We start from the raw sequence: 113,281 nt of genomic DNA on the forward strand, positions 1-113,281 counted from the left end.
GTCGGCGGCGACTGGTTCGACGTCATCCCGCTCTCCGGGGCCAGGGTCGCGCTGGTCGTCGGCGACGTCGTCGGCCACGGCATCCACGCCTCGGCGACCATGGGCCGGCTGCGCACCGCCGTCCGTACCCTCGCCGACATCGATCTGCCCCCCGACGAACTCCTCACCCACCTCGACGACCTGGTGGCCCGGCTGGCCACCGAGGCGGAGGCCGCGGAAGGGTCCGCGGGGACGGGCGACCGCGGCCGGGGCCGGATCAACGGCGACGCCGCGGCGGACGTGACCCCGGGGGTCGTCGGAGCGACGTGCCTGTACGGCGTGTACGACCCCGTCTCGCGGCGGTGCACGCTCGCGCGCGCCGGGCATCCGCCGCCGGTCGTGGTGGGCCCGGACGGCGCCGCCGCCCTGCTGGACATCCCGGCGGGGCCCCCGCTGGGCCTGGGCGGTCTGCCCTTCGAGTCGCTGGAGACGGAGCTGCCCGAGGGCAGCCTGCTCGCCCTCTACACCGACGGCCTGATCGGGTTCCGCGGCGGTGACGACGATGGCGCCCGCACCGACATCGACGACGGCATCACCCGCCTGTGCCAGGCCCTCGACACCCCCGCCGCCGGCTCCCTGGACGCGCTGTGCGACCGGGTCCTGGGCTCCGTACTGCCGGAGCGGCCCACCGACGACGTGGCCCTGCTCCTCGTGCGCCCCCGCGCCCTCGACCCCGGCCGGGTCGCCACCTGGGACGTGGCCGCCGACCCCTCGGCCGTCGCCGAGGCCCGCAAGAACGCGCTCGGCCGACTGGAGGCCTGGGGCCTGAACGACGCGGCCTTCGTCACCGAGCTGGTCGTCAGCGAACTGGTCACCAACGCCATCCGGCACGCCGAGCCGCCCGTCCGGCTGCGGCTCATCCACGACGAGAGCCTCATCTGCGAGGTCTCGGACGGCAGCAGCACGGCACCGCACATGCGCCGCGCCCGCAGCTTCGACGAGGGCGGCCGGGGTCTGCTCCTGGTCGCCCAGCTCACCCAGCGCTGGGGCACCCGCCCCACCCCGACGGGCAAGACGATCTGGACGGAACAGACCGTTCCTAAAAACTGAGCGGGAGTGAGTCCTGTCGCCAGGTCTCATGCTCGGCCGAACGCCCCGGACGGTGTTGGGCGTTCTGGTTGCCCGCGTTCGCTCCGCACCCGGGCGGCACGGATCGTGTCCGTGGTCCGGGGATACGGGGGCGGGGTCCCTCACGCCCGGCAACGCCTGGTCCGGCCTGGACGGTCCGATGCCCCACCGCATCGCTCCGGTGCTGTGGGGGCGGTGCCGTCCGTCGCCGGACCGGGTGCTGCTGGGCGCGCCTTCCGATCGCCACGGCGGCAGCCTCATGGCGAGTGGTCTTTCGGGTGGTGCTGGTGAGAGGCTTCTGCCAGTGCTGGGCGCCCCAGCGGCTGGTGTAGGCCGGGTCGACGGCGATGACCGTGATCCCCGTGGCGTCGCACATCGAGGCCAGCCGGGCGCGGAGTCTGCCGGTGGGCATGCCGGAGATCAGCTGCCGGAAGCGAGTGCGGCGGCCGTGTTCTCCCGGGTCTTCTCGGCGGCGAAGTCCAGGTCCTCCACCGCGATCGCCGTCACCCCGCAGGTGCGGGCCCAGTGCAGGAGTCGGGTCAGAGCGTGGCGGACCTGAGCGTCCCGGTGTTCGGCGGTGCCGGTCAGGTCGTAGGAGAAGCGGCGTGGGCTGCCGGTGGGGTTGCCGTGGACATCCAGGTGCCAGGCGGAGAGGTGGTCGGCGTTCATATCCACGCCGATCACTCCGTGCGCGAGTGCGGCCTCGATGGGGAGGGTGGGGGTGGGCGGGATCTGCCAGGACGCGGTCACATACCAGCGGTCCCGGCCCGTATCCAGGTGGATGCGGTAGGCGATCGCCCGGTTCGTTCCGACGCGGTCCGCCCATTCGGTGCCCCGGTGTGCGAACGCGACCCGGCCGGTGAGGACGTAGCGTCCGTGCGGGGCGTTCGCCAGATGCGCGAGCGGGGCGGGGAGCTTGATGCTGACCTGGCCGTCGGGGCTGATGCGGATGGTCTCGTTGCCGTGGCGCTTGCCGGACTCGCCGTCGGCCTGGCAGAACCAGCGCTCCGCCTCCCACCGCCCACGCCACGCGGACCCCGTCAGCCCGGCCGCCTCCAGATGGTGGCGGGTGCGGGCCAGAGGCTTGCCGCCGCGCACCACGTGCACGATCCCGGCCTCCCGGTCGGCCCGTGCGGCGGCCAGCCGGTCCTGCAGCACCCGCAGCCGCCGCGCCTTCGCATGCCACTCCTGCCGCGACCGATAGCCTCCCGGCGCGTTCTTCGTTCCCTTCTGCCCGACCGGCAGGGACAGCCGCTCCTCGATCGTCCGGATACCCGCTTCCAGGCTCTGGATGTGCGCCGACTGGCAGCGGCGGGCGAGCGCCCACTGGTCGTGCGTGGCCTTGGTGATACTGCCCGCCCAGCGTGACGACGAGGCGGGTGTCAGCTCCCGCTTGCGGACCGCCCACGCCTGCCCGGAGTGCGCCAGACCGTCCCGGCAGGTGTCAGCTCCCGCTTGCGGACCGCCCACGCCTGCCCGGAGTGCGCCCGACCGTCCCGGCAGCGTGCTCTGAGGTCCTTCGAAGCCAGCGACCCCAGATGCGCGCCCACCAGACGCAGCACCTTCTCATCGTCCGGCGTCAGCTGCTTCAGACGCGTCCGCACGGCCACACCAGACGGCCCGGACGCGACGAACGGCGCCGCGATGCTCCGCAGCTCACCCACCCCGCCACCCCCCCGCCCGGCCCGACTCGAATACCCCGTCGCCCTGGGCGACGAGCACCGCCCATGAAGGTCACGCATTCGATGGGAGAACGCCAGTGCCCCACCAAAAACGGCATCACAAGCCAGGAGCGCGGCACGACACACAGGCCATCCACACTCACCCCCACTCACCCGAACGCTCTTGAACGCACTCCAACGCCAGCAGTTCCAAACCCTCGGATGACGTGCGCGGCCGGCTACCGCCTGCCTTGCTTGGGGCCGGCGAGGGTGTCCGCGGCGTGCCGGGGGCCGGGCCCGGACGAGAACTGACCGACGAGTTCACGGAAACACACCAGCGCGGTGATGGGCGGAATTCCGACGATCGCCATGGCCAGCAGGGAACCCGGTGACTGGCCGATGCACAACGCGACCGCCGTGCCGGACGCGAGCAGCATCACCGCCCAGGACCGCCGGGCGGTGCGCTGTTGCACGGACGCCCGGAGAATCGACAGACCCGCCAGCAGCCACGGCCCGTAGACGGTCAGCGGCCACCAGCGCGCGAGATGCTCCGACACCACCAGCAGCGCGATGTCGCGCAGCTGAATGTATGAATAGGAGACGGACCAAAAAAGCATGGTCAGTGCGCACACGGCGATAGTCGTAATTAAGAGCGCGACGGGGACGATCCGGGGGTTCCTGGCGAAGAAGTGGGCCCCCGGTCGGGGCCGCCGCCGGCTGACCGGGCGACGCGGGAGGTCACGGACCTCCGCCAGCGTCGGTTCGGGCGCCAGGGCGTGCGTCGCGTACGCCATCTGGATCAGCTCGGCGTCCGGGTCCCATACGTCCGAAGCGGCGCGCGGGCCCGGCAGCCAGATGGGCTGGGTGTCGATCTGCTGAACCCCGTCAGGGTTTTGACCCACCGAATCATAATCGGTTCTCATTTTGAATCATGCTCCATGAGGGATCCGCTTTTCCGACCGGCACGAGGAACGCCGAGCCTGATTTTTGGCATTCGGGAGAATAGCGATCGGCGCTGATTTCCGCGAGGCGCGAACCGCGGTGAATGGCTGTTGAAACAGTGAAGTACCGATCGCATCCGAACGAGTGGACTCGCGGAACGTTGTACGGGGCAGAGGCAATGCCCAGGGCTCGGACGGTGACGCTTGCCCCTTCGAGACCCCGCTCCGGGAAAGGCGCCCCGACATGCGACGCACCCCCCTTGGCCGTCCGTTCGCCGCCGCGCTGCTGGTGGCGTCCGTGCTGGCCCCGATGGTGACGGCACCCGCGACCGCCGTGCACGCGGCGGCGGGCCGGTATGACGAAGACCGGTACGACAAAGGCCGATACGACAAGGGCCGGTACGACAAGAACGACTGTCCGCGCGGTGGTCTCGGCCCCGCACTGACCGCCCGTCTGGACCAAGCCGTCGAGGGTGTCCGCCGCGAGGCCGGCATCCCCGGGGTCACCGTCGGCCTGTGGATGCCGGGCCGGGGCTGCTACGTCCGGTCGACCGGCGTCGCCGACGTCGTCACCCGCCGGCCGATGACCCCCGACCTGTTCATGCGGATCGGCAGCGAGACCAAGACCTTCACGGCCACCGCGCTGCTGCGGCTCGTCGACGACCGCCGGGTGCGCCTGGACGACCCGATCTCCCGCTACGTCCGGGGCGTCCCGAACGGCCGCCGGATCACCCTGCGCCACCTCGCGCAGATGCGCAGCGGCCTCTTCCCGTACAGCGCCGACCCGGGCTTCGTGCAGGCCCTGCTGAGCGACCCGAGCCGCTCGTTCACGCCCCGGGAGCTGCTCGCGTACGCCTTCCGGAACCCGAACACCTTCGCGCCGGGTGAACGGTTCCAGTACTCCAACACCAACTTCGTCCTGCTCGGCCTGGTGGTGGAGAAGGTCAGTGGCACGCGCTTCGCCGACTACCTGCGCCGGCACGTGATCGGCCCGGCCGGGCTGCGCCGCACGCTGTTCGCCGAGGGCCCCGGGTTCCCCGAGCCGCACGCGCGCGGCTACACCAACCAGACGCTCAGCGGTGCGATCGAGGACGCCACGGACTGGAACCCCAGCTGGGCCTGGGCGGCCGGCGCGATGATCTCGAAGCTGCGCGATCTGCGCCGCTGGGCCGAGGTCGTCGCCACCGGGACCCTGCTCAGCCCGGGGACCCAGGCCGAACGGCTCCGGATGCTGCCGACCGGCCACCCGGGCACCGACTACGGCCTCGGCATCTTCGAGAGCGGCGGCTGGATCGGGCACAACGGCTCCATCCCGGGCTATCAGAGCGTCACCGTGCACCTGCCGGAGCGCAGGGCCACCCTGGTGCTGCTGCTCAACACCGACGTGACGTACCAGGGCCAGGAGCCGTCCTCGCTGGTTGCCCGAGCGATCACGCAGGTCGTCACCCCGGACAACGTCTACGACCGCCCGGCGCCCCCGCGCTGAACGATTTGCCGTGAATGCGCATGTATGAGCCGTGCCCGCTCGGTTACCCGCACGGGCATGATGCGAACGCTGAATTGGCACAGAGGGCAGGGACGGCACGGCGGGCACTCGGGCTACGGCGGCCACACCGACCAGGCCGAGCGCACCGACCAGGCCGAGCGCACCGACCAGGTCGGGCGCGAGGATCAGGTCGGGCGTGACGACCGGTTCGAGCGCGCCGAGGAGGCCGGGCGCACCGAGGAGGCCCGGCCGGACACGCAGGCCCGGCGCGACGAGGAGGACGGGACCGCGCGGGCGCCGACGGCCGGGCCGGACGAGGAGGTGGAGCGGCGGGCCCCGGACAGCCCCGGTGAGCTGCCCAAACGCTCGTGGTGGGCGGTGCTGAAGGGCACCCTGAAGGAGTTCAAGAAGGACGAGCTGACCGACCGGGCGGCGGCGCTGACCTACTACGGCATCCTCGCCCTGTTCCCGGCGCTGCTGGCGCTCGTCTCCCTGCTGGGGATCGTCGGGCGCTCGGCGACGCAAGCGGTGCTGGACAACATCCAGCAGCTCGCCCCCGGCGCCGCGCGGGACATCCTCACCAACGCCGTCCGGCAGATGCAGGGCAACGCCGGACTGGGCTCGATCATGGCGATCGTGGGCCTGGTGCTCGCGGTGTGGTCGGCCTCCGGCTATGTCGCGGCGTTCATCAGGAGCGCGAACGCGGTGTACGACGTCCCCGAGGGCCGACCGGTGTGGAAGGTGCTGCCGGTCCGGGTCGGGGTCACGGTGGTGCTGATGGTGATGGCCGTGATCAGCGCCCTGATCGTGGTGTTCACCGGCGCGCTCGCCAAGGAGGTGGGCACCGCTCTGGGGGTCGGCGACACGGCGCTGACCGTGTGGTCGTTCGCGAAGTGGCCGGTGCTGGTCCTGCTCGTCACGATCATGATCGCGGTCCTGTACTGGGCCACCCCGAACGCGAAGGTCCGCGGCTTCAAGTGGATCACCCCGGGCAGTCTGCTCGCCCTGCTGATCTGGATGGTGGCCTCGGCCGGCTTCGCGTTCTACGTGGCCAACTTCGGCTCGTACAACCGGACCTACGGCGCGATCGCCGGTGTGATCATCTTCCTGGTGTGGCTGTGGATCACCAATCTGGCGATCCTCCTCGGCCTGGAGTTCGACGCCGAACTGGCGCGCCAGCGGGCCCTGGCGGGCGGCCACCCGCCCCACGAGGAGCCGTACGTCGAACCGCGCGACACCCGCGCCTGGGACGAGGAGGACCGACGGCGCATGGGCGCCGACGGCCGCTGACGCGCGGCGCGGTGACACGCCGTCGGATGGACCATCGGACCGGTTTGCGTGGCCCATGGTCATATGTTGCGGAATATGACGAAATGGCATATTGGCTATCTGGCGTGCGTCGCGGCGGTCATCGGGGTGGGGCTCGGGGCCGCCCCGCAGGCCGTCGCGCACCATCCGACCCATGTGGTCTTCCCGGGGGAGTCCATCCAGCAGGCGGTCGACGCGGCGGCGCCCGGGGACACGGTGCTCGTGGCCTCCGGCACCTACCGCGAGAGCGTCCGGATCGGCACCCACGGCATCACCCTGCGCGGCATGGGCCCCCGTACCGTCGTCGAACCGGCCGCGACGAAGGCCGCCGACGGGTGCGGTGACGCGGGCAACGGCATCTGTGTGACGGGGACGAAGGACCACAAGGTCCAGGACGTCACCGTCGCCAACCTCACCGTGACCGGCTTCACCGGCTCCGGCGTGTTCGCTCAGGACACCGACCGGCTGACCGTGCGACACGTGACCGCCGTGAAGAACGGCGTGTGGGGCATCGCCCAGGAGCGCTCGGTGCGCGGCGTGTTCCGCAAGAACACCGCCCGGGACAACGGCGACGCCGGACTGTTCCTCGCGAACACCGTCAAGGCCGAGCAGGGCGCCACGGACAGCGGCGGCACCGTCGTCGCTCACAACCGCCTTGAGGGCAACCGGATCGGCCTCACCGTCCGGCGCCTGCGCAACCTCACCGTCGCGGACAACCACCTCACCGGCAACTGCGCGGGCGTCTTCGTCGTCGGCGACGAGAACATGCCGAGGGCCGGCGCCCTGACCGTGCGCGACAACCTCATCGACCGCAACAACAAGTCCTGCCCGAAGACCGCGCGGCTGGACGCTCTCCAGGGCACCGGCATCGTGCTGACCGGCGCCGAGGACACCCTGGTGACCCGCAACCGGATCACCGGGAACGCCGGCGCCTCCCCGTTGTCGGGCGGCATCGTCGTCTGGAAGAGCTTCGTGGGCACCACCAGCGAGCGGAACCGGATCACCGGGAACGTCCTGGAGAACAACTCCCCGGCGGACATCGTCAACACCGACACCGCCGGCAAGGGCAACACCTTCTCGGGCAACACCTGCGGGGCGTCCAGGCCCGCGGGGCTGTGCTGACCGGCCGAGGCCGTCCATGAACGCGAAGAAGGAGGCCGTCGCATGACGACCGCTCAGACCAGACCGGCGGGGGAGCCCTCACCCACCGCCCGCACCGCACGGACCCAGGCCGTCCACAGCTCCGCCCAGGGGGCCCCGGCCGCCCCGCCGCCACCCATGCGGTTCAGGGAACTCGTCTTCGGCGCGGCGGTCGCCGCCTCCCTGCGCGCCGCCGCCCGGCTCGGTGTCGCCGACGCCCTCGGCGACACCCCGCTGCCGGTGGAGGACCTAGCGGCGGCGGTGAAGGCCGAACCGAAGCCGCTGCGACGGCTGTTGCGGGCCCTGTCCTGCCACGGCGTCTTCACCGAACGGCCGGACGGGACGTTCGCGCACACCGACATGTCCCGGCTGCTGCGCGAGGACGACCCGCACAGCCTGCGCGCCATCGCCCTGTGGTGCACCGAACCGTGGACCTGGGACGCCTGGCCGAAGCTCGACGAGGCCGTGCGCACCGGCCACAACGTCGTCGAGAACCTTTACGGCAAGGAGTTCTTCGTCTACCTCAACGAGGACGCCCCTCAGTCGGCCGACGTCTTCAACCGGGCCATGACGACGTCCAGCGTCCAGTCGGCGCGGGACGTGGCCGACTTCCTCGACCTGTCGGGGAGTTCCTCCGTCGCCGACATCGGCGGCGGGCAGGGCCATGTGGTCGCCAGCCTGCTGGAGAAGTACCCCGAGCTGCACGGCACCCTGCTCGACCTGCCGCGCGTGGTGGAGAACGCCGACCCCCGGCTGCGGCCGGGCGGCGCGCTCGCGGACCGCACCCGCGTCGTCCCCGGCGACTGCCGCGAGGCCGTCCCGGTCCGGGCCGACGTGTACGTCATCAAGAACATCCTGGAGTGGGACGACGACAGCACCGCCCGGCTGCTGCGCAACGTCACCGGGGCGGGCGGCCCCGGCACCCGCGTCGTCGTCATCGAGAACCTCGTCGACGACTCGCCGTCGATGCGGTTCAGCACCGCCATGGACCTGCTGCTGCTCCTCAACGTCGGCGGGGCCAAGCACACCACCGAGAGCATGACCTCCCGGCTGACGGCCGCGGGGCTGGTCATCGACGACGTACGGCCGGTCAACGCCTATCTGCACGCGTTCGACTGTCACGTGCCCGGCTGACCCGGGGACGGTGACCCGGACAGGCCGGCGGGCCCGCGCGACGCGCGGGCCCGCCGGCCTGTCGGCCTGTCGTTCCGTCGGTGCGGTCAGGAGGGGTTGCCCCGGTCCCACCGGTAGAAGCAGTTCGCCATCGCGTCCTTCGGCGAACGCCAGGTCGCCGGGTCGTACGCGGAGACGTACGCCGACAGCCGTTCGCTGACGGCCCGGAACTCGGGGTGTCCGGCCATCTTCATGATGACGGGCGTGGGGTCCCGCTCGGCCTCGACGAGGTGCATGTACACGTCGTCGAACTGGAAGAGGCTGCGCCGGGAGACCCCGATGAGGTGCGGCAGCTCCCCCCGGTCGGACTCCTCGAAGATCTTGGCGATGTCCGGCGCGGCGCCCGGGGCCATCCGGGCGACGATCAGGGACTGGTGCATGGGGTGTTCTCCGTCCGGCTCGGTCGGTCGGCGCTCGATGGCTCGGCGCTCAGTCGGTCAGGCCCGGCGCGGCGCCCTGTTCGGCGGCGGCCTTCTCGATGCGGTCCCGGATCAGGGCCATCTGGACCTTGGAGTTCCGGTTGATGTTGTCGGTCATCCACTCGTCGTCGACCGGCGCGTCCGGCTTCATGGAGAAGTCCTGCGTCCACGTCATACGGGTGCCGCCGGGGACCTTCTCGTACTCCCAGAGGATGTTCATGTAGGCGAAGGGCCCCGTCTCGACGCGGCGGGCCTCCACGCTGAGCGTCTCGCGGTCCGCCTCCCGTTCCGAGACCCAGCTCCACACCTTGCCGTTCTCGTCAGGGTGCATGGTCAGCCGGAACGTCACCCGGTCGCCCTCCTGGGAGAGGATCTCGGCGCTCGCGTACTCGCTGAACAGGCGGGGCCAGTTCGCGACGTCGTTGGTCATGTCCCAGACCAGGTCGACGGGCGCGGCGATGGTGATCTCGTTCTGCGTGTGTCCGGCCATCTCAGGCTCCCGCCATCAGCGCGCTGTTGACCTGGTCGAGGAACTGCTTCGGGGTCCTGCACTTCTCCGCGTCCGGCGGCATCGGCGTGCCGTACCGGTTCTCCAGCTCGCCGACGATGCCGAGCAGGCCGAGCGAGTCGATGCCGAGGACGTCGAAGCCGGACTCGTGGTGCTGCTTGAGCTCCTCCGGGGTGACGGTGACCCCGGCGGCCTTCTTCATCAGCTCGGACAGTTCTTCCACGGTGATGCGGTCACTCATGCGGTTCTCCTTGGTGCAGAGGTGGTGCGGGGTGGTGCGGGGTGGTGCGCAGGTGGTGCGTCGGGGAGGGGTGGTCAGGAGGTGTCGCCGGGGCCCAGTCGCAGCACCAGCGCCGAGTTCGACCCCATGAGCCCCCGGCTGAGGACCAGTGCCGTGCGCGCCTCGGCGGCGCGGGCACCGGAGGTGACGAGGTCGAGGTCGTGGCAGACGTCGAAGACGTTGGGGGTGGGCGGGATGACGCGGTGCTCCATCGCGAGCACCGCCGCCGCCACGTCCAGGACGGCCGCCGCGCAGTTGCCCCGGCCCACAGCGGTCTTCGGCGCCGTGACCGGGACCCGGGAGCCGTGCGCGCCGAGGGCGTCCGTGATCGCCAGGGCCTCGGCACGGTCCGCCTCGGGGGTGCCGAGGGCGTCGGCGAAGACCACGTCGATCTCCTCGGGGGCGCAGCCGGCCTCCGCCAGGGCGCCCCGGATCGCCTCGGCGAGCCCCGCCCGGGACTCCGCCCAGCGGGAGGCACCGGTGAACGTGGCCGCGTGGCCCGCGAGATGGGCCCGTACCGGCGCGCCGCGTTCCCGGGCGGTGTCCTCGGCCTCCACGACGAGCATCGCGCCGCCCTCGGCGGGCACGAAACCGCAGGCGGCGGCCGTGAAGGGACGGTAGGCGCGGTCCGGGTCGGCCACCGTGCTCAGCTCCGGGTAGCCGAGCTGGCAGACCATCGAGTAGGGGGCGAGCGGCGCCTCGGTCGCGCCGGTCACCATCACGTCGGTGCCGCGCCGCACGGCCCGTGCCGCGTGCGCCACGGCGTCGAGCCCGCCGGCCTCGTCGGAGGCGATCACCCCGCAGGGGCCCTTGAAGCCCCGGCGGATGGAGATCTGGCCGGTGCTCGCGGCGTAGAACCAGGCGATGGACTGGTACGGGCCGACGAACCGGCTGCCCTTGGACCACAGCTGTTGCAGCTCCCGCTGCCCGAACTCGCCGCCGCCGGACCCGGCCGCCGTGACCACGCCCACCGAGAACGGGGCCGCGTCGGTCTCGGGCCGGTCCAGTCGGGCGTCGTCGAGCGCCTGGTCGGCGGCGGCCATCGCGAAGTGCGTGAACCGGTCGGTCTGGACGAGATAGCGCTCCTCGACCGCCGACGGCGGATCGAAGTTCCGGACCTCGCCCGCCACCTTGAGCGGCAGGTGCTCGCAGCCCTCGCGGGTGACCCGGTCCAGGACACTGATGCCCTCCCGGGTGGACTTCCAGAAGGTCTCGGTGCTCGTTCCGTTGGGCGCGACCACGCCGATTCCGGTGACGGCCGCGCGCCGAGGACGCCGCGTGCTCCGTTCGCTCATCGTGTCTTCTCCCTCGGCAGACTCATGACCACCGCGGACTGGAAGCCGCCGAACCCGCTGCCCACGGAGAGCACGTTGGTCAGCTTCCGTTCGCGGGCGACGCGCGGGACGTAGTCCAGGTCGCACTCGGGGTCCGGGGTCTCGTAGTTCGCGGTGGGCGGGACGACCTGGTGGGCCAGGGCCAGCGCGCAGGCGACGACCTCGATGGCGCCGATCGCGCCGAGCGAGTGGCCCACCATGGACTTGATGGAGCTCATGGGCGTGTCGTAGGCGTGCGCGCCGAGCGTGCGTTTGACGGCCGCCGTCTCGTGCCGGTCGTTCTGCTTGGTGCCCGAGCCGTGCGCGTTGACGTAGTCGACGGCCGTGCGGTCCAGGCGGGCGTGGTCGAGGGCGTCCTCGATGGCCCGCGCCATCTCCAGGCCCTCCGTGGTCAGACCGGTCATGTGGTAGGCGTTGCCGAAGGTGGCGTAGCCCCCGATCTCGCAGTACACGTGTGCGCCCCGGGCCCGGGCGTGTTCCAGCTCCTCCAGGACGAGGACGGCTCCCCCCTCGCCCATGACGAACCCGTTGCGGTCGGCGTCGAAGGGACGGGAGGCGTGGGCCGGGTCGTCGTTGTTGGGGGAGGTGGCCTTGATCGCGTCGAAGCAGGCCATGGTGATCGGGGAGATCGGCGAGTCCGACGCCCCGGCTATGCAGATGTCGGCCCGGCCCTCCTCGATGGTGTGGAAGGCGTACCCGACGGCGTCGAGACCCGAGGTGCAGCCGGTGGAGACCGTCTGCACCGGTCCGCGCGCCTCGAAGCGTTCGGCGACCGTGGAGGCGAGGGTGCTGGGCGCGAACGCCCGGTGCAGATGCGGACCGGCCTCCCGGTGGTCCACGTCCCAGCGCCGGCCGCTGTGGCTGACCAGCACGTAGTCGTGCTCCAGCCGGGTGGTGCCGCCGACGGCGGTGCCCAGGGACACCCCGACCCGCCAGGGGTTCTCCGTGGCGAGGTCGAGGCCGGAGTCCGCGATCGCCTCCTCGCCGGCGACCAGGGCGAACTGGATGTACCGGTCGCAGCGGGCGATCAGGTCCGCGTCCAGTCCGTGGGCCGCCGGGTCGAAGTCGCACTCGGCGGCGATCCGCGAACGCAGCCCGGACGGGTCGAAGAAGGTGATGCCGCGCGTCGCCGTACGGCCGCCCGCCAGGAGGTCCCAGAACGCCGGGACGCCGATGCCGCCGGGGGCGACGATGCCTATGCCGGTGACCGCCACGCGCCTGGTCATGAGCGGACCTGGGCGTTCTCGGCCGGCCGTGCGGCGTGCGCCGCCTCCACCGGGATCGGTACGCCGTTCGCGTCCTCGGTGTCGACGTGGCCGAGCGGCGGGCTCGGGGCCAGCGGGCCGAGGTGGAAGACCATCCGGGCCTCCACGTTGCCGACGTTGCGGAAGCGGTGCCGCATGTGGGCGGGGATCAGCAGCCCCTGCTCGGGCCGGAGTTCCTGGGCCTCGCCGTCGAGGTCCACCTCCAGCTGCCCGCAGATGACGTAGATGAACTCCTCGGAGTACGGGTGGTAGTGCTCGGCGATGCGGTCGCCGGGCGCCACGATGGCCACGCCCATGAAACCGCTGGTGGAGCCGACGGTGCTGGGGGTCAGCATGGCGCGCAGATCGCCGCCGCGCCGGGTGTTGGGCTCGACCTCGCTGACATCCACGACTCTGGGAAGGCGATTGATCACGACGTTCCTCCGAACATGAGCTGCATCGGACTGGTGAGGGGTGGTCAGGCGTCGGGCGCCCGGCGGTCGGTGACGAGGTCCATGCGGGCGACCGTGAGCAGCCGGGCGGGGGCGTCGTCCCGCGGCGAGCCGTCCATGCCGAGGGCGGCGCCGTCGAGGAGCGCCGTCAGCTCGGCCGCGCGGGCCCGGTCGGTGAGCCCGAGCACCGGGCCCGGGTCGGCGTCGAGGCCGCCCCGCACGTCGACCAGCCGCACCACGATGTCGTCGCGCTGGAAGATCGTGCTGCGCAGCACCGGGCCCTGCGGGTCGTCCGCCGCCGCCTCGTCCTGCCGGGCGAGCAGCTCGGCCAGCCGCAGCCCCTGGCCCTCGCGGGCCGGGTAGTACAGGGCGTGCCGTACGGCGTCCGGGCTCTCCTGGCCGGCCGTCACATGGTGGACGGCGGGCAGCGCCGCGCGGGTGAAGAAGACCCGGGCCGAGTCGGGATCGTCCAGGTCCCGGTCCTGCTCCAGATAGGGGTTGAGGGCCTCCTCGACGGCCCGTACCTCGGGCTGCCGGGCGACGTGCCGCAGCGCGGCCAGCAGGTCGCCCCGCACCTCGACGGCCCGGACCACCCGGTTGCCGTGCATGAACAGGGAGGTGCGGCACAGCCGGGTGGTGTCGTCGACCCTCGGCTCCGGCGCGGCGTAGTCGGCGAGGATCTTGGCGACCTTCTCCTCGCTGCCGGGCTTGACCGTGAAGGTGAGCGCGTGCCGGATCAGGCCGTCGCCGATCCGGGGCGAGGTCTGGAGCCTGCGCTCACCGGCCTCGGCCGCCACGGCCGGGCCGCCGGTCTCGCGGACGATGTGGAAGCGCAGCGAGCGGGTGTCGCGGACGCAGTCGTGCAGCGGCCGCACCATCTGCACGTGCTCCTCGCTGTTCACCCAGGTGAGGAAGGGCGGGGCGCTCTCCCACTCGCTGGTGATCAGCCACTGGGAGGGGTTCTCGATGGACTGGCACAGCTGGTCGCTGACGTGCCCGGGGACGGACGCGACCTGGTTGCACAGCTGCTCGTACGCCTCCAGGAACTGCTGCTGGGCGCCGTCGTAGACGTCCACGAGGAGGACGACACGGAGCCGGGAGCCGTCGAAGACGGACTGGGAGACACGCTGCGACACCTGTCGCCGCAGTGACTCGGAAACACGTTCGGACGTGGTGGTCATCCTGCGCACATCTCCTCGGTGGGGGGCAGACAAGGACGGACGTCGCCCGGATCGGCGTGACGTCGGCGTGCCTCGATCCTGAGCCCGGCCCACGGGGCGCGCGACTCGTATGCACTGCGCGGGTGACCGGGGTGCCGGGCGGGTGACGGGGGCTCCGGGCGGGTGACGGGGCTTCGCAACACGCCCTTGCCGTGACCGGCCGGGCCGTCGTGCGGCGCGGCCGGTCACGCGGCTATCGGGCCCGGCACGGTCAGGCCACGCCTGCGGCGGTCTTCTTGCGGCGCGCCGCGTACAGCCCCGTCCCGGCGACGGCCAGGACGGCCAGCCCGCCCGCGGTCACGGCCGGGGCGGCGAGGCCGCCACCGCCGGTGTGCATGCCGCCGCTGGGCTTCTCGTGCCCGCCGCCCCAGGACTCCTCGTCCTGCTTGCCGCTCCAGGAGCCGTCCTCCTGCTTGGTGCCCTCGGCGCCGGCCTCCTGCTTGCCGCTCCAGGAGCCGCCGTCCTGCTTCTGGCTGTAGGAGGAGTCCGCCTCGTCCCAGCCGCCGGACGCGTACGCGACGGGCGCGCCGAACGCGAGGAGGGCGGAGGCCGCCGCGGTGGCCATGAGCATGCGTACAGAGCGCATCTGACGATCCTTCCGTCGACGGGGCGGGCAGCCGACACCTCGTCAGCTGTGGTGACCCGCCCCCGACGTGATCCACCGTCAGACAGCCGTCTCCACCTCACCACTCAAGACGATCACCCGGGTGAACCCGCCCGATCCGTCGGGCGAGTTCACGGCGGGGACGGGCTCAGGCCCGCGCGAGCAGCGTGGTCAGGACCTCCCGCAGGTGCGCCTCGGCGTCCGGGACCGGCCCCGGAGCCCGCCAGGCCACGAACCCGTCGGGCCGGACGAGTACGGCGCCGCCGGGGGCCGTGCCGTGGACCTCCGCCCAGTCCGCGTCGCCCTCGGGTGTCAGGTCGGCGGCGGGGCCTTCGCCGATCCGGTACGAGGCCAGGGGGAGGGACATCTTTTCGGCCAGCCGGAGGGCGGCCTCGTGCCAGCCACCCGAACCGGCACCGCCGGCAGCGGCGTCGGCCGCGGCGTCCTCAGCGGCGTCGGCGTCGCTGAGGAGGACGAGCGAGCGCTCGTAGAGGTCCAGCGTCGAGACGCGTTCACCCTGGTGCCGTACCGCCATGTGGGGCGCCCTGCTGCCCGGGGCGCCGGACAGGTCGAGGCTTTCCGGGACGACCGGGGACGCGGCGTCGGCGCCGAGGACGGCGCCCCGGGGATAGCGGTAGCCGAGGGCCACGTTGAGGATGCCGCGCTGCGGGCCGCCGCCACCGCCGACGCCGGGGGCCGGGGCGAAGCCGGGGTGGCTGTGCTCCACGGACCTGGCGGCGGCACGGGCGCTGGTCGCCTCCGCCACCGGGCGGCGCTCGGCGTCGTACGTCTCCAGCAGGCCCTCCCCGGCCCAGCCGCCGAGCACCGCCGCCAGCTTCCAGGCGAGGTTGTGGGCGTCCTGGATACCGGTGTTGGAGCCGAACGCCCCGGTGGGGGACATCTCGTGGGCCGAGTCGCCGGCCAGGAAGACCCGGCCCGACCGGTAGCCGCGGGCGACGCGCTGGGCGGCGTGCCAGGGGGCCTTGCCCGTGATCTCGACGTCGAGGTCCGCCACCCCGATCGCGCGGCGGATGTGCTCGACGCAGCGCTCCTCGGTGAACTCCTCCAGGGATTCGCCGTGTTCGGGGTGCCAGGGCAGGTGGAAGACCCAGTTCTCCCGATTGTCCACGGGCAGCAGCGCCCCGTCGGCGTCGGGGTGCGTCAGGTAGCAGACGATGAAGAGACGGTCGCCGACGACCTCGGCGAGCCCGCGGGAGCGGAAGGTGACGCTGACGTTGTGGAACAGGTCGCCGGGGCCGCTCTGGCCGATGCCGAGCTGCTCGCGGATCGGGCTGCGGGGGCCGTCGGCAGCGACGAGGTAGTCGGCGCGGACGGTGGTGTGCTCGCCGGTCTCGCGGCTCTTGACGATCGCGGTGACACCGGAGGAGTCACTGTCGAACGACAGCATTTCGGTGTTGTAGCGCAGGTCGCCGCCGAGCCGTTCGGCGTGCTCCCGCAGCACCGGCTCCAGGTCGTTCTGGCTGCACAGACACCAGGAACTGGGGCTGAACCGGGCGAGTCCGCCGCCCGCGTCGATCTCCTTGAAGAGCCACTCGCCCGCGTCGCCGACGAGGGTGGGCGTCTGCAGGATGCCGTGGTTGCCGGCCAGGGTGGCGGCGGCCCGGCGGATGCCCTCCTCGACGCCGGCCGTGCGGAACAGCTCCATCGTGCGCACGTTGTTGCCGCGGCCGCGCGGATGGATGGAGGTGCCGGCGTGCCGCTCCACCAGGGTGTGCGGCACCCCGAGGCGCCCCAGGAACACCGAGGTCGACAGGCCGACGAGGGAACCCCCGACGACGAGGACCGGGACGTGGTGGGTGCGGTTGCCGGTGGGGTCGTTCCGGTCGGGCCTGCGCCCCGTCTCGGGCCTCTGCCGTGTCTCGGGGCTCCGCCCCGTCTCATGGCTGTGCTTCATCGCGTTCATCGCTCAACTCCAGCGCGTCGTGTCCGCCGACTCGTCCGGATGGGGCCGGGGGCTTCATCCATGCCCCGCCCTGCGAGAACGGGACCGGGCTTCACCCGCTTAGGGGGCGCTCGGCGGCGGCGTCCGGAGCTATGCGTGATTCGCTCATGTACTCGGGCGCGGCTGAGTACTTGCGCTCTGCCGGGCAGGGCGGCGCGCCGCGAGGCTGGGGCCATGAGCCAACGACTCCAGCACCTCCTGAAAGCCTCGTCCCCGCTGCTGCCGACCCTGGTGTCGGCCGTGGCCTCGGTGACCCTCTGGGCCCTGTGGCTGGGCTGGGACCAGCGGCGTGATCTGCATCCTGACGGTTCGTCGACCGGGCCGTACGAGGCGTGGCAGGTGATCGGTCTGGTGCTGACGCTGCTGGTGCCGGTGTACTGGGCGGCGTCCAGGCGGCATGTCGCGGGCGCGGTGATCGGCACGACGACCGGTCTGGCCGTCGCCTCCTTCTACGACTGGTCGGACGACGCCAGTGGCCTCTTCGTCATCGGCGTCGGGATGGTGACCCTGGGGACCGCCGCCGTGACCACCGGCGTCTCGTTCCTGATCGCGGCCGTCACGGCCGGCGGTTCGCGGCCTCAGCCGACGGCCCCCGTGGCCTCGTAGGACCCCGTGGCCTCGGAGGACCCGGTGGCCCCGTAGGCCTCGTAGGCCTCCGGGTCGAACCGGGCCAGGCGGCGGCGCATGCGGCCCGTGGACCAGGGCCAGCTGAAGCTGTTCACGCCGTTGGTGTCGACGTAGTAGCTGGAGCAGCCACCCGCGTTGTAGACGGTGGAGGGGAGTGCTTGCTGGACCTCCGCGTGGAACGCGGCCTGTACTTCGGGGCGTACGTCCATGCTGGTCCAGCCCGCCGCGCGGAAGTGCCGTACCGCGCCCGCGACGTAGGCCAGTTGGGCTTCGAGCACCGCGTACGCCGAGGAGTGTCCGGTGCCGAGGTGCGGTCCGAGGAGGACGAAGGCGTTGGGGAAGCCGCTGACGGTGGTGCCGAGGTAGGCGTCCGGGCTGCCCTTCCAGTGGTCGTCGAGGCTGGTGCCGTCGGCGTCGAACACGCGTTGGGCTATGGGCATGTCGAGGATGTGGAAGCCGGTGCCCAGGACGATCGTGTCGACGTCCGCGCGGCTGCCGTCGGCACCGATGATCCGGCGGCCCTCGACGGCTTTCACCGCTGTGGGGTGGACGGTGACGTTGGGCCTGGTCAGAGCCGGATAGTAGGTGTTGGAGAGGAGGAGTCGCTTGCAGCCAAGGGTGTAGTCGGGGGTCAGCGCCCGGCGCAGGGCCCGGTCCTTGACGGTGGCCCTGAGGTGCAGGGTGCCCACCTTCTGCACGGCCCGCAGCAGGGCCGGGTGGCGGAAGCCGACGCCGAGGGCCTCCAGTGCCGCGTACTCCGCCGTGCGCAGGGCCCGTTGGGCGCCGGGGACGCTCCGCAGCAGCCGGCGTTCGGCGCGGGGCACCGCGTGGTCGGGCTTGGGCAGCACCCACTGGGCGGTGCGCTGGAACAGGTGGAGCCGGCCGACGCGGGGCTGGATCGCGGGCACGAACTGCACGGCCGAGGCGCCGCTGCCGACGACGGCCACCCGGGCGCCGGTGAGGTCCACGTCGTGGCGCCAGCGCGAGGAGTGGAAGACCTCGCCGGGGAAGTCGGCGAGGCCCGGTATGTCGGGGAGCAGCGGTTCGTGCCAAGGGCCGGCCGCCGAGATCAGGAAGCGGGTGGTGTAGGCGCCGCGGTTCGTCTCCACGCGCCAGCGGGCCTCCCCGGGGTGCCACTGCGCCCGGGTGACCTCGGTGCCGTAGCGGATGAGGGGTGTGATGCCGTACGCGGCGGCGGTGTCGCGGAGGTAGGAGCGGATCTCGGGCTGGCCGGCGAAGGCACGGGTCCACTCCGGGTTGGGTGCGAAGGAGTACGAGTACAGGGCGGAGGGCACGTCGCAGGCGCAGCCCGGGTAGGTGTTGTCCCGCCAGGTGCCGCCCAGGTCGTCCGCCTTCTCGACGATCACCAGGTCGTGGACGCCTGCCTCGCGCAGCTTGATCGCCGCGCCGATGCCGGAGAGGCCGCTGCCGATGACCAGGGCCTCGACGTGGTGGGACTCGCGGGCGACGGTCGCGGCGGCCGGGCGGTCGCGGGTCGCGGGGTTCTCGGTGTTCTTGGTGTTCTTGGTGTTCTCGGCGTCCTCAGGGTGTGGCATCTCAGGCTCCTGTCCGGGTGGCGGCGGTGGGTGCGGCGGTACCGGCGGCCTGGCGGTCGGCTTCGCGGAGCGCCTCGCGGACGACGGCGCGGGTCGTGCGCAGGGCGGTCTCCAGGACCGTCGGGCGGCGCCGGGGGTCCATGAAGTTGCCGCCCATGACTTCCAGGTCGGCGGCGGTGGGCTCGATCCGTACGACCCGGGTGCCGGCGGCTCGCAGCGCGGCGCACTCCGCGTCGAGCGTGCGGGTCATCACCCGGCGCAGCAGCGCCTCCGCCCGGCCGAGCCCCCGGCGAGGTCCGGGGACGCGGGAGCTCATCGGCGCGACGACGTACACCTCGTCGAGTCCGTTCGGGACGAGCAGGTCGGCGGAGGCGGTGGAGAGGATGCCGCCGTCGGCGTAGCGCCGGCCCCCGATGCGTACGGGCGGGAACCAGCCCGGCACCGCCCAGGACGCCCTGAGCGCGTCCCGCAGGGCGGCCGGGCGGGTGTCGGGGTGTCCGAAGACCGTACGGCGGCCCGTGTCGAAGTCGGTCGCGACCAGCCAGGTCGCCGGGTGCGGGACCCACCGTCCGGCGGGGGTGAGGGAGTCCGCGAGGGCCGCGAGCCATCGGGCGTCACCGCGCCCCTGGGGCAGCAGACCGGACAGCCCGGCCACGGCGGGGACCGTGCCGCGCAGGGCGCGGCGGGCCAGCCCCGGTGATCCGAGGAAGGCCGCGGGTCGGGGCGGGAGCGCCCGGGGTGGGCCGGCGAAGTGCCGGAGGAGCTCGGGGCGGGCGTCCCGGCGGCCCAGCTGCGCGGCCAGCAGGTCGTCGACGCCCACGCCGGAGCCGAGCATCGCCGCCACCTCGGCCCCGGCGGAGGTGCCCACCAGGACCTCGGCCTCGCGCGGGTCCCAGTCGGTGGCCCGCCGCAGCGCGTGCAGGGCGGCGACGGTCCAGGCCGCGCCGAGGGTGCCGCCGCAGCCCAGGACGAGACCTCGGGAGGGACGGGAGGGGCTGAAAGGGGTCGTGCGTGTACTCGTGGCGTTCACCGCGTCCACATCCACCTACTCGGGTGCTCGGAAGTCGAATACGTGCGATTCAGATACCGATGAGATCGGGATACTAGTGGTATCCGAAATCCTTGGACAGACTTCGGCAGGGATAAGATCCGGGGACTTCGAGGTGGTCGGCGCCCGTAGCGGGAAGCCACCCGGAGAAGGAGAAGGAGAGGGAGCGAGACATGGCCCGCCTCAGCCGCGTCGAGAGTCAGGAACGGACGCGTGAGCGGCTGGTCGCCACCGCGCGGCGGCTGTTCCTCTCCCACGGCTACGCCGCCACCTCGCTCAGCGACGTCGCCGAGACGGCCGGCTACTCCAAGGGCGCCGTCTACTCCAACTTCCGCAGCAAGGACCATCTGTGCCTCGCCGCCCTCGACGACATCCGGGCCGAACAGCTGGCGTTGCTCACGGATGCCGTGATGGGCGAGGCCGGGATCGAGGAGCGGCTGGCGGCCTTCGCCGCGTGGGCCGAGGCGCACATCGGCGACGAGGCCTGGACCACGCTGGAGGTCGAGTTCCTGACCAGCGCGCGGCACGACGACGAACTGCGGCGGGAGATCACGACGCGCGTGGCGGCGGTCCGTGAGGCGCTCGCCCACCTGCTCGACGCGCTGGCGCTGGAACTGGGTGTCTCCCCGGCGATGCCCGCCGACCGGGCCGCGATGACCCTCCTCAGCCTGGGCATAGGCCTCGGCGTCCAACGCGTGGCCGACCCGACCGTCCCGACGGCCGTGCTGACGGAGACGCTGCGGCTGGTGCTGCGGATGGGGGACCGGGGGACGGAGTGAGCCGGGCCGGTAGGTCGAGTCCGGCCGGTGGAGTCAGGCGAGTCGGCGGGCCGGCGCGTCGGGCGAGTCAGACCCGTCCCCGGGACTCCGCCGCCCGGCGGGCCAGGGAGTCGAAGACCACGGCGACCAGCAGGACGCCGCCGGTGATCATGAACTGGACGGCCGGCTGGACGCCCAGCAGGGCCATGCCCGAGGCGATCGACTGGATGATGAGGACGCCGAGCAGCGCGGACCACGTCGAGCCCCGGCCGCCGAAGAGACTGGTGCCGCCGATGACCGCGGCGGCGATCGCGTTGATCAGCAGCATCCCGGAGCCCGGCACCTGGGTCGCCGAGGTGAGCCGGGACGCGACGAACAGACCACCCACCGCGGCCAGGGTCCCCGACACCACGAACACCGCGATCCGTACGCGGGACACGTCGACGCCGGACCGCCGCGCCGCCTCCACGCCGCTGCCCAGTGCCATGACCTGGCGGCCGTGGACCGTGCGGCGCAGGAAGAGGTCCGCGGCGATGACGACACCGAGGAAGATCAGCAGCGCCAGCGGCAGGCCCTCGAAGCGGTCCAGGACGTAGACGGTGGCGAAGCAGACCAGCGCGAGCAGCGCCGTCCGCGTCCAGATGCCGCCCCTCGCCCGGTACGGCATCCCGGCCGCGCCCCGGCGTGCGCGGTCGCGGAGGCAGACGAGGAGGTACATGAGCGGACCGAGCGCCGCGAGGCCGTAGGTGACGGCGGCGGAGCCGAAGGAGCGGCTGGTCAGTTCGGCGACCAGGCCGTCGTCGCTGAAGCTGATGGAGCTCTCCGGGCCCAGGAGGTAGAGCATCAGGCCGTTCCAGGCCAGCAGGCCCGCGAGGGTGACCACGAACGCGGGCACGCCGATCTTGGTGAACACGAACCCGTGGACCGCCCCGGCCGCCGCGCCGCAGGCCAGCGCGACGAGCACGGCGAGGCCCTCCGGCATGCCGTGGTTCACGTTCAGCGCGGCGAACAGGGCGCCGGAGAGCCCGGCCAGCGATCCCACCGAGAGATCGATCTCGCCGATCAGCAGGACGAAGACGACGCCGACGGCGACCATGCCGGTGCCCACGATCTCGACGCTCAGGACGGAGAGGTTGCGCGGGGAGAGGAAGTTCTCGTTGAGGCTCTGGAAGACGATCCAGGTCACGGCGAGAGCGAGGAGCGCCGGCGCGGGGCCCAGCTCGCCCTCGTGCATCCGGCGGCGCACGGCGTGCGCGTACGCGCGGGGGCGCTCGCCGTACCACCGCGGCCGGGCGTCCTGCGAGCCCCCCTCCCGGGAGCTCCCCTCTCCGTTCCCTCTCACGGCCATGTCTCCTCCGGGTCGGCCGGGTGGTGGCCCGCCGTGTTGTCCACCGCGCCGGTGATGGAGGAGATGATCTGCTCCTGGGAGGTCGTGCTGACGTCGAACAGGCCGTTGTTGCGGCCGAGGCGCAGGACGGCGATGCGGTCGGCGACGGCCTTGATGTCGCCCATGTTGTGGCTGATGAGAAGCACTCCGGTGCCCCGGTCGCGCAGTTCCTCGATGAGGTCGAGGAGCTGGTTGGTCTGTTCGAGGCCGAGGGAGGCGGTGGGCTCGTCGAGCAGCAGCAGCCGGGGCGCGCTGACGAACGAGCGGGTGATCGCGACGACCTGGCGCTGCCCGCCGGACAGCGTGGCCAGCGGGACGCGTACGTCGGGGATGCGGATGGAGAGGGTGCGCAGCAGCTCGTGGGTGCGGCGCTCCATCTCCACCTCGTCGAGTACGCCGAAGCGGTGGATCTCCCGGCCGAGGAAGAGGTTGCCGACGACGTCGAGGTGGCCGCACATCGCGAGGTCCTGGTAGACGGCCGCGATCCCGAGGAGCTGGGCGTCCTGGGGGCGTCTGATCTGGACGGGCTCGCCCTCCCACTCGATGACGCCCTTGTCGGGGGGACCGACGCCCGAGATCACCTTGACCAGTGTGGACTTCCCGGCGGCGTTGTCGCCGACCAGGGCGACCACCTCGCCGGCCCTGATCTCCAGTTCGACGTCCACGAGCGCGTGGACGGCGGCGAAACGCTTGGAGACGCCGCGCAACGCCAGCAAGGGCTGAACCACCGGGTCACCTCCTGGACGGTGCGGACAGGGCACACGGGACTGATCACGGGGTGAGTCCCGCCTTGTCGCACGCGGGCCGGAGCTTCGGGGTGCAGATCTGGTCGATGGTGTACATACCGTCCTTGACCACGGTCTCCTCGATGTTGTCGACCGTCACCGCGACCGAGGGGAGGAGGACCGCCGGGATGTTCTCGTCGGTGGGACTGTCGACGGTGCCGGTGGCGATGTCGTCGACCGCCTCGTCGCGCCCCAGGGCGACGGCCATCTCGGCGGCGGCGTCGGCGGCCGGCTCGAACGGCTTGTAGACGGTCATGTGCTGGCTGCCCTGCACGATGCGCTGGATGGCCACCAGGTCGGCGTCCTGGCCGGTGACCGGGGGCAGCGGCCGTACCGCACTGGCGTTGAGGGCGGAGACCACGGCGCCGGCGAGGCTGTCGTTGGCGGCCAGGACGCCGTCGATGTTCTCGCCGCCGAGGGCGGAGATGGCGCCGCTCATGTTGACGTAGCCGTTCTCCGGCCGCCAGCCGACGGTGTCGTAGGACTTTCCGATCTTCACCTCGCCCTCCAGGACGGAGAGCGCGCCGCGCTTGTACCAGCCGGCGTTGGGGTCGGTGGTGGCGCCGTTCATCATGACGATCTGCCCGCCGTCCGCCTTGTCGCCCATGGCCTTCAGCAGTTCCTGGGCCTGGAGTTCGCCGACGGTGTCGCCGTCGAAGGTGACGTAGCCGGAGATGGGGCCCTGGGCGAGCCGGTCGTAGGCGACGACCGGGATGTCGGCCCGCTCGGCGGCCTCGACCGACGAGCGCAGTGCCTTGGGGTCGACGGCGGCGACGATCAGGACGTCGACGCCTCTGGTGATCATGGCGTCGAGCTGCTGCCGCTGGACGGCCGGCTCGGCCGTGGCGGCGACGGTCGCCGCCGGGCAGCCGGGGCACAGTTCCTTGAGCCGCTTCTCGATCAGGGGTCTGTCGAACTGCCCGAAGCGGGACGCTCCGCCGCCCGGCAGCAGCACGCCGACGGTGAGGTCGTCGCCTGCGCTCCCGCCGTCCCCGCCACCACATGCCCCGGTCAGCACCAGACCGGCACCGACCACGAGGGCCGCGCCCGCCCGGCTGAGGGACCTACGCTTCACGGCCGCACGGCCGACGCCGAGACCCATGTCGGTTCCTTAGGGAGAATTGCCTAATCTTGCCCATTCTTGTCCTGGTATGCACGCCTCTCGTCCAGCCTAATCAAGAGTGCGACATTGGTGGCATGAGTGAACGACTGGCCGCGTCGATGCTGCGCCCGGATCAGGGCTGACCCCGTGAGAGGCGTCGCCCGGTGCGGCAAGCTCCGTGCCGAGGTTGCGAGGGCTGTGCGGGGCGCTGAGCATGAGCCGGGGGAAGACGCGACAGAGGCCGGTACCGGTATGAACACGTCCCGTACGACCCACACCACCCGTACGACCCACACCACCCGTACGACTCCTGCGACCGATCGTGGCGCCGATGACGACCGCCCGCTGAGCTGCCTGGTCACCGGCGCCTCCGGGTACATCGGCGGTCGGCTGGTGCCCGAGTTGCTGGAGGCCGGGTACTCCGTGCGATGTCTGGCGCGGTCGCCCGGGAAGTTGCGGGACCATCCGTGGGCCGGGCGGGTGGAGGTGGTGGGTGGGGATGTGACGGACGCGGAGTCCGTCGGGGCGGCCATGGAGGGCGTGGACGTCGCGTACTACCTCGTGCACGCGCTCGGCACCGGGCGGGGGTTCGAGGAGACCGACCGGCGCGCGGCGGAGATCTTCGGGGAGCGGGCGCGGGCGGCGGGCGTACGGCGGATCGTCTATCTCGGCGGGCTGACCCCCGCCGGAGTCCCCGAGCACGAGCTCTCGCCCCATCTGCGGTCCCGCGCCGAGGTGGGCCGGGTGCTGCTGGCCTCGGGTGTCCCCACCGCCGTACTCCGGGCCGCTGTGATCATCGGGTCCGGGTCGGCCTCGTTCGAGATGCTCCGCCATCTCACCGAACGGCTGCCCGTGATGGTGACCCCCAGCTGGGTGCGCACCCGTATCCAGCCGATCGCCGTCCGGGACGTGCTCCGCCTTCTCGTCGGCTGCGCGGGACTGCCGGAGGACGTGAACCGGACCTTCGACATCGGCGGGCCGGACGTCGTCACGTACGAGCAGATGATGCGCCGGTACGCGGCCGTCGCGGAGCTGCCGAAACGGGTCATCGTGCCCGTGCCGCCGCTCACCCCACGGCTGTCCAGCCTGTGGGTCGGGCTGGTCACCCCGGTGCCCGGCGGTCTCGCGCGCCCGCTCGTCGAGTCGCTGCGGCACGAGGTGGTGTGCGGCGAGCGGGACATCGTCCGGTACGTGCCCGACCCGCCGGAGGGGCCGGTCGGCCTGGACCGGGCGATCGCGCTGGCCCTGCGGCGCGTACAGGACGCCGACGTGGCGACCCGGTGGTCCTCCGCTGCCACGCCCCGCGCCCCCAGCGATCCACTGCCCACCGACCCCGACTGGGCGGGCGGCAGCCTCTACTGCGACCACCGCGAGCGCACCGTCTCGGCCCCGCCGCGGGCGCTGTGGCGGGTGGTGGAGGCGATCGGCGGCGAGAACGGCTGGTACTCCTCGCCCCTGGCCTGGTCCCTGCGCGGCTGGGCGGACCGGCTGGTCGGCGGGGTCGGACTGCGCCGGGGCCGCCGCGACGCCGTCCGGCTGCGGATCGGCGACAGCCTCGACTTCTGGCGGGTGGAGGAGATCGAGCCGGGCCGACTGCTCCGGCTGCGCGCGGAGATGCGGCTGCCGGGGCTGGCGTGGCTGGAGATGACCGTCGACCGGGACGGGGAGGGGCGGACGGTCTATCGGCAGCGTGCCCTGTTCCATCCGCACGGGCTGGCGGGGCATGTGTACTGGTGGAGTGTGGCGCCCTTCCACGCGGCGGTGTTCGGGGGCATGGCGCGCAACATCGCGGACGCGGCGGAGGCCGAGGCCGAGGCCGACGAGGCCACCGGCTCCGAACCGGCTCGCACCGTGCGCCGCTGACGCGCCGCGGGCGGGTCCACCTCCGGCTCGGGCAACCGCGTGCCGCGTGACTCGGCCACGCGCGGGGCGTCGGCCAGGCCACCTTGCGGGTGCCGAGGACGGGGGCCGGTACCGCCGGCAGTGCCGAGGAGGACTGGCGCACCGGTTGACGGGGTGGAGCACGGGTGGAGCCCCTCGCCGACCGTTCGGCCGCCGTCCCGATACGGCCCCGACCGCCCGCGAAGCTATCCCAGGCAAGCACGTATCCGCAGGTCAAATGGGGTGGGATGGTTCCAGGGGGTCCGAGGGGGCGATGGCTGTTGCGTTCGGTTGCCGGGGGCGCTGATGCTCGTGGTGTCGCACCGAGCAGGGCCGGGCCGACCAGCCGGTCCCTTCGGGGCGTTCCGTTCACGCATCACTCACTCATCCACGGGGGAACACCCATGTCCATGCGCATCCGTACCAGCGCTCTCACCGCCCTCGCCGTCGTCGCCCTCGCGGCGGGATCGGTGCTGACGGCGCCGGCCGCCGGGGCCGCCACGAAGCCCGCCGCGCCCAAGTTCCTGTCGGCGTCCCAGCTGCCGCCGCACCCGTCGTCGTCCTGGACCGCCGGGCCGATCGCCGAGGGGGTCCCGGCGTCGCTCGACCTCTGCTTCCACACGGAGAACGTGCCCGCCTACAGCTACCGGCACCGGGAGTTCCGGACCGACGTGGACACCGGCGCCGTGCAGCTGACCGTCGTGGCGAGCACACCCGCTCTGGCCAAGGGCCTGGCGAAGCACTACGACGACCTGTTCCGCACCTGCGCCGACCGCCTGGAGGCCGGCTCGCCCGACATCGACGCCGAGGGCCGGGACTTCGGCACGCTGCCGGTCGAGGAGGGCGCGCGCGTCCGCGGCGTGAACACCGAGACGTCCTCGGGCGCCACCGACGTCGCCCTGATGTCGGTCGGGCGGGACGGCAACACCGTCACCGTCGTCCAGTGGGGGCAGATGGGCGACTTCACCGGCGCGCCCGTGACCGCCTTCAAGAAGACCACGACCACGGCCGTCAACAAGCTGTACTGACCGGGCGGGCACAGGCAAGCGCCGGGGCCGTCCTCCCGCCGGAGGGGGGCGGGAGGACGGCCCGTACCACAGGGTCAGCCGGGCTCCGCTCGTCGTCGAGTTCGAGGGCCGATGGTGGGGGCTGTCGGTGGCTTCGGCGCCGAGGCCCAGATACGTCATGACCGCCTCGTCCGACTCGACGAGGGCGGACGCCCCGTGCCCCAGCACGCTGAGCACGTGCGCCTTGCGCGCGTGGACGTCGGCGAGGAGCGGCACCATGTCGTACGCGGCATTCCCGCCGGACGCGGTGTCCCCGCCGGACGGCGCGCTCCCGCCGTCTCCGGCAGGCTGCTGGGCGAGTTCCTCCCAGAGGGCCGCACACTCCGTGAGGGCGTCGAGGGCCTGCCCCGGTTCGTTCGCGCTGGTCAGCGTGGAGCCCAGGCCGTACAGCACACTGCCGAGCATCGCCTTGGCCGCGCGGTCGGCCTGGTGCCGCTCGATCAGGTCGTACATCAGCCGTCGGGCCTCCTGCTGCAACGGCACGCCCTCGGCGGGCCGCCCGGTGAGCATCAGCAGCTGGGCCTCGGTGAACAGCTCGCCCACGCGCCGTCTGAGTCCCGCGTCGGCGTCCTCGTCGGCCTCGCCCGCCTCGTCGGCGTCCCGCGTGGGGGCGGGCCCAGGCTGCGCACCGCCCGCGGAGGCACCGGACTTCGGCCGACGACGCCATCTCATACGCCCTTCCCAGCCCGGCCCCGAACGGGTCATCCCATGCCAAAGTCCTTGTAAGCAAGGGGAGTTGCCGCGAGCTCAGAGGAGTGTGCCGAGGAAATTCGACGGCGCGTCCCGAACCGGTGCGAACCCCTCCGAATCGTGTCGCCCTTCGCATACATCCAAGGCCGCGCCGTGTGCGTCTTATTAGGAAGTCCGTTGCCCACAAGGGAAGTTCAGGGACGTTCCAGGAAAGTCACCAGTGACCGGAGGACCCGATGCACCGTCGCCTCGTCATCTCGGCCGTCACCACGGCCCTGTCCGCCACCATGCTCGTCGGCACCGCCACGTCCGCCTCGGCCGCGCCCCGGGCCGTCGACTGCCGCAAGGTGAAGTGCGTCGCCCTGACCTTCGACGACGGCCCGGTCAAGGACACCCAGCGGCTGCTGGGCATCCTCAACGACCGTGACGTCAGAGCGACGTTCTACGCCGTCGGCGCCAACGTCCAGAAGTACCCGGCGACGGTGCGCGCCGCGGCGCAGGCCGGTCACCAGATAGGCAACCACAGCTGGGACCACGCGAACCTGACCAAGCTCAGCGCCGCGAAGGTCAAGTCGCAGCTCTCCCGCACGGACACGGCGATCAAGCAGGCGACCGGCATGAAGCCCACGACCTTCCGTGCCCCCTACGGCGCCCACAACGCGACCGTGCGCTCGGCCGCCGGGCGCCCGCTGGTGCACTGGAGCGTCGACACCCTCGACTGGAAGTACAAGGACACGGCCCGGCTCGTGAAGTACGTCAACGCCGAGACCAGGCCCGGCGACATCGTCCTCATGCACGACATCCACAGGACGACGGTCGACGCGGTGCCCGGCATCATCAAGGCCCTCAAGGCCCGCGGCTTCCACTTCGTCACGGTCGACCAGCTCTTCGCCCCCGCCAAGCTCCCCGTCGGCAAGGTCACTTACCACAACCGCGCGGCCTACCGCCCCTGACCGGCGCCTCCACGGGCACGGCCGCAGAACGCAGTTCGGGTGGGTGCGCCCCAACCGCCCCCACCCACCCCACCCCACCCGCCCCGCAGGTCCCGCACACCTCTGCAACCATTCGCGTTCGTTCCGTTGACACTCCGCTCGTCCCCTCCTAAGGTCACGCCAGCATTCCGACCATGTGACGAGATTTCGAACGGTTGAAAGGCACGTGCCCGCGTATCACCCGGAAGAAGCAGCACCCACGTGGTCGGAGTGGCGAGACGCGGCCCGACTCGTGCGGCGGCGCGCTCCGGCAGCGGGGCCGGAACAGCCGCTGTGGGGCGAACCCCCGACGGCCCGGCCGGCCTCCCCTGGTCCGCCCGGCCGTGGAGCGGATGTTCTCCGGGACCACCCGATCCGCTCCGCCGCCCTCCCGCGGTCGTCCGGCACGCCCTCACCCTGCCCCCACGACGACCAGAACGGGAAATGACCACCATGCGCAACCGAAGAGCCGTCCTCGCAGCCCTCGTCGGAGCGACCTCCCTCGCTCTCACCGTCTCCGCCTGCGGCGGAGAGGTCGGCGAGGCCGCTTCCGGGGGCGGCACGATCGGTATCGCCATGCCGACCCGGGCCTCCGAGCGCTGGCTCACCGACGGCAAGAGCGTCGTGGAGGACCTGGAGGGCAAGGGGTACAAGACCAAGCTGGTCTACGGCGACGACGACCCGAAGGCCCAGGTCGCGCAGATCGAGAAACTGGTCGAGCAGCGTGTCGACGCCCTCATCATCGCGGCCATCGACAACAAGTCCCTGGGCGGCGTGCTCAAGAAGGCCGCCGCCGCGGAGATCCCGGTGATCTCCTACGACCGGCTCATCCTCGGCACCAAGGACGTCGACTACTACGTCTCCTTCGACAACGAGCAGGTCGGCCGGCTCCAGGCCCGGCACATCATCGACAAGCTCGGGCTCGACGAGGGCAAGGGCCCTTTCAACATCGAGCTGTTCGCCGGTTCCCCCGACGACAACAACACCAAGTACTTCTACGACGGCGCGATGCACCTCCTCCAGCCGTACCTGGACAACAAGCAGTTGGTGGTCCGGTCCGGCCAGACCGAGCTGGAGCGGATCACCACGCTGCGCTGGGACGGGCCGACCGCGCAGAAGCGCATGACCAAGCTGCTCGCCGAGTCGTACGGGACCGAGAAGGTCGACGCGGTGCTCTCGCCGTACGACGGCATCTCCATCGGCGTCCTGAACGCCCTGAAGGCGGACGGCTACGGCACCGCCGGCAACCCCGTCCCCGTCATCACCGGTCAGGACGCCGAACTGGCCTCGGTGAAGTCGATCATCGCGGGCGAGCAGTCGCAGACCATCTACAAGGACCTCCGCCAACTCGCCGAGGTCGCCGCGACCATGGCCGACGACATCCTCAACGGCGCGACGCCGGAGCTCAACAACAGACGCAGCTACAAGAACGGCGTCAAGGCCGTGCCCGCGTACCTGCTGCAGCCGATCAGCGTCGACAAGTCCAACTACGAGTACATCCTGCTCGGCAGCGACTACTACACGGCCGAAGACCTGGAGTGATCCGAACCGGGAGGGATCCGGTGTGGCCCGGGTCACACCCGGGCGTCGATGGCTTCTCCTGTCCCAGCCGGTCATGACCTATGACGACCCGCAGGACAGGAGAGGACACGACCACCATGACCGCACCCGTGAAGGGCCCCGCGAGCTACTTCCCGTCGATCGAGAAGAAGTACGGCCGTCCGATCGCTGAGTGGAAGGACCTGATCCGCTCCTCGCCGCTGACCGGACACATGGAACTCGTCGCCTGGCTGAAGAGCGAGCACGGTCTCGGGCACGGCCACGCCAACGCGCTCGTGGCCCACACGCTCGCCGAACGGGCCGAGGGCTGAACCGGGCGCCCCTCGCGCCACGTTGCCGTCAGGGGCCGGTCGTCCCTCCGAGGGATGGGCCGGTCGTCCCCTTCAGGACGGCCAGGAGCTCACGCATCGCGGCGAGGCCGGCTCTGGCCTGCCGCGCGGCGCCGTCGAGGTCCTCGCGTTCGGCGTGTGCCACCACCTCGTGCGCGTGGTGGAGCACGGCCTGACGCAACTCGGCGGCGATCCGCTGCCGCTCCTCGTGCGCCTCGGCGACGGCGGACCACACCACCGCCGTCAACGCGCTGCCCTCGCGCCGCGTGACGCGCTCGCGCCGCCTGCGGACGAACACGCCCGCGCCCCAGACGCCGGCCGCCAGCAGGGCCAGGGGCAGCGTGAGGACGATGACGAGGAAGGCGTGGAACCAGGGCCCGAGGCCGTCCGCCCCGGCCGTGTCGAAGCCGTCCTGCGCGTCCAGCGCGACCGTCGTCGACGCGAGACCGACGGCCACCGGCCCGATCGCCGGCCAGGTGCGGCCGGGGGGTCCCGCGAAGGCCGCGACCGCGTACAGGGCGACACAGTCCGCGCAGACCCCGGCCACGGTCAGCGCCCAGGCCACCTCCGCCGGCAGCAGCCCGAGCGCGAGGCAGGCCGCCGGGATCCAGGCGGTGGCCAGCACGAGGAGAAGCACGGTCCACGGGGCCCGGCGCCGCCACAGCAGGGGCAGCGCGTGGAGGACGGCGGGCAGGACGGCGGTGACGGTGGCCGCGGGCCGCTCGATGAGGACGACGACGACGGGCAGCGCCGCGAGGGCCAGTACGGTCGTCGCCTCTGTCCAACTCCAGCGCGGCAGGACCGAGTTGATCCCCGCGCCGGTCGGGGGACGCGGCAGCCGGGCCCGCACCGACCACCCCGGAGCGTCCGCGCGGGGCCCCGCCACGAGGGTCCCCCCGAGCCCGGCCGCCCGATCCCGCATCCCGGCGGTACCGCGCCCGCCTCCCAGCCCGCGCGCCGCCACCGGGGCGGGAGCCGTCGCCGTGACGGGAGTCGGCGCCACGGTGAGGGGCGGTCGTGTCCCGCCGGGTGACGTGTCCGTCGATGACGTGTCGGTCGGTGAAGTGTCGGTCGGTGCTGTGTCGGTCGGTGCTGTGTCGGTCTGTGCTGTGTCGGTCGGTGGTGGGGGTGTGCCGTCGTCCTCCACCAGGACGTCCAGTGTTCCGGCGTCGTCGCGGATCACCAGGCGTACCGTCGCGCCGGGGGCGTAGCGCAGCGTGTTGGTGAGGGCCTCGCGGGCGATGCCGAAGGCGGCCTCGGCGGGCGGTCCCGTCAGGTCGGCAGCGCCGGGGGCGATGCTCACGTCGACGCGCTGGCCCAGACGCACGCATCCCGCCACGAGTGCGGCGACGCGCTCCGCGAGAGGGCTCTCCTCGTCGGCCGCCGAGGTCCGCATCACCGTGACGAGCCGGTTCAGCGCGGTCACGGTCTCGCGCCCGGCCTCCGCCGCCAACCGCAGTGCGTCGGCGGTCAGTTGCGGGTTGCGGTCGCCGACGTGACGGGCGGCGTTCGCGGTGACCACGACGGAGGTGAGGTGGTGCGCGCTGACGTCGTGCAGCTCACGGGCCAGCCGGTGGCGTTCCGTCGTGGCCGCGGTGACCCGTACGGCCTCGGCCCGCGCCAGTTCCCGTTCGGCGGCCCGCCGTCCGGCGAGCCAGCGGCGACGGCTGCGGCCGGCACCGACCGTTCCCGCGTAGACCACGACACTGGCCAGCGCCTCGCCGCCCACGTCCACCGGGGAGTCGTACAGCAGCAGGGCCCGGACCGTTCCCGAGGCGACCAGTACGGACGCGACGAGGACGGCCGTGCGGGCCGGGCGCCGTACCGCCACCGAGTACAGCGCGACCACGCCTGCCACGGCGGCGGCGATCAGCGCGCGGTCCGGTAGGACGAACCCGGCGGTCAGCAGGGCCTCGACGGTGAGCGCGGCGGCGACGGGGAAGCGCAGGCGTGCCCCCAGAACGGCGGCGGCCGCCACGGTCACGATCGGGCCGACGGCGAGCGGCACCGCCTCCACCGTCTCGCCGTGCGCGAGTGCGAGCCCCGGCCAGGCGACCAGCTGCGCGACCGCCAACACCGCGGGCAGCAGCCAGTTCCGTAGGTGCCCCATGATGCGGTCGATCATACTTTCGGCCCGCCGACGGGGCGGTCCCTATCCCAGGTTGGAGACGGGGGTCGTGCCCACGGCCGACGTGCAGCCGACCGCCGTCGGGAATGCTGCTGCGTATGGCGACGAGGCACACCTTCGACAACGACGATCCGCGACGACTGCCCACCGGGGACGGGACTCCGCCGATGCACGATGTCCCGTCCGCGCAGGCGGGCCCGGCCGCGGGTGGGAGTGCGCCGTCGTACGGGGGCGCCGTCGGCGAGGTGAGCCCGCCCGGGTACGGGGGCGCGTTCGCGCTCGGGCATCCTGCCGCGCCCGGGACCCCGTCGCCGCACGGCAATCCCCACCCGTACCCCTACCCCAACTCCCACCTCGCCGCCACGCACACCCTGCCGCAGTATCCGGCCCCGGTTCCCGTCGCCCCGGGGCCTCCCCTCCCGTACCACCGGATGGCCTTGGCGGCCGGTGCGAGTGGGTGGTGGCGTCCGTTGCTGGGGACCGTCGTCGTGCTCTGTGGCGCGGTCCTCGCCGCCATCGCCGTGTTCGCCGGCAGTGAGATCGTCGGCGCGGTCCTCGACCGCCCCCGCGACGCCGACGGCAACGTCCTCTGGGGCGGCATCGGCGACACCGCCCTGGCCCTGCTCTCCCTCGCCCTGTGCATCCCCGTGGTGCTGCTGGCCGCCCGGTGGACCCAGCGCCGCCCGATCGGCACGGTCTCGTCGGTGACCGGTGCCCTGCGGTGGCGCTGGCTGGGGCTGTGTCTCGCGGTCGCGCTCCCGGTGTCCGCCGCCATCCTGGGCATATCCCTGCTCCTGCCCGACCCCGAGGGCGGCGGTCAGGAGATGACCTGGGCCGGGCTGCCCCCGTTCCTGCTCGGCCTCGCGATCGTCTGCCTGCTCGTACCGTTCCAGGCGGCGGCCGAGGAGTACGTCTTCCGAGGCTGGCTCTCCCAGGCGGTCGGAACCTGGTTCCGCTCACCGTGGGTCGCGATCGCACCGCAGGCGGTGCTCTTCGCCGCCGCGCACGGCTGGGGGACACCCTGGGGCTTCGTCGACCTGGTGGTGTTCGGCCTGGTCGCGGGCCTGCTGACCGTCCGCACGGGCGGCCTCGAAGCGGCGATCGCCCTGCACGTCCTCAACAACGTTTTCGCCATGGGTTTCATGGCCGCGCTCGCCGGGGGCCTCGCGACGGACGAGACGGCCGCCGACATGGACGGGCTGATGCTGGCCGTCGACGTCCCGTTGGTCGTCGTCTACGCGGCCGTCGTCCTGTACCTGGCCCGCCGCCGAGGCATCACGACCCACGCGCCACACTCCGCCAACGGCCACGCCCCCCACCCGGCCCATGGTCTTCACCCCGTCCACGGTCCTCACTCGGCCCACGGTCTCCACCCCGCCCACCGTCCTCACCCGGCCCACGGTCTTCACCACGCCGAGGGCGGGTACCCGGTGCCGTGCGCGACGGCCGAGACCGAGAGGACCCCCTGAGCGTCAAGCGTCTCCGATCCGCAGTGAGGGGCGACGGCATGCAGACCTTCCTCCCCTATCCCGACTTCCGGGACTCGGCGCTGGTCCTGGACCGGCGCCGGCTCGGCAAACAGCGGGTCGAGGCGCTGCAGGTCCTGCGCGGCCTCATCGTGCCGGGGTACGGGTGGCGCCGGCATCCGGCCGTCCGCATGTGGGCGGGGTACGAGGAGGCACTGGTCCGCTACGGCCTGGAGGTCTGCGAGGTGTGGAGCGAGCAGGGTCACCAGGACAGCTGCGCGGCCACCCTGGTCGCCGACTTCACCGCGTTCCGCCCCGGCGCACGGACCCGCGACCAGCGACGACTGGCCGCCGCCGGGGAACTCCCGCCCTGGCTCGGCGACGACGCCTTCCACCGCAGCCACCGCTCGGCGCTGCTCCGCAAGGACCCGGACCTCTACGCCCCGGCCTTCCCCGACGAGCCGGACGATCTGCCGTACGTCTGGCCGGCCTCGGACCGCGAGACCTCTCCGCCCTCCGACGGGAGCCCCGGCGCCGCCGCGTAGGAACAATTCGGTTGCCGGGCCGGGGCATGGCTGACACCCTGCGGGTTTCCGCGACATCGGGTGGGGCGAGGTTCCGTGACGATCTATTTCTACGGTGCCGGCGAGGTCCCTTACGGCTGCTTCTCGAACTTCTCCGATCACGGCTTCGACCTCGACGGAGTCTGGTGGCCGACCTCGGAGCACTACTTCCAGGCGCAGAAGTTCAAGGGCACCCGCCACGCGGATCTCGTCCGGCGCGCGCGTACGCCGTTGCGGGCGGCGGAGTTGGGCCGTGACGCGTCCAGGCCGCTGCGGCGGGACTGGGAGCGGGTCAAGGACGACGTGATGCGCCGCGCGGTGGCGGCCAAGTTCCGCGCGCACGCCGACATCCGCGCCATCTTGTTGTCCACCGGTGACGAGAAGATCGTCGAGGACACCGCCACCGACCACTACTGGGGCCGGGGCCGGACCGGGAACGGCAAGAACATGCTCGGCCGGATCCTGGTGCGCACCCGCGACCAGTTGCGCGCCGAACACGCCGACGCCGACGACAACGCAGACCCCGACGCCGAAACCCTCGCCCACGGCGAGGGCCGCCGCCCTCGCAAAGTCGCCGGGCGGCCGCGGCGTTAGGCCCTGTCGTCACATTCCCGCCTGCCCTCCGGGCGACGACGGGAATATGACGACAGGGCCTAGCCCTGCCGAGGAGCCACCCACAGGGCCGAGGACAAGCCGCAGAGGTCGCCCTCGGCCGTGGCCAGGGCGGCGCCCACCCGGTGCTTGCGTCCCTCCTCCGCGACGACCCACGCGTACGACACCAGCCGCGAGGCGATCGGCACCGGCCGCAGCAGCCGGGCGGCGAGCGAGGCGGTCACCGCACCCTCGCGCATGGTCCCGAGCAGCCGGCCCGCCGCGTTCCCCGGGCAGTCCAGCGCGCCCCACACCAACTCCGCCGGCAGCATCCCGTCGGCGTCCGCGAGCGCGGCCCCGGGTGTCCAGGCGGTGGCCACCACCTCCCGCCCGGGGACGCCTCCGCAGTGCAGTCGGAGCCCGGTGTCGGGCGTACGGTCGAGCCCGCATCCGAAGCAGTCCACGGACCCCGTCGGGGGTGCCGCGCGATAGGCCTCGGCCGCCGCGGTCGCCTCCGCCCAGGAAGGCGGTGCGGGTACGCCGAGCGCCGCGAGGTCCTCGTCGTCGGGCACGGCCACGGCGAGGTCCCCGTCCGCACCGGTCAGCACCGCCCCGCCGTCGGCGGTGCGCGCGAGCCCCACCGGCACCTCGACGGGCGTCGGCCGCCGGAAGTCCACCCGCACGGACCCGGCCTCCGCACGCCGGGCCAGCACCCCCGCCACGTACCCGCCGAACGCCACCCCGGGATAGCCCCGCAGCAGGTCGGGCACCGTGATCGTCTCGCTGTCGCTCATGCCGTCACTCCACCACACGCCCGCCCCCGACGACCGCCGGAGCGCGCCCCACCGCCATGGGCGACGGCCGGGCGAGGTCCGCACGGGCCGTCCGAACGGACGCCTACCCGGAGCGGAAGGTCGGTTCCCTCCGCAGGGGCGACCCGCTGCCGGACAGCAGTCCGTGGGCCAGCGGTGTCGCCGAGTGCTCGACCCGTTTGCCGGCCCGGCGGCTGACGATCAGTCCCGCCCCGCGCAGGACCCCGATCTGGTAGCTCGCACTGGCCGGTGCCAGGTGGAGGGTCCGGGCCACGTCGGCCGTCGTGCGCGTGCGGTGACCGGCCACCTCGGCGAGGACCGCGCTCCTCGTCCGGCCCAGCAGCCGTTCCAGCCCTTCCTCGCCGGTGAGCGCGTTGTCGAACGGCTGCTTCGCGACCGGGTAGACGAGGACCGGGTCGAGGTTGGGGTCGGCGAGCGCGGTGGGCCTGCGCCAGCAGAAGTACGACGGCACGAGCGTCAGTCCGCGTCCCTCCAGGCGCAGTTCCCGCTCGACGGGATAGTCGACGTCCAGATACGGAGGATTCCACCGGGCGAACGGGTGCAGCCCCGCGAGGAGAGCCCCGGTGCCTCCGCCGAGCGCGGCCCTGGCACGGACGGCGACGTCGTCGCCCACCGCCGTGCGCACCTGCCGCCAGTACGGTTCCAGCAGCACCCGGAAGGAGTCCCGCAGGGCGTCCGCGGTCAGCAGCAGGGTGGAGGTGTGCCGTTCGTGCGGGCCTCGCACCCATCCCGGCACCGGCCGCGACGAGGCGAGCCGGGTGAGTTCGGCCACCAGCCGTTCCCGGGGAGTGGCGCGGACCTTGTCGAGCGCCGCGTCCAGGTGCTCACCGCTGACCGGAGGCGTCAGGAAGTCGGGGATGTACCCGGTGGCCGGAATGAGGGTGCGCAGCGTGCGCAGGGCGGTGTCGGCGCGGGCGTCCCGCGACAGCAGGTGGGTGGACCGCTGACGCCAGTGCCCGAACTCCAACGGCCCCTCGTCCGTCTGTAGACGACAGACGGCACACATCAATTCCCAGAGGGGATCAGGCTGTTGAAGCAGACGTACGTTCTCCAGGTCGCGCCAGCCGAAGTGGATGCGAAGCACATGGCTCCTCGCCGCTCGTGTCCCGGGAACAACTCCTGTGATCGTGACGCAGATGATCGGTACGGAGAAGTCGAGAATGAGAAGAGGATCGGATTCGCGTCGATAACCTTTTCTCCATGAGCCCTGGTCACGGCACTGGTGGAGCACGAGAACCGAGCCTGCACCAGCTCCGGCTCCTCCTCGTTCTCGCCGAGGAACTCCACTTCGGACGGGCCGCGGCGCGCGTCTACGTCACCCAGCCCGCGTTCAGCCAGCAGATCAGGTCGCTGGAACAGCGGCTCGGTGTCACCCTCGTCGCGCGCGGCGGGCGGGGCACGCGGCTCACGCCGGCCGGCCAGGCCCTCGTCGAGGAGGCACGGGCGGTGGTCGACGCGATGGCCCGATTACGACGGACAGCGGACTGCCACGCGGGATCGGCGCGCGGGCGTCTGCTGATCGGCAGCCTCGGCGCGGAAGCGGCCATGCCCCACGCGCATGCCGTCCTCGCCCACCTCCGCGAGCTCCACCCCGACCTGGAGATCGAGGTCCGCAACCTGACCTTCGTCGACATGTTCGGGGCCCTGCTCGCCGGGGAGGTCGACGCCGCGTTCCTGCGCGGCCCCCTGCCCGGCGGGGTCCAGTCCCTGCGTCTGGCCACCGAGACCCGGGTGGTCTGTCTGCCCGCCGACGACCCCCTCGCGGGCCGGGAGACCGTCACCCTGGCCGACCTCGCCGACCGCACCGTGGTCGACATGCCCCCGGAAGTGCCCCGCGCCTGGTGGGACCACCTCACCGTCAACCCACGCCCCGACGGCACGCCCGTCCGCTACGGCCCCGTCATCAGGGACACCGAGGCCATGGTCTTCGCCGTCACCCAGAAACAGGCGATCGCCTTCCTGCCCTCCGCCGCCCGCCACCTCTATCCGCGCACCGGCGTCACCTACGTCCACTGCCCCGAGCTGGGCGTGTCGACGGCCGAACTCGCCTGGCTGCCCGACCACCGCGACGAACCGACCGTGACCGCCCTGCGCGAGGCGGCCCACCACGTCCTCCACCGGACGCACCCCCGCCGAGGGCCTTTCTGACCCGGGCCCCGTGCTGGCGGCTTCCCGGCCACTTGGCCGGAAGGGAACCCATGTTTTCGACGAGCATCGAAAACATGGCGGCGGGCATGGCTCGCCCCGCACGATGTGCTGAAGCAGCGGCTCGACCGACCGCTGCGGTGTTCGGAGGGGGAACCGGCTGTCATGGCCGTGCGACCGGACGAGACGGGGGTGATCATCACCGTCGAGACCGGGCTTCTCCCTCACTTTCAGTGAAGGGCAGCATCGGCATGAAGACTCGGGCACGTGTGGTGGCCGCCCTGTGCGCCGCCGCTTCGGCGGCCGCGATCGGCCTGGCGACTCCGGCGGTGGCCCAGCCGGACCGGGCCGACATCGTGTGCAGCACGTATCGCACCTCGGACGGCAAGAGCGTCGGGGTCAGCTGCGACAGCGGCCGCTACTACGTCGTCGGCACGGCATGCAGCGCGGGTGGCTGCACCACGATCGGCGGCAACATCGTCAGCGCTCCCAACATCTCGTGGGCCCGGGCCGGCAGCGGGTACTTCGGCGGTGACATCAAGGCCGTCTTCGTCTGAGTGCTGCCGCACCCGAACACGGTCGGGTACTAGCCCGGCCGTGGCGCTCCGCCCTCTTCCGATCACCACTCGTCGATCCAGGAGGATCACCATGACCTACACCGTGACCGCCGACGTCCGGACCACCATCGAGGCCGGTACGTCCGCCGAGGAGGAGCTCGACCTCGTCATCGGCGAACTGGAGCAGGACATCCCGCAGCGCACGAAGGCGGCGGCCAGCACGTGTGTCCGCTGGTACTGCCTCTGACGGAAGCCACGGCCGAACCACATCACCGGCCATCGCACAGGTGCCGCCCGAGCGACCGGCGGGCGGCACCGTTCAGGGGGAGGCACACCAACCGTGATCGACGTGCTGTGGGACGCGGCACCGGCCATGTCGGACGCGGCACCGGCCGCCGGTTCGCGGCTCGCTGGTCCGCTCGGCTCGGCCGCCGGTTCGCGGCTCACGAGCCCGCACGGCTCGGCCGCCGGTTCGCGGCCCACGGTTCCGCTCGGCTCGGCCGCCGCCCGGAAGGTCGTGGCGGCGGTGAGGGCGGGCACGGCGGGCCGGTTGTTCCCTCCGGTGCTGCGGCTCGCCGACGACGGTCTGCTCGTGCACGAGCGCTTCCTGGCCGGCGACGGCGACGCGGACGTCCTTGCGGCGGCCCTCGCCTCCCCTCGATTCGCCCCCGTCGTGCAGGTGTTGGACGCCCTCGACGCCTGGTGCGGGCACGCCACTTCCCAGTACGGCGCCCTGCTCGCCCCCGGTCTGCTCGACGTGACCGACGGGGCCCTCTTCGGACCGCTCGTGGCCGAGGCGTTCACCGCCTGTGCCGCCGGCGTCCCCTACGCGGCCGACGAACAGCACACCCACTGGACGACGTTCCTGGACCGGTTCCTGGAGCGGGTGAGCCGGGACGTCACCGGGCCCTGGTTCGACCGGCCCGCGCTGCGTCCGCCCCTGACGGGCATCGAGGCCCAGGGCGGAGAGACCCACAACGGTCGCGGCAGGATCCTGCGCGTGAGCCTGGGCGGCGGTGGCGTCGTCGCGTACAAGCCCCGCCCGGCGGACGGAGAACTGCTCTTCCTCGCCCCCGAGGACTCCGTGTTCGCCCTCCTCAACTCCCTGCCGCCCGTCACGGGACCGGTCGTCCTGCCCGTCCTGCGCTGCACGGCGGGCAGCGGCCCCGACCGCCGGGACTACACCTGGCAGGAGTGGATCGAGCCGCCCCCGCAGTGGGGCCCGATCCGCTCGGCGCCCGGAAGACGGCTCGACGGGACCCGGCTCGGCCGGCGCCGCGCCGAACTGCTCTGGCACCGGGCGGGCTCCCTCGCCGCCGCCGCGTTCCGCTTCGGCATCACCGACCTGGCCGAGGGCAACATCCTCGCCGGGACGCGCCCCGACCTGCCGGAACCCCTCCTCTACCCGGTCGACCTGGAGATCTTCCTCGCGCCGCTGCCACGCCTCCACGACACCGGACTCGTCGCCGACACCGAAGCCGGCGACCACCACCACCCGGGGCTGGAGGACCAGCCGCGCTGGTGCACCCTGGACGGACCGGTCGCCCACTTCACCGAACTCCCCGACGGCGGCCTGCGGTTGGTGCGCAGAAGCCGGCCCTGCGCGCGCGGCCGGACCCGCACGGTCGTCGCGGACACCCTGGGGCGTACCGGATACGGGCCCTACCTCCCGGAGTTCCTGCGCGGGATGTTCGACGCCTGGACCCTCATGTCCCGTCACCACGACGTCATCCGGTCCTTCCTGGTCCGCGCCGGACGTGAGCGGCACGTCCGTGTCCTGCTGAAGCCGACGGCCGCCTACACCGAGGTGCTCGCCGACCGCCTCACCACGACGACACCGGGTCCCTCCGACACCGTCTTCGGCCCGGAGGAGACGGCTCAGCTCGACGTGCTGGACGCCCCCTACTTCTTCCGTTCCGTGGAGGGCGGTCCGCTGCTGCGCACCGGGCCGGCCCCCACACCGGTACCGGGCGCCCCGCACCCGGACTGGCCGCCGTCGGCCACCGTCCGCGACGACCGCGGCCGCGACCTGGCCGGCCTCGGCGTGGCCCTGCGGGACGCCGTGGAGTACGTGTACGGCGCCGTCGGGCCCGGTGACCTCCACGGGGACGGCGTGCACGTCCGGCTCACCGACCGGCACACCGGCGAGGTCGCCTTCGACTGGCCGCAGGCGGGGCGCCGGATCGTCTACAGCTGGGACCGCGACACGACGAGGATCCGTTCGCAGCGGCGGGCGCGGCCCGCCCCCGCACTCGACGTGCGGCGGCGCCTGCTGGCGATCGACCGGGTGGACGCGGCACTGCGGGCCCGCTGGACCGACTCCCGCTTCGGCGACGAGGAGACCGGGGAGCGACTGCGGGCCCTGACCGCAGCGGCCGTCCGCTGGCTGGAGGACGTCGTGCGACGGCACGGCTGGCCGGGCAGGGCCCTCGTCGGCCCGGCGGCGGCTGCCGCGGCCTGCCGGCTCCTCCAGCACGCCGAGGGGCCGGCGGACTTCCAGTACGAGTGCCTCGGGCTCATCGAACAGGCCGCCCGCGACGGGGATCTGCCCTGGCGTCAGGTGGCGTACGTGACCGACGCGCTGCGGGTCCGGGAAGGCCGGCCGCAGCTGTACGGGACCAAGTTCCGCATGCGGGAAGGGAAGCTGGAGCCGTGCCCCATCGAACAGCCCGAGCGGGTGGACGAACGTCGTCGCCGTCTGAGGATGGAGCCGCTCGCCCGGTACGCCGGCCGGCTGCACCGCCGGTACCAGCCGCACACCGGGTGACCGGGACCGCGTGGGACCTCTTCGCCGCCCGCCACTGGGAGCGGACACCGGTGGTGGTGCCGGCTCCGGGCGGCCCGCTCACCGTCGACGCCGACCGCGCCTACACGACGATGGTCGAGGCCGCGCGACCCTTCCGCGCCGGGACCCGTTTCCAGGCCCTGCCCGATGTCCGCTTCCACGTCGAGGACGGCCGGATCCGGGCCCCCGGTGACCTGCTGCCCGGGCCGGGGGACACGACCGCCGAGCGGTACGCCGAGCGCCTCGACCAGCGGATGGCGGGAGGCGGCCGGCTGCTCGTGGTGGAGCAGGGACTCATGCTCGACCCGCCGTTGTGGGCGGGGGTGCGCTCCCTGGTCGCGCCCCTGTGGGAGCGGGTCGGCTTTCCCGTCCTGCCCGTCGTCGCCGAGCTCCTCCTCGGCGAGAACATCGTGGAGAGCCAGGGCTCCCCGCACTCCGCCCTGGTCTGGGTGCTGCGCGGCAGCGTGACGGCCACGCCCCGGGACTCGGGGTCCGCCCTCGACGCCGAAGCGGGCGACCTGCTCCACTGGCCGGCCGACCGGCCGCACACCCTGAGCTTCGGTCCGCGCACCATGGCCCTGCGGCTCCTGGTGCCCCGCGATCCCCGACTGGCGACGGCGGAGGTCACGGGCGTCGTGGCCGGCCTGGTGCAGGCGCGGCGCGGCCAGGAGCGCGTCCCCTATCTGCCGTACCCGCCCGACGGCCCGACCCCGCCCGACGTGCCCGAACTGGCGGGTACGGCGGAGCTGGTGCGCGAGGTGACGGCGACGCCACGGCTCGGCCGGCTGCTGAGCGCCGTGTGGGCGCGCAGGGTCAGCGCCGCCGGTCTGGAACCCGCCCCGGACGCGCGGCCACCCCTACGCCTCTCCCCGGACGACCGCCTGCGGCCGGCGTCCGCCGTCGTCCGGATGCCCCTCGACGACGGGCAGGCATGGCTCTGGGCGGTCGACGGCCACGCCTTCTCGCTGCGCGGCACCCTCGGCGAACGCGTCCTGGACCGCCTGCGGCAGGGCGACACCCCCACGGTCCGCGACCTGTGCGCCGTGGCGGGCCCCGGCCACGACGAGGCCGTCGTGGCCCTGCTGGAGAAGCTGTACACGCTGCGCGGCGTGGACGTCGACGTGCACAAGGACGTGGACACGGACGTGCACAAGGACGTGGACACGGACGTGCACACGGACGTGGACGGACGGGAGAGCGGCGCATGAGCACCTCGGAGGCGGTGGCGGTGGCGGTGACCGTGGAGACGGAGTTCGACTGGACCACCTTCGTCGAGCGGTACTGGGACCGGTCGCCCGTGCTGTTCCGTGGTCTGTCGCCCGCCCCCTTCGAGGTGTCGGAGGTGTTCCGGGCGGCTGTGCACGCCGGCTCGTGCCCGGGACCGGAGGAACGGGTGCCGCCCCACGCGCAGTTGACGGTCGAGCGGGTCCAGCGCGACCTGGCCGACGGCCTGCTGCCGACCGCCGACGACGGGGGCTTCGACGGATACGACACCCGCCTGGCCGCCCGTCTCGACGGCTCCCGGTACGCCCTCGTCGTCAACGACTTCCACGCGTTCGACGCCGCCCTGTGGTCGCGTGAACGCGCCTTCTACGCCGGCCTGTGGGAAGCGGTCGGCCTGCCGGTGACCGGCGCCATCACGACCCTGTTCCACGGCACCTACGAGCACAGCCCCGTCGGCGTCCACAAGGACCGCTTCGCCACCTTCATGTTCGGGCTCCGCGGCCGCAAGCGCATGCGGTTCTGGCCCCGCAGGCCGTGGGACGAGGCCGTCTCCACCAAGGTCGACTACACCGGTTACCTGCCCGGGTCCTTCTCCGCCGACGTGGGACCCGGCGACCTGCTGTACTGGCCCGCCGACTACTACCACGTCGGCGAGAGCGCCACGTCGTCCCCCGCGACCAGCGTCAACGTCGGTGTGCCCCGCGACGAGCACCACGCCGGTTACGAGGTGGAGGCCCTGATCGCCGACCTCGACCCGGCCCGGCTCACCGGCCGCGGCAGCCTGGACACCCTGCTCCACGTCCCCGAGGCCGAGGTCGGCGCACCGGGCCCCGGCCCGGACGGCCTGCTGTCCCCCGTGCTCCCCGAGGCGCTCGGCGGTGCGGTGCGGGCGCTCGCCGCCTTCGCCCGGCCCGAGCGGACGGGCCCCCGCGTCACCACCGTCTCCCAGCGCCACTGGACCTGCGGGGGCTTCGCGCCCGCACCGGCCGCCGCCGCGCCGCGTCCCCTCGCCGACGCCGACCGCCTGCGGACCGTGCCCGGCGCGCGCGTCCTGTGGGCCCCGGACGGGGACGACGGGACGCTGTGCACGGCGAACGGCCTCCAGACCCACACCTCCCTCGGGCCCGACGCCCTGACGGCGGTGACCGGGGCGCTGGCCGGACCGGACCCGGTGCGGGTGGCCGACGTCCTGTCCCACGTCCAGCCCGGCACACCACGCGACGACGTCCGCGCCCTGTTGGAGGCCCTGGAGAGCTTCCGAGCACTCCGCCGGGAGCCCTGAGCCGCACCGGACGGCCGACCGGCCGCACTGCGGAGGCTCAGGTTCGGCAGGCGCACCCCGCCGCCGACTTCGCCTCCGCCACCGTCGTCGTGGGGGAGGCGGACCGTTCGCCCGGCGTGCAGCAGGCGGTCACCCCGCAGCACGTGTCGGCCGTCGCCGCGGTGGTCCCCGTGCCGCCTTCGGCCGTCGCCGCCGTGCTCCCCGTGCCGCCTTCGGCCGTCGCCGCCGTGCTCCCCGTGCCGCCTTCGGCGGGCTTCGTGGCGCGGACGACGGCGGAGTGCATGCCGTCGGCGACGAGGTGGGTCGGGGTGATCTCCACCCCGGTGAACCCGGCCGCCTCCAGACCCGCGCGGTACTCGGCGAACGACAGCGCGCCGGCGACACAGCCGACGTAGTCCCCGCGCTCGGCCCGCTGCGCCGGCGTCAGGGCGTCCTCGGCGACGACGTCCGTGACGCCGATCCGGCCGCCCGGCCGCAGGACGCGGAAGGTCTCGGCGAAGACGGCGGGCTTGTCCACGGACAGGTTGATGACGCAGTTGGAGATGACGACGTCGACGCTGTGCGCGGGCAGCGGGACCGCCTCGATCGTGCCCTTGAGGAACTCCACGTTCGTGGCGCCCGCCTTCCGCGCGTTGGCGTCGGCGAGGGCGAGCATCTCCTCGGTCATGTCCAGGCCGTACGCCCTGCCGGTGGGGCCGACACGGCGGGCGGAGAGCAGGACGTCGATGCCGCCGCCGGAACCGAGGTCCAGCACCCGCTCCCCGGCACGCAGCTCGGCCACGGCGATGGGGTTGCCGCAACCCAGGGAGGCGGCGACGGCCTCGGCGGGCAACGTGTCCTTCTCGTCGGCGGCGTAGAGGGCGGAGCCGAAGTTCTCGTCGACCTCGACCGGCTCGGGCCCGCAACACGCGGCGCCGCCCTCCGTGACACTCACGGCCGCGGCGGCGTAGCGCCTGCGGACGCTCTCCCGCAGCTCGCTGGACTCGCTCGTCGTTCCCTTCGTCATGTCGCTCATCATCTCGCTCCTCGGATGCGGGGCCAGGCATGGCCCGGAACTGGCTGTATTGAAGTCCGTTGATGCAAGCTTGCGCCTTGTATCGAAAAACGTCAACATAGAGGCATGTCGAAACAAGAGCTTGAGGTCATCGGGCAGGACGCCGCCTGCTGCCCGCCCGTGACCACCGCACCGCTGGACGACGAGCGCGCGGCGGAGCTGTCCAGGGTCTTCAAGGCCCTGGGGGACCCGGTCCGGCTGCGTCTGCTGTCGCTGATCGCCGCACGCGGGGAGTCCGGCGAAGTCTGCGTCTGCGAGCTGACCCCGGCCTTCGACCTCTCGCAGCCGACGATCTCCCACCACCTCAAGCTCCTGCGCCAGGCCGGTCTCATCGACTGCGAGCGGCGCGGCACCTGGGTGTACTACTGGGCGCTTCCGGCGGCTCTCGACCGGCTCGCCGCGTTCCTGGGGACACCGGCCGCCGCGGTGGCGGCGGCCCGGTGAGCGGCCGTGGGGCGGCGGGTCCTCGACGACGAAGACGTTGTTGTCGAACGCCTTCGCGAGATCACCGCACTCGGGCGTGGAGCACGTTCCCGTCCAGGGGCAGCGGGCTTCGGTCCACCAGGGCGAGGCCCGCGTCGGCGAACAGCCGGCCGTAGTGGTCGGCGCGCCGTTCGCGCCCGCCGACGTTGCACATCATGTGCAGATCCCAGGCGGTGGCCAGCGAGGCCGAACCGTCGGAGGGCAGGACGCGCTCGACGACGAGGAGAGCGGCGTGGTCGGGCATCGCGCGGGCGCAGTGGCGCAGGATCTCGCGGCAGCGCTCGTCGTCCCAGTCGTGCAGCACGCGCGAAAGGACGTAGACGTCACCACCCGCGGGCACGTCCGCGAAGTCTCCGGCCACGAAGGCGCACCGCGTGCCGTGCCCCGCCTCCGCGAGTCGGCGGCGGGCGGCCTCGACGGCGTGCGGACGCTCCAGCAGGACCCCCTTCAGACGGGGGTGCGCGGCGAGCACACGGCCCAGCAACTCCCCGATGCCGCCCGCCACATCGACCACCGTGCCCCCGCCCGGCGACTCGGCCGCGGCGGTGAGCACCGGATGCGCGGGCAGCGGGTCGAACATGGCGGAGCCGGCGGCCATGGACCGGTCGAAGAGTTCCGCCAGTTCGGGGTCGCGGGCGAAGTGGTCGAAGTGGTTCTCGCCGAAGAGGTGCTCGAAGGCGACCTCTCCGGTGCGCACGGTGTGCCCGAGCCCGGCGAAGGACCGGTAGAACGGGCCGCCGTACATCAGCGCCAGCGCCCGCATCGACCCCGGGGCGTCCGCCCGCAGCAGCGCGCCCGGCCCGGTGAGCCGGAAGCCGTCGCGGCCCTCCGCCACCACGCCCAGCATCACCAGGTAGCGCAGCAGCGTCGCCAGGTTCTCCGGCCGCGCGCCGACCTCCCGCGCCAGCTCCGTCACGTCGGTTCCCCGCTCGCCGTCCATCGCGTCGGCCACCCCGAGCTGCGCGAAGACGGTCAGCGCCTGGGTGGTCCACGCCCCGGTCAGCAGGCGCAGGAGCGTTTCGGCCGGCTGTCGTGCGCGGTGCTTGGAGAGGTGGTCGGCGAGCACGTCGCGGTGGTCGCCGCGGACGTACAGCTCCACGCGCCGGTACCCGGCCTTGGCTTCGGCGGGCGCGTCGAAGTAGAAGACGGTGCCGTTCTCGTGGGGGTTGTAGCCGCCGCCGTCCGGGGTGGCCCCGTACCGCGCGAAGGTCGCGCACAGGCCGCGCAGCACCAGCGGGTCGGGCGCCGTGACGTCGAAGGCGAGGTGGGTCTCGTGCTGCCGCTCCCGCTCGTGCGCGGCCAGCGTCTCCAGTCCTGATCCCGGCGGCACGGTCAGCGCGAACACCTCGACCGTCCGGTGCTCCCCGTCCGCCCCGACCACCGAGGGGCGCACGATGCCGATGTCCAGCTCGGCCACCGGCCGCCGATGCCGCAGCGCGAGCCGCTCGCGTACGACGACACTGGGCCTCGGAGGCGGGACCGCGCCGAGCCCGCAGTCGGTGAGCATGGCGCGCAACTCCGCCTCGTCGGAAGGGAAGACGAGCAGCGCGGCATGGGAGAAGCGGCAGCGCTCCGCGAGTGCCCGTAGCTCGGGACCGTCGAGGCCGGGCAGCAGCAGCGGGAGCAGTGCGGCGGTGTCCTGCTCCCTGACGAAGCCGACCGTCGCGCGCAGGCGGGACGTGTCGCTGTCGCCCGACAACGTCGTGATCATTACGGGGATCCTCATTCGGGGTGCGGAATTCGGGTGGGCGGGGGGAAGAAGAAAGGAAGGGGCTCATACGCCGACGTAGTGCTCGGCGAACCAGTCCTGCCGGGTGCGCGAGGTACGCAGCGACGCGAGGCGGGCGCGCCGCAGGGAGTTGTGGAACGAGAGCGTGCCGTCCATGCCGCGGCCGTCCGTGCCGTCGCCGTCGCCGTCGCCGTCGCTCTCGGTGTCGTGGCCGTCCGTGCCGTGGCCGTCGTTGCCGGACGGGCCGTGCAGCAGTCCGATCATCCAGTGCGAGAACTCCTGCGCACGCCAGATGTACGGCAGGCAGCGCGCGGAGTACGTGTCGAGCCCTTCGGAGTCGCCGTGCCGGAGCGCGTCGATCAGGGCGCGGGCGAGGAACTCCGCCTCCAGGACGGCGAGGTTGGCGCCCTTCGCGGCGGACGGGCTGATGAGTCCGGCGGCGTCGCCCACCAGGAACAGCGAACCGTGCCGCAGCGGTTCGAGCACGTCGGACTCCAGGTCGACGACGGCCCGCTGCACCACGGGGCCACGGTGCAGCGGGCCGTACTCCGCCGCCCGCATCCGCAGCTCCAGCTCGTCCCAGAGGCGTTCCTCGGACCAGGCGTCGGCCGGGGTCCCGCGCTCGCACTGCAGGTAGTACCGGGTGATCTCCCGGGTCCGTGCCATGTGCCCGGCGAAACCCCGCTCGTGCACCGCGTATCCGACGGCGTCCAGACTGGGCGGCGCCTCTGCGAGCAGTCCGAGCCAGGTCACACCGTGGTCCAGGTGGTGACGGCGTACGGAGCCGGCCGGCAGCGACCGGCGGGCCACGCCGTGCCGTCCGTCGCACCCCGCCACGTACCGCGCCTGCCACCGGCCGGGCCGCCCGTCCGCGTCGCGCACGGTCACCGAGGGCCGGTCCGTGTCGGCGTCGAGGACGTCGACGGCCTCGGTGGTGAACTCGACCCGTCCGCCGGAGGCCAGGAAACGCGTCAACAGGTCGGTGACCAAGCGCTGTTGGGGGTAGACCGTGTGCCGCTCACCGCGCCCGAGGCCGCTGTAGTCCAGCCGGAACCGGCCGTCCTCCGTGCGGAACTCGCAGGTGCTGTGGTCCTGTCCGTCCCGACGCAGCCCCTCGGCCAGCCCGTGCCGCTCCAGGATCCGCACGGTGTGCGCGGCCAGGAACCCGGCCCGCGCCCGCGTCTGGACGTGCGCGCGCTCGGCACGCTCCAGGAGGACGCAGTCGATCCCGCTGTCCTGTAGGAGATTGCCGAGCACGAGCCCGGCCGGACCGGCACCGAGGACGACCACATCGGCTGCTCGCCGGATCTTCCTATCTGTCACGGGAAGGGATATTAGGTGTCGGGAAGTTCCTTACCGGACGAAGATCACCTGAACGAGAAGACCACAAACCGTGACGTCGGGCCGGTCCCGTGGCACGTCTCGGTCATGCCGGACCCCGTGGAGGCCCAGTCCCCGCGCCCGACCCGAAAGACGAAGGATGACGGCGAAAGGCGACGGACGACGGCGGAAGGCGACGGGCGACGGCGGAAGGCGACGGGCGACGGGCGACGGCGGAAGGCGACGACGAACCACGGTGGAAGACGACGAACCACGGCTCACCGCCCGGGACTCCGCTCCCTTCGGCGCGGTCACCCGGGCGCGGGGCTCCCGTGCCAGGTGGCCGTGTTCGCTTGCCGGGCAAGGTAGATCCAGTCGAAGCCGTCGTATCCCTCGGTGTCGAGATGCTGTGCTCGGCTGAGTCCGGCACGTATCGCCACGCGCTGAGAAGCGACGTTGGCCGGTCGGACGCGGGCGATCAGCGGGAGGTCGGGCAGGTGACGGGATGCCCAGGTGGCGACCGCGGCCGCCGCTTCACCGGCGTAGCCCTGGCCCCAGGCCGAGGCGGCGAAACGGTAGAAGAGGTTCAGGACCGAATTCCCGTGCAGTTCCATGGGCTTGACTCCGCAGAATCCGAGCTGCTGGGCGGAGTCGTGGTGACGGACGACCCAGTACCCGTATCCGTGCCGCTGCCACTGATCGTCCCAACGCCGGTAGAGCGACTCCGCTTCCTCGAACCGGGCGAGCGCGTCGGACGGGTTGTGGGTACAGGTCCGCGGATCGCGGTGGACGGTGAAGATCGCGTCGATGTCGGCCGCGGTGGGGCGTCGCAGCGACAGCCGGGCGGTTCGCAGCTCCAGGGTTGATGGGCTCAGGTCACTCATGTCACGACCGCCTCACCGGTGCGGAAGATGCGGTTCAGGTGGTGATCCAGGACCTTGGTCGCGGACTCCGGGCTGCGTTGCCCGACGAGGATGCCGGTGCCGAGTCCGGCGGACATGGCGAGCAGGCCGGCCGCCTCCAACCGTGCGTCCACGCCGGGCTCGAGCAGTGCCGCTTCCTGCGCCTGCCGGAGGAGGTCGGCCAGGGCGTCCTCGGCGGCATCGGGGTTCTTGATGAAGGGCTGGGCCGCGAGCGCCGGGTCGTTCACGGCCAGAACCGCGTACGACGTGTACAGGTGGTGGAAGATGCGGCTCTCGTCGTCCGTCGGCAGCGCCGCCATCAGCAGCGCCTCGACAATCGCGCGCGGACCCGGACTGTTCCCGGCGGCCCGTACACGAGCGGAGACCCGCGCCGCGAATCTCTCCGCCAGCAGCTCGAGCCCGAAGAGCAGCAGCTTTTCCTTGGTCTGGAAGTAGTACTGCACCAGCCGCAGCGATACGCCCGCCTCGGCCGCCACATCGCGCATCCCGACGGCATGCAGTCCGCGTCGGCCGGCCACCCGGACCAGGGCCTCGGCGATCTCGGTGCGCCGTTCTGCGTGGTCCACGCGCTTGGGCATCGGCCGCTTCTCCGATCGTCGTTCCTGTCACGGCTCCCTCGGAGCCTCTTGATGATACAGCTGTACCAACTTCGTGGTACGTTCGTATCACAAAACCGAGACGCCGGAGGTGACCATGCCCGAGACGGCTGCCCGAACCCGGACCGACGTCGGCCGCTATGTGAGCGAGGCCTGGCGGGAGCGCTACTTCGCGGCCTGCGACGCGGTCTACGCGCTGGGGGCGCCCGCGCTCGCGGAAGAGGACGTGGAGACGTCCTTCGGCACCACGCACGTCTACCGCTACGGTGCCGAGAACCACGCTGCCCGAGCCCGCACCCCCGTCGTCCTGGTGCACGGGGCTGGCTCCTGCTCCGCCATGTGGTACCCGAACACCCCCGCCCTCAGCGCGGACCGGCCGGTCTACGCGATCGACACCCTGGGTGATCCCGGCCGCAGCGCGCAGCGCGAACCCGTCCACCAGCCCGAGCACGCGGCGCAGTGGCTGGACGAGACGCTCGCCGGGCTCGGGCTCGACCGCGTCCACCTCGTCGGCTCCTCCTACGGCGGCTGGCTCGCCCTGAACCAGGCGCATCGCAGGCCCGGTCGCCTCGCCTCGGTTACGTTGCTCGATCCCGGCGGCCTGGAGAAGGTGGGGCTGCGCTTCTTCGTCTGGATCTTCGCCAGCCTCTTCGCGACCTTCGCGCCCAAGGCGTTCCGCCCGCGGCTGGCCGCATGGCTCGAACAGCCGGTCCTCGTCGTACCGGAACTCCGCGCGATGATCCGAACGGCGGTTCGCGCCTACCGCATACGCCGCCCGGCACCGCTTCCCCTGTCCGAGGAGGAGCTGTCCACCATCCGGACCCCGCTCTATCTGGTGCTGGGCAAACGAAGCCTCCTCGTGCACCCGCAGCGGCAGGCGGAGCGTGTGCCACGCCTGATCCCCGGTGCCCGAGCGGAGATCATCTCCAGCACCGGCCATGGGCCGCAGATCGACCACGCGGAGGAGATCAACCGCAGGATGCTGCACTTCATGGCATCCGCCGACTGACCATGGCACACACCGGCCCGGGGGGAAGGGCGGGGCCGCGGTGTCGGTGAGTGCCGTCAGGCGGCTGTGGCGGGGCCGGTGGCGGGGCGCGGTGTGCCGCGGAAGACCTGGCTGATGTGCCAGTCGAGGTGGTCCGCCGCCACGGGGCGGACGCCCGGCTGCGGGCCCACCAGCGCCCGTCCCGCCAGGGCGATGACCTGCTCCCGGGCGGCGGGGCTGTGGCCGACGAAGTGCTGGGAGACGAGGACGCGGTGGTCGCCGTCGACTCCGAGGACGCCTTTGTCGAAGAGCTTGTGGTGGAGCGAGCACAGGCACAGCCCGTTGTCGACGTCGTCCGGTCCGCCCAGCGCCCACCAGCGCACATGGGCGGCCTCCAGCCCCACCGGGACCGGGCCGAGCCTGCCGTCGTAGCCGCAGAAGGCGCACCGGTACTCGTAGGCCGTGAGTACCAGTTCGCGCATGCGCCGGTCCCGCTGCTTGCGCACGGTCGAGAGGGGGACGGCCTCCGCCGGGTCCAGTTCCAGGCCGACGGCTTCGCACAACTCCCCGTGGACGGAGGGCGGGAAGTGCCGATCCAGCAGCAACCGCGTGACGCGCGGCAGCAGTTCCGGCTCGCTGCGCAACGCGGCGCCGAATTCCGCCGAGAGCCGACCGGTGGCGCCCGTCTCCCGGAGGTCGCGCACCCCGCTCCCGGGACTGCCGGGGCCGCGATCCGTACGGACCTCCCAGACGCCGTCACTGACCAGGTGGTGGAACGGGTAGGCGGGTGAGGTCCTGTGGGGCGGGCCGTACTCGATCAGCAGACGTTGGAGATCCTCCTCGACCGCGCTGTACCGAAGTTCGCCGTCGGGGTCCTGCTGGAACCGGCCGAGGGCGTGCAGAAGCAGCAGCGGCTTGTGCGGAGCGCGCGTCCCGTTCCTGGTCCACTGCCTCAGCTTCGCGACACGCTCCAGCCAGTCCATGGCCGCTGATCGTAGTGAGGCGTATGGGCCGGAGGCGAGGGCCACGGGTCGAGCGGGACGGCAACCGGGTCAGTGCGGGCAGGATCGCCGTCCCGTCGGTGCCGGTGGTTCAGAGGATCCTGAACTTGTCCATCCGCACGCCGCCCGGGTGGTTCGAGAAGGTGTAGACGGTGTTCTTCGCGATCGGTGTGTCGGGCTGCCACCTTCCGTCGCCGTACCACTGGACGCGGTTGTTGCCGGTGGAGATCCGGTGCAGCCACATGTTGGCGCCCGACATGTCCCACGTGCCGGCGTTGGCGACACACCAGTCGTAGGGGCCGCCGGAGTCGGTCGTGTGGACCGTGATCCGCAGGAATTCGCTAGGGCCGCACGGCACCGTGTTGATCGCGAACGCCTCCGTGGCCGTGACGGCGGTCAGGGAGGCGGTCAGGGCCAGGGTCGTCGTCGCGGCCAGAGCCGCCCGCTTGGCGATGTTTCTCATGGAATTCGACGCCTTTCAGAATTGTGGTCACCGGCCGGGCTTTTCGTGCTCGCCGGGCCTGCACTCGGGTAATTGCCGTGCGTTTCAGAGGATCTTGATCCAGGAAGCGCTCACCCCGCCGGGGTGATTCGGCCAGGTCATCACGTTCCACTTGTTGATTCCGTTGGCGGGCTGCCATGCCGCGTCCCCGAACCACTGGACGCGGTTGTTTCCGGTCGAGATGCGGGTGATCCACGAGTTGCCGGGCAGGGGAGCCGTTCCGGCGTTGGCGAAGCACACGTTGGTGTCGGAGCGACCGGGCTGGTGGTAGGTGACCTGCACGAAGTCGCTCCGGCCACAGCCGACCTCATTGATCGCGAACGCGTTCGTCGCGGTGAGGGCGGTCAGGGAGGCCGTCAGTGCCAGGGTCGTCGTCGCGGCCAGGGCCGCCCGCTTGGTGATGTCTTTCATGGAAATTCTTCACCCTCCGGAAGTCGACAGAATGTGACTCGGTCGACTGTTAAAACGGATCTACGGGGAAAGGGGTTGCTTCGCCGGAGCGGATTCTTCCGGCCTGCCCTTCGGGGCAACTCCGAGGGCAGAAAGGGCATCGGCCCGACACCGACCCTGAATGTTCCGGGTTCCTGCGTCAGCCCCTCACGGCCAGGTGCGCTCGATGCGGTCGTGCCGCACGGCGTAGGCCGCCGGCCCGCCCTTCTCGATCGCCCGGTGGATCGCGTTCCGGTTCATGGAGAGGCGATCGATCATCTCGGCGCTGCGAAGCTGCTGGTTGTCCAGACAGAACAGCACTGCCTCGCGTTCCAGGACCGGTCGGATCTCCAGGTCGCGGGTCTTGATCCGTCCGTCCTTCGACAGCGGAACCCAGGAGCGGTCGAGACCGTGCGCGATCCACTCCTCGTCCGGGATGTCCTGGCCGTCGTCCGGGAAGACGACCCGATGCGGTGAACCGTCCACCCGCAGGCTCTCAGGCCCTCTGCCACACGGCGACCGAGATTCCGGTCGAGGAAGAATTCGCGGGAGGACTCAGGCGACAAGGTGCACCACTGCCTGGCAGAGCGCGTCCACCTGCTCAGGCGTCATGTCGTAGTCGTAGGCGATGTCCTCGACGGTTTCCCCGGCCTCCCACAGGTCGGTGATCGCCTGGACCGTGACGCGGTTCGCGGCCACGACAGGGAGACCGTGGCCGAACCTCGGGTCGATCACTACGGGGACGGAGTCCGGGTACTGCCTCAGCCGCAGGCTGGAGGGGAAGTCCTCGCCCGGCTCCCAGGTGAGGTAGCGGAGATAGTCGGAGACGACTTCGTGGATGGGGACTTGGCCGTCGCGGGCACTGCGGAGATCCCCCAGCCGTGCTCGATGAAGATGTCCACCCCGTCCGTGGCGATTCTCTTGGAGACGAGGCCGTAGGGAGTGTCGAGAGCGTCCCGTACGGCGGCAGCCGCCTCCCTGATCTCGCTCATGCGGAGCCCCAGAGAACGGAGGGAACGCAGGGCGTGTGCCTCGGCCACCGCGATGAACGGCACCGAAGGCTGACCTTTCCGCACCGGCTCCACCTGGTGGACCAGTGGTGCTCCAGCGGCTTTGCCCTTCAGCCACGAGGTGAGGGTCGACTGAGGAATCTGAAGGTAGGAAGCCGTTTCCGTGGGCGTCAGAAGCCCGTCCGTGAACCTGTCGACCATGTCCCACCTCCTCTTGGCGTCAGATTTCGCATCGTGCCACACCAAGCCTCCCACCTGCGGGTCGACCGCACACCCGGCCACCGGCTCAGCCGGTGGCGGGGAGTTGGTTCCGGGAGCGGCAGTCCCGGCAGTGGCTGTGTCCCGCTGAGCGGAAGCCCCGGTCGCAGCCGTCGCAGTTCCGCATTTCCAGGATCACCGGGCGTTCTGGGGTTTGGGGACTTCCGGTCGCCGGTGCCGGTGCGGTCAGGGGTGTCTCCTTGAGCCGGTAGGCGAGGATGCCGGCCGGGCGGACGAGGAGGTCTGCCGGGAGGCGTGCGGTGAGGTGGTCGGTGATCTGGGTGGGCAGGAGGCCTGCCGTGAGCCACCGGGTGACGGCAGGGGCGAGGCGGGCGGCTTCCCGCTCGGACAGGACGAGACGGGGGTCGACCCGGCGGAGGCCGGCGAGTACGGCGATGGCTCGGGGGTCGGCGTCGGAGAGCGGAGCCGGTGCCTCTGGCTTGGACTCGGTCTCGGTCTCGGTCTGTGTTTCCGGCTCCGCTGCCTGGTCCGTCTTCTCCTCCGCCTGTACGGGCGTCTCCACTGTGTCCCGCACGGCCCCGGACGCGGACGCGGGTGCGGGCGTGGCCTCGGCGGGCTGCTTTCGGGGGTGACGAGGCTTGGGCGGCCTGGGAGATCCGCCGGGATCCGGGTCGGGCTTGCCGCCGGGTACGTCGTAGAAGTACGTCCGGGTGCGGACCTGCCCGGTGGGTGTTCGCTCGCGGCGGCGTTGCAGGTATCCGGCCTCCTCCAGTTCCCTGAGCGCTCGCGAGATGAGGATCTCGCCCTCGTCGAAGTGCGCGCACAGGGCGGTGATGCTCACGGGGGTTCCGGTGGGCAGGGAGGAGATGTAGGTCGCGACGCCGATCGTGACCGCGCTGCCGCCTCGCTGGGCGAGGGAGTTGGAGATCACGGTGAAGTCGGCCGTCAGCCGGGTGCGTACGTGGATCACGCCGGAGGTGGGTACTCCGGCGTCGGCGCGCAGGCGCGCGTTAGACTGCGAGTCAGCCATCGGGAAGTGTGCTCTTCCTGATCGGTCAGGCCCTCGTTCGGGATGCCAGTCCCGGCCGGGGGCCGAAGTCTTTGTGCGGTTGTCGCGGCGAACGTAACCGTCCGCATCCTCCGCCTGCAAGCCGGTCACCCGGACGGGTGACGCGGGCCTCGCGGCCAGGGAGGGTGGGTGGGCGGGTAGTTCTTTCCCCCGGTTCTTTGGGGAGGTCAGTGGCCCGCCGGACCCTCGCGGACAAGGGCCCGGTGAGCCCGGAAGACGGACGGCGACCAGTACCCGGCCGCCTCAGGGGCGGTGCCGGTGCGCGGCCTTCAACTCGCCTATGAAGGCAGCCCAGGAGGCGGCTTCGAAGCACAGCGCCGGACCGTACGGGACCTTGCTGTCACGGACCGGGACGACGGCCTCCCGGAACCCGTCGGCCACCTCCACGCAGTCGCCCCCCGCCTGATTGCTGTAACTGCTCCTGCGCCAAGCGGCGCCGTTCAGATCGAGAGGGGAGATTCGAGCCACGGTAGTTGCCCTCCATCGTGGACCGGATCATGTCGATTGACATGACCGGGGGCAGGGCTGCCGCCCGCAGCCGATCGTAAATCACCTTGTAGCGGCTGACGTTGGCTGGTTCCTCGATCAATTGGCCATAGTCCGAACCCTCTGTGTAGGCCACTTCTGAGCCGTCCGGCAGGGTCAGGATCGTCAGCGAGCCGCCCATGGCCTCATGCCCACCTTGGTCGAACGGCAGTGCCTGCACAGCGATGTGACGTTCCGTGGCAGCGTCGAGCAGTCGCGCCAACTGCTTCCGCATCACGGCATGGCCACCGATCGGACGCCTCAGTACCGCCTCGTCCAGGATCACGCACAGCTCCGGCCGCCCGGGGGAACTCAGCCTCTCCTGCCGCCCCATACGGGCTGTGACTCGCTCATCCAACTGTTCCTCGCCGTCCAGCAGAGCGTCCAAGCTGAGAACAGCCCGCGCATAGTCCTCGGTCTGCAACAGACCCGGCACCACATGTGCCGCGTACTGCCGGATGACCACCGCCCGCGCCGAGTACTCCATGAACTTGCGCGACCAGTCCGGAAACGCCTCCCGGTACACGTACGGCCACAAATCCACCAACAGGTCGTCCGCGCCGAGGGCCGCGTCCAGCGCCCGCGCCAGCTCCAGCGTCGGCTTCGCTCCGGACGCCCGCTCGATCTGGGTGATCCGCGTGCTCACCACGTGCGTCCGGTCGCCGAGCTCGGCTTGCGTCAGTCCGGCCGCCGTGCGGAGCCTGCGCACCCGCGCGCCGAACAGCGCCGCCATCGACGAGCTGGGATCAATTCCGTTGGCCAAAGCGTCACTTCCGTTCCTTACGGACTGAAAAGTAAGGCTGCGTCACCTGTCGAGCGTAGGGCGATCGGACGACTCTTGGACACGGAACGTGACGAATCGCGTACGCCGCGAGAAGTCTCAGCTCGACAGACAAGGACAGGCCAGCCGTGCTGACAGCAACGACCACCCCGGCAGACGAACCAGGACTCCCCGTGGTCGCCCAGCGGTTCGTCTCCTCCCCGCGAGGTGCGCGGCTTGCCCGGCACCTCGCCGTCAGGCGCATGGAGGAGTGGGGCTACCCGGCCGCGTCCGACGTGTCGTGCAGCGTCGCTCTCGTCGTCGCCGAACTCGCCGCCAACGCCGTACGGCACGGCCGGGTCCCCGGACGGGACTTCGGTCTCCGGCTTGCCCTCGACCTGGCGGCGGGCCTGGTCCGTATCGAGGTCGCCGACGCCGCCTCCGCGAAGCGACCACGCACGGCCTCGCCCTCGTCGTACCCCGAGGGCGAGTCCGGCCGAGGGCTGCTGCTGGTGGACGTCCTGGCCGCGCGCTGGGGATCGGAGCCTCGACGCCCGGTGGGCAAGACGGTGTGGGCGGAGGTACGCCTTGAGGCGTCAACTCACATGTAGATGACTGGAATTGAGTCAACCCGGGTGATCGTCGCACAGATTCCCTGCCCTCACCGAACCTCTTGCGTGCGGCCCGCATCTACAGGGGGGCAGGCGCGCACCGACCTTGCGCGCCGCTTCGTATGCGAGGGGAACCCGACAGTCCATGAAGAGCAAGCTGACCGCCATGACCCTGGCGGCGATCGTCGTCGTCGGCACCGCCGCTGCCGCCGCACCGGCCTCCGCCGCCCAGGCTGCGCCGACCCGCTGTCACACCGCCGACCTCAAGGCCGGCTTCGCACTGGGGGACGGTGCGAAGCCGGAGATGGACCAGACCGAGAAGCAGACCCAGGCCTACATCTGGTTCACCAACCGGAGTGAGCGCACCTGCACGCTGTCCGGCTTCGCCGGGGTCGACATGGTCGGTGCCCAGACGACCGACGGCACCTGGTCGTTGGTGCGCTCCTCCCAGAAGCCCCCGAAGATGACCCTGGAGAAGGGCGACACGGTGGACTTCAGCATCACGCTGCTCCCGGTGGCCGCGTCCACGCCGCGGGCGGAGAAGTTCGTCCCGTCGAAGTTCCTGGTCACGCCGCCGAACGAGACGGAGCACTTCACCCTGACGTGGCCGTTCGGCGGCCAGATCCTCAAGCAGGACGCCGCCACGCGCCCGGCGACGTACCTTAACCCGATCGGCCTGTAGGCGCGGTAGGCGCGGTAGACGCGTCCCGTCAGCTCTCGCGGACGCGGAGCGCGCCGCAGATGACGAATCCGTCTTCCGCCCCGTCGGACACGAGCAGCGTGGTGATTTTGGACCGATGCCGGTCCGGGACGCTGACGAACGCGTCGATGTCGACGGCGGCGGCCGTACCGGGGGCGGGCGCGGGGGAGATCAGGAGCTGGGAGTACTGGGACTTCACCTTCATGCCCAGCACGTTCAGGAACTCGACCTTCACCGCCCCGCCCACCGCTCCACCCGTCGCTCCGGCTCCCGGTCGCGACCGCAGCACGAGTCGGCGATGGGACACCTCGTAGGACCAGAGAAGAAACGGCCGTTCGATACGGAGAGGAAGCTCCTTCTCCAGGACCACGGCTCGACGTGACACAGGGCTCCCCCCATTGGTGTTCGTGCCTGGGTACTTCAGTCGGCCATCTCTCAGTGATCAGTCGCCGCGTCGTGTGGTGGACGGCTGGAGGAGCTGGTCGACGGGGGCGTAGTCGTCGGTGAGGGGGTGGGCGCCGTCGATCCAGGAGGTGAGGTCGTCACCGGTGGTGGTCCGCCAGCCGGTTCGCCGGGCGTCCAGCGCCTTCTGCGTCGCGCGCAGGTCGAGAGGGCGGTCGGAGGCGAGCACCACCAGGTTGCCGCCCTCGGAATTCGCGGCCCTGTCGAGGCCGATGTCGGCGGGCTCGCCCATGACGGCGACGTGCTCGAAGGTCTCGTCCAGGGTGGACACTTCGGCACGCGCGAAGTCCATCCCGCCGTGGTCGATGAGGTTGGCGACGTACAGGCCGCCCGGGACGAGCACCCGCCGTACGTCGGCCATCGCCTCCACCGTCGTGAGGTGCCACGGCACGCTGACGCCCCCGAAGGCGTCCCCGACGACGAGGTCCCGGCTGTCGGCGGCCAGCGCCCGCAGGCCGAGCCTGCCGTCCTCGACGCGTACGTCGATCCCGGCGCCCTGTCGCAACCCGAGCCGCTCGCGGTCGATGCGTACGACCCCGCTGTCGATCTCGGACACGAGGCTGCGCGTCCCGGGCCGCGTGGCGGCGAGGTAGCGGGGGAGGGTGAGTCCGCCGCCGCCCAGGTGGTGCGCGGTCAGGGGCTCACGTTCGGGGAAGGCGGTGTCGACGGCCGACGCGATGGCGCGCACGTACGCGAACTCCAGGAACGTCGGATCGTCGACGTCGACGTAGGAGTGCTGCAGGCCGTCCAGCACGAGCGTGCGGCCGCTGTCCCGGTCGGGGTCCGCGACGACCCGGGCACAGTGGTACCTGGTCTCCGCGTCGCAGCCGCCGGGCGCGACCGCCGTGCCGAGGCCGCCGGCGACGACCGCGAGGGCCAGCGCGGGGGTGACTCGCCCCCTCCACCGCCGGGTTCGCCACTCGACCACCGCCGAGCCGACCACCAGCAGGGTGCCGAGGCCGATCAGGATCCCGCTGACCGGCAACCGCGACACGAGGACGAAGCCGGTGAGGACGGTGCCGACGATGGCGCCGACGGTGCCGACGCCCGACAGCCGGCCGACGACCGTCCCGGTCTCGGCGAGACTGGTCAGCCGTAGCTTCGTCACGATCGGTGTCACCGCGGAGAGCAGCGCGCCCGGCACGAGGATCGCCGACGACGCGGTCAGCAGCAGCAACGCCGGTGCCCACTCCGCGGCGGTGCGCAGTACGGCGGGGGTGAGCGCCACGACCGCTCCCGACACCCCGAGCGAGGGGCCGATGAGCCGCCGTGGATCCACCTGGTCGGCGAGGCGCCCGCCAAGCCAGGAGCCGACGGCGATCGCCGTGAGGGCGATGCCGATCACCAGGGTGCTGGTCTCCAGGGTGAGACCGAGATAGGGCGCCAGCAGCCGCAGAGCGACGATCTCGACGACCAGGACCGCGGCCGAGGACCCGAACACGAGCACGGCGGCGGCGCGGGGACCCAGTCCCCGGTCACGAGGACTGTCCTCGGCACCAGGTCCGGGCAAGGACGAAGATCCGGTCACGGCCGACATCCTCGCACGCGACATGACACGCCGTCACAGCGGAGCGACTCGACGCCGTCCGGCAGGACGACCGGCCATCAGTCGCCTTCGCGCTGTCCTCGCCGGCCTGGGTCCGCCACCGACGCGGCCGTCCGGGCCGCCGCCCGGCCCCTCGGCGCCCGACGGCGTCCAGCCTCCTCTTCGGCACCGTCCCCAGCGAACGCCCGCCCCGCGGTCCGCGTCCGCCGGCGCAGGCGCGGACCTCTGAACAGCCTTCGTCTGCACGCCAGTTGACGTGTATTCGCCCAACTCCGCCTGATCGCAAGTGCCTTGTTGGGTAAACGGGGTGGAACTGGGTGATCGAATGTGCTCCTTTTGGTGCGTCGGGGGAGCCCGGGACCCGTGGGGGCCCCGGGGCACTGACCACGAGGAGGAGCAAGAAGTGAAACGTGTCTCGCGCGTGACGGCCGCTGTGGCAGCGGCCCTCGCGCTGGCGACTGCCTCGCCGGTGACGGCGCAGGCCTCGCCGCAACCGGGGGCCGGGCGGACGTCCGCCCCCGCGTCCCCAGGACTTCCCGAGGGCTGGCTGACCACCGGCTCCGGGGACTCCGCCGAGCTCGTGTGGCGCTCGCCCGAGAAGGTGCCGGTGGGTGACGCCCAGGTCGAATTCCGCAGCGGGGAACGCCTGTTGGGCACCCCGAGACCCGCCGCCGACGGACGCACCTTCCGGCTTCCGCTCGACGGGGTGCGCCTCGGCAGGACGGACGACCTGCGGGTCGAGGCCGCGGGACGTCGGCTGGACGCGGCCGGAGCGAAGGCCGACGCCCGTGCGCGCCGCGAGCTGGACAGCTCGCCGGATCCCTCGCGCCCGCCACGGACGGCGACCGTGCACAAGGTCGACCCCGGCGTGCCAGGCCCGTTCCGCACGACCAGCGGCGAGTACACCCTGCCCTCGGTCCGTCTCCCCGGCTACGACACCGACGTGGAGATGAAGGCCGCGGTCGTCGCGCCGGAGGACGCCCCGGGCAGTCGCCCGCTGGCCCTGTTCCTCCACGGGCGCCACGCCACCTGCTTCAAGGGCGACGACCTGACCCTGGAGTGGCCCTGCCCGACCGACTACGAGTCGGTGCCGAGCTACCGCGGTTACCAGCACGACCAGCGACTCCTCGCCTCCCAGGGCTATGTGGCGGTCTCGATATCCGCCAACTCCGTCAACGCCCAGGACTGGCAGGCCACCGACGCCGGCGCCCAGGCCCGCTCCTCGCTGATACGGCTGCACCTCGCGCACTGGGCGGACTGGGCCGCCGACCCGTCCGAGGCCCCCGAGGCCGTACGGCGGGCGCCCCGCGCCGACCTCGGCCGGGTGCTGCTGGTGGGCCACTCACGTGGCGGCGAGGGCGCCGACCGGGCCGCGCTGGACAGCCTCACCCCGCCGCCCGCCGACCAGGACGGCTACCACGGCGAAACCCGCTGGACGATACGCGGAACCGTCCTCATAGGCCCCACGATCTTCGGCCAGAACCCCGCACCCGACGTGCCGTCCGTGACGCTCCTGCCGGGCTGCGACGGAGACGTCATCGACCTCCAGGGCGAGCTCTACGTCGACGGCACCCGAGGCGTCAGCCGCGGCAAGGCCCTGCACAGCGCCGTCTACATGACCGGCGCGAACCACAACTACTTCAACAGCGAGTGGACCCCCGGCCAGGCCACGGCCCCGGCGAACGACGACTTCCTGTACGGCGGCGACGAGCACGACCCGCTGTGCTCGCCCGGCACCGCCACCCGGCTCACCGCCGAGCAGCAGCAGAAGGCGGGCTCGACGTACATAGCCGCCGCGGCGCGGCTGTTCGTCGCCGGTGACGACCGGGCCCGCCCGCTGCTCGACGGTTCCCCCGTACGGGCCGCCTCCGCCGGGCCCGCCCGCGTCGCCACCCACGCCGTCGGCGCCGCCCGCGCGGGGGCGTTCCTCCCCGCACCCTCCGCCACGGTCAGCGGCGGCGGCAGGCTGTGCGCCCAGGTGGACCCGGACCCGGGCGTCTCCTGCCTGGACCCCGACCTCAGGACCGCTTCCCCCCACTTCGCCCAGTGGCGCGGGGTGTCCCCCGGCAAGGAGCCGGACCGGTACGCGCTGGCCATGAACTGGAACAGCGCCGGCACCACCACCGGACTCAGCCCCGCCCGCCCGGTCTCCCTGTCCGGCGCGAAGGCGTTGAGCCTGCGCGTGATCGTCCCGCCGAACACCACCGGCACGGACCTGGACGTCGCCCTCACCGACACCTCCGGCAGGCGGGCCGCCCTCGGCCGGGTTCGCGTCGACGGCCTGCCGGGCACCTCCCGCACCTCCTCCTACTGGGCGCGCGAGGTCCGCGTACCGCTCTCAGCAGAGGCCCGGAAGCGCCTTGACCTCGGCCACGTCAAGACGCTGCACCTGACCCCGCGCACCGGGTCCGGCACGGCCTGGCTGGTGGACGCCCACGGCTGGCGCCCCGGCACCCCGGCCGTCGAGCCCGCGCGGCCGGCGCGCGTGGACGTCGGCCACCTGACCGTCGAGGAGGGCGACTCCGGCACACGCACCTACCAGGTGCCGGTCGAGGTCTCCGGGTCGGGCAGCGGCGAGGTCCGGCTGTTCGTGGAGGAGCCGGGCGGCGACCGGCCGGTGGCGCGCACGGTGACGGTCCGCGCGGGCACCCGCGTCGACGTACCGGTGACGGTCGAGGGCAACACCCGCTACGGCTCCGACGATCCCCACCGGGTGGCCGTCAAGGCCGTACGCGGCGCCGTGGTCGGCTCCTACCTGGGCGGCGTCACCGCGCGCAACGACGATCCCCAGCCCACGGTGACCGTGACACCGGTCGCCGACCGGGTCACCGAGGGACAGCCGCTGGTCTGGCGGATCAGCCTCTCCGCGGTCGCCGACGTCACCATGTGGACGGACGTGCAACTGCTGCCCGTCACCGCCGGCACCGAACTCTCCACCAAGGACGTCCCCGCGACCTGGCTGGACGAGACCTTCCAGGTCGCGCCGGACCCCGAGCGCCCCCTGTCCGCCCTCCCGGACGGCGCGATCCTCATGTCCGAGATCCCCGCGGGCGACCTGAGCATCGACGTCTCCGTGCCCACGACCCCCGACCACCTGAGCGAGGACACGGAGTCACTCAGGTGGCACCTGTGGACCTACGACCCCGAGGGAGCCCCGACAGAGGGCCCGGAACTCACCGGCACGGTCCACGACGCCGCCTAGCGCAGCACCCGCACGAGCCGGCGGGCCGGTCTGCCGGAGGCCGAGACTTCCGGCAGACCGGCCCGCCCTCGCGCCTTCGATGGCCTGTGCCTTCACGCCGAACGCCAACGGTTGCGTCCGTCGGAGCCGGGCCCGCACACCATGGGGGTACCCGCGCTGGTCACGCCGGTGGCACCTGGGGGCGAGCAGAACGACCCCGGGTGCACGACCGGTGCGCCGCCCCCGCCGGTCGACGATCCGCCGGTCGACGACGATCCACCGCTCGTGGACGACCCGCCGGTGGTGCCGCTCCCGCCGCTCGAACCGGTGTCGCGAGCGTCCGTGTGGTCACGGTCGTCCGTGCGGTCGCGGTAGTCCGGGCGGCCGTCGTCGTCCTTGTCTCCGAGGTAGGGCCCGTCCGTGGAGCAGCCGACCTCGGGGTGCGCGAGCCCGAGGGTCACCTCTGCGGTGATGTCCGCGCCCTCCTCCGGGTCCTGCTCACACACGAGCCAGGTGTCGTGATCCCCCTCGGCCAGATCGTCGTTCAGGTAGTACGCCTCGGCGTCGATCGCGTCCTCATCGACCCCCAGATCCGTCAGCACCGTCACGGAGTCGCGCCACGTCCGTTCCAGCAGATCCGGCATCGTAGGCCAGGGGATCTTGGCGCCGTCCTTCTTGGGGCAGGGCTCGCCCCGCTTGACGGCGGCGAAGTCGATCAGCTTGCGTCCGTCGTCGTGGTCGGCCTTCTGGAAGCACACCACCCAGCCGGACCGCAGGACGATCGAACGGTCCTCGGCGGACGCGTCGTGGCGGCCGGTGGTGTATCCGGAGTCGCGGGCGTCGGCCTCCGCATCGTCGAGAGGCTTGCCCCGGTAGTTGGGCACCTCGGGCTCGGCGGCCGGGCTCGGGGACGCCTTCGGGCTCGGCGTACCGGACGCTTCCGCCACGGACTTGGCGTCGTTCCGGGCGCCTGCCTGGTCGGCGTCGTCCAGCTGTCCGCCCAGGCCCGAGCCGATCGTCAGCAGGAACAGGGCCCCGATGCTCGCACCCAGCTTGGCGAACCAGCGCCACGGCGGCAGCACCCACATCAGGACGACAGCAGCGATCAGCGCGAGAAACCCGAGAGGGAAACTGAACGCGCCGACGAAGGCGACCAAGGCGAGGATCCCCAGCGCGGCGCGGGTCGTCCGCCACCAAGGTCTGGCCGGGGACGACGGAGGCGCCGGGGAGGGCTGCGCGGGCGCAGAGTTGTACGGGTTCACCTGAGGGTCTCCCTGGTCCGCCGGGCACATGGATGATCCGTTTTGCGCGCCACATGTGCCCAATTCGCGGATCCACCGAAGTCGCCCGATTTTAGTGGAGATGCCGGGTCCGTGAGGTGAGTTCGCCGTAAATGAGCCGCCCTTGGCGCCTGCACTTCTCCGTTTCTCCTTTTTCTCCTGTTCCTCCTGTTCCGTCCGCGCGGCCCTTCGACGTGTTGCCACCACCCCGCCCGATCAACCGTCTTAACCCCGCGAAGCGCAACCCTCGCAACCTCTTCATCCGACGAAGCCGGAAGGACAACGTGTGAGCGGGAACTTGGTCCGGGAATTGGCGGTGGCCTCTGCCGCCGCGGTCACCACGGTCGGCGCCGTGGTGGGCGTCGGTCAGAGCAACAGCGGCCAGAGGGCGGACGACGCCGAGACGACGGCGAGCGGCTCGACCCTCCTCGCGGACATCCCCACGGGCCGGCAGGCGCAGATACAAACGGCCACCTTGAGCCGACAGGCCGACGCGCAGTCCGTCGCCGCGGACAACAGCGCGAGGCAGACCGCGGCGGAGACGGCCCGCGTGCAGGCCGCCAAGGACGCGATCGCCAAGCAAGCATGGTCACGTTCGAGTCGACGACCGCGCTCCAGGCCTTGTCGAACCCGGTGCGCAGCGGCTTGTCCAATCGCGTCGAGGCCGACTTCAGGGCGCGGGCTCCCAGGTACTCCTAGGGGGCAGGGCGCCAGGGCGAGCCAAGCGCGGGGCGACTCGGTGGCGCAGTCCGCGGCCGCACAGGGCACGTAGGGCGACGCGCAGGGGACACGCCGGGCGATTGGTGATCTCCGTCGGCGTCAGAATCGCCTCGCCCGCGGAAGCGCCCCAGCCCGCAGCCGGGGGAGGGGTCAGCCGCGGCGCACGATCTGCTGTCACCGGTCGGCGCGTGCCGCTGTGCTCAGCCGGCACCGGGAAGGGGAGAGGCGGAAGCATCGTGTTCGGCGCGCCGGCGGTACTCGGCGTTGATCCGCTGGGCTTCCTCGAGCTGGTCCTCAAGGATGACGATGCGGCAGGCAGCCTCGATCGGGGTGCCCCGGTCGACGAGCTCGCGGGCGCGCGCCGCGATCCGCAGTTGGTAGCGGGAGTACCGGCGGTGTCCGCCCTCCGAGCGCAGCGGAGTGATCAGACGAGCCTCACCGAGGGCTCGGAGGAAGGCCGGGGTGGTGCCGAGCATCTCGGCGGCCCGCCCCATGGTGTATGCGGGGTAGTCGTCGTCGTCCAGACGATCACTGAGGGGGTTATCTGCTGTCATGTCACCTCTTTGTGCAACGCGTCGAGGGGCCCTGATGCCGTACGGCACCAGGGCCCCGAAGGAAATTCAACACCATCCGTCGGCCGTGATGCTCTGCCGACCTTCTGCTTCCGCTACCCAGCCCTGCTGAAGGGGGGGTGCGGGGATCGCGGTTGCGTGACCGGGGACCACCTTCCAATCCGGGGTCTTGCGGTACCCGGCCGGGTACTTGACGGGCCGGGCGATCCTGATGGCGTCTGCGTCCTCCGTCCTTCCTGTGAACCAACCACTCGCTCCAGGGCCGTAAGGCCCTGCGTACTGCATGTACTGCGTGTACTGCACCCCGCCAGTTCGTGTCTGCCGGGTTCGCTCGACTCGTGTTGACGAGGAAACACTAACTGAGCCAGCGCCCAATGTCTACTGTGGCAAAGGTAGATTTCACTCGTTGGGGGAGGTAGATAGCCTGTGATCTGGGAGAACGTCGACCGGTAGGTCGTCGTGGGAGACCCGCGTGGCGGGGGGCAGGCGTGGTCGGTGAGGCCGGTGAGGCCGGCACGCCGAGGCGGATCAGGGGGACAGGGCGAGGGCGCCCGGGGCCCGGGGCCCGGCCGTGCTCTCCGTCGGTGACGGGGCCGAGGGGCGGGCCGGTGCGTTGATCGTCGCCGTCGCACAGGAGATCGTCGCCGTCGCACAGGAGATCGTCGCCGTCGCGCAGGAGGTGGCGTGGCGCCCCCTGAAACACAGCAAGCTGGGACCCGCACCCCAAGGGGGTGAGAGTCCCAGCTGCGAAGTGTGCGTTGTCGCCGGTGTCAGATCAGGCGGGAACGATGTTCTCGGCCGTCGGGCCCTTCTGGCCCTGCGCGATGTCGAACGACACCTTCTGGCCTTCCAGCAGTTCGCGGAAGCCCTGGGTGGCGATGTTCGAGTAGTGGGCGAAGACGTCGGCGCCGCCGCCGTCCTGCTCGATGAAGCCGAAGCCCTTTTCCGCGTTGAACCACTTCACGGTGCCAGTAGCCATGTTTTTCTCCTTCGGGACGATGCCAGGAATCCGCCCTGTGCGGATTCCGTGTCGCCGTGCTGATTGACCCGTCGGAAATAAACCTTCTGGCAACCACACCTGCAACTGAAAAAGACGTTAGCACGGCCTGAGCGGCCCTCTTCGGTCAATAAATTCCACCGGTGTCGGCGTTCGAGGAATGCTCGTTGTGTGTCGTTCCTATTTCTTACTTCGCGGATACAGATATTGCTCCGCGCGGCCGGCAGCGTACTTGCCGGGCACGCCGGTCGCAGCGCCCTGACCTCCGTCGAGCCCGTCGGTGCACGCCCTTCACCGGCGCGGGTGGCTGTCTCCGTCTTCCGTGGACCGGCCGTCCTCCGTGTGTCGGGCGTCTCCCGTGGACCGGCTGGTCTCCAGCCACGATCGGACGGGTTCCGCCGCGTGGGTGGTGTCCACGGTGAGGTCGAGGCGGGTTCCTCCGTCGGGGCCGGCGGGGTAGCTGCGCTGCTCGGTGGAGTCGAAGCAGCGGCGGAGAACCTCCGCCACCCGACGGGCGACTTCGGGTGAGGCGGCGACGACACGGACCTCGGCGTGGCCGTCCGAGGGTGTTTCGATCGACGGCATGGCGACCTCGGATTTCTACGTGCCCGTACGAGACGGGCCGTGCTCACCACCCTACTCCGGCAGTCGCCGCAGGTCCCGGGCCTCTTCCCGACACCGGACGAACGGGCCCCGGCGCCACGCGAGCCCATGGGGGCGCGGTGAGGAGCCCGGTGAACAGCCCTGGTGATCAGCTCCGGTGATCAGCCCGGCGTGAATGGCAGGCGTGGACGGCAGGCGTGGACGGCAGGCGTGGACGGCAGGCGTGGACGGCAGGCGTGAATGGTGGGCGTGAGTGGCAGGCGGGAGAGGTCACAGGAGCGCGTCCACGTCACGGGTCTGCCGGGTCGGCAGGACGCGTCGAGGCCGGGCGGGTACCACCGTTCAGGTCACCCCGGGCGCGCACCGTCCGGGCGGCGGCCGAGTGCTCCCGCCGCCTGGCGTCACGCGTTCTGCGGGTCCGGGCCACCGAGCAGTGCCGAGGCGGCCTGGAGGGGGCTGAGGGCTGCCGGGGCCGGGGGCCGCGCGGCCCGAGGGCCGGCATGGCAGGTGAAGCCGAGGCGGACCATGGCCCGGACCACCTCACCGCCGCTGAAGTCGCGACGGTCCTGTCGGGTGATGACCTCACCGACCTGCTTGACGGGATACCGGCGGCGGCCGATGGTCACCGAGTCACCGGTGACGATCTCGGGACTGACGCCCGCCATCGAGGCGAGCACTCCGACCCTGGTCAGTTCGAACGGGTATTGGGCGATGACACAGCGCATGATGCCTCACTGGGAGAAGGAGGAGGGGCTGACGATCGGGCAGGCGAATGGTCCGCCGAGGACGTCCCGCAGGCGGACGCGGTCCGTATAGGCGGAGCTGCCGCGGTGCACGACGAGTTCGGCCCGGGAGACGCGGCCGGTGCTCTCGTCGTCCCCGTCGCACAGGAGCAGGTGCTCCACACCGGCACCGGCCATGACGGACAGGGCGACCTCGACGGTCATGTCGTCACCGACCCGCAGCTCGGTCGTGTCCCGGTGGCCGGCCCTGTGCGTGAACTGGGGAGCGATGGAGCTTCGATGTGCCTGAACCGGTGTCACGACTGCCTCCTGCGGTACGAGTGGACGTTCGGGTCGAGATCGAGGCGGCTCCGGACGGCCCCGGGGGCGACGGCGGCCCGCCGGCATGTCCCGCGGCCGGCCGACACATCACGCGGCGCGACGCTTGACCGCGGACCGGCCCCGAGCGGTGCGGCCTCGTCGGCCCCGGGGTGAGGCCGGTGCCCCGGTCTCGCCCCGGCGGGACGGTTGCGCGGTCGGCGCGGTGATGACCACCGGGACACCGGAAGGGGCCTGGGCGCCGGTGATACGGCTGAGCGCTTCCTCGCCCGAGCGCACCGCGGTGGTCGTCGGGGTGATGCCGGCCGAGGCCATCAGCCGGCTCATGCCGCGGCGTTGGCGGGGAGTGACCAGGGTGACGACTCGACCGGACGCGCCGGCGCGGGCCGTACGGCCGCCCCGGTGCAGGTAGTCCTTGTGGTCGCCGGGCGGGTCGATGTTGACGACGAGGTCGAGGTCGTCGATGTGGATGCCGCGTGCCGCGACGTTGGTGGCGACCAGCACCGTGACGTGGCCGTCCTTGAACTGGGCCAGGGTCCGGGTGCGCTGGGGCTGGGACCTGCCGCCGTGCAGGGCGGCGGCGCGGACACCGCTGTCCAGGAGGTGCCTGGTCAGCCGGTCCACCGCGTGCTTGGTGTCCAGGAACATGATCACCTGGCCGTCCCGTGCCGCGATCTCGGTCGTCGTGCGGTCTTTGTCCGTCTCGTGCACATGGAGGACGTGGTGCTCCATCGTGCTGACGGCGCCGGCCGACGGGTCGACGGAATGGACCACCGGGTCGGTCAGGTAGCGGCGGACCAGCAGGTCGACGTTGCGGTCCAGGGTGGCTGAGAAGAGCATCCGCTGGCCACCGGGTCGCACCTGGTCGAGCAGCGCGGTGACCTGGGGCATGAACCCCATGTCGGTCATCTGGTCCGCCTCGTCCAGAACGGTGACGGCGACGTCGTCCAGTCGGCATGCGCCTCGGTCGATGAGGTCCTTGAGCCGTCCCGGTGTCGCCACGACGACTTCCGCCCCGGCCCGCAGCGCGTTCGCCTGCCGGCCGATCGACATCCCGCCGACCACGGTGGCCAGGCGCAGCCGTACGGCGCGGGCGTACGGGGTGAGCGCGTCGGTGACCTGCTGGGCGAGCTCGCGGGTGGGCACCAGGATCAGGGCGAGCGGCTGCCGAGGCTCGGCGCGGCGCCCCGCCGTACGGGCCAGCACCGGCAGGCCGAAGGCGAGGGTCTTGCCCGAACCCGTGCGGCCGCGACCGAGTACGTCACGGCCGGCCAGGGAGTTCGGCAGGGTCGCCGCCTGGATCGGGAACGGCACGGTCACACCCTCGTGGCCGAGCGCGGCCGACAACGGTGCCGGCATGGCGAGTTCGGCGAACGACTCGACGGCGGGCAGCGCGGGCGTGACCGTCTTCGGCAGCGCGAACTCGCCTCCGGGCGCGGCGGGCCGGCGGCCACCGTTGCCCTTGGGCCCGGCCGTGGGACGGCGCCGGGTGCCGGAGCGGCCTGCGGCGGGGCCCTCGAAACGGTCGTAGGCGCGGGTGGTGGGCGTGGTGCGGGTGGTGCGGGTCGTGCGTGAACTGCGTGACGGACGTACTCGGTTCATACGGAACCTTCCTCGATGCGGGCGCGTATCAAGGAATTCCCGCAGCACGGTGAACGGCGCAGAGAATCGCAAGAACGGACCGAAGACAACGGGGGGGAACCCCCTGGAAAATGCAGCGAGCTGGGGCCCGCACCCCAAGGTGCGGGCCCCAGCTGCGAAGTAAGCGTCAGAGCGTGTCAGGCCGGAACGATGTTCTCGGCGGTCGGGCCCTTCTGGCCCTGCGCGACGTCGAACGACACCTGCTGGCCTTCCTGGAGCTCGCGGAAGCCCTGGGTGGCGATGTTCGAGTAGTGGGCGAAGACGTCGGCGCCGCCGCCGTCCTGCGCGATGAAGCCGAAGCCCTTTTCGGCGTTGAACCACTTCACAGTACCGGTGGCCATGTCATTTCTCCTTCGGGAACGGGCTCGGAGCTCACCGTGTGTGGGCTCCGTGTCGCCGCGATGATCAACCCGTCGGAAAATGAACCCTTTTGGCAACCACAACTGCAACCTGATTCGACAGTAGCACGGCATGCTCGACCACGCGGTCGGAAATAATCCCGCACGATTTCGTGTTCGGCCCCGTGGATTCTCGGATTTACCGCCCCGCCCCGCCCTGTACGGCCTCCTACACGCGCAGCAGCCGTGCGGTGATCTCCCGGTATTCCCGCAGTGCGAACCTCAGTTCGGTGGACTGTGTCTCGTGGTCCAGGTCCGCCCAGCCCGCACGCAGGGCTTGCCGCCGCTCCGCGAGGGCGTTCATCAACTGGGCGGCGGCTTCGTCGAACGCCCCCTCCGCCTCCTCCAGAGCCTCGCGCGGGCTGTCCGCGAAGGTGTTGACGGCATGCCCGAGGCGGTGCGCGATCTCCTCCCGTCCGTCCGAGGGGAGCAGCGGCTCCGGGCCCGTGGCATGGCGTCCGGCGTGACCCGAGGGCCGGTCCGCGGGCTGCTGGGCGCGTGTCTGGTCGTACATCGTCGTCTGTACCGCTTCCACTGGGAATGAGTCACCGCCCGAAGGCGCCGTTCGCCTCCTGGACGGCCTGCCGCAGGCTTCCGGAGACCCGGTCGCCCCTGCCCTTCCCGGCCCTGTGCCGTGCTGCCAGTCAACGTCCGGTGCCGGTGGGTGTCAACGCGCCGCCGGCCCGGGCTTGCCTGCCGGAGGGGGCTGACCAGGGCGGCGACCGGGACGTGTGTCGCGCCGACCCGGCACGACCGCCGACCCGACACGAGCGAGGAAGCCGCGGAACCGCTCTTGGCGGCCGCGGCGGCCTGCCGACGCGGCGCCCGGACCAAGCCACCCCCGCGACCCTCGCCGCGTCCTCACACCACGGCGCCGGAACCCCGCGCCCGCCCACGCCGCCCCAGCGGGCCGCGCGCCCCGCTGTCCTCGTCGTGCTCGCTGCGCTCGGGGCGCGCCGGCGGTGCCGGGTGGCTGCTCTCCAGTTGCACGGCGATCGGCACGGCGGTGAACACGCTCGACGCCATGCCGATCACCACGCCGGCGATCAGCGCCACGGAGAAGTCGGCGAGCGAGTCACCGCCCAGTACGGCCAGGGCCGCCAGGATGAACAGCGCGCCCGTACCGGTGTTCACCGTGCGCGGCAGCGTCTGGACGACGGCCCTGTTCGCCGTGGATTCCAGGTCCGCCGCCGGATCGCGGCGGCGGACCTCGCGCACCCGGTCGAAGACGACGACGGTGTCATTGACGGAGTACCCGACGACCGTCAGCAGCGCCGCCAGGAAGACGCTGTCGACGGGCCTGCCCAGCCAGGCGAACAGGCCCACCACCAGCAGCACGTCGTGCACCATGGCCGACACCGCCGCGGCGGCGAACGTCCACCGGAAGCGCACGCTGAGGTAGATCAGCTGGGCCGCGACGGCGACGCCGAGCGCGATGAGCGCGTGCCGGCGCAGTTCCTCGCCGAGGCTCGGACCGATCAGCTCGTCCCGCTCGACGGTGACCTCGCCGCCCTCCTTCGCCAGCGCCGTCCTGATCGTGTGCTGCTGGTCGTTGCTCAGCTCCCCGGTGCGTACCGAGATGTCCCCGTCCCCCGACTCCTGCACCACCGCGCGCGGGAACCCCGCGTCGGCGACGACCGTGCGCGCCGCGTCCACGTCCACGGGCCTGCTGGTGCTGTACTCCACCAGGCGCCCGCCGGTGAACTCCACCCCGAAGTCCAGGCCGCGCAGGCCGATTCCGGCGACGGCGACCGCGACCAGCAGCGCGCTGACGCCGAGCCAGCGGCGCCGGTGGTGCACCAGGCGCAGTTCGCGGCGGGCGAGCCAGGCCCGCACCCTGCCGGTGGAGGTGATCCCGGTCAGGCCGGGCCGGTCGCGCACGAAGCGGCGCCGGATCGCGAAGTCGGCCAGGACCCGGGTGATCACCAGGGCCGAGACCATCGAGACGAGGACACCGATGGAGAGCGTGACGCCGAAGCCTTTGACGGGCCCGGTGGCGAAGAAGAAGAGCAGCCCGGCCGCGAGCAGCGTGGTCACGTTCGAGTCGACGACCGCGCTCCAGGCCTTGTCGAACCCGGTACGCAGCGGCCTGTCCAATCGCGCCGAGGCCGACTTCAGGGCGCGGGCTCCCAGATACTCCTCCCGGGCCCGCTCGAAGACCAGCACGTTCGCGTCCACCGCCATGCCGATCGCCAGGACGAAACCGGCGAGTCCGGGCAGCGTCAGGGTCGCGCCCAGGGCGACCAGCGCGGCGTAGGAGATCAGCCCGTAGAGCGCGAGCGCGAGGGTGGCCAGGGCGCCGAGCAGCCGGTAGACGACGAGGATGAACAGCCCCGTCAGGGCGACCCCGATGATCGCGGCCTGAGTGCTGGCCGCGATGGCGTCGGCACCGAGCGTGGGGCCGACGGTGCGCTGCTCCACGACCTCGACGGGCACCGGCAGCGCACCGCCCTTGACGAGGGCGGCCAGCTCGCGGGCCTCTTCCCGGCCGAAGCCGCCGGTGATCTGCGTGGAGCCGCCGGAGATGCCGACCCCGCACGCCACCTTCGCGTCGACGCCGGGCGCCGAGAGGATCCTGCCGTCCAGGACGATGGCGACGCGCCGCTCGGGGGCGCCCTGGGGTGCGCAGGCCGCCGCCCCGGTGATCCGCGCCCAGTCCTTGCCCGCCTGCTTACGGAAGCTGAGGTCGACCATCCAGCCCGATGTCGTCCGCTGGTCGAGCACCGCCTCGGCGTCCTTGACGCCCTCCCCGGTGAGAGCGGTGGGCCCGAGCTCGAGGTACGCCCCCTTCTGGTCGGGGTCGGCGATGACGCGTGAGCCGTCCTTGGCGGGTTCCCCCTTGCCCGTGTCCCGCGCGTCCGTGGCGCCCTTCACCGGGTGGACGGTCAACTGCGCGGTACGGCCGATGACTTCGGCGGCCTCGCGCGGGTCCTGCACGCCGGGCAGCTCGACGAAGATCCGCTGCTGTCCGGACCGGTACAGGCTCGGCTCGGACACGCCGAGCGCGTCGACCCGCTGGCGGAGCACCTCCAGGGCCCGCTGGGTCGATTCGGCGTCGGCATCGACGACGGGTGAGTCCCTGGTCTCCAGGACGATCTGGGTGCCGCCGCGCAGGTCGAGGCCGAGGCGGGCGGTTTGGGTGAGGGCGAGGAAGAGCGAGGCGGCGATCACACCTAGGGCGACGATCGCCCGCCACATGGGCGCGCGAGACATGGGTTCTCCACGATGGGCAGGCAGACGGAACCGACGTCTGTGCCGGGCGCGGAGGCGAACGGTCAGGCGTCGGTACGGACTTGGGTGCTCCATCGGGAGGGAGGGCCACGCGGGCGATGGGCGTGGGCGACCCGGCCCGCTCCGGCGGCGGCCGCCGCCACGGCCACGGCGGGGCCGCCGACGGCGCGGTGCGGGGCCGCGTCCCCGGCGCCAGGGCCCAGGAGGCCGGGGAACGGGTAGGGGACGGCCTCGGCGTGACCGGGCGCGGGGTGCGCCACGGTGACGGGGCGCGGCGCGTCGGAGGTGGTGGCGGACGCCTGTGCGGTCGCCGTGGCGGCGGTGCCCGTCGAGAACGGGCGTGCTGCCGACGCCGACTTGGCCGACACCGGCAGGAAGAAGGTCAGGACCGCGAGCAGCGCGGAGACCACGACCGCGGCGGGGTGGGCGACGGAGGCGGGGCGCGCGGGACGAGCACGGTGCTGCTGCACGCCTCGCCCCCCGGTCAAGTCGCCTTGTGAATAACGCAGTTGGGTCCTCGGTGTCGCCGGTGCGGTTCGTCCGGCCGTCATGACACGAACGTTGTCGGGCGTCCGGAGGTTCCCGACCCACCCGGGAAGGTCGCTGCCGGTGGGCTGTGCTGGTGCGGCGGCACGGAAGTGCGGGGGAGGGGGCACGAGGCCGCGCCATGAAGGACGTCTTCCGGGCGGCGGGGATCCTCGCCGGACCGGACCTGCCGAAGACCGGTGCGGGCCACCGCCGGGTACACGTGCCGTCCCGCGCTTCCTCGGCGTGACCCCACGCGTTCCGGGTACTCCCGGACGACCCTGCCAAGCGGCGGGTGCCCGGGGCTTCACCCAGGTGACGCCGCAGACCAGGACCATGCCAAACGCACCCATGGCGTCGATCCGCGGTCACGCGGAATCCGCAAGTCGGCGCGACGGACCTCGGTTTCGAGATCCTTGTCCTCCGGCGCTCGCGGCCGACGCCACATCGCCTCTACAGACCGGAATATCGCTCTATATGGCTTTATTATCCTTGTTCTGGAGAGTGCTGACTGATGCTTCCTTCACAAGGGATGCGGTGACGAGAGAGCAGCAGGCGCCCGGACTGCCCGGCGCACGTGGAGCGGTACAGGCCGATGGTCTGCCGTTCCGGGTGTCTGTCCTGGCCGCTGCTCGCGCGACGGCACGGGCCGCCGCCCTGACGGCAGCCCTGCTGGGCGCGTTGAGTCTGGCCGGATGGGTCGTCGACGTCGATGCGCTGAAGAGCGTGCTGCCCGGTGACACGGTGAGTGTCAAGGCGAACACCGCCGTGGGCATTCTGGTGCTGGGGCTCTCCCTGGCCGTGGTGGCCACCGGTCCCGGCCGCCGAAGGATGGCCGCGGCTCGTGCCGCGGCGGCTCTGGCCGCCCTGATCGGCGTGCTCACCCTCGTGGAGTACACGACCGGCCCGGGCCTCGGCATCGACGAACTCCTCTTCACCGACGACACCGCGGAAGCGGCGACGGGAAAGCCCGGCCGGATGGCCCCCAACACGGCCGCGGCGCTGACCCTCGGGGCCGTGGCGTCGCTGTGCGCCAGTACGTCCCGCGTCCCCGCCTGGTGCAGCCAGATCCCGGGCCTGACCGTGGGTGCTCTCGGCATGCTCCGGCTGTACGGCGCCGCCTACGCGGTGCCCGAGCTGGAGCGGTTCGGCGCCTACACGGGCATGGCCCTGCACACCGCGCTCGCTCTGGTGCTGCTGGGCACGGCCGCCTTCCTGGCCCGGCCGGACGAAGGTCCCGCGGGGCTGCTGACGAACGCGGGCACCACGGGCACGCTGGGCCGCTGGCTGTTCGCCACCGCCGTGGTGGTGCCACCGCTGCTGGGCTGGAGCGTTCTGGCCGGTGAGGACGCGGGGCTGTTCGGGACGCGGCTGGGCACCGCGCTGCTGGTGGGCGGCCACGTCGCCGTGTTCACCGCCGTCGTCTTCGTGGCCCTGGGCGTGGGCCGCCGCGTCGAGGTGGCTCATGCCCGCGCCGAAGGGCAGGTGCGGCAGTACGCGCTGCTGCAGGCCTTCATGGACCACACGCCGGCCGCGGTCTTCATCAAGGACGTGCACGGCCGTTTCCTGGCGGTCAACACGACGTTCGAGGAGAACATGGGGCTGTCCCGGGAGCAGGTACTGGGCCGTCTGGACAAGGACGTCCTGCCCCCCGGCCTCGCGCGCCAGGCGCGGGCTTCCGACCTCGCCGTGCTCATCGATCGCGCCCCCGTGCAGCGTGAGGAGTCGATCACCCTGCCGGGGGGTACGCAGGACGTCCTCACTTCCCTGTTCCCGCTGAACGACGCGAACGGCACGCCCTACGCGCTGTGCGGCGTGGTCACCGATGTCACCGAGCGGGTCGCGGCTCAGCGTGAGGTCCAGCGGGCGCACCGGCGCTTCCGCGCGCTGCTGGAATCCGCACCCGACGCCACCCTGATCACGGACGGCCGCGGCATCATCGTCATGGCCAATACGCAGGTTGAACGCCTGTTCGGGCGTGCGCCCGGTGACCTCGTCGGGACCGAGGTCGTCGACCTGGTGCCCCGACCTCTGCGTCGGCGGCACGGCGCCCTCCTCGGCGCCTACCTGCGCCTGCGTGCCCCGAAGCCGACGATCATGGACAGGGAGCTGTACGGGCTGCACGGCGACGGCCGTGAGTTCCCCGTCGAGGTGAGCGTCAGCAGCCTCCGGGCCGAGCACGAGACCCTCGTGTTCCTGACCGTACGGGACATCACCGAACGCAGACGTGCCGAGGCCGAACGAGCCGAGCGCTACGAGCAGCTACGCCACATCGCCTACACCCTGCAGCACAGCCTCATGGGCGAGCCGCCCCGCCTCCCGTACCTGCCCAGCGCCCACCGCTACCTGGCCTCCGTCCAGGACCCCGGCGTCGGCGGTGACTGGTTCGACGTCATCCCCCTCGGCGGGCACCGCACCGGCGTCGTCATCGGCGACGTGATGGGCCGTGGTCTGGAGGCGGCGGCCGTCATGGGACAGCTGCGTGCCGCCTCCCACGCGCTGGCCCGCACCGGCACGTCGCCCAGCCGGCTCATGACCGGGCTGGACACGTTCGTCGGCGACCTGGCGGACCAGCTCGTCACCTGCGCCTACCTGGTGATCGACCAGGACGTGTATGAGGTCACCCTGTGCTCGGCCGGGCACCTGCCCGTCATCGTCGTGCCCCCCGACGGGCCCGCCCACCGGCTGCCGGCGCCGGTCGGTGTGCCGCTGGGCGTCAACGACGCGAGCGACGGCGAGGTGCTGTTCGAGGAGGTGACCGTGCCGCTGCTGCCGGGGAGCACCCTCGTGCTCTACACCGACGGACTGGTCGAACGGCCCGGCACCGACATCGAGGCCCAGATCGACGTGCTCACCCACGCCCTCGAAGCCCTGCCGAAGGGCGGTCCCACGGATCCGGAGAAGCTCGACCGTGCCGCGGCCCGGCTGATCAGGACGCTCATCCCGGACACGGCCGCCCACGACGACGACGTGACGCTGCTGATGATCGCTGTGCCCGGCCGGGAGGGGGAGGGCACCTGTGCCTGATCGCCGACGCGGCCCTCGCCGCACCGCGTACGCCCGCGGCATCGATCCGAGGTCGGGCGGAACCGGCGCTTCTCCGGGCCCGGTGTCGCAGCAGGCCGTGCGAGCCCTGGGGCGCTGGACGCTGGAGCTGCCCGAGGAGCCGGTGCCGGTGCAGGGTGAGACCCCCGTCTCCGTCAGGTACGGGCCGACGCCCACCCGTACACCCTCGGGAGGAAGGGCTTCACGTGCGCGGACCGTCGCAGCGCCGAGAGTGCGGGCACCGGCACCGGGCCTCGGCCTGTCGATCGGTCGTGGGGCCCCCTCGGCCCGCTCCGCCCCGGGCCACGATCCGCCGGGTCGGGCCGACCGCGTGTCAGCAGGTTGATCGATGCACCGGAGGCGCAAGTCGCCCGCTTGTGACCTGAATCTGTACATTTGTACGCCGGGGTGTACGGCTGTCGGGCGTGCCGACGGTCGCGCCCGTCTCATGGACCTCGCAGGCGAGGACGGACATGTTCGACTTGAGTGCGCCGGTCGTGACCGCGTTCGTCGTGTACGTGGTCGCCGTGATCGGAATCGGCGTCTGGGCCTACACCCGCACTCGCACCTTCGCCGACTTCGCCCTCGGGAGCCGCAGGCTCAGCGCGTTCGTCGCCGCCTTGTCCGCAGGGGCCAGCGACATGTCCGGCTGGCTGTTCCTCGCCCTTCCCGGAGCGGTGTACGCGGCTGGTCTCGGCGCCGGCTGGATCGCGCTCGGCCTGGCGGTCGGCACCTACCTCAACTGGCTGTTCGTCGCTCCGCGGCTGCGCACCTACACCGAGCACGCCGGCAACGCCGTAAGTCTCTCGGCCTATCTGGAGGAGCGGTTCGAGGACCGCACCCGGCTGCTCAGGATGGTCTCGGCGGCGGTCACCCTCGTGTTCTTCACCGTCTACGTGGCCAGCGGTCTGGTGGCCGGCGGGTTGCTGTTCGAGCAGGTCTTCGACCTCCGTTTCGGACTCGGGGTGACGCTGACCGCCCTGGTGATCGTCATCTACTCGGGTCTGGGCGGCTTCCTCGCCGTGAGCCTGACGCACGTGGTGCAGGGCACGCTGATGTTCCTCGCCCTGCTCGTGCTCCCGCTGGTCGGTATCGCGGCGCTCGGCGGCTTCGGGGCACTGGGCGAAGCCGTGGAGAGCAGGACGCCGAAGCTTCTGGACGCGGGGGCCGACGTCGGCTACGCGGGCGGTCAGTGGTCGGCCGACGGGTCGCTCGGCGCCGTCGCGATCATCTCGCTGCTCGCCTGGGGCCTCGGCTACTTCGGTCAGCCGCACATCCTGGCCCGTTTCATGGGCATCCGCAGCATCCGTGCCGTCCCCGCGGCCCGTCGCATCGGAACGGTGTGGGTCGTCGTCGTGCTCGCCGGTACCACACTCGTCGGCCTCGTGGGTATCGGGGAGCTAGGGGTTCCGCTCAGCGACCCCGAGACGGTCTACATCGACCTGACCCGGACCCTGCTCAACCCCTGGGTCGCCGGGCTGATGCTGATCGCCGTACTGGCCGCGATCATCTCGACCGCGGACAGCCAGCTTCTCGTGTCGTCCGTCGCCCTCACGGAGGACGTCTACCACGCGTTCCTCAACCGGCGTGCCTCCGACAGGGCGCTGGTGTGGATCGGCCGCGGCGCCGTCGTCGTGGTGATCCTGGTGGCCTGCGTGATCGCGCTGGAGGGCGGCGGTGTGCTGAGCATCGTCGCCTATGCCTGGGCGGGCTTCGGAGCCGCCTTCGGGCCGGTCGTCCTCCTCTCACTGCACTGGCCCCGTATGACCTGGGCGGGGGCCATGGCCGGGATCGTCTCGGGCGCGGCGACGGTGCTTCTCTGGAAGAAGATCAACCCACTGCTCGGGCCACTGGAGTCGGGCATCTACGAAATGGTCCCGGGCGTGCTGGTCGCCACGGTCGCGGCACTGGTCTTCGGCAGGTTCGTCGGGCGGCCGCCGAAACGGGCCTTCTGGCGGATGCCGGGCGGCGGGATGAGCCAGTTGATGCTCTCCCCGTTCCTCGCCCACGCACCGGTCGGCATGGCCGTCCTGGACATGGATCTGCGCTACGTCTGGGTGAACCGGCCGCTGGACCGCCTGATCCCCCTGGAACAGCGGCTGGGCCGGAAGGCGACGGAAGTGCTGCCGAACGGGGAGGCGGAGGCCTTCGAGGAGAAGATGCGGACGGTTCTGGAGACCGGGTCCCCTGTGATGGACTACGAGTTCCGAGCCCTCGGCTTCACGGGCCTCGACCGCAGACGCGCGTACTCCGCCTCCTTCTTCGCGATGAAGGACCGCCGGGGCCGGGACGTGGGTGTCTGGTACATGATCATCGACGTCACCGAGCGCTGGCGGGCCCAGGAACGCCTGGCCCTGCTGAACGATGCCGGTGCCCGTATCGGCAGCACGCTGGACGTGACGCGGACCGCTCAGGAACTGGCCGACGAGGTCGTGCCGGTCGTCGCCGACTTCGTCGCCGTCGACCTGCTGGACTCGGTGATGCGCGGCGAGGAGCCGGCCCCCGGACCGGTCGACATGACGCCCGTGCTGCGCCGCGCGGCGCAGCAGTCGGTGCACGAGGGCTGTCCGGAGGCGTCCCTGGCCGTAGGAGAAACGGTACGGCGTGCCGCCTTGTCGCCCGTGACCCGCTGTCTGCTGGAGAGCAGAACCCTGGTGGAACGGATCCTGGACCCCTCCACCAGCGCCTGGGTGACCGAGGACCAGTCACTGGGCGCCACCCTGCGCGAGTTCGACTTCCGCTCGCTGATGGTGGTTCCGGTACGGGCGCGCGGCGTCACCCTGGGCGTGGCGACGTTCGCCCGGTACCGGCACCGCCACCCCTTCGAGGAGGACGATGTCCGTCTCGCCGAGGAACTCGTCTCCCGGGCGGCGGTGAGTGTCGACAACGCGCGCCGCTTCACCCGCGAGCGCGCCGCGGCCCGTTCCATGCAGCGGTACCTGCTGCCGCAGGAACTGACGGCGGGGTCCGGTCTGGAGGTGGCGTCCTGGTACTTCCCGGCGGACGCTCCCAGCGGAGTGGGCGGCGACTGGTTCGACGTGATCCCGCTCTCCGGAACCCGGGGTCGCCCTGGTCGTCGGGGACGTGGTCGGGCACGGCATGAACGCGGCGGCGACCATGGGACGCCTGCGTACCGCCGTACGCACCCTCGCCAACCTGGACCTCCCTCCCGACGAGTTGCTCGCTCATCTGGACGACCTGGTCATCGGCCTCACGGAGGAGGACGGCAGCGGGGAGTCGGCGGCGTACGGGGACGGGACGGCGGGCACCGCGTTCATGGGAGCCACCTGCCTGTACGCCGTGTACGACCCCGTCAGCAGACGGTGCACGCTGGCCCGGGCCGGTCACCTCCCGCCCGTGGTCGTCGGCCCGGACGGCGTCGCCGACATCCTGGAACTGCCCGCCGGACCGCCGCTCGGCCTCGGATACCTCCCCTTCGAGTCCGTAGAACTGGAACTGGCCGAGGGCAGCCTCATCGCGCTCTACACCGACGGCCTCATCGAGACCTTCGACCGGGACATCGACGTCGGTCTGTCCCGGCTGGGCGAGGCCCTCACGGTGTCCCGGCCCCTTGAGGACATCGGCCACAGTGTGGTCGACGCCCTGCTGACCGGTCCGCCGTCGGACGACGCGGCCCTGCTCCTCGCCCGGACCCGCGTGCTAACTCCGGACCGGGTCGTCTCCTGGAACCTGCCCAGCGACCCGGCCGCCGTGGCGCACGCCCGCGCCCTCGTCGGCCGGCAACTCGCGGAGTGGGACATGGACGACCTGACGTTCACCACGGAGCTCATCGTCAGCGAGCTGGTCACCAACGCCATCCGCCATGCGAGCGGACCGGTCTGCCTCCGCCTGATCCGGGACCGCAGTCTGATCTGCGAGGTCTCCGACGCCAGCAGCACCTCGCCGCGCCTGCGCCATGCCCGGACCACCGACGAAGGAGGGCGGGGCCTGCTGATCGTGGCCCAGCTCGCCCAGCGATGGGGTACCCGCTACACCGCGACCGGCAAGATCATCTGGGCGGAACAGGTCGTTCCCGGCCTCGCCGCCGCCACGGTCCGCCGCGCATAGCGTTCCGGCACGCACGCGGCACTCCTGCCGACGGCACCCGATCACGTCGCCGTACGGTGCGCGAGGCGGACGGCGAGCCTCACGTCACGACAACCCGGTGATCACCATGCGTACTTCGGTGGAGACGGACGCCGGCACCGCGCGGGCAGGTTGCGGTCGCGACAGGCCGGGCACGGACCAGTGCCCGCACCGCGAGCGGTTCCGCACCCGCGCGTGAACCCTCCTGGCCGCTTCGGACAACAGGGGGTGGAATGCACTCCACTCCTACTGCACGAAGAAGTGAGGGCCTCGTGGGGGATCCACCCACCGACGACGCGCTGGTCATCCAGGAATCACTGGAGCAGCCGGAGATGTTCGCCAGGCTGTACGACAGACACGCCGCCGAGATCCACCGGTACGTGATGCGCCGGCTGGGCGACAGTCACGCCGACGACATCACGGCGCAGACCTTCCTCATCGCCTTCCGCGGCCGCGCCCGCTACGACGTCACGCGCGCCAGTGCCCGGCCATGGCTCTACGGCATCGCCGGCAACCTCATCGGCAGCCACCGCCGCTCCGAGGTGCGGGCGTTGCGGGCGCTGGCCCGGACCGGCGTCGACCCGGTGGCCGAGTCCTGGTCGGAACGGGCCGACGAGCGGGTGACGGCCGCGGCCTCGCAGCAGGCGCTGGCCGGGGCGATCGCGTCCCTGCCCGGGAAGGACCGGCATGTGCTGCTGCTGGTCGCGTGGGCTGACTTCACCTACCAGGAGTGTGCCGACGCCCTCGGGGTGCCGGTCGGCACGGTCCGCTCCCGGCTGAACCGGGCGCGGCGCAGGATGCGCAAGGCGCTCGGCGCCGACCCCACCCTCGTAAGCGACCACAACGGGGCGGTAACCCATGGATGACATGACCAGGCTGAACGAGCTGCGCGCCGACGCGCCGACGCCGGACCGGGCGCGGCTGGTTCCCGGCCGCCAAGAGCTGCTGAGCGCCGCGCAGCGGGGCCCAGCCCGCAGGATGCGGATGGACTGGCGCGTGACGGCCGCGGGGGTCGCCGCGACGGTGGTCACCATCGCGGTGCTGGTGACCATGCTCGTCGGGGGCGATGAACCCGAGCGCGGCGTGCAGCCTGCCGGCTCCGATCCGACGTCCGCGACGGCACTGCTGGAGCGGGCGGCGGAAGTGGTGTCGCAACAGCCGGATCCGCGTCCGCGCGACGGCCAGTGGGTCTACCTGAAGACCGCGCAGTGCCGGAACGGAGCGTCGGACGCGGCGCCCGACGCCGAGCCGGAGGTGGGCGAGGAGTGGGTCCAGTACGACAGCCCCGTGAGGGAGGACGACGAGGACGGCGACACCGAGCCCTCGCAGCGGCGGCTGTATCGCCTGCTCGCCTCGCTGCCGGACGACCCCGCCGAGATCCGGAAGCGGGCGGCGGAGATGTTCCCCATGGGCAAGGACACCGGCTTGACGCGTGAGCAGGCCGAGACCTTCGCGCTCCTGGCGACCCTCGACGAGGCGTATCCCGTGCACCCGCAGGGGATGGCCAAGCTGTTCCGGGCCCTGGCCGCGGATCCCGGGATCGAGGTGGTCCCGCACCTGGTGGAGGACCCCCTGGGGCAGGACACCATCGCCATATACCCAGATCTGGGCAGCAAGGCCGTACAGCGCCGGGAGTACCTCCTCGACCCCGACACCTTCCAGTACCGGGGGACCCGGTCGGTCGCGGTGCGCGACTACGAGGAGAAGTACGAGGACGGCTCGTCGGCCGGGCGCTCGTACAAGAAGGGCGAAGTCACCTTCTGCGAGATGAAGATGGCCCAGTCCCTCGTCGACCAGGACGGCGAGAAGCCCTGAACGGGCCGGGCGGGGCGCCCCACGGACGGCCCCGCCCGCGGACTCCTATGTCTCGGTCGCCTCCGGCGCTTGCGTCGCCGCCGAGGGTCGCCACGGCGAAGGCCAAGGCGGCGAGCAGGACGAGGAACGCGCTGTCGAACTTGCGGAGATCTCGGCCGGTTCGAGGATGACGTCGCCGTACACCTTGCCGACGGCGGCAGCGGGCGCCGCGCACGTCCGGCCGGTGACGGGGGTGGGAGAAGACGCGCGTCGGGTGGCGGAGTCTGGTCTATTTCAACAACTCCTGCCCCGGTAGCCTCACCTGTGGCCAGTAGCGCACCATCCCCCCACCCCCCAGGTAAGCGTGCCGGCATGGACGACACCCATGGATCTGCCCCCGGCAGCCGGGTGCTCTCCTCCGTTCGCCGCCTCTAGGAGGATCACGGTGAAAGTTCGCACCAGAAGCTCGGCGATCATCGGCACTCTCTGCCTCGTCGCTTCCCTCGCTTTGACCACGGCGTCCGCCGACGAGCCCAGCGCCCCACGTCCGGCGGCAGCGAAGGCCGTGCTCAAGAAAGTGGCCACGGCCCAGAATCCATCCGCCGGTGCGGCCGGCCCCGGCGGCACGGTCTGGATAGCCGAACGCGCGGGCAAGGTAAGGGTCTTGGGCGATGAAGGGCTCGGCGCGCCCGTCATCGACATATCCGGCGAGACCACCACCAACGGCGAACGCGGCCTGCTGGGCATCGCGTTCGACAAGGAGTTCGCGCACTTCTACATCTCGTTCACGAACCTCCAAGGCACCAGCACCGTGGACGAGTTCGCGGTGCGGGACGGCAAGATCCAGCCGGACACCCGGCGCACCGTCCTCACCCAGACACAGCCCTACGCGAACCACAACGGCGGCGACATCAAGTTCGGCCCCGACGGCTACCTCTACATCGCGTTCGGCGACGGCGGCTCGGCCGGCGACCCGCACGGCAACGGGCAGAACCTCAACACGCTGCTCGGCAAGCTGCTGCGGATCGACCCGAGCGGCGGCAAGCCGTACACGATCCCGCCGGGCAACCCGTTCGTGGACGACCCGAACGCGAAGGACGAGATCTGGGCGTACGGGTTGCGCAATCCGTGGCGGTTCTCCTTCGACGCGGGCACGGGCGACCTGCTGATCGCAGACGTCGGCCAGAGCGCCTGGGAGGAGATCGACTGGGCGCCGGCGTCCAGCAAGGGTGGCGAGAACTACGGCTGGTCCCAGATGGAGGGCAGCCATCCCTTCCGGGGCGGCACGGAGCCCGCGAACCACGTACGGCCGATCCACGAGTACGACCGCAGCGGGCGCGGCTGCTCGGTGACCGGCGGATACGTCTACCGGGGCGAGGCGATCCCGGACCTCAAGGGCCAGTACGTGTTCAGCGACTACTGCGACGGCACCATTCGCACTCTGCAGATGGAGAACGGCAAGGTGACCGGCGTGGGCGACCTCGGAGTCGACGGCGGCCGGGTCGTCTCGTTCGTACAGGGAGGCGATGGCGAGCTGTACGTGCTCGACCTGCGCGGCAGCGTCTCCCGCATCGACCCGGCGTGACGACGACCGCATGAAGAAGTCCCCGAGCTGCCGGTACCACCCAGGTCGGCGGGATCACCTTCGGGGTCATCTCTTCGGGCCGGGGCCGGGGTACTCCCCGCCCGGCCCGGAACCGGCTGCATGGCTACTGAACTGCGGGGATCTGTCGCACCGATGCCTTTGCGCGGCCCACCGGTAGTGTGTCGGCGCACGTTGGTCAGCGCCTCTTGTGCGACTCGCTGCACGGACGTCTCGACCTGATCGCCGCCCGAGGAGAAGTCGGAGACCTTCCCCGTGGTCCTGGTGTGGCGGAGGCCACAGGAACCCCGCAAGGGCCGCGGGGAGTAACGGGTGTGAGGCAAACAGAACCAGCGGAGCCGGTACGGGCACGCATTCGGGCAGGAGATCGTGCGGCGTTCGCCGACCTGTACGACCAGTACGCGCGGGCTGTCTACAACCATGCCCTGCGTCTGACCGGCAACTGGTCGGAGGCCGAGGAGGCCATGTCCGAGACCTTTCTCGCCGCCTGGCGGACGCGGGAGACGGTGGAGCCGGAGGGCGGTTCGCTCAAGCCCTGGCTGCTCGGCATCGCCACGCACAAGGCGCACAACGTCAACCGTGGACTGCGCCGCCGGCTCGCCTTCCTGGCGCGCAGCCCGCAGCCCCGTCCCGTCGAGGACTTCGCGGACGAGGCAGCCGGCCGGATCGACGATGCCCGCCGTCTCGCGGTGGTGCACGAGGCGCTGGGCCAGTTGCGCCGCCAGGACCGGGAGGTGTTCGCCCTGTGCGTGTCGGCCGGGCTGGACTACCAGCAGGCCGCCGAGGCACTCGGCATTCCGGTCGGCACCGTGCGGTCGCGGTTGTCGCGCGCCCGGGCGCGGCTCGCCCGGATCACCTCCGGTGAACTCGACCGCGCCAAGGCGGAACCGCGGGGCCCTCACGGAGAGAAGGAGAGTGAGGCCGCGTTCGCGGCCATGTTTCTGCAGGAGGAAACCGGATGAACAACAGCAATACGCCGCACGCCGCTTCCGTCAGGAGTGAGGCCGAGGAGTTGCTGTCGGCTCCGGCCGAATGGGACCTCCCGCCGAGCAGACACCTCCACCACAAGGACGTTCTGATGCAGCACATCGACCACGACCGCACCCGTTCCACCCAGGCGCGTCCGACACCACGCCGTCGACTGGCGCGGGGAGTCGTGCTGTTGCCTCTCGCGTCGATGGCGCTGGCGGGGGTGCTGATCGTCACGCTCTCCGGCGGTGACGACGACACCTCCGCCCCGGCTACCCGAGCCGACCGGGCCAGCAGCGCCTCCGCCACCCTCAACCGGATCGCTGTCGCCGCCATGGCAACCGACACGAAGCCGGTGAAGGACGGCCAGTTCGTGTACGTCGAGAGCCTGATCCGCTCGAACGAAGGCACCTTCGACGGCCCCGTGCGGCTCGGCGCGGTGCACACACGTGAAGCCTGGATGTCGCAGGACCCCGGCCCGGTCACCAACACCGGTTGGATCCGCGAGTCCGGCAAGGGCGCCGTGATGCCCGGTCAGCTGGTCCCTGTCGAGTCCTCCGATCCCGTCCCGGCGGGCATCGACCACCCCACCTACACGTGGCTGGCCTCGCTGCCCACCGACCCCGACGCACTCCTCGAACTGCTCTACGCCCAGACCAGGGTGGACGGCGGCGAGTCGAAGGAGCAGGCCGTCTTCTCCAAGATCGGCGACCTGGTGAGCGAAACGATCATGCCGCCGGCGAACGCGGCCGCGTTCTACAAGGCAGCCGCGAAGATCCCCGGCGTGCAGGAGATCCCCGACGCCGTCGACGCCGCCGGCCGTCGCGGCATCGCGGTCACCCGGGAAGACGCCTCCTCCGCGACCCGTGACGAGTGGATCTTCGACAAGGAGACCCTCGCGTTCCTCGGCGCGCGCTCGTACCTCACCAAGGACGAGGCCCACGGGGTCACTTCCGACACGCTGTTCAGCACCAGCGCCATCATGGAACGCACGGTCGTCGACCAGCACGGCAAGGCCCCGGCAAAGACCGACAGCTGACCTGCGCTACGTGGGGTCCCTCACGGGGTGCCGTCCTCCCTCAGGGGGACACAAAGAAGGGCCCAGGTCTCTGTCCTGGGCCCCAGTGCTGGAGCGGGTGACGAGCATCGAACTCGCGCTCTCAGCTCGGGAAGCGACGGAGCTTGAGTGGCGCATATGGCCTGACCTGTCGAGATGGCTTCTTCCACTGTGGCAAGCGGTGTCGTACACCTCGGCTGTGGCGGAGGCGCGGATCGGCGGCGATCTGTACGAGTTGGCGCAGCGTGGAACGGGAGTCGGAGGGTGAGAAGTTCGTCACCGCGATCCTCGGGTTCGCACCGGGCGAGCAGTTGCTGCTGTGCACCGACGGCGTCACCGAGGCGCGGGACGAGGACGGGCACTTCTGTCCGCTCGCCCAACGGACCGCTCTGCTCAAGAACCCTGACGCGCATACCGCGCTCGACGCGCTGCCCCGCGATGTGCACGGCCATGCCGAGGGGCCACTCCCCGACGACGCCGCGATGCTGCTGCTCCGCTATCGCGGCTACGGGAGGGACCGGGGAAGGCGGGCGCCGAGAGGAACCGTGGAAGGGTCATGGGAGTGGAAAATCTGTTCCTATGGGGAGAGTGGACGGTGCCCGCGGCGAGGTAGAAAGGTCGCATGGTGCAACGTGAGGCCCCGGCCGGGGGCATGGACGATGTCGACGTGGTGACCCGTGCGGTGCTCACGGCGTCGAGAGTCTTGGTCGCCGTCTCCGCCCGGTCGCTCGCCGAGGTGGAGGAGAGGGTGACGCTGCCCCAGTTCCGCATGCTCGTGGTGCTGTCCACGCACGGGGCCACCAAGCTGGTCACCCTCGCCGACCTTCTTCAGGTCGCGCCGTCCACGGCCATGCGCATGGTCGACCGGCTCATCGCGGCCGGGCTCGCCGACCGGCAGACCAATCCCGGCAACCGCCGGGAGACCGTGCTCCAGCTCACGGACGAGGGACGGCGCACCGTCGAGGACGTCACCGCTCGCCGCAGGACGGAGATCGCCGGGATCGTCGAGCGCCTGTCGTCGGACCAGCGGTCGGCCCTCGTGGACGCGCTCACCGCCTTCAACGAGGCGGGCGGCGAACCGCTCGCCCCGGAGGCGGACGACACCGAGCCGTACCCTCTGGGCTGGGTCGCCCCGGTACTGCCCAGGGGTGCCTGATCGCACCCGCGGTCTGCGCGGCCACGGTTTGTGCGGTCCTTCCGGCTGGTCCCGCCCCCTTGAGGGTGACTCTTCGTCGAGCGCGAGCTCTCGACCGGGCGTCGCCGGGGCCCGTCGCCCGCCTGTTCGGTCGCCCGGCGCGGGGCCGAGGCGACCCGGCGCGGTGGACGCCGATGTCACTCCTTCCCGGTGGACGGCGACGCCGAGGGGCTGGGGGGAGCGGTCGGTGCGGCGGTGTTGACGTCCAGGTCGGGGCGCGGAGTCAGGACGACCATGGGAGCGCCCGGCTGGGGCACGGGCGGGGTGACCTGGTCCTTGGGAAGTTTCGGGGGGTTGGTCTGCTGGTAGTTGACGTTCTCGTGATTGACCAGGCCGGTCTTCTCCAGCACGGTGATGTGGTCGAGCACGGTGTCGTTGGCGAGGTCGGCGAGCTGGCGCACCAGGGTGTTGCGGGTGCTGGCGCGGATCTTGGCGATGGCCGGGAAGATCTGGCCGTGCGTGACGCGCATGATCTGCACGGCGGTGGAGTCGAACTCCTTGCCCTGGGCCGCGTCCACGGTGGCCACGAACTGCTGCTGTTGCGGACTTGCCTGGTTGTTGAGTGTGATGCCCAGCTCCGGGGCGATCCTGCGACAAAGATCGTCGAGACCGGCGTGCCCGACGACCAGATGCTCGCCGGCCTCCTTCATCTCCGGGGTCGTACCGCGTTCCATGGCCATCTCGCCCAGCGGATACTCCCAGAGTCCCGCCGAGCGCACTTTGATCACGAAGTCCCGGTCGGCCTCCGTCAACGGACCGAACGGCGTGCTGGCGATGATGCGCTCGGTCGAGGTGGCCGTTTTCTCGACACCCAGCATGGCGGGGTAGGCGAGCGCGACGACGGTCATCAGGAGGCCGCCGCTCATGAAGATGGCTCCTGCGGTACGTGGGATGCGCATGGTTCCTCCTGGCATGCGGACGCGGGACCCCGGTCGGGGCGCGAGCGCGAGGGCTCCGCCGGGGAGCGAATCTCGGTCGCCAGGAGGTACGGACGGGCGTGCCGGATGAATCATTGCCCAGAGCAAAAATTGCATCAGGTGGCGTGATGTGTGTCACGTCTGCCCGGCGTGGCAAGACCGTCGAGACCATCGGCCTGAACGAGCCCAGCGCCCGTATCCACAGGACACTCAGCGGCGAACTCGCCCACGGTCACTGATCGGCGCAGCCGAGGGGTGCGGGGACGCAGCTCCCGTAGTCCTCGGCCCGGTGCACCTCGCGGACGGGGTCGCCGACCTCGCGCGGGGCGCAGCCAGTCGAAAGTGGCCACCGACACCATGACCATCAATGCGACCAAAGCGACCATCGGGATGTCGGAGACGACCGGACCGAAGACGAACGGTTGCCGCGTCTGTCTGCCCGGCGATCCGGAAGGTAGCTTGGTGGAGAAAGCCCCTGAAGGAGGGCGATTCGATGCCGTGGTTCTTCTGGCTGATCGCCGCCGCGGCGCTGGGTGTCGCGGAGTTCTTCACCCTGACCCTGGTCTTCGGGTTGCTGGCGGGCGCCGCGTTGGTCGCCGCCGTGGTCGCCGGTGCGGGCATAGGCCTGCTCGGCCAGCTCGTGGCCCTCGCGGCGGCATCGGCGGCGGGTCTCCTGATCGTGCGTCCTGTCGCGCTGCGGCACATGGCGCAGCAGCCGCTCGTGCGGGACGGCACCGACGCGCTGATCGGCAAGCGGGCCGAGGTCATGCAGGAAGTCACCGCGACCCATGGCCTGATCAAACTCTCCGGCGAGGAATGGTCCGCCCGAGCCCTCGACGAGAGCCTCGTCATCCCGGTGGGCGCGTGGGTGGACGTCATGGAGATCGAAGGAGCCACGGCCGTCGTCTACCCCCGCGAACTCCTCCCATGAACGGCTGAACGGCTGAACGGCTGAACACACAGCAACGGAGGCACTGTGGACCCCGTCGTCATCCCCCTCCTCGTCGCGGCCATCGTCGTCGTCTTCCTCGTGGCCTCCACCGTGCGGATCGTCCCGCAGGCGCGCCGCTACAACATCGAGCGGTTCGGCAGGTACCGCCGGACGCTGCAGCCCGGCCTGAACCTGGTCCTGCCGGTGGCGGACCGCATCAACACCAAGCTCGACGTGCGCGAACAGGTCTATTCGTCCGACCCCAGGCCCGTGATCACCGAGGACAACCTCGTGGTGAACATCGACACGGTGCTCTACTACCAGATCACCGATCCACGGGCGGCGGCCTACGAGGTCGCGGACTACCTCCAGGCGATCGACCAGCTCACCGTGACCACGTTGCGCAACGTCATCGGCAGCATGGACCTGGAAGAGACGCTCACCTCGCGCGAGGAGATCAACTCCCGGCTCCGCGCCGTCCTCGACGACGCCACCGGCAAGTGGGGGATCCGCGTCAACCGCGTCGAGATCAAGGCCATCGATCCGCCGGCCACCATCAAGGAGGCGATGGAGAAGCAGATGCGGGCCGAGCGTGACAAGCGTGCGGCCATCCTGCACGCCGAGGGCGAGCGGCAGGCCAAGATTCTCACCGCGGAAGGCACGAAGCAGAAGGACATCCTGGAGGCCCAGGGTGCGCAGCAGGCCATGATCCTCCGGGCGGACGGTGAGGCCAAGGCGGTGGAGCTGGTCTTCCAGGCCGTCCATCGCAACAACGCCGACCCGAAGGTGCTGGCCTACAAGTACCTGGAGACGCTCCCGCACCTGGCGAGCAGCGACAACAACACGTTCTGGGTGATCCCGGGGGAGCTGACCGAGGCGGTCCGCACCGTCACCCGAGCCTTCGGTGACGAGTCGACGACGGTCGCACCTACCCCCGGGCAGTCCGGGGAGGCGGCCACCGCCGACGATCACACCGCCCCGGACGAGCTCCGGACTCCACAGCTGGAGGCGGGCTCCATGGTGTCCCTCGACGCCGCGGCCGCGGCGGACGAGGCCGGGAAACAGGCCGCCGCTGCGGTCAGCGACGCCAAGGCGGAGGTCGAGGCCGCGAAGTCGGCGCAGATGCCGCGCCGGGCGCGGACCTCCGACGGTTGAGCCGCCCCGGCCGACCGAGCACCGTTCGTGCCCCGGACACGGGGGCGACGTCGTTCGCCGGTACGACCGCCGCGCCGGCCCATGTGCCCGTGTGCACCCCACGACTCCGAGGAGGAAGCCCGTCGTTTCCTGACGCCTTCTTGGCAGGGACCCGGCATGGACGATCCCTTGAAGACTGCCGGGATCCGGCAATGCGATGAGGGGCCGATGCGGGCAACTTAGGGGGCCAGGGGAGCACGCGACCGAGGTCTGGATGCCGGGAACCGGCAGGTGCCCGGCATCCGCGCCGCGGAGCTGTGCCGAGGTCGTGTGACGGGGTCGACCGGGGGGTGGGCATGCGGACGTTCTTGGAGGCCGCCACAGGCCTTCCGACGTTCCTGTTCACGGTCCCGCTCGTGGCGGCCGCGGGTTTCTGGCTGCTGGTCGCGGTGGGTGCCGCCGACTCACGCACCTTCGACGGGGACGCCGACCTCGGTGCGCTGGGGCTGGACGGTGTCCCGGTCGCGGTCGCGTTCTCGCTGTGGACGGGCTTCGCCTGGGCCGGCGGCCTCGGCGCCGTCGTCCTGCTGCAACCGCCGGCTTCGTCGGGGCCGGCGCATGCGCTGACGGGGCTCGTCGTCCTCGTCGCGGCGCCCTCGGTGTCGTGGGGTGTCACCCGATCGGTGGTACGGCTGCTGCGCCGCCTCCGTCCCGATGAACCCGAGTCGTCCTCGCCTCACTTCGCCGGGCCGTCCCGCACGGTCCGTTCGGAGCGGGCGGACGGCGGCCTCCTCCAGGGCGACCACGCGGCCCCGGAACTCCACGCGCGCCGTCGGGCCGCCTGAGCCGCAGCCCCGTCCCCTGTCTCTCTCGGGGGCCGCCCTCCTGAGGCGCACGGAAGCGCGCGGGCTCCTTCCTGCCCTCGGCATGCGCTCCCTCCTGATCTTTCCCCTTCCCGATGACGTCCGGGCACTCCCGGTCTCGGGTCCCTCACCTGCCAAGGATGTTTCTCATGTTTGCCATGTCCGCCATCGCTCGGGCCGCAGACCCCCGCAACCTGCTCGCCAACCCGAACGCCCGGCACGCGGCCCACCCTGTACGCGACGCGGAGGGGGACTGATATTCCCCTGGCGTTCCTCGCGGCCGCCGGGTGCGGCGCTCGCGCTGTGCGGCGCGGTGATGTGGGTGCTGCCCACGAGGTGCATCAGAGCCTCCGGGAGCAGGCCGACATGACCGCCGACCGGACTTCCCGGCACACCCAGGCGCCGCGTCGGCCGACCGGCCTTCGACGACCGCTCCCGCCGCGGGCGGGAGTACGCTCCTGCGACCGTGCGTCAAGAAGACGACAAGGGCGCATTCGATCTGGGGGACGTGATGGCGGGACGGGACGTGTCCGAGGGGCGCGGGGCAGCGGGACACGAGGCGTACCTGGAGGGATACGCCGATATCCTCGCCCATGCCTCGGCCACCGGCCGCAGGCTCTCCCGGGACGAACTGGCCTCGCGCCGTACCCTGGGTGAACAGGCGGCCGAGGCCGGGATCGGGCTGCGTGCCCTGGTCGGCGCCCACATGGCAGCCACCCGGGTGCACTGGCCCACCGGCAGCGAACCGGTCGTGGACGACGTGCTGGCCGTCGCCGCGCAGGCTCTCGACGCGTTCGCCGAGGGCTACGAACGGGCCCAGCGCCACGCCGTGCGCCAGGAGGAGGCCGCCCGCCGGGAGTTCATCGACGACCTGCTGTACGGCCGCAGCGACCTGGGACGACTCGCCCAGCGCGCGGAACGCTACGGGCTGCGGCTCTCCTACGAGCACGCGGTCGCCGTGGCCCGTGGCCCGGCCGCCTACGAGGAGGGCGACTCGGTGCTCCGGGAGGTGGAGCGCGCGTTGAGAGGTCGGTTCGGCGACCGCAGCATCCTGCTCACGACCAAGGACGGCCGACTCGTCTGCGTGGCCCCGGGCGACCAGGACGACGTCCTCGTGTACTTCGCCAAGCAGGCGTTCGCCGTGACCGGGGGTGGACAGGTGGCGCTCGGGCGGCCGCACACCGGCCCGGCGGGCGTAGTCCAGTCGTACGAGGAGGCCCTCAACGCCCTCGACCTTGCCGAACGCCTGGAACTCGACGATCCCGTGCTCCGTTCCGCCGACCTCCTCGTCTATCCCGTTCTCACCCGCGACCGGCAGGCCATGGCCGACCTGGTGCAGAACACCCTCGGCACCCTGTGCCAGGCCCGTGGGGGAGCCCAGCCGCTCCTCGACACCCTCACCGCCTACTTCGACTCGGGTTGCGTCTCGGCCGAGGCCGCCCGGCGACTGTCGCTGAGCGTGCGCGCCTTCACGTACCGCCTCGAACGCATCCACAAACTGACCGGCGCCGACCCGTCCGACCCGGTCCACCGCTACACCCTCCAGACCGCGGTGATCGGCGCCCGACTGCTCGACTGGCCGACGAAAACCCTCTGACCCGACCCCGGCAGGCACCCGAACGTGATGATGATTGCAGCGGTCCGCCCGCATCGGACACGCTCGGACCGCATGCCCCGCGCCGTGGCGGTTAGTGTGAAGAACGCGTCAAAGGCGCGGGGTGTGCCGGGAAGTCTGGTCGGCGTCGAAGGGGCGCGTATGCCCGGAGCCCGATGCTGTGGAGGTCTTCCCGGATGCGTGCCCCCCGTCGTGAACGTTCCGTCCTCCTCGGCCTGCTGCCCTGGCCCGAACAGGTGCGGGTGGCCCGCGCCCTGCGCAGGGAGACGGTCGGGGGGCTCGTGCTGCTGACCGTGTCCTTCCTGGTCGTCGGCATCGAGCGGAGGCCGGCGCGAGACGGTCTCCGCGCACGGCAGCGCCACTCCCGCGCAGACCCCCGAGCGGTCGACGCGACGCTGCCCCAGCTGGGGCATCTGGGCGCCCACGACTTCCTTCAGAGCCCTCGACACCTCCTGACCACCGCGTCCCGGCCGTCCGCCCGCTCTCCGCGGCGGCCGGCCTGCTTCCCGGCCCCCGCCGCCCTAGTGAAAGAGTCGCCTTGACGAGCACCGACTCCGCCGCGACCGAGATATCCCCGCGCTCCCGTACGCAGCGACGGGTCCTGACCGTCCTGGTCACCGCCCAGGTCCTCAGCGGCGTCGGCCTCGCCGCCGGTATCACCGTCGGCGCCCTGCTGGCACAGGACATGCTCGGCTCCACCGGCCTGGCCGGACTGCCCAGCGCCCTGTTCACCGCGGGATCAGCCGTCGCCGCCGTCGCCGTCGGCCGCATCTCCCAGGCCCGAGGCCGCCGCCCCGGCCTCGCCGCCGGATACCTGGCGGGAGCCGTCGGCGGAGGCGGTGTCATCGCCGCCGCCGTCGTGGACAATCCTGCCCTGCTCTTCCTCGCGCTGTTCGTCTACGGCGCCGGCAGTGCCACCAACCTCCAAGCCCGCTACGCGGGCGCCGACCTGGCCGCCCCCGCCCACCGCGGAGGCGCAGTCTCCACCGTCCTGGTCGCCACCACCCTCGGCGGCGTCGCAGGTCCCAACCTCACCTCACTCACCGGCGACCTCGCCCACACCCTCGGCATCCCCCGCCTGACCGGCCCGTTCCTCCTGGCCACCGTCGCCTACCTGGCCGCAGCCCTCGTCCTGGCGATCTGGCTGCGCCCCGACCCCCTGCTCCTTGCCCGGACCCTCGAAGCCGAACAGGCCATCGGCGGCGGCATCACCAGCGGGAACGAGGTCGCTCCGGCCCGGGGGCGCAGCGCCGGAGTCGTCCTGGGCGCGCTGATCATGGTCCTCACTCAACTCGTCATGGTCGCGATCATGACGATGACACCCGTCCACATGCAGGACCACGGCCACACCACCACTGCCTCCGGCCTGGTCATCGCCGTCCACGTGGCCGCGATGTTCCTGCCGTCGCCCGTGACCGGACGGCTCGCCGACCGCTACGGCCGCATCAAGGTCGCCATCGCCTCCGGCATCACGCTCCTGGTCGCGGGCATCCTCGCCGCCACCGCACCCGCCGACTCCGTCGCCCTGCTCGCCGTCGCCCTCGCCCTGCTCGGTCTGGGCTGGAACCTCGGTCTCGTGGCAGGCACCGCGATCATCACCGACAGCGTCCCGTTGGCCACCCGCGCCAAGACCCAAGGCATGGCCGACGTCTCGATCGCGATCGCGGGTGCCACCGGCGGCCTGGCCTCCGGCCTCGTCGTGGCCGTCGCCGGCTACCCCGTCCTCACCCTCACCTGCGGCATCCTCGCCCTCGCTGTCCTCCCCGTCATCGCCGCCACCGCGAGCCGCCGATGACTGCTCAGCCCGCCGTCCGCGGTCGGCGCCGGCTGCGGGACCCGGTCGCCCAGGCGAGCAGAGCGAACCCCAGGGCGAAGCCGCACATCGTCCAGACCCCGCGCGGCCAGAAGATGTGGCTGTCGACGAAGGACCAGCCGGCCGCGACCAGCACGGCTGTGCCCGGCAGGACGCGGGCGCCGTGCCGCGGCCACAGCGCCGCCGCGGCGGCCACGACCGCGCAGATCAAGGCATAGGCGCCGACCTGCCCAAGGGACTCACCCACCTCGTAGAGCGGGCGTTTCAACGGCCCTGGGTCCGCACCCGCGACGGCGTGCTCGACCGCGGTTCCGGCCGCGATGCCGGCGACGGCGTCGAGCCCGGTGTAGAAGGCCGCGTAGACGAAGGCACCGGCCCAGGCCGCGATCGTGGCGGCGCCTTCGATGCCGGGCGGGGGCCGGTGCCACAGCGGCACCAGGAGACCGAGGGTGAGCAACGGGAAGAGAGGCAACAGCAGGATGTGCAGGTCCGCCCAGTCCGCCGCCGTCGACGTCGAGAGCCCGTGGGGATGTACAAGGCCCACTGCGGCCAACACCAGGGGCGCGGCAGTCACCAGGGCGATGCGTAGGGAAGTCGTCACGAGAGAGGCCGTCACGCCGGCGATCGTAGGTGCGGGATCCCACGCCGGGTGGGTGCGTAAGGGTTTCGTAAGACACCGGAGTCCCGAGGGTCGCTCGGAGACGCTCTGAAATCTGGAACACGAGTCTCGCCGTACTGAAGCGCCCAGGCGGTGGACCTCCTCATCGCCGCCGCAGCCGCCCACCAGGGTCTGGTTGTGAACCCGGACTTGTCGCGGTCAGTCGCGGCGGCCCCAGTCCAGTCGGTCGGCCAGGCCGGCGGAGGTGAAGGCGGCTTCCAGGTCGTCGTGGCCCTCGGTGAAGTGGGTCCAGCTGTCGTAGTGGACGGGAACCACGCGGCGAGCGCCGAGTATGCGGGCGGCCTCGGCGGTCTGGGCGCTGTCCAGGACGACCGGCTGGCCGTCGTAGAGGCCGGGGAAGCGCGGGGCTCCGGCGAAGAGGACGGCGACGTCCACCGGGGCGAACCGCTCGGCGATCTCTTTGACGAGGGTGAGTTGGGCGTTGTCGCCGCTGACGTAGACGGTGGGCAGGTCCTCACCGGTGAGGACGAAGCCGACGACCTGGCCGGAGATCGGCTCGGTCTCCTCGCGAGTGCCGGGGCCGTGGATGGCGGGGACGCCCGTCACGGTGATCGCGCCGCCGTCGGGCCGCTTCAGCTCGATGGATTCCCAGTCGGCCAGACCCTTGGCCTTCTCCCCGAGACGGTGTCCGCCGCCGGGAGTGGTGAGAGTGAGGGGGACGTCGGCGAGCAGGGCACGCCCGGAGCGGTCGAGGTTGTCGGCGTGCTCGTCGTGCGAGAGGAGGACCACGTCGATGGGGCCGAGGTCGGCGGGGACCGCGGTGGCGGGGGCGGTCTTGGTCAGGGTCGGGCCGCCGGGGGCGGGGTAGTCGCCCGGGCCGTCGAAGGTCGGGTCGGTCAGGAAGCGCAGGCCGCCGTATTCGAAGAGGGCGGTCGGGCCGCCGAATACACGGACCGGGAACACGTCGGTCGTCAGGGGAAGGGAAGACACGGCGAGACAGCTCCTCACGGATAAATTCGTATGAACCGTGAGGTGAAGGTAGCTGTTATTCACGGATAGATGCAAGCCGTACCATGAGGAGAGTGAAGGAGACCGCCATGGAAGTCCCCGCTCCGCCGCCCGCGCCGGGCGAGGAAAAGCACCTGTCCCTCGCCCTCGCCAACAGCGCCATCGCGCTGCCCGGCGGACACAGGGTCGATTTCCTGGGCACTCCGGCGCAGACGAACCACTGGCTGGCCGAACGTGGCCTCGCCCCGGCAGACGTCGGCATGCGGGAGATGTGCGCGACGCAGCTGCGCTCACTGCGCGAACAGATCAGATCGCTGTTCGCCTCTCACACCGAGGGGCTCCCCGCCCTCCCCGCTGCACTCACCGCCATCAACGACGCGATGACCCGCGTCCCCACAGCCCCGCTGCTCCTGTGGGACGAGAAGACCGGCCCCTACCGCGCCAGCCCCCACCCCACCACCGCGATCGTCGACCACTCCCTGGCAACCCTCGCGGCCGACGCCGCCGACCTCCTCACTTCCCCTGCCGCAGAGCGCCTCACCGCCTGCGGCTCCCCGCCCTGCACCCGCTACCTGATCCGCCACGGCCGCCGCCACTGGTGCTCCACCCGCTGCGGCGACCGGGCCCGTGCGGCCCGCGCTTACGCCCGCCGCACCCAGCCCGGCGCGGAATGACGAGTCTGCCCGGGGCCGGATGCCGAGGCCGTCGCCAGCCGCACAGCATCAGCTCGACGGCGAGACCCCGATCGGCTTCAACCACTTCGGATTCCACATCGAGGACACGGGGGCACCACCAAGGCCCTGATGGCGGCCGGCACCCTTGACCGGCCGAACGCTTCACCAACCGCCCCTTCGCCGAGCGCCGCGCCATGGACCCGGAGGGCAACTGGTCCGACCTCTCGGAACGCGGAGCGCCGGCGCCTTCGGGCCGGAGGCCGCCGCCGTGAGGCACCCCTCCGGGCGTCTTCAGCACCGACCGGATGCCCACCGCCGAGCAGCGGCAGAGGCTCGACGCCGGGAGCGGGCCGACGCGGGGCTGCACATCATGGGCGGCCTCGGCGGACGTGCGGCAAGGGCAGGCCCCTGGTGGACGCCCTGCACGATGGTGCTCAAGGGGCCATCCTCCAGCAGGACTTCGCACTCGCCCAGCGCTTTCAGCGCTTCGCCGGCTACGCCATGGGCGACCTGTTCCGAAGCGTCGTATTCAGCTGGGACCGGCGCCCGGGGTGGCTGGTGAGGACTGGCGGGGCTTCGTGTGGCCGTTGGCGTTCTCGACGTCGGTCACGGGTGCGTGGCGGCGGTCAACGCACTGACGAGCTGGACGAATTCGCTACGTTGCCGGTCGCCCAGCGTGGCGTAGAGCGGCGCCTGCAGCTCGTCGGTGAGGTGCTCGGCACGCCGCCATCGCGGGACCAGCTCTTCGGCAACGGGCTGTGGGTCCTGCCAGCCGTAGTGGGCTGCCTGCTCGACGCCGAGGTTGATGACCATTGCCTCTCGGGTGCTCAGCCCGCTCAGGCGCACCGCCGCCAGATGGCAGGCGCCTCGGTGTTCGCGCAGTACGTGTATGCGCTGCATGGCCGCACCGACCGGGTCGTCGGTGGGGCAGGGCTGTGTGCGCCAGCCGTCGAACAGAGGCAGCGCGTCGGCGTCGGCGGCGTCGATCAGCCGCTGCGCCAGGCGGTTGAAGTGTTCCACGTCGACGTCTGCGGGGATGTGGGCGTGCCCCCACGTCCGGAGGGCCTGCGCATACCAGCCGGCGGCTTCCTCCGCCGGCATCACGGGCCGTCCCGCCAGCCAGCCCGTGGCGACCAGGCCGGGGCCGAGGAAGCCCTGCACCGCTTGGACCACGTCGACCGATGCCTCGCCGAGCACGCCGAACCGACCGCGGCAGTAGAAGCCGCGCCCTGCGGGAAAGCCGGCACGAAGACCGACGGCGGCGGTCGCCTCGTCGGACATGAACTCGTCACCGAAATCGTGGATGGGCCGGGCAACCGCGGCGATGCAGTCGAAGATCTCCATGGGCTGAAGGTCACTCACCATGACTCAACAGGTCAAGGGGTGTATTTCTGATGGAACCCTTTAGGTAATCTATTGAGTCATGCTGGATGTCCGCCGACTGCACATGCTCAAGACCGTCGCCGCCCGCGGCTCCATCGCCGCGGCCGCCCAGTCTCTGGCACTGTCCGCCGGTGCCGTGTCCCAGCAGTTGTCCGCGCTGCGGCGCGATGTGGGAGTCGATCTGCTGCGCCCCGACGGGCGGACCGTGGCGCTGACGGAGGCGGGCCGGGTGCTGCTCGAACACGCCGACCGGATCCTCGCCGCCGTGCAGGAGGCCGAGAGTGCCGTCGCGGCGGTCAAGGGCACGGTCGGCACCACCGCCACGCTCGCCGCGTTGCCCTCGACCGTCGCCCGGATCGTGGCCCCCGCACTGACCGCGCTGGGATCGGACCACCCGCAGCTCACCGTGACCTGCCTCGTCACCGACCAGGCGCAACTGCGGGAACTCACCCTCGGCACCGTCGACGTGGTGCTGGGACAGAGGTATCACCACCTGCCCGATGCCACACCCCGGGGCATCCAGGTCTCCCCGCTGCTCGACGAACCGCTGCTCGTCGTCACCGCGGCCGGCCAGGGCGACGAGCGGCCCGTAGCCCTGCGGGAACTGGCCGGGCACAGCCTCGCCGTGCCGCCGCCGACCACGGACTGCGGACAGGCCATCCTGCACGCCTGTCACCAGGCCGGCTTCACCCCCACGACGCGCTACGTCACCGCCGACATCGCCGCCCAGCTCGCCGTCGCACGGGCCGGCCTCGCCACCGCGCTCATCCCCCGGACGGCCATCGACCCGGCCACACCCGGAATCCGCACGGCGCCCATCGAGGGCCGCCCTGTCCGGCGCCTGCTGTTCGCCGCGACACGTCGCACCCAGACCACGAACCCGACGACCACGGCCGTCGTCGCAGCGCTGCGCGCGGCCGCGCGGGAGACCCGCACCCCGCGCCTTCCTCCGGTCTAGGACACACCGTCGAGCGGTCGCAGGAACCGGCGCTCGTACCGCCTGATGCAGCGGGTGTCACGGGCCAGTCGGAACGCTTCCCGGCACTCCGGGTCCGACATGCTGTCCGTGCGGTACTGCTCGTACGCGGCCAGGCTGGGAAACGAGAACAGGGCGTAGGCGATGTCGCTGTCGCCCTCACTCGGCAGGAAGTAGCCGTGGTGCGTCCCGCCGAAACGGTTGACGAGCCGAACCCAGCGGCGGCCGTATTCCTCGAATTCCTCGAGCTTGTCGGCGTCGATCTCATACTTCAGATGAATGGTGATCACGCCTGCATGATGCCGCGTGACGGTGGGACGACACCTGGCGAATGGTCTGGGCACCCGACACCCAGCCGCATCGGCAACCGCCGCCGACACCCCCAACCCCGACGGCCAACACCGAAGCGTCAACGCGGCGTTGTCGATCCACCCCGCCATCCAGGAGCGAGCCACCTCCCGCCGTATCCAGCGCAAAATCTGGGCGGGGAAGGGTCCGTAAACGCTAGTCTCGCCCCCCGTGCCCACCGCAGTCCTGGAGATCTCATGGCAGGCGTGCTCCCGCGGCTCAAGCGTGAAGGCGCCAAGTCCAAGCCCGAAGTGGCTCCCGAAGAGGTCCTGTACACCGACACGGACCGCAGCGGGGACACCCTGGACCCGGATCCGTCGTCTTGGTGGTGGTACGACTCCGACTTCCGCCCCAAGGGCCGGAACTGGCCCCTCATCTGGGCGTACATCATCGAAGGCGGCGGGTCCACCAAGACCACCAGCGCCACGTCCATGGCCGTCATTGCCGCCCTGGACGGCTACCCAGGCGTTGTCTTCGACCTCGACAGCAACATGTCGGCGACCACCGTCCTCGGCTACGACGAGACCGCCCTCAAGGGCAAGAAGACCGCGATCGACCTGCTCTACGGCAGGGCCACCCTGGACGAGGTCGCGCTGCCCGCCCGCTACCGCATCGGCGACGGCGACGACCCCGAAGAGGACTTCGAGCCCATCGAGAACCTGCGCGTCGTGCCCGGCAGCCCCGCCATGGCCGACGCGGACCGCGCCATCGCAGAGGACGCGGACCGCAACGACTGGTTCGCCGAGATCCTGCACTCCTACAAGGGCGACGAAGCGGTCTTCTACCTGGACTTCCCGGCGAGCTACGGCAAGATGCCCTCCTCCGTGCTGCGCATGCTGGACGAAGAGGACTCCGTCATTCCGTCGATCAAGGCCGACCCCAAGGCCGTCAAGCTGGTCAAGCGGCTCACGGACGAACTGGAGCGAGTCCGCGACAAGAACCGCGGCAGCCGGTCCGTCCCCGGCCGGCCGACACTCAAGCGCTTGATCCTCACCGGCACGCAGCCGCTGACCTGGCCCGAGCAGGTGGCAGCCCGCCGCGGCACGGCCGCGGCAGAGGCGATGTACAGCTCCGTGCTGCTGCCCTACATCCGGTACTCGGCAGACGCCGAGAAGATCTACGAGGACGCAGTTCCCCTGCCGATCCTCCTGCCCAACTCGGTGGCCTCCGTGGACTACCGGGAGGTGACGAGGTGCATGTGGATTGTCCCGTATCTCGTCGAGTGCGAGTGCGACTACTGCCTGGATCCCCTGGTGTAATACCAGCCCGCCTCGCAGTCCTCCACGACGTGACCGACTACCGTGCCATCGCCCGGCACGCATCCGATCTGGCCGAGCACGACATCCACGACATCGTCTGAGACGTTTCCGCCGGGTGCGTGCCGCCCGGCCTTTCGTGGCCACCATGGCGCGTCAGTCGCAGTACTGCCTCTTGGGCTGAAGTGCGGCCTCCTGGGAATGAGTTGGGCGGCCGACAGAAGGCTGCGGCGTCCACCACCACCGTCCGCACAGCGAAATGGCAGGTCGGATACCGCCTTTCGGCGCCGGCAGCGACGAGCCCGCCACGCGGCCGAGACCGGCCCCCCGCCAATCGGAGGGGGTCGGTCGGCTGACCGGCGGGACATCTCCCGAAGCTCGGCGGATGGTCGACAGCCCCCGCCTCGGCAAGGTTGTCCCGGTGACCGACATCCAAAGCGCCAAGGAGGCGCCTCCCCAGCCCTTACCCGCGTCCGAGTCCGCCACGGCGACGGAACGCCCTTCGTCGACGGCGCGGCTGGTCGGGGTGGACCTCGCCCGCGCACTGGCCGTGTTCGGCATGTTCGCCGTGCACACCGGCCCCTTCAACCCCTTCCCCGAGTCCGGCAGCGGCGTCGGCGAATGGGTCGTCTGGCTGGCGAGCGGCCGGGCCTCGGCGCTGTTCGCCACCCTCGCCGGGTTCTCGTTGGTGCTGATCGCCGGCCGCCTGGAACCGAAGACCGGACTGGCCGGCCGGCAGGCGAGGGCCAGGATCGTGATCCGGGCCGTGATCCTGCTGGTGGTGGGCACCGCGTTGACGATGACCAACTTCGGCGGCGCCACGATCCTCAACTTCTACGCGGTGTACTTCCTGCTGTCCCTGCCCCTGCTGCGGCTGCGGGCCAGGACGCTCGCGCTCATCGCGGTCGCGCTCGCGATTGTCGCGCCGCAGCTGGCGTACGCCCTGAGAGCGCTGCTCAGCGAGTCGATCGTGAACACCATCGACTCGTACGACCCGATCGCCCGCCTCTCCGGCGTGGGTGTGCTCGACTTCCTGCTCACCGGCTTCTACCCGGCGATCACCTGGATGACGTTCGTGGTCACCGGCATGGCGTTGGGCCGGCTGGATCTCGCCTCAGGCGCGGTGCGGCGGCGGCTGGCCGTGGTCGGTCCGGCGCTGATCGCGTTCGGATACGGCGTCTCGTGGCTGGCGCTCCGGCTGACCGGCGGCGCTGAGAAGAGCATGGCCGGGATGCCTGGCATGAAGGACCCGGGTGCCATGAAGGACTTCGGTGCCATGAAGGATCCCGGCGCGGCCGAGGGATCTTTCGACTTGCCGGTCGGTGGCGGGCTGGGGGGCCCCGACGCCTGGGGGCTGCTGGCGGCCGAGCCGCACAGCGGTTCCACGTTCGACCTCGTCGGCTGCCTGGGGGTCGCGATCACCGTGATCCTGTGCGCGACGGTGGCGTTGGACCGACTGCCGTGGCTGCGCCGGGCGGCAACGCCGGTCATCGCCGTCGGCACCATGTCCCTGACCCTCTACGTAGGCCACATCCTGGCAATCCTCGCCCTGCCCGGCGAAGCGGCCACCCCGCCGCAGGCCGCCTCTTTCGGGCTGCTGCTCTGCTTCGTCGCCGGGGCCACCGTGTTCGCGGCCCTCTGGTCCCGCTTCTTCCGCCGCGGCCCCCTGGAGCACCTGCTCAACGACGCCACGAAACTGGCACGTCGCGTCCGATGAGCCGCGGGCGGGCACCCCGGGACGTCCGAGCGTGAGTCGTCCTCCGGCGGGCGGTCGCCGGAGGCCGCAGCCCCGCGGCTCCCGCGCAGCCGTCCGCCTCACCCGGTCTTTGACCGGCCCGCCCCCGTCGGCAGCCGGCCGCCCCGGCTCCCCGGGGACCGACGAGCCGGACGCATCGGTCGTCGCCGCGCAGAGTTGATGGGCCGTACTACCCCAGGCCGGTCTTCTCCAGCCACTCGGCGGGGGTCGGCCCGACAGTCGCCGGATGTGCGCGGAGCGGCCGGGCGTCCAGCCTGGAGGCATGACACAGCACGTTCGCGACAAGGGGCGCTGGCACTTCTCGGCTTGACGTTGGTGGGGGCGCCGGTGTCCTGTTCGTCGTCCGTCCTGAGTTCCACGAGGCAGGGGCGAACGTCTTCGCCGCGGGTGCGGCCTCGCTGGTCCACTGAGCCGGCGATCGCTGATCTCTCGGAGCAGGCGCCTGGCCGTCGTACGCCCTGATCAGCGTGATGCCGTTGTGCACACGCTCGCGACGAGGGCCGCGGCAACCGCCGACGCGGTGCGCGGCCGACCACGTAGGAAAGGAATCCTGTGAACACCGCATCCGCCCCAGAGGCGACGGGTGCCGAGACCTTGCGCGCCCGCGAGACGCTCAAGGCGCTGTACGGGTACGTCCGTCCGCACCGGTGGGCCGTCGCGCTCGGTCTGCTGTTGGCGCTGGCAGGGGCTGCCGGAGGGCTGCTGCAGCCGCTGGCCACGAAGGCGCTGGTCGACCGGCTCTCGTCCGGGGGCACGATCGGCACCATTCTGCTGGCCATGACCGTTCTGGTCCTGCTGAGCATGGTGGCCGAGGCGTTCGGTGCCTTTGTGCTGGAACGGACGGCGGAGTCGGTGGTGCTCGCCGCGCGCCGCAGCCTCATCGGACGGTTGCTGCGGCTGCGCCTCACGGAGGTGGACCGGATGCAGCCGGGCGATCTGATGTCCCGGGTGACCTCCGACACCACGCTGTTGCGGGCCGTCAGCACCCAGGCGGTGGTCTCCGCGGCGACGGGGGCGGTGACGCTGGTCGCGGCGGTCGTGGTGATGGCGTTCCTCGATGCCGTCCTGCTGGGCGTCACGCTCGGCGTCGTCGCGGTCGTAGGTGTGGCTGCCGCGCTGGTGCTGCCGAAGATCGGGGAGGCCGCCGAGCGTGCGCAGGCGGCTGTCGGGGAGATGTCCACGGGCCTGGAGCGGGTCTTCGGCGCGTTCCGTACGGTGAAGGCGTCCGGCGCCGAGGAGCGGGAGACCGCTCGCGTCGAGGCGGCGGCACGCAGGGCGTGGCGCCACGGCGTGCGCAGCGCGAAGTGGGAGGCCGTGCTGGGTTCGGCCGACAACCTCGCCGTCGAGCTGGCGTTCCTCGCGGTACTGGCCGTCGGCGGGGCGCGGGTGGCGTCCGGGGACATGCCCGTGTCCACCCTGATCGCTTTCCTGCTGTACCTCTTCTTCCTGATGGAGCCGGTGTACCAGCTGGTCGAGGCAGCGTCCCAGTACCAGGAGGGCGCGGCCGCGATCGCCCGGATCGCGCAGGTCGACCGCCTGGCGACAGAGGAGCAGGACCGGCACCGGTCGGCGCGGCCCGCGGCGACCAAGACGGTGCGGCCACGTCCGGCGTCGGTTCGCTTCGAGGAGGTGTCCTTCCGCTACGGGACCGGGTTGCCGGACATCCACCAGCGGGTGGACTTCGAGGTGCCGGGCGGCGGGATGACCGCGTTCGTTGGCCCCTCCGGCGCGGGCAAGTCGACGGTCTTCGCGCTCGTCGAGCGGTTCTACGAAGCGACCGGCGGCCGTGTCCTGGTCGACGGCAAGGACGTGACACAGTGGCCGCTGCCCGAGCTGCGGTCCGTCATCGGATACGTCGAGCAGGACGCGCCGGTGCTGGCCGGCACGCTGCGGGAGAACCTGGTCTTCGCCGCGCCCGGCGCGACCGACGACGAGATACGCGAGGTCCTCACCCGGACCAGGCTCGACGCCCTCGTCGAGCGTCTCCCGCACGGCCTGGACACCCCGGTCGGGCACCGCGGCACGAAACTGTCCGGCGGCGAGCGCCAGCGCATCGCGATCGCCCGCGCGCTGCTGCGCGGGCCCCGGCTGCTGCTCCTGGACGAGGCGACCTCGCAGCTCGACGCCGTCAACGAGCTGGCACTGCGGGACGTCATCGCCGAGACCGCACGCGAGACCACCGTGCTGGTGGTGGCCCACCGCCTGTCGACCGTCACGGACGCCGACCGCATCGTCGTCATGGACGCGGGCAGGGTCCGCGCGGTCGGTACCCACGAGGAGCTGGTGGCCGAGGACGAGCTGTACGCGCGGCTAGCGGCGACGCAGCTCCTGACCTCGGCGGGACGCGGGTGAGACGGGCCTGACCCGGGGGCCCGCCGGTGCCGTCGGGCCTCGTCCACCGGCTGCCCCCGCCGTGCGGCGGGGGCAGCCGGCTGCTGCGGTTCGCTGCCCGCCCAGTCAGTCCCTCACGCGGGAGTCCCCATGCCCGTGCTCGCGGCCGAGGGCGAGCAGGCCCGCTGAACAGGCCGGACGGCCGCCCGCTCGACCTGACGCGCACGGGCACCGACCGGCAGCCCACTCCGCGCCCCGGTACACCCTTTCCGCTGCGGGCTCCCACGGCGCTGATCATGGCGGCGGTGACCGCGGAGCCGACGCGTGGATCATGACGGTCATCGTCGAACCGGCGTCTGCACCACCTTCGCGGACCTTCTCCAGGCCATCGAGCGCCATGGCGGAGCACGCGCGCACGATCCCCGCACCACTCGGCGCCGCAGGCACCCGGCACACCGGCCAACGGCGCGCGGCACACGAGGATTTCGGGGAGTACGCACGCCTGCGCCGCGACGCCCTGTCGCGCTACGGGCGACCTGGCCGGGCGTCAACCTGAGGACCGGGTGGTGGTGGCGGCCACCGTGTCCTGAACCCGCACCGGTCCTTGCCCCCGGCCGCGCCGACATCAGGCCCACGGATGTCCCGCGGTTGTCCAGACCGCGTCCGTGGACGACCGGTTGGCGCCAGGCGGAGCTGAGATCAGTCGGTCAAAGAGCACAGCTGAGGCCCGCAAGGGCGATCCCCTTGCGGGCCTCGGACGGCTGACCGGGCCGGGGTGGGGCATGAAGCCGAGCCACCCCGACCGGACATCAGCGGATGTACTTGGCGGGTTTGGTGGCTGCGTTGAGCAGGTACTCCAGGGGGCCGCGGCGGAAGAAGCGGGACCAGACCGTGGCGAACACGATCGCTGTCAGGATGTACGTGAGCACGGGTACCCAGGACGTCGTGGTCCCGGCGCCGGAGGCGGGCCACGCGGACTGGGCGATGAAGTGGCCCACGTAGGCGGTCAGGGACATGGTGCCCACGGCGATGACCGGTTTCGCCAGGCGGCGCAGGAGCGGCAGGCGGTCGATCGCCGCCGTCGCGCCCACGATCACGAGGATCGCGACACCCACGCAGCCGATGGTGTCGAGGGTGGTGCCGGTGTGCGACATGGCACCCAGCAGGTCCGAGGCCGACGACACGAGCTGCCCCTCGGACCCGCTGCCCATGGACCCGCTGCCCATGGACCCTGCCCCGGCGCCGCTGCCCATGGACCCCGCTCCGGAGCCGCTGGGCGGCCCTCCGCGTCCCTCGAAGCTCAACACCGCGCTCGTGCCACCCAGCAGCGTGGCCAGGCCGTAGGCGCCCACGGTGAGGCTTGCACCGAGCGCCGCCAGGCGCCGCCGGACGGTGGCGGCGGTCAGGTCGAGGCGGGCCAGGGCCATGCCGGCGGTCACGAACGCCATCCATGTGATCGTCGGGTAGAGGCCCGTGAGCAGCAGATCGAGTACGCCCACGGTGCTGAGCCGTTCCAGCGGGTCGTAGGCGTTGATGCTCTGCTGGACGGAGTCGCTCAGCCACATCTTCAGGACGAACGCCAGCTGCGGCATGACGAGCGCGATCCCCGCCGCGATGATCGCCAGCGTCCTGGCGCTCAGTCGCACCAGGAGCAGCGCGAGGAGGAAGTAGACGCCGTAGTAGGCGAGGATGATGATGTCCCCGTACTCCATCGCCAGCACGGTGCCCAGCGCCAGCAGGATCACGGCGCGGATCGCGATGCGGGCCTTCGCCTGCCGGCCCGCCAGGCCGGTCTTGGGCTCACGGCGGCCGGCGATCAGCATCAGGGAGAACCCGGCGAGGGTGGCGAACAGGGCCGACGCGCGCCCCTCGGCCAGGGAGTACACCCAGCTGCCGAGGTTGTTCCCGGTTGGCATCGGGGCGATGTGCACGATGTACATGCCGAACACCGCCAGCGCGCGGGCCAGGTCCAACCCGACCAGGCGTCCCATCGAAGGGCCGGGCGAGACCTGCCCGGCGGACTCGGGTGAGGTTCTGGGCCCTGGAGGCGTGTTCTCCGGCGGAGCCGATGTCTCCTGCGGCGGCTGTATCTGTGTCATGCACAGAATGCTTCGGTGCCGGCAGGAGACGGACCATCCGGCAGGCTTCGGTGACGCCCCCGCCGACCGGCCGGGCCCACCCCGCCGACCGGCGGAACAGCGCCGCGGCGGCCGGCCGGCGGGCCCGGACAGCCAACTGCCCTATTTGATGATGGCGTTGGCCACCACGACCGTCAGCCCGAGCAACGAGTCCACGGTGCCGATCATCAAGGCGGAACTCCACGTGCGACCGGCAGCGCGGGCCGCGAGCAGGCCCCAGACGAACAGCAGCACCACGTTCACGGCGAAGGCCACGTACTCGATGCCCGCCGAGGGCCACCACCCCCAGCCCGCACCGAGCAGCAGGACCACCGTCGGCACCGTCGCCACCACCAACGGCCACTCGGACAGCAACATCCGCACCGCGGCGCGCACACCGTGATGGGTCCGGTCGCCGCGCAGGGCGATCAGATGCGCGTAACCGTGCGCCAAGGCCGATGCGGCGGCCGTGATCAGGAGCCACTGGGCGCTGATGAACCGGTCGGCGGGCGCCGTCTCACCCTGCTCCGTCAGGGCGGCCACCATGGAGCTGGCAAGTACCGCCCCGTACACGCCTCCGAACAGCACATGGGGCTGCGCCGCACAGCGGCGCAGAGCACGGACAGGCCGACGAAGGTGCAAATCGGGCATGGCTGGGTGATCCTCGAACGGTTCGGGAAACGACTGCGGCCGGCAGACCCGGTCGGGCCCACGGACGGATCCCACCGAACGAGAACCGCCGACACCATCCGCCGGACCTCGCCCACCCGCCCGCCGACGGGCCGGATCGCTCCCCCCGAACGGCTGGAACCATCCTGCCAGGTGGCGGGAGTCTACAGCGGCCGCACCGTCCCGTACCTGGCCGGACGTACTGTCCACAGGGAGCGATCACCGTACGGGAACGTGAGCGCCCCGACGAGGGGCGTAGGGCGTACAGGGACGCCGAGAAGCTGGACAGGGCAGACGAGTGTGAGGCGGAACGCCGGTGATCCGGGTAGTGGTGGTGGACGACGAGGCGCTGGTGCGGTCCGGGTTCCAGCTGATCCTGAATGCCTCTGACGGCATCCAGGTCGTGGCGACCGCGGAAGGATCGCACGCCGCCGACGTGATCCGGCGTGAGCATCCGGACGTCGTGCTCCTCGACATCCGCATGCCGGACGTGGACGGCCTGACCGTCCTGAGGGAGATCCAGACGCTGCCCGAGCCGCCGAAGGTGGCCATGCTGACCACCTTCGACACCGACGAGTACATCGTGACCGCGCTGCGCTCGGGAGCCGCGGGCTTCCTGCTCAAGGACACCGAACCCGAACAGCTCGCCCACCTCGTACGCACCCTGGCCGCGGGCGGGGTGGTGATGTCCCCGAAAGCCTCGCGGGCCCTGCTGCGCGGCCGTCCTGGGGCGGACACGCCCCAGGACGCGGACGTGGCGCACGTGAACCTGCTCACCGATCGCGAACGTGACGTCCTCGTCCTGATCGCGGAAGGACTGTCCAACGCCGACATCGGCACCCGCATCCACCTGAGCGCGGGCACCGTCAAGGACCACGTCAGCTCGATCCTGACCAAACTCCGGGTCACCGGCCGCGTCCAGGCGGCACTGCTCGCCGAGCGGGCCGGACTGCTCGGCGACAACGGCGACGTCGGCGCCGGCACGGCACGGGACAACCGGTGATGGGCACGGGTGAGGCACTGCGGCGGCGGGTGCCGCCCTGGGCCGTCGACGCGGGCCTCGTCGTCCTCGCGGCCCTCGACGCCTGGATCAACCTCTACGGCGAGGCGCCGGCGTTCATGTGGGCCTGCGCCGCCGGCTGCGCCGGGCTGTTCCTGCGCAGGCGCCTTCCCCTGGCCGTGTTCCTGCTGACACTGCCGATGACCCTGTTCATGGACGTGGCAGTCGCGCCGATCGCCGCCCTGTACACACTGGCCACGCACACCCGTAACCGCCCGCTGCTGGCCGGCTGCGCGCTGCTGAACGCGGCGGCGACCACGCTCGCCTGGCCCCTGTCCGACACGTTTTCCGGCGGCATGTTTCCCGGCGACCGGACCTGGACGCTCATCGAGTTCGTCTACACGCTGGCCATGGCCTTCGCTCCGATCCTGTGCGGCCAGCTCGTGCAGGCCAGACGCGACGTGGCCCGCCAACTCGTCGAGGTCAAAGTGGCCCGCGAACACGAACGTGCCCTGTACGCCCAGACCGTCCTCGCCCGCGAACGCGCCCAACTGGCCCGCGAGATGCACGACGTCGTCTCCCACCAGGTCAGCCTCATCGCCGTACAGGCCGGAGCCCTGCAGGTCGCCGCCAAGGACCCGGACGCCCGCGACGCCGCCCGCACCATCCGCACCCTGAGCGTGAACACCCTCGACGAACTCCGCCACATGGTCACCCTGCTGCGCGCCTCCGGCGGCAAGGACACCGAACTCACTCCGCAGCCCACCCTCGCCGACCTCCAGCAACTGATCGCCAACAGCGGCATAGAGACCACGCTGACCGGCGAGCTCCCGCCCGGCATCAGCACAACCGCCCAACGCACCGTCTACCGCACGGTCCAAGAAGCCCTCACGAACGTCCGCAAGCACGCCCCGGGCGCCCGCGCCGAGGTGCGTCTGTGGCATGACGCGCAGCACTTCGGCCTCACCGTCACCAACACCGCCCCCACCCGCCCGTTCGTCGCCCTGCCCAGCGCCCGGCACGGCCTGATCGGCCTGAGGGAACGCGCCGAACTGCTCGACGGCACCCTCACCGCCGAACCCACCCCGAAGGGCGGATACGAGGTCGCACTAAGGGCCTCCATCCGGCCCGCCTGAGCACAGCCCCCCGACGCGGATCGGCGTGCCCGGACACGACAAACCCCAGGCCACTGACCTGGGGTTTCAATGGAGCGGGTGACGAGAATCGAACTCGCGCTCTCAGCTTGGGAAGCCATGACGCTCAGGGGGAGGCAGGGGGGCTGACCTGCTCGTTCGCGGTCCGGGGGCGGATAGCGACGGCCCGGATCGTACCGCTGTCGACCGTGGTTCTCCGCTCGTACGGGCACGCCGAGGGCACGGCGTCCCAGCCGACGGGACCGGGCAGGGTGGTGGCTCTCCGCCCGCTCGTCGGCACTGCGGGCCGGGCACCCTTCGCCCCGTGTTCGCTGACGCGTACCCGGCGCACCCTGCGGGTCGGGTCTGGAACGTCGCCCGTCCGCGCTCACTCCGACGGCAGCCGCAGGGCGAGGAGGGCCACGTCGTCGGTGCTGCCGGGCGGCAGCCGGGCGAGCAACTGGTCGCACAGTGTGTCCAGGGACGCGTGCGCGAGCCCCAGGGCGTGGCGGCGCAGGCGGGCCAGGCCGGTGTCGAGGTCACTGCCGGGGATCTCGATCAGGCCGTCGGTGCAGAGCAGCAGCGTGGAGTCCGGCGGCCCTTGCCCGAGCGCCCGCCAACGGCTCGAGCACGACGCCGTACACCGCGTCGGCCCCGGCGTCAGCGGACGGGACGCCGCCTGGCACGCCGGGAGACCAGCGCCGTGAAGGAGATCACGGCTGCGGCGAAGACCACGATGCCGATGGCCAGGAGAAAGCCGAGGCCCTCCGCCGCCACACCGATGATCCCCAGTACGACGGCCACCAGGAGCAGCAGAAGGAAGAGCGCCATCACCGCGGACCATCTCCTCCGTGCCGTGCGCGCGTGATCACCGGCGTGCGAGCTGACGTTCGCCGGCCGCCCCCGGCCGGTACGTCAAGCCGTAGTGCTGGAAGATCTCTTCCTCCCGCTCGGCCGGCAGGACGTCGTCCGTCCCGATCGACGGGGCCTTCCGTACCTGCCCCTTGGTGTAGGGGACCCGGACGTAGTCCGGTCCGAGGACCGCGTCGTCGAGGGGGACGAAGACCAGCCGGTGGCGAGTGGGCAGTCCGGTCCGGACGGTGGCCATGGCCGGTTCGTCGGTGGCGGTGTCGACGTAAACCGCTTCGAGCATGCCGATCCTGCGCTGCTTCTCGTCGACCACGTCCTGGTTGCGCCACTCGCGGATGTCGGCTGGACGGATCATGGCCTGCTCCCTGTCTGCACGCTCTGCCGGGTGGTATGTACGAATACCCCGGCCTCCGTGTCCCAAGGCGCCCTCGCCGGGTCAGCCGCGGTTCTCCTCCTCGGCCTCCATGAGCCGTATCCCCTGATGCGTCAGCACGACCGTCGCGGGCACATCTCCATGGGCCCAGCGGACCGTGACCAGTCCCTCGCCCACCAGATAGGTGCAGGCCGCGGCCAGATCGTGCTCCGGGATCTCCAACTCGTCACGCAGCCTGGCCCCGGAGACGTCTGGAAGGCCACTTCCTTCCAAGTCTTCGTAGAGGGTCTTCATGATCGCTTCGCGGTGGGTTTTCCGCTGGTGCAGTGTTGCCATGGTCGCCGCCACTCGTCTGGGCTCCCGAACCGGCTCTCCGTGTTCACTCTACTCCGGGCGGTACGCCGGTACCGGCCCGCGGCCAGCGGTTTTGCAGGGCAGCGCACGGGCAGCGCACGGGCGGCGCGGTGGTGCGAGGTGGTGGTGCGGCGTGGGCATGGGGGGCGGTGGGCCCGCGTGCGGTACGTCGCACAGCCGGACCGTGCGCATGGTCGCGACGGGCGGATCCGGCAGCGCATGTGCGGCTGAGAGCGGCTGTTGTCGACGGTTCCGGACGGATGATCGGCCAGGGTGGCGAGTGCGCTCACAGGTCGCTGAACTCGGTCACCAGGCGTCGTCCGACTCGGCGGGACCTCCGTCGGGGCCCGCGGGGTAGCTGCGCTGCTCGGTGGAGTCGAGGCAACGACGGAGGACCTCCGCGACCCGACGGGTGACTTCGGGCGAGGGGGCGACGACACGGACCTCGGCGTGGCCGGCCGAGGGGGCTTCCATGGACCGCATGGCGACCGCGGAGTTCGACGTGCCCGTACGGGACGACCGGGTTCGCCACCTTACTCCGGCAGTCGACGCAGCTCCCGTGGGCGACCGGCGACCTCCCGGCCCGCTGTCGGGGCGCGGAGTACCGTGAGAACGAGGAAGCCACCCGGTCTCCTCGGTCCAGGTAGGCAGGCGAGTGCCATGGTCGACTCCGGCTCCGACTCCCCGCGGATGACGAGACTCCTGCCGGACGCCGTGCACCGGGCCGTGCGGCCCGGGACGGCCCTCGTGCGGCTGGAGACGACACATGACCGGCAGGGCGTGCTCGACGGGGTGTGGTGGCCTCGTTCCCGCGACATCGCCGCCGAACTCCCCAGCCTGATCGGCGCACTGACCGAGCACCTCGGGCCCATCACACGCGTCGGCCTCGACACCGGGGCGTGGGACGAACTGCCGACGCGGATGACCGTCGACGACCGCGTCGTCCACATCGACTCCTTCCCGGTCGGCGACGACACGGTTCTCATCACCCGGGGCGAGCAGGATCTCTTCTCCCTCCTCGTGGTCCCGCCGCACGCGACGCCCGACGCCGCGCGCGCTGCCATGGCCGAGGCCGTCCGCC

Annotated in this window: 103 protein-coding genes and 5 pseudogenes (2 of these 108 cut by a window edge); 49 read left to right on the plus strand and 59 right to left on the minus strand. The window is 71.7% G+C overall.

The features are described from left to right. Positions 1-1,089: the final stretch of a SpoIIE family protein phosphatase gene (locus GWK25_RS00255; protein WP_215447748.1), read on the plus strand. The gene continues 1,455 nt to the left of window position 1, outside the view; only the last 1,089 of its 2,544 coding nucleotides appear in the window; the start codon falls outside the window, past its left edge; the stop codon is at positions 1,087-1,089. Here the strand turns inward: GWK25_RS00255 and GWK25_RS00260 are convergent. Further along, positions 1,079-2,771 (minus strand): annotated as a pseudogene (locus GWK25_RS00260) (IS200/IS605 family accessory protein TnpB-related protein). The gene GWK25_RS00255 and the pseudogene GWK25_RS00260 overlap by 11 nt on opposite strands. Before the next feature lie 236 nt (positions 2,772-3,007). Next, the gene (locus GWK25_RS00265; RefSeq protein WP_308010868.1) at positions 3,008-3,670 is read right to left on the minus strand and encodes a DUF2637 domain-containing protein; all 663 of its coding nucleotides are present in this window, start codon (positions 3,668-3,670) and stop codon (positions 3,008-3,010) included. Between the two features lie 283 nt (positions 3,671-3,953). Here GWK25_RS00265 and GWK25_RS00270 point away from each other — a divergent pair, with 283 nt between their 5' ends. From GWK25_RS00270 to GWK25_RS00285, 4 genes are all read left to right on the plus strand, one after another. Continuing rightward, on the plus strand, positions 3,954-5,195 hold the full coding sequence (locus GWK25_RS00270; RefSeq protein ID WP_215447752.1) for a serine hydrolase: 1,242 nt from the start codon (positions 3,954-3,956) through the stop codon (positions 5,193-5,195). A 57-nt stretch (positions 5,196-5,252) separates the two neighbouring features. Continuing rightward, positions 5,253-6,485 (plus strand): YihY/virulence factor BrkB family protein, encoded by a 1,233-nt coding sequence (locus GWK25_RS00275; protein ID WP_251828628.1) that lies wholly within the window; start codon positions 5,253-5,255, stop codon positions 6,483-6,485. A 75-nt stretch (positions 6,486-6,560) separates the two neighbouring features. Then, positions 6,561-7,625 (plus strand): nitrous oxide reductase family maturation protein NosD, encoded by a 1,065-nt coding sequence (locus tag GWK25_RS00280; RefSeq protein WP_215447754.1) that lies wholly within the window; start codon positions 6,561-6,563, stop codon positions 7,623-7,625. A gap of 42 nt (positions 7,626-7,667) precedes the next feature. After that, positions 7,668-8,777 carry a methyltransferase gene (locus tag GWK25_RS00285; protein ID WP_374200584.1) on the plus strand — a complete coding sequence of 370 codons (1,110 nt, stop codon included), beginning with the start codon at positions 7,668-7,670 and terminating at the stop codon, positions 8,775-8,777. An 86-nt stretch (positions 8,778-8,863) separates the two neighbouring features. Here GWK25_RS00285 and GWK25_RS00290 read toward each other — a convergent pair whose 3' ends face one another. The 9 genes from GWK25_RS00290 to GWK25_RS00330 form a co-directional block, all read right to left on the minus strand. Continuing rightward, entirely contained in the window at positions 8,864-9,196 is a 333-nt protein-coding gene (locus GWK25_RS00290) for a TcmI family type II polyketide cyclase (RefSeq protein WP_215447756.1), read from the minus strand. A 49-nt stretch (positions 9,197-9,245) separates the two neighbouring features. Then, positions 9,246-9,725 carry an SRPBCC family protein gene (locus tag GWK25_RS00295; protein ID WP_215447758.1) on the minus strand — a complete coding sequence of 160 codons (480 nt, stop codon included), beginning with the start codon at positions 9,723-9,725 and terminating at the stop codon, positions 9,246-9,248. Position 9,726: 1 nt separating this feature from the next. Continuing rightward, positions 9,727-9,984, minus strand: a complete 258-nt coding sequence (locus GWK25_RS00300) for an acyl carrier protein (protein WP_215447760.1) — start codon at positions 9,982-9,984, stop codon at positions 9,727-9,729. A gap of 74 nt (positions 9,985-10,058) precedes the next feature. Then, positions 10,059-11,318, minus strand: coding sequence for a beta-ketoacyl synthase N-terminal-like domain-containing protein (locus tag GWK25_RS00305; RefSeq protein WP_215447762.1), 1,260 nt, complete (start codon positions 11,316-11,318; stop codon positions 10,059-10,061). Continuing rightward, entirely contained in the window at positions 11,315-12,583 is a 1,269-nt protein-coding gene (locus GWK25_RS00310; protein WP_215447764.1) for a beta-ketoacyl synthase, read from the minus strand. Before GWK25_RS00310 ends, GWK25_RS00305 begins: the two co-directional genes overlap by 4 nt. Continuing rightward, entirely contained in the window at positions 12,580-13,035 is a 456-nt protein-coding gene (locus GWK25_RS00315; protein ID WP_215447766.1) for a cupin domain-containing protein, read from the minus strand. The genes GWK25_RS00310 and GWK25_RS00315 overlap by 4 nt, the downstream gene beginning before the upstream one ends. Before the next feature lie 44 nt (positions 13,036-13,079). Continuing rightward, positions 13,080-14,234: a SchA/CurD-like domain-containing protein gene (locus tag GWK25_RS00320; protein WP_215447768.1), complete on the minus strand. Its 1,155-nt coding sequence runs from the start codon at positions 14,232-14,234 to the stop codon at positions 13,080-13,082. Positions 14,235-14,484: 250 nt separating this feature from the next. Continuing rightward, complete coding sequence (locus tag GWK25_RS00325) at positions 14,485-14,859, minus strand: hypothetical protein (RefSeq protein ID WP_215447770.1); 375 nt, start codon at positions 14,857-14,859, stop codon at positions 14,485-14,487. 166 nt (positions 14,860-15,025) lie between these two features. Next, positions 15,026-16,792, minus strand: a complete 1,767-nt coding sequence (locus tag GWK25_RS00330) for an FAD-dependent monooxygenase (RefSeq protein WP_215457102.1) — start codon at positions 16,790-16,792, stop codon at positions 15,026-15,028. Between the two features lie 222 nt (positions 16,793-17,014). On the opposite strand from GWK25_RS00330, the gene GWK25_RS00335 reads away from it, so the two are divergent. Next, positions 17,015-17,446, plus strand: coding sequence for a hypothetical protein (locus tag GWK25_RS00335; RefSeq protein ID WP_215447772.1), 432 nt, complete (start codon positions 17,015-17,017; stop codon positions 17,444-17,446). Here GWK25_RS00335 and GWK25_RS00340 read toward each other — a convergent pair. Then, the gene (locus GWK25_RS00340; RefSeq protein ID WP_215447774.1) at positions 17,419-19,023 is read right to left on the minus strand and encodes an NAD(P)/FAD-dependent oxidoreductase; all 1,605 of its coding nucleotides are present in this window, start codon (positions 19,021-19,023) and stop codon (positions 17,419-17,421) included. The two genes, GWK25_RS00335 and GWK25_RS00340, sit on opposite strands and share 28 nt — an antisense overlap. 1 nt (position 19,024) lies before the next feature. After that, on the minus strand, positions 19,025-20,053 hold the full coding sequence (locus tag GWK25_RS00345) for a patatin-like phospholipase family protein (protein WP_215447775.1): 1,029 nt from the start codon (positions 20,051-20,053) through the stop codon (positions 19,025-19,027). Positions 20,054-20,244: 191 nt separating this feature from the next. On the opposite strand from GWK25_RS00345, the gene GWK25_RS00350 reads away from it, so the two are divergent. Next, positions 20,245-20,850: a TetR/AcrR family transcriptional regulator gene (locus GWK25_RS00350; RefSeq protein ID WP_215447777.1), complete on the plus strand. Its 606-nt coding sequence runs from the start codon at positions 20,245-20,247 to the stop codon at positions 20,848-20,850. Between the two features lie 67 nt (positions 20,851-20,917). Here the strand turns inward: GWK25_RS00350 and GWK25_RS00355 are convergent, their stop codons facing one another. Genes GWK25_RS00355 through GWK25_RS00365 form a run of 3 tightly spaced genes read right to left on the minus strand, consistent with a single transcriptional unit; the run spans position 20,918 to position 24,103 of the window. Next, positions 20,918-22,177 carry a sugar ABC transporter permease gene (locus GWK25_RS00355; RefSeq protein ID WP_215447779.1) on the minus strand — a complete coding sequence of 420 codons (1,260 nt, stop codon included), beginning with the start codon at positions 22,175-22,177 and terminating at the stop codon, positions 20,918-20,920. Next, positions 22,168-22,944 carry an ATP-binding cassette domain-containing protein gene (locus GWK25_RS00360; protein ID WP_308010867.1) on the minus strand — a complete coding sequence of 259 codons (777 nt, stop codon included), beginning with the start codon at positions 22,942-22,944 and terminating at the stop codon, positions 22,168-22,170. Before GWK25_RS00360 ends, GWK25_RS00355 begins: the two co-directional genes overlap by 10 nt. A gap of 43 nt (positions 22,945-22,987) precedes the next feature. After that, on the minus strand, positions 22,988-24,103 hold the full coding sequence (locus tag GWK25_RS00365) for a sugar ABC transporter substrate-binding protein (RefSeq protein ID WP_215447781.1): 1,116 nt from the start codon (positions 24,101-24,103) through the stop codon (positions 22,988-22,990). Positions 24,104-24,355: 252 nt separating this feature from the next. Here GWK25_RS00365 and GWK25_RS00370 point away from each other — a divergent pair, with 252 nt between their 5' ends. From GWK25_RS00370 to GWK25_RS00390, 5 genes are all read left to right on the plus strand, one after another. Further along, positions 24,356-25,966: an SDR family oxidoreductase gene (locus GWK25_RS00370; RefSeq protein WP_215447783.1), complete on the plus strand. Its 1,611-nt coding sequence runs from the start codon at positions 24,356-24,358 to the stop codon at positions 25,964-25,966. Positions 25,967-26,388: 422 nt separating this feature from the next. Beyond that, positions 26,389-27,012: a hypothetical protein gene (locus GWK25_RS00375; protein WP_215447785.1), complete on the plus strand. Its 624-nt coding sequence runs from the start codon at positions 26,389-26,391 to the stop codon at positions 27,010-27,012. A gap of 965 nt (positions 27,013-27,977) precedes the next feature. After that, positions 27,978-28,694, plus strand: a complete 717-nt coding sequence (locus tag GWK25_RS00380) for a polysaccharide deacetylase family protein (protein WP_215447787.1) — start codon at positions 27,978-27,980, stop codon at positions 28,692-28,694. Positions 28,695-29,165: 471 nt separating this feature from the next. Further along, positions 29,166-30,254 carry a multiple monosaccharide ABC transporter substrate-binding protein gene (gene chvE / locus GWK25_RS00385; protein ID WP_215447789.1) on the plus strand — a complete coding sequence of 363 codons (1,089 nt, stop codon included), beginning with the start codon at positions 29,166-29,168 and terminating at the stop codon, positions 30,252-30,254. 116 nt (positions 30,255-30,370) lie between these two features. Further along, positions 30,371-30,583, plus strand: a complete 213-nt coding sequence (locus GWK25_RS00390) for a DUF4287 domain-containing protein (protein ID WP_215447791.1) — start codon at positions 30,371-30,373, stop codon at positions 30,581-30,583. A 28-nt stretch (positions 30,584-30,611) separates the two neighbouring features. On the opposite strand, the gene GWK25_RS00395 is transcribed toward GWK25_RS00390, so the two are convergent. Next, positions 30,612-32,711 (minus strand): sensor histidine kinase, encoded by a 2,100-nt coding sequence (locus GWK25_RS00395; RefSeq protein WP_215447793.1) that lies wholly within the window; start codon positions 32,709-32,711, stop codon positions 30,612-30,614. A 116-nt stretch (positions 32,712-32,827) separates the two neighbouring features. Between GWK25_RS00395 and GWK25_RS00400 the strand changes: the two genes are divergently transcribed. The 3 genes from GWK25_RS00400 (at position 32,828) to GWK25_RS00410 (ending at position 35,352) form a co-directional block, all read left to right on the plus strand. Further along, positions 32,828-34,198, plus strand: a complete 1,371-nt coding sequence (locus GWK25_RS00400; RefSeq protein WP_215447795.1) for a CPBP family intramembrane glutamic endopeptidase — start codon at positions 32,828-32,830, stop codon at positions 34,196-34,198. 38 nt (positions 34,199-34,236) lie between these two features. Next, positions 34,237-34,740: an MSMEG_6728 family protein gene (locus tag GWK25_RS00405; protein WP_215447797.1), complete on the plus strand. Its 504-nt coding sequence runs from the start codon at positions 34,237-34,239 to the stop codon at positions 34,738-34,740. Between the two features lie 75 nt (positions 34,741-34,815). Next, positions 34,816-35,352 carry an NADAR family protein gene (locus GWK25_RS00410; RefSeq protein WP_215447799.1) on the plus strand — a complete coding sequence of 179 codons (537 nt, stop codon included), beginning with the start codon at positions 34,816-34,818 and terminating at the stop codon, positions 35,350-35,352. Between the two features lie 59 nt (positions 35,353-35,411). Here GWK25_RS00410 and GWK25_RS00415 read toward each other — a convergent pair whose 3' ends face one another. Together GWK25_RS00415 and GWK25_RS00420 are read right to left on the minus strand one after the other, a co-directional pair. Then, the gene (locus GWK25_RS00415) at positions 35,412-36,143 is read right to left on the minus strand and encodes a hypothetical protein (protein ID WP_215447801.1); all 732 of its coding nucleotides are present in this window, start codon (positions 36,141-36,143) and stop codon (positions 35,412-35,414) included. Between the two features lie 103 nt (positions 36,144-36,246). Continuing rightward, the gene (locus GWK25_RS00420; RefSeq protein ID WP_308404131.1) at positions 36,247-37,266 is read right to left on the minus strand and encodes a helix-turn-helix domain-containing protein; all 1,020 of its coding nucleotides are present in this window, start codon (positions 37,264-37,266) and stop codon (positions 36,247-36,249) included. Between the two features lie 116 nt (positions 37,267-37,382). Between GWK25_RS00420 and GWK25_RS00425 the strand changes: the two genes are divergently transcribed. From GWK25_RS00425 to GWK25_RS00450, 6 genes are all read left to right on the plus strand, one after another. After that, positions 37,383-38,330: a LysR family transcriptional regulator gene (locus GWK25_RS00425; RefSeq protein ID WP_215447803.1), complete on the plus strand. Its 948-nt coding sequence runs from the start codon at positions 37,383-37,385 to the stop codon at positions 38,328-38,330. A gap of 248 nt (positions 38,331-38,578) precedes the next feature. Next, complete coding sequence (locus GWK25_RS00430) at positions 38,579-38,884, plus strand: hypothetical protein (RefSeq protein WP_251828629.1); 306 nt, start codon at positions 38,579-38,581, stop codon at positions 38,882-38,884. A gap of 91 nt (positions 38,885-38,975) precedes the next feature. Then, a complete protein-coding gene (locus GWK25_RS00435; RefSeq protein ID WP_215447805.1) occupies positions 38,976-39,131 on the plus strand; it encodes a hypothetical protein in 156 nt (51 codons plus the stop codon). Positions 39,132-39,224: 93 nt separating this feature from the next. Continuing rightward, positions 39,225-41,651: a DUF6624 domain-containing protein gene (locus tag GWK25_RS00440; protein ID WP_308404132.1), complete on the plus strand. Its 2,427-nt coding sequence runs from the start codon at positions 39,225-39,227 to the stop codon at positions 41,649-41,651. Then, the gene (locus GWK25_RS00445) at positions 41,648-42,877 is read left to right on the plus strand and encodes a hypothetical protein (RefSeq protein ID WP_308404133.1); all 1,230 of its coding nucleotides are present in this window, start codon (positions 41,648-41,650) and stop codon (positions 42,875-42,877) included. Before GWK25_RS00440 ends, GWK25_RS00445 begins: the two co-directional genes overlap by 4 nt. Continuing rightward, positions 42,874-44,175: a JmjC domain-containing protein gene (locus GWK25_RS00450; protein WP_215447807.1), complete on the plus strand. Its 1,302-nt coding sequence runs from the start codon at positions 42,874-42,876 to the stop codon at positions 44,173-44,175. Before GWK25_RS00445 ends, GWK25_RS00450 begins: the two co-directional genes overlap by 4 nt. Before the next feature lie 247 nt (positions 44,176-44,422). Here GWK25_RS00450 and arsM read toward each other — a convergent pair. Next, positions 44,423-45,181 (minus strand): annotated as a pseudogene (gene arsM / locus GWK25_RS00455) (arsenite methyltransferase); the annotation flags it as partial. Between the two features lie 114 nt (positions 45,182-45,295). Between arsM and GWK25_RS00460 the strand changes: the two are divergent. Next, positions 45,296-45,673, plus strand: a complete 378-nt coding sequence (locus GWK25_RS00460) for a helix-turn-helix transcriptional regulator (protein WP_215447809.1) — start codon at positions 45,296-45,298, stop codon at positions 45,671-45,673. Between the two features lie 61 nt (positions 45,674-45,734). Here the strand turns inward: GWK25_RS00460 and GWK25_RS00465 are convergent, their stop codons facing one another. The 4 genes from GWK25_RS00465 to GWK25_RS00480 all read right to left on the minus strand — a co-directional run bounded on the left by GWK25_RS00465 (position 45,735) and on the right by GWK25_RS00480 (position 50,262). Further along, positions 45,735-47,423: a methyltransferase gene (locus tag GWK25_RS00465; protein WP_215447811.1), complete on the minus strand. Its 1,689-nt coding sequence runs from the start codon at positions 47,421-47,423 to the stop codon at positions 45,735-45,737. Between the two features lie 63 nt (positions 47,424-47,486). Further along, on the minus strand, positions 47,487-48,731 hold the full coding sequence (locus GWK25_RS00470) for a 4-hydroxybenzoate 3-monooxygenase (protein ID WP_215457108.1): 1,245 nt from the start codon (positions 48,729-48,731) through the stop codon (positions 47,487-47,489). Between the two features lie 341 nt (positions 48,732-49,072). Beyond that, positions 49,073-49,645 (minus strand): GNAT family N-acetyltransferase, encoded by a 573-nt coding sequence (locus GWK25_RS00475; protein ID WP_215447813.1) that lies wholly within the window; start codon positions 49,643-49,645, stop codon positions 49,073-49,075. Then, positions 49,642-50,262, minus strand: a complete 621-nt coding sequence (locus GWK25_RS00480) for a TetR/AcrR family transcriptional regulator (RefSeq protein WP_215447815.1) — start codon at positions 50,260-50,262, stop codon at positions 49,642-49,644. Before GWK25_RS00480 ends, GWK25_RS00475 begins: the two co-directional genes overlap by 4 nt. Before the next feature lie 115 nt (positions 50,263-50,377). Between GWK25_RS00480 and GWK25_RS00485 the strand changes: the two genes are divergently transcribed. Next, a complete protein-coding gene (locus GWK25_RS00485) occupies positions 50,378-51,289 on the plus strand; it encodes an alpha/beta fold hydrolase (RefSeq protein ID WP_215447817.1) in 912 nt (303 codons plus the stop codon). A gap of 56 nt (positions 51,290-51,345) precedes the next feature. Here the strand turns inward: GWK25_RS00485 and GWK25_RS00490 are convergent, their stop codons facing one another. The 9 genes from GWK25_RS00490 to GWK25_RS00520 form a co-directional block, all read right to left on the minus strand. Further along, complete coding sequence (locus tag GWK25_RS00490; RefSeq protein ID WP_215447819.1) at positions 51,346-52,251, minus strand: phosphorothioated DNA-binding restriction endonuclease; 906 nt, start codon at positions 52,249-52,251, stop codon at positions 51,346-51,348. A gap of 109 nt (positions 52,252-52,360) precedes the next feature. Next, positions 52,361-52,732 carry a beta/gamma crystallin domain-containing protein gene (locus GWK25_RS00495; RefSeq protein ID WP_215447820.1) on the minus strand — a complete coding sequence of 124 codons (372 nt, stop codon included), beginning with the start codon at positions 52,730-52,732 and terminating at the stop codon, positions 52,361-52,363. Between the two features lie 84 nt (positions 52,733-52,816). Further along, positions 52,817-53,182 carry a beta/gamma crystallin domain-containing protein gene (locus GWK25_RS00500; RefSeq protein ID WP_184905965.1) on the minus strand — a complete coding sequence of 122 codons (366 nt, stop codon included), beginning with the start codon at positions 53,180-53,182 and terminating at the stop codon, positions 52,817-52,819. 186 nt (positions 53,183-53,368) lie between these two features. Beyond that, complete coding sequence (locus tag GWK25_RS00505) at positions 53,369-53,686, minus strand: toxin-antitoxin system, toxin component, PIN family protein (RefSeq protein ID WP_308404135.1); 318 nt, start codon at positions 53,684-53,686, stop codon at positions 53,369-53,371. A 69-nt stretch (positions 53,687-53,755) separates the two neighbouring features. Continuing rightward, positions 53,756-53,899 carry a DUF433 domain-containing protein gene (locus tag GWK25_RS43090; RefSeq protein WP_308404136.1) on the minus strand — a complete coding sequence of 48 codons (144 nt, stop codon included), beginning with the start codon at positions 53,897-53,899 and terminating at the stop codon, positions 53,756-53,758. 62 nt (positions 53,900-53,961) lie between these two features. Further along, positions 53,962-54,411 carry a hypothetical protein gene (locus GWK25_RS00510; RefSeq protein WP_251830806.1) on the minus strand — a complete coding sequence of 150 codons (450 nt, stop codon included), beginning with the start codon at positions 54,409-54,411 and terminating at the stop codon, positions 53,962-53,964. An 85-nt stretch (positions 54,412-54,496) separates the two neighbouring features. After that, entirely contained in the window at positions 54,497-55,459 is a 963-nt protein-coding gene (locus tag GWK25_RS00515; RefSeq protein WP_215447822.1) for a hypothetical protein, read from the minus strand. A 282-nt stretch (positions 55,460-55,741) separates the two neighbouring features. After that, on the minus strand, positions 55,742-55,885 hold the full coding sequence (locus GWK25_RS43095) for a DUF397 domain-containing protein (protein ID WP_308404137.1): 144 nt from the start codon (positions 55,883-55,885) through the stop codon (positions 55,742-55,744). Beyond that, on the minus strand, positions 55,839-56,756 hold the full coding sequence (locus GWK25_RS00520; protein ID WP_215457109.1) for a helix-turn-helix transcriptional regulator: 918 nt from the start codon (positions 56,754-56,756) through the stop codon (positions 55,839-55,841). The genes GWK25_RS43095 and GWK25_RS00520 overlap by 47 nt, the downstream gene beginning before the upstream one ends. Positions 56,757-56,932: 176 nt before the next feature. On the opposite strand from GWK25_RS00520, the gene GWK25_RS00525 reads away from it, so the two are divergent. Both GWK25_RS00525 and GWK25_RS00530 read left to right on the plus strand, forming a co-directional pair. Then, positions 56,933-57,394 carry an ATP-binding protein gene (locus tag GWK25_RS00525; RefSeq protein ID WP_308404138.1) on the plus strand — a complete coding sequence of 154 codons (462 nt, stop codon included), beginning with the start codon at positions 56,933-56,935 and terminating at the stop codon, positions 57,392-57,394. 145 nt (positions 57,395-57,539) lie between these two features. Beyond that, positions 57,540-58,076, plus strand: coding sequence for a DUF4232 domain-containing protein (locus GWK25_RS00530; protein ID WP_215447824.1), 537 nt, complete (start codon positions 57,540-57,542; stop codon positions 58,074-58,076). A 28-nt stretch (positions 58,077-58,104) separates the two neighbouring features. Here the strand turns inward: GWK25_RS00530 and GWK25_RS00535 are convergent, their stop codons facing one another. Then, a complete protein-coding gene (locus tag GWK25_RS00535; RefSeq protein WP_215447826.1) occupies positions 58,105-58,479 on the minus strand; it encodes a hypothetical protein in 375 nt (124 codons plus the stop codon). A gap of 57 nt (positions 58,480-58,536) precedes the next feature. Further along, positions 58,537-60,084 carry a fused MFS/spermidine synthase gene (locus GWK25_RS00540; protein WP_308404139.1) on the minus strand — a complete coding sequence of 516 codons (1,548 nt, stop codon included), beginning with the start codon at positions 60,082-60,084 and terminating at the stop codon, positions 58,537-58,539. Between the two features lie 421 nt (positions 60,085-60,505). Between GWK25_RS00540 and GWK25_RS00545 the strand changes: the two genes are divergently transcribed. Next, positions 60,506-63,304, plus strand: a complete 2,799-nt coding sequence (locus tag GWK25_RS00545) for a hypothetical protein (protein WP_215447828.1) — start codon at positions 60,506-60,508, stop codon at positions 63,302-63,304. A 92-nt stretch (positions 63,305-63,396) separates the two neighbouring features. Here GWK25_RS00545 and GWK25_RS00550 read toward each other — a convergent pair whose 3' ends face one another. From GWK25_RS00550 to GWK25_RS00605, 12 genes are all read right to left on the minus strand, one after another. Beyond that, positions 63,397-64,545, minus strand: coding sequence for a hypothetical protein (locus tag GWK25_RS00550; RefSeq protein WP_215447829.1), 1,149 nt, complete (start codon positions 64,543-64,545; stop codon positions 63,397-63,399). 384 nt (positions 64,546-64,929) lie between these two features. Then, entirely contained in the window at positions 64,930-65,142 is a 213-nt protein-coding gene (locus GWK25_RS00555; protein WP_215447830.1) for a hypothetical protein, read from the minus strand. A 341-nt stretch (positions 65,143-65,483) separates the two neighbouring features. Next, positions 65,484-65,837, minus strand: a complete 354-nt coding sequence (locus tag GWK25_RS00560; RefSeq protein ID WP_215447831.1) for a helix-turn-helix domain-containing protein — start codon at positions 65,835-65,837, stop codon at positions 65,484-65,486. Between the two features lie 793 nt (positions 65,838-66,630). Continuing rightward, positions 66,631-66,834: a cold-shock protein gene (locus tag GWK25_RS00565; RefSeq protein WP_028799214.1), complete on the minus strand. Its 204-nt coding sequence runs from the start codon at positions 66,832-66,834 to the stop codon at positions 66,631-66,633. Between the two features lie 309 nt (positions 66,835-67,143). After that, positions 67,144-67,437 carry a hypothetical protein gene (locus tag GWK25_RS00570; RefSeq protein WP_215447833.1) on the minus strand — a complete coding sequence of 98 codons (294 nt, stop codon included), beginning with the start codon at positions 67,435-67,437 and terminating at the stop codon, positions 67,144-67,146. A gap of 419 nt (positions 67,438-67,856) precedes the next feature. After that, entirely contained in the window at positions 67,857-68,180 is a 324-nt protein-coding gene (locus GWK25_RS00575) for an SCO5918 family protein (protein ID WP_215447835.1), read from the minus strand. A 6-nt stretch (positions 68,181-68,186) separates the two neighbouring features. After that, positions 68,187-68,498, minus strand: coding sequence for a hypothetical protein (locus tag GWK25_RS00580; protein WP_374105852.1), 312 nt, complete (start codon positions 68,496-68,498; stop codon positions 68,187-68,189). Positions 68,499-68,606: 108 nt separating this feature from the next. Beyond that, a complete protein-coding gene (locus GWK25_RS00585; protein WP_215447837.1) occupies positions 68,607-70,118 on the minus strand; it encodes a DEAD/DEAH box helicase in 1,512 nt (503 codons plus the stop codon). A gap of 176 nt (positions 70,119-70,294) precedes the next feature. Next, positions 70,295-70,498 carry a cold-shock protein gene (locus GWK25_RS00590; RefSeq protein WP_215447838.1) on the minus strand — a complete coding sequence of 68 codons (204 nt, stop codon included), beginning with the start codon at positions 70,496-70,498 and terminating at the stop codon, positions 70,295-70,297. Between the two features lie 226 nt (positions 70,499-70,724). Next, positions 70,725-71,069, minus strand: coding sequence for a hypothetical protein (locus GWK25_RS00595; RefSeq protein WP_215457112.1), 345 nt, complete (start codon positions 71,067-71,069; stop codon positions 70,725-70,727). Between the two features lie 347 nt (positions 71,070-71,416). Then, positions 71,417-73,768, minus strand: a complete 2,352-nt coding sequence (secD, locus tag GWK25_RS00600) for a protein translocase subunit SecD (protein WP_215447840.1) — start codon at positions 73,766-73,768, stop codon at positions 71,417-71,419. A 62-nt stretch (positions 73,769-73,830) separates the two neighbouring features. After that, positions 73,831-74,256 carry a hypothetical protein gene (locus GWK25_RS00605; RefSeq protein WP_215447842.1) on the minus strand — a complete coding sequence of 142 codons (426 nt, stop codon included), beginning with the start codon at positions 74,254-74,256 and terminating at the stop codon, positions 73,831-73,833. Between the two features lie 592 nt (positions 74,257-74,848). On the opposite strand from GWK25_RS00605, the gene GWK25_RS43100 reads away from it, so the two are divergent. The 9 genes and pseudogenes from GWK25_RS43100 (at position 74,849) to GWK25_RS00650 (ending at position 88,021) form a co-directional block, all read left to right on the plus strand. After that, complete coding sequence (locus GWK25_RS43100; protein ID WP_215447844.1) at positions 74,849-77,338, plus strand: PAS domain S-box protein; 2,490 nt, start codon at positions 74,849-74,851, stop codon at positions 77,336-77,338. Positions 77,339-77,829: 491 nt separating this feature from the next. Beyond that, positions 77,830-81,424 (plus strand): annotated as a pseudogene (gene putP / locus GWK25_RS44650) (sodium/proline symporter PutP). A gap of 290 nt (positions 81,425-81,714) precedes the next feature. Beyond that, on the plus strand, positions 81,715-82,308 hold the full coding sequence (locus GWK25_RS00620; protein WP_374105851.1) for an RNA polymerase sigma factor: 594 nt from the start codon (positions 81,715-81,717) through the stop codon (positions 82,306-82,308). Between the two features lies 1 nt (position 82,309). Further along, entirely contained in the window at positions 82,310-83,257 is a 948-nt protein-coding gene (locus GWK25_RS00625) for a CU044_5270 family protein (RefSeq protein WP_251828631.1), read from the plus strand. Positions 83,258-83,681: 424 nt separating this feature from the next. Next, positions 83,682-84,821 carry a sorbosone dehydrogenase family protein gene (locus GWK25_RS00630; protein WP_215447850.1) on the plus strand — a complete coding sequence of 380 codons (1,140 nt, stop codon included), beginning with the start codon at positions 83,682-83,684 and terminating at the stop codon, positions 84,819-84,821. Positions 84,822-85,153: 332 nt separating this feature from the next. Beyond that, entirely contained in the window at positions 85,154-85,801 is a 648-nt protein-coding gene (locus tag GWK25_RS00635; protein ID WP_215447851.1) for an RNA polymerase sigma factor, read from the plus strand. Further along, the gene (locus tag GWK25_RS00640; RefSeq protein WP_215447853.1) at positions 85,798-86,847 is read left to right on the plus strand and encodes a CU044_5270 family protein; all 1,050 of its coding nucleotides are present in this window, start codon (positions 85,798-85,800) and stop codon (positions 86,845-86,847) included. The genes GWK25_RS00635 and GWK25_RS00640 overlap by 4 nt, the downstream gene beginning before the upstream one ends. Before the next feature lie 184 nt (positions 86,848-87,031). Beyond that, a pseudogene (locus GWK25_RS43115) lies at positions 87,032-87,401 on the plus strand (SpoIIE family protein phosphatase); the annotation flags it as partial. Positions 87,402-87,487: 86 nt separating this feature from the next. Further along, positions 87,488-88,021, plus strand: a complete 534-nt coding sequence (locus tag GWK25_RS00650) for a MarR family winged helix-turn-helix transcriptional regulator (protein ID WP_215447855.1) — start codon at positions 87,488-87,490, stop codon at positions 88,019-88,021. 176 nt (positions 88,022-88,197) lie between these two features. Here the strand turns inward: GWK25_RS00650 and GWK25_RS00655 are convergent, their stop codons facing one another. Further along, positions 88,198-88,959: a DUF4142 domain-containing protein gene (locus tag GWK25_RS00655; RefSeq protein ID WP_215447857.1), complete on the minus strand. Its 762-nt coding sequence runs from the start codon at positions 88,957-88,959 to the stop codon at positions 88,198-88,200. A gap of 511 nt (positions 88,960-89,470) precedes the next feature. Here GWK25_RS00655 and GWK25_RS00660 point away from each other — a divergent pair. The 6 genes from GWK25_RS00660 to GWK25_RS00685 all read left to right on the plus strand — a co-directional run bounded on the left by GWK25_RS00660 (position 89,471) and on the right by GWK25_RS00685 (position 95,315). Further along, positions 89,471-89,908 carry an NfeD family protein gene (locus GWK25_RS00660; RefSeq protein WP_215447859.1) on the plus strand — a complete coding sequence of 146 codons (438 nt, stop codon included), beginning with the start codon at positions 89,471-89,473 and terminating at the stop codon, positions 89,906-89,908. A 45-nt stretch (positions 89,909-89,953) separates the two neighbouring features. Next, entirely contained in the window at positions 89,954-91,063 is a 1,110-nt protein-coding gene (locus GWK25_RS00665; protein WP_215447862.1) for an SPFH domain-containing protein, read from the plus strand. A gap of 335 nt (positions 91,064-91,398) precedes the next feature. Beyond that, positions 91,399-91,887, plus strand: coding sequence for a hypothetical protein (locus GWK25_RS00670; protein ID WP_215447864.1), 489 nt, complete (start codon positions 91,399-91,401; stop codon positions 91,885-91,887). Between the two features lie 529 nt (positions 91,888-92,416). Continuing rightward, a complete protein-coding gene (locus GWK25_RS00675; RefSeq protein ID WP_215457113.1) occupies positions 92,417-93,502 on the plus strand; it encodes a CdaR family transcriptional regulator in 1,086 nt (361 codons plus the stop codon). A 194-nt stretch (positions 93,503-93,696) separates the two neighbouring features. Beyond that, on the plus strand, positions 93,697-94,062 hold the full coding sequence (locus GWK25_RS00680) for a hypothetical protein (protein WP_215457966.1): 366 nt from the start codon (positions 93,697-93,699) through the stop codon (positions 94,060-94,062). Continuing rightward, the gene (locus GWK25_RS00685; protein ID WP_215447866.1) at positions 94,059-95,315 is read left to right on the plus strand and encodes an MFS transporter; all 1,257 of its coding nucleotides are present in this window, start codon (positions 94,059-94,061) and stop codon (positions 95,313-95,315) included. The genes GWK25_RS00680 and GWK25_RS00685 overlap by 4 nt, the downstream gene beginning before the upstream one ends. A gap of 4 nt (positions 95,316-95,319) precedes the next feature. Here GWK25_RS00685 and GWK25_RS00690 read toward each other — a convergent pair whose 3' ends face one another. Beyond that, complete coding sequence (locus tag GWK25_RS00690; RefSeq protein ID WP_308404140.1) at positions 95,320-95,949, minus strand: hypothetical protein; 630 nt, start codon at positions 95,947-95,949, stop codon at positions 95,320-95,322. 201 nt (positions 95,950-96,150) lie between these two features. Further along, positions 96,151-96,942, minus strand: a complete 792-nt coding sequence (locus GWK25_RS00695) for an MBL fold metallo-hydrolase (protein WP_215447867.1) — start codon at positions 96,940-96,942, stop codon at positions 96,151-96,153. A gap of 83 nt (positions 96,943-97,025) precedes the next feature. Here GWK25_RS00695 and GWK25_RS00700 point away from each other — a divergent pair, with 83 nt between their 5' ends. Further along, positions 97,026-97,634: an ABATE domain-containing protein gene (locus tag GWK25_RS00700; protein WP_215447868.1), complete on the plus strand. Its 609-nt coding sequence runs from the start codon at positions 97,026-97,028 to the stop codon at positions 97,632-97,634. 606 nt (positions 97,635-98,240) lie between these two features. Here the strand turns inward: GWK25_RS00700 and GWK25_RS00705 are convergent. Beyond that, positions 98,241-98,978, minus strand: coding sequence for a hypothetical protein (locus GWK25_RS00705; RefSeq protein WP_215447869.1), 738 nt, complete (start codon positions 98,976-98,978; stop codon positions 98,241-98,243). A gap of 79 nt (positions 98,979-99,057) precedes the next feature. Between GWK25_RS00705 and GWK25_RS00710 the strand changes: the two genes are divergently transcribed. Beyond that, on the plus strand, positions 99,058-99,975 hold the full coding sequence (locus tag GWK25_RS00710; protein WP_215447870.1) for a LysR substrate-binding domain-containing protein: 918 nt from the start codon (positions 99,058-99,060) through the stop codon (positions 99,973-99,975). Here the strand turns inward: GWK25_RS00710 and GWK25_RS00715 are convergent. Further along, positions 99,972-100,283, minus strand: coding sequence for an NIPSNAP family protein (locus GWK25_RS00715; RefSeq protein ID WP_215447871.1), 312 nt, complete (start codon positions 100,281-100,283; stop codon positions 99,972-99,974). The two genes, GWK25_RS00710 and GWK25_RS00715, sit on opposite strands and share 4 nt — an antisense overlap. A 255-nt stretch (positions 100,284-100,538) precedes the next feature. Between GWK25_RS00715 and GWK25_RS00720 the strand changes: the two genes are divergently transcribed. The 3 genes from GWK25_RS00720 to GWK25_RS00730 all read left to right on the plus strand — a co-directional run bounded on the left by GWK25_RS00720 (position 100,539) and on the right by GWK25_RS00730 (position 105,705). Next, positions 100,539-101,600: a ParA family protein gene (locus GWK25_RS00720; RefSeq protein WP_251828633.1), complete on the plus strand. Its 1,062-nt coding sequence runs from the start codon at positions 100,539-100,541 to the stop codon at positions 101,598-101,600. 418 nt (positions 101,601-102,018) lie between these two features. Next, the gene (locus GWK25_RS00725; RefSeq protein WP_308404141.1) at positions 102,019-103,314 is read left to right on the plus strand and encodes a DUF418 domain-containing protein; all 1,296 of its coding nucleotides are present in this window, start codon (positions 102,019-102,021) and stop codon (positions 103,312-103,314) included. A 591-nt stretch (positions 103,315-103,905) separates the two neighbouring features. Continuing rightward, positions 103,906-105,705, plus strand: coding sequence for an ABC transporter ATP-binding protein (locus tag GWK25_RS00730; RefSeq protein ID WP_215447873.1), 1,800 nt, complete (start codon positions 103,906-103,908; stop codon positions 105,703-105,705). A 788-nt stretch (positions 105,706-106,493) separates the two neighbouring features. Here GWK25_RS00730 and GWK25_RS00735 read toward each other — a convergent pair. Together GWK25_RS00735 and GWK25_RS00740 are read right to left on the minus strand one after the other, a co-directional pair. Then, complete coding sequence (locus tag GWK25_RS00735; protein WP_215447874.1) at positions 106,494-107,783, minus strand: DUF418 domain-containing protein; 1,290 nt, start codon at positions 107,781-107,783, stop codon at positions 106,494-106,496. A gap of 141 nt (positions 107,784-107,924) precedes the next feature. Beyond that, positions 107,925-108,452, minus strand: a complete 528-nt coding sequence (locus GWK25_RS00740) for a hypothetical protein (RefSeq protein WP_215447876.1) — start codon at positions 108,450-108,452, stop codon at positions 107,925-107,927. Between the two features lie 346 nt (positions 108,453-108,798). Between GWK25_RS00740 and GWK25_RS00745 the strand changes: the two genes are divergently transcribed. Beyond that, positions 108,799-109,473, plus strand: coding sequence for a response regulator transcription factor (locus tag GWK25_RS00745; protein ID WP_215457116.1), 675 nt, complete (start codon positions 108,799-108,801; stop codon positions 109,471-109,473). Next, entirely contained in the window at positions 109,473-110,606 is a 1,134-nt protein-coding gene (locus tag GWK25_RS00750; RefSeq protein ID WP_215447878.1) for a sensor histidine kinase, read from the plus strand. Before GWK25_RS00745 ends, GWK25_RS00750 begins: the two co-directional genes overlap by 1 nt. Positions 110,607-110,991: 385 nt before the next feature. On the opposite strand, the pseudogene GWK25_RS00755 reads toward GWK25_RS00750, so the two are convergent. The 5 genes and pseudogenes from GWK25_RS00755 to GWK25_RS00775 form a co-directional block, all read right to left on the minus strand. Next, a pseudogene (locus tag GWK25_RS00755) lies at positions 110,992-111,198 on the minus strand (SpoIIE family protein phosphatase); the annotation flags it as partial. 65 nt (positions 111,199-111,263) lie between these two features. Further along, positions 111,264-111,434, minus strand: a complete 171-nt coding sequence (locus tag GWK25_RS00760; protein ID WP_184905800.1) for a hypothetical protein — start codon at positions 111,432-111,434, stop codon at positions 111,264-111,266. Positions 111,435-111,471: 37 nt separating this feature from the next. After that, a complete protein-coding gene (locus GWK25_RS00765; RefSeq protein ID WP_215447880.1) occupies positions 111,472-111,828 on the minus strand; it encodes a PRC-barrel domain-containing protein in 357 nt (118 codons plus the stop codon). Between the two features lie 81 nt (positions 111,829-111,909). After that, positions 111,910-112,182, minus strand: a complete 273-nt coding sequence (locus GWK25_RS00770) for a hypothetical protein (protein ID WP_099967129.1) — start codon at positions 112,180-112,182, stop codon at positions 111,910-111,912. 324 nt (positions 112,183-112,506) lie between these two features. Then, positions 112,507-112,674 carry a hypothetical protein gene (locus GWK25_RS00775; RefSeq protein ID WP_215457967.1) on the minus strand — a complete coding sequence of 56 codons (168 nt, stop codon included), beginning with the start codon at positions 112,672-112,674 and terminating at the stop codon, positions 112,507-112,509. 186 nt (positions 112,675-112,860) lie between these two features. Between GWK25_RS00775 and GWK25_RS00780 the strand changes: the two genes are divergently transcribed. After that, positions 112,861-113,281 carry the 5' portion of a DUF5994 family protein gene (locus GWK25_RS00780; protein ID WP_251828634.1) on the plus strand. 173 nt of this gene lie beyond the right edge of the window, so 421 of the gene's 594 nt are visible here — the first part of the coding sequence; it begins with the start codon at positions 112,861-112,863; the stop codon falls past the right edge of the window.

The organism is Streptomyces sp. ATCC 21386 (genome assembly GCF_018728545.1).
Classification (GTDB): domain Bacteria; phylum Actinomycetota; class Actinomycetes; order Streptomycetales; family Streptomycetaceae; genus Streptomyces.

Bases quoted from the DNA above. Each gene is read 5' to 3' on its own strand.
- GWK25_RS00390 (WP_215447791.1), top strand. From the start codon at position 30,371: ATGACCGCACCCGTGAAGGGCCCCGCGAGCTACTTCCCGTCGATCGAG.
- GWK25_RS00475 (WP_215447813.1), bottom strand. From the start codon at position 49,645: ATGAGTGACCTGAGCCCATCAACCCTGGAGCTGCGAACCGCCCGGCTG.
- GWK25_RS00290 (WP_215447756.1), bottom strand. From the start codon at position 9,196: ATGCACCAGTCCCTGATCGTCGCCCGGATGGCCCCGGGCGCCGCGCCG.
- GWK25_RS00680 (WP_215457966.1), top strand. From the start codon at position 93,697: ATGCGTGCCCCCCGTCGTGAACGTTCCGTCCTCCTCGGCCTGCTGCCC.
- GWK25_RS00460 (WP_215447809.1), top strand. From the start codon at position 45,296: ATGTCGAAACAAGAGCTTGAGGTCATCGGGCAGGACGCCGCCTGCTGC.
- GWK25_RS00375 (WP_215447785.1), top strand. From the start codon at position 26,389: ATGTCCATGCGCATCCGTACCAGCGCTCTCACCGCCCTCGCCGTCGTC.
- GWK25_RS00425 (WP_215447803.1), top strand. From the start codon at position 37,383: ATGAGCCCTGGTCACGGCACTGGTGGAGCACGAGAACCGAGCCTGCAC.
- GWK25_RS00405 (WP_215447797.1), top strand. From the start codon at position 34,237: ATGCAGACCTTCCTCCCCTATCCCGACTTCCGGGACTCGGCGCTGGTC.
- GWK25_RS00640 (WP_215447853.1), top strand. From the start codon at position 85,798: ATGAACAACAGCAATACGCCGCACGCCGCTTCCGTCAGGAGTGAGGCC.
- GWK25_RS00465 (WP_215447811.1), bottom strand. From the start codon at position 47,423: ATGATCACGACGTTGTCGGGCGACAGCGACACGTCCCGCCTGCGCGCG.
- GWK25_RS00335 (WP_215447772.1), top strand. From the start codon at position 17,015: ATGAGCCAACGACTCCAGCACCTCCTGAAAGCCTCGTCCCCGCTGCTG.
- GWK25_RS00565 (WP_028799214.1), bottom strand. From the start codon at position 66,834: ATGGCTACTGGCACCGTGAAGTGGTTCAACGCGGAAAAGGGCTTCGGC.
- GWK25_RS00275 (WP_251828628.1), top strand. From the start codon at position 5,253: ATGATGCGAACGCTGAATTGGCACAGAGGGCAGGGACGGCACGGCGGG.
- GWK25_RS00480 (WP_215447815.1), bottom strand. From the start codon at position 50,262: ATGCCCAAGCGCGTGGACCACGCAGAACGGCGCACCGAGATCGCCGAG.
- GWK25_RS00675 (WP_215457113.1), top strand. From the start codon at position 92,417: ATGGCGGGACGGGACGTGTCCGAGGGGCGCGGGGCAGCGGGACACGAG.
- GWK25_RS00585 (WP_215447837.1), bottom strand. From the start codon at position 70,118: ATGAACCGAGTACGTCCGTCACGCAGTTCACGCACGACCCGCACCACC.
- GWK25_RS00490 (WP_215447819.1), bottom strand. From the start codon at position 52,251: ATGGACTGGCTGGAGCGTGTCGCGAAGCTGAGGCAGTGGACCAGGAAC.
- GWK25_RS00750 (WP_215447878.1), top strand. From the start codon at position 109,473: ATGGGCACGGGTGAGGCACTGCGGCGGCGGGTGCCGCCCTGGGCCGTC.
- GWK25_RS00365 (WP_215447781.1), bottom strand. From the start codon at position 24,103: ATGGGTCTCGGCGTCGGCCGTGCGGCCGTGAAGCGTAGGTCCCTCAGC.
- GWK25_RS00705 (WP_215447869.1), bottom strand. From the start codon at position 98,978: ATGGAGATCTTCGACTGCATCGCCGCGGTTGCCCGGCCCATCCACGAT.
- GWK25_RS00355 (WP_215447779.1), bottom strand. From the start codon at position 22,177: ATGGCCGTGAGAGGGAACGGAGAGGGGAGCTCCCGGGAGGGGGGCTCG.
- GWK25_RS00700 (WP_215447868.1), top strand. From the start codon at position 97,026: ATGAGGAGAGTGAAGGAGACCGCCATGGAAGTCCCCGCTCCGCCGCCC.
- GWK25_RS00515 (WP_215447822.1), bottom strand. From the start codon at position 55,459: ATGGCTGACTCGCAGTCTAACGCGCGCCTGCGCGCCGACGCCGGAGTA.
- GWK25_RS00295 (WP_215447758.1), bottom strand. From the start codon at position 9,725: ATGGCCGGACACACGCAGAACGAGATCACCATCGCCGCGCCCGTCGAC.
- GWK25_RS00510 (WP_251830806.1), bottom strand. From the start codon at position 54,411: ATGGTCGACAGGTTCACGGACGGGCTTCTGACGCCCACGGAAACGGCT.
- GWK25_RS00450 (WP_215447807.1), top strand. From the start codon at position 42,874: ATGAGCACCTCGGAGGCGGTGGCGGTGGCGGTGACCGTGGAGACGGAG.
- GWK25_RS00330 (WP_215457102.1), bottom strand. From the start codon at position 16,792: ATGAAGCACAGCCATGAGACGGGGCGGAGCCCCGAGACACGGCAGAGG.
- GWK25_RS00395 (WP_215447793.1), bottom strand. From the start codon at position 32,711: ATGGGGCACCTACGGAACTGGCTGCTGCCCGCGGTGTTGGCGGTCGCG.
- GWK25_RS00710 (WP_215447870.1), top strand. From the start codon at position 99,058: ATGCTGGATGTCCGCCGACTGCACATGCTCAAGACCGTCGCCGCCCGC.
- GWK25_RS00300 (WP_215447760.1), bottom strand. From the start codon at position 9,984: ATGAGTGACCGCATCACCGTGGAAGAACTGTCCGAGCTGATGAAGAAG.
- GWK25_RS00400 (WP_215447795.1), top strand. From the start codon at position 32,828: ATGGCGACGAGGCACACCTTCGACAACGACGATCCGCGACGACTGCCC.
- GWK25_RS00765 (WP_215447880.1), bottom strand. From the start codon at position 111,828: ATGATCCGTCCAGCCGACATCCGCGAGTGGCGCAACCAGGACGTGGTC.
- GWK25_RS00520 (WP_215457109.1), bottom strand. From the start codon at position 56,756: ATGGCGGCGCTGTTCGGCGCGCGGGTGCGCAGGCTCCGCACGGCGGCC.
- GWK25_RS00595 (WP_215457112.1), bottom strand. From the start codon at position 71,069: ATGTACGACCAGACACGCGCCCAGCAGCCCGCGGACCGGCCCTCGGGT.
- GWK25_RS00560 (WP_215447831.1), bottom strand. From the start codon at position 65,837: ATGACAGCAGATAACCCCCTCAGTGATCGTCTGGACGACGACGACTAC.
- GWK25_RS00325 (WP_215447770.1), bottom strand. From the start codon at position 14,859: ATGCGCTCTGTACGCATGCTCATGGCCACCGCGGCGGCCTCCGCCCTC.
- GWK25_RS00340 (WP_215447774.1), bottom strand. From the start codon at position 19,023: ATGCCACACCCTGAGGACGCCGAGAACACCAAGAACACCAAGAACACC.
- GWK25_RS00760 (WP_184905800.1), bottom strand. From the start codon at position 111,434: ATGGCGCTCTTCCTTCTGCTGCTCCTGGTGGCCGTCGTACTGGGGATC.
- GWK25_RS00435 (WP_215447805.1), top strand. From the start codon at position 38,976: ATGACCTACACCGTGACCGCCGACGTCCGGACCACCATCGAGGCCGGT.
- GWK25_RS00280 (WP_215447754.1), top strand. From the start codon at position 6,561: ATGACGAAATGGCATATTGGCTATCTGGCGTGCGTCGCGGCGGTCATC.
- GWK25_RS00775 (WP_215457967.1), bottom strand. From the start codon at position 112,674: ATGGAAGCCCCCTCGGCCGGCCACGCCGAGGTCCGTGTCGTCGCCCCC.
- GWK25_RS00575 (WP_215447835.1), bottom strand. From the start codon at position 68,180: ATGCGCTGTGTCATCGCCCAATACCCGTTCGAACTGACCAGGGTCGGA.
- GWK25_RS00660 (WP_215447859.1), top strand. From the start codon at position 89,471: ATGCCGTGGTTCTTCTGGCTGATCGCCGCCGCGGCGCTGGGTGTCGCG.
- GWK25_RS00570 (WP_215447833.1), bottom strand. From the start codon at position 67,437: ATGCCGTCGATCGAAACACCCTCGGACGGCCACGCCGAGGTCCGTGTC.
- GWK25_RS00500 (WP_184905965.1), bottom strand. From the start codon at position 53,182: ATGAAAGACATCACCAAGCGGGCGGCCCTGGCCGCGACGACGACCCTG.
- GWK25_RS00495 (WP_215447820.1), bottom strand. From the start codon at position 52,732: ATGAGAAACATCGCCAAGCGGGCGGCTCTGGCCGCGACGACGACCCTG.
- GWK25_RS00735 (WP_215447874.1), bottom strand. From the start codon at position 107,783: ATGACACAGATACAGCCGCCGCAGGAGACATCGGCTCCGCCGGAGAAC.
- GWK25_RS00320 (WP_215447768.1), bottom strand. From the start codon at position 14,234: ATGACCACCACGTCCGAACGTGTTTCCGAGTCACTGCGGCGACAGGTG.
- GWK25_RS00415 (WP_215447801.1), bottom strand. From the start codon at position 36,143: ATGAGCGACAGCGAGACGATCACGGTGCCCGACCTGCTGCGGGGCTAT.
- GWK25_RS00770 (WP_099967129.1), bottom strand. From the start codon at position 112,182: ATGGCAACACTGCACCAGCGGAAAACCCACCGCGAAGCGATCATGAAG.
- GWK25_RS00625 (WP_251828631.1), top strand. From the start codon at position 82,310: ATGACCAGGCTGAACGAGCTGCGCGCCGACGCGCCGACGCCGGACCGG.
- GWK25_RS00430 (WP_251828629.1), top strand. From the start codon at position 38,579: ATGAAGACTCGGGCACGTGTGGTGGCCGCCCTGTGCGCCGCCGCTTCG.
- GWK25_RS00720 (WP_251828633.1), top strand. From the start codon at position 100,539: ATGGCAGGCGTGCTCCCGCGGCTCAAGCGTGAAGGCGCCAAGTCCAAG.
- GWK25_RS00530 (WP_215447824.1), top strand. From the start codon at position 57,540: ATGAAGAGCAAGCTGACCGCCATGACCCTGGCGGCGATCGTCGTCGTC.
- GWK25_RS00670 (WP_215447864.1), top strand. From the start codon at position 91,399: ATGCGGACGTTCTTGGAGGCCGCCACAGGCCTTCCGACGTTCCTGTTC.
- GWK25_RS00485 (WP_215447817.1), top strand. From the start codon at position 50,378: ATGCCCGAGACGGCTGCCCGAACCCGGACCGACGTCGGCCGCTATGTG.
- GWK25_RS00380 (WP_215447787.1), top strand. From the start codon at position 27,978: ATGCACCGTCGCCTCGTCATCTCGGCCGTCACCACGGCCCTGTCCGCC.
- GWK25_RS00590 (WP_215447838.1), bottom strand. From the start codon at position 70,498: ATGGCCACCGGTACTGTGAAGTGGTTCAACGCCGAAAAGGGCTTCGGC.
- secD (WP_215447840.1), bottom strand. From the start codon at position 73,768: ATGTCTCGCGCGCCCATGTGGCGGGCGATCGTCGCCCTAGGTGTGATC.
- GWK25_RS00310 (WP_215447764.1), bottom strand. From the start codon at position 12,583: ATGACCAGGCGCGTGGCGGTCACCGGCATAGGCATCGTCGCCCCCGGC.
- GWK25_RS00655 (WP_215447857.1), bottom strand. From the start codon at position 88,959: ATGCGCATCCCACGTACCGCAGGAGCCATCTTCATGAGCGGCGGCCTC.
- GWK25_RS00285 (WP_374200584.1), top strand. From the start codon at position 7,668: ATGACGACCGCTCAGACCAGACCGGCGGGGGAGCCCTCACCCACCGCC.
- GWK25_RS00370 (WP_215447783.1), top strand. From the start codon at position 24,356: ATGAACACGTCCCGTACGACCCACACCACCCGTACGACCCACACCACC.
- GWK25_RS00270 (WP_215447752.1), top strand. From the start codon at position 3,954: ATGCGACGCACCCCCCTTGGCCGTCCGTTCGCCGCCGCGCTGCTGGTG.
- chvE (WP_215447789.1), top strand. From the start codon at position 29,166: ATGCGCAACCGAAGAGCCGTCCTCGCAGCCCTCGTCGGAGCGACCTCC.
- GWK25_RS00740 (WP_215447876.1), bottom strand. From the start codon at position 108,452: ATGCCCGATTTGCACCTTCGTCGGCCTGTCCGTGCTCTGCGCCGCTGT.
- GWK25_RS00650 (WP_215447855.1), top strand. From the start codon at position 87,488: ATGGTGCAACGTGAGGCCCCGGCCGGGGGCATGGACGATGTCGACGTG.
- GWK25_RS00305 (WP_215447762.1), bottom strand. From the start codon at position 11,318: ATGAGCGAACGGAGCACGCGGCGTCCTCGGCGCGCGGCCGTCACCGGA.
- GWK25_RS00350 (WP_215447777.1), top strand. From the start codon at position 20,245: ATGGCCCGCCTCAGCCGCGTCGAGAGTCAGGAACGGACGCGTGAGCGG.